111 protein-coding genes, 1 tRNA gene, 1 pseudogene and 3 riboswitches (2 of these 116 only partly in view) are annotated in these 114508 nt (G+C 64.0%); of the genes and pseudogenes, 77 read left to right on the top strand and 36 right to left on the bottom strand.

Annotated features, from left to right (window positions below; translation table 11 throughout):
• The 6 genes from QF015_RS06045 to QF015_RS06020 all read left to right on the top strand — a co-directional run.
• Positions 1-778: the 3' portion of an acyl-CoA synthetase gene (locus tag QF015_RS06045; protein WP_429387729.1), read on the top strand. It extends 773 nt beyond the left edge of the window; only the last 778 of its 1551 coding nucleotides appear in the window; the start codon falls outside the window, past its left edge; its stop codon occupies positions 776-778.
• A 175-nt stretch (positions 779-953) separates the two neighbouring features.
• Positions 954-1445: a DUF805 domain-containing protein gene (locus QF015_RS06040; RefSeq protein ID WP_310202338.1), complete on the top strand. Its 492-nt coding sequence runs from the start codon at positions 954-956 to the stop codon at positions 1443-1445.
• A 122-nt stretch (positions 1446-1567) separates the two neighbouring features.
• Entirely contained in the window at positions 1568-2788 is a 1221-nt protein-coding gene (gene lhgO, locus QF015_RS06035) for an L-2-hydroxyglutarate oxidase (protein WP_429387727.1), read from the top strand.
• A gap of 56 nt (positions 2789-2844) precedes the next feature.
• Positions 2845-3051, top strand: coding sequence for a hypothetical protein (locus QF015_RS06030; protein ID WP_310202335.1), 207 nt, complete (start codon positions 2845-2847; stop codon positions 3049-3051).
• Positions 3052-3174: 123 nt separating this feature from the next.
• Complete coding sequence (locus QF015_RS06025) at positions 3175-3477, top strand: DUF4193 domain-containing protein (RefSeq protein WP_310202333.1); 303 nt, start codon at positions 3175-3177, stop codon at positions 3475-3477.
• A 214-nt stretch (positions 3478-3691) separates the two neighbouring features.
• Entirely contained in the window at positions 3692-4237 is a 546-nt protein-coding gene (locus QF015_RS06020) for an AMIN-like domain-containing (lipo)protein (protein ID WP_429387724.1), read from the top strand.
• Positions 4238-4337: 100 nt separating this feature from the next.
• Here the strand turns inward: QF015_RS06020 and QF015_RS06015 are convergent, their stop codons facing one another.
• The 3 genes and pseudogenes from QF015_RS06015 to map form a co-directional block, all read right to left on the bottom strand.
• Positions 4338-5876 (bottom strand): APC family permease, encoded by a 1539-nt coding sequence (locus tag QF015_RS06015; RefSeq protein ID WP_310202329.1) that lies wholly within the window; start codon positions 5874-5876, stop codon positions 4338-4340.
• Positions 5877-5888: 12 nt separating this feature from the next.
• Positions 5889-6046, bottom strand: a pseudogene (locus QF015_RS06010) (agmatine deiminase family protein); the annotation flags it as partial.
• A gap of 269 nt (positions 6047-6315) precedes the next feature.
• Positions 6316-7095 carry a type I methionyl aminopeptidase gene (gene map, locus QF015_RS06005; protein ID WP_429387722.1) on the bottom strand — a complete coding sequence of 260 codons (780 nt, stop codon included), beginning with the start codon at positions 7093-7095 and terminating at the stop codon, positions 6316-6318.
• A gap of 68 nt (positions 7096-7163) precedes the next feature.
• On the opposite strand from map, the gene QF015_RS06000 reads away from it, so the two are divergent.
• Positions 7164-7466: a helix-turn-helix domain-containing protein gene (locus QF015_RS06000; RefSeq protein WP_429387720.1), complete on the top strand. Its 303-nt coding sequence runs from the start codon at positions 7164-7166 to the stop codon at positions 7464-7466.
• 19 nt (positions 7467-7485) lie between these two features.
• Here the strand turns inward: QF015_RS06000 and QF015_RS05995 are convergent, their stop codons facing one another.
• Positions 7486-8067, bottom strand: a complete 582-nt coding sequence (locus QF015_RS05995; protein ID WP_429387718.1) for a helix-turn-helix domain-containing protein — start codon at positions 8065-8067, stop codon at positions 7486-7488.
• Between the two features lie 102 nt (positions 8068-8169).
• Between QF015_RS05995 and QF015_RS05990 the strand changes: the two genes are divergently transcribed.
• Positions 8170-9177 carry an NAD(P)/FAD-dependent oxidoreductase gene (locus QF015_RS05990; RefSeq protein WP_310202322.1) on the top strand — a complete coding sequence of 336 codons (1008 nt, stop codon included), beginning with the start codon at positions 8170-8172 and terminating at the stop codon, positions 9175-9177.
• A 67-nt stretch (positions 9178-9244) separates the two neighbouring features.
• On the top strand, positions 9245-9460 hold the full coding sequence (locus QF015_RS05985) for a hypothetical protein (protein WP_310202320.1): 216 nt from the start codon (positions 9245-9247) through the stop codon (positions 9458-9460).
• Between the two features lie 64 nt (positions 9461-9524).
• Here QF015_RS05985 and QF015_RS05980 read toward each other — a convergent pair whose 3' ends face one another.
• The 4 genes from QF015_RS05980 to QF015_RS05965 are packed head-to-tail and all read right to left on the bottom strand — an operon-like array spanning position 9525 to position 12747.
• On the bottom strand, positions 9525-9911 hold the full coding sequence (locus QF015_RS05980; protein WP_310202319.1) for a flagellar assembly protein FliW: 387 nt from the start codon (positions 9909-9911) through the stop codon (positions 9525-9527).
• Positions 9908-10795, bottom strand: coding sequence for a flagellar hook-associated protein FlgL (gene flgL / locus QF015_RS05975; RefSeq protein WP_310202318.1), 888 nt, complete (start codon positions 10793-10795; stop codon positions 9908-9910). The genes QF015_RS05980 and flgL overlap by 4 nt, the downstream gene beginning before the upstream one ends.
• Before the next feature lie 3 nt (positions 10796-10798).
• Complete coding sequence (gene flgK, locus QF015_RS05970; RefSeq protein ID WP_429387714.1) at positions 10799-12232, bottom strand: flagellar hook-associated protein FlgK; 1434 nt, start codon at positions 12230-12232, stop codon at positions 10799-10801.
• 32 nt (positions 12233-12264) lie between these two features.
• Complete coding sequence (locus QF015_RS05965) at positions 12265-12747, bottom strand: flagellar protein FlgN (protein WP_310202314.1); 483 nt, start codon at positions 12745-12747, stop codon at positions 12265-12267.
• Between the two features lie 236 nt (positions 12748-12983).
• Here QF015_RS05965 and QF015_RS05960 point away from each other — a divergent pair, with 236 nt between their 5' ends.
• The 4 genes from QF015_RS05960 to QF015_RS05945 all read left to right on the top strand — a co-directional run bounded on the left by QF015_RS05960 (position 12984) and on the right by QF015_RS05945 (position 16018).
• Entirely contained in the window at positions 12984-13820 is an 837-nt protein-coding gene (locus QF015_RS05960; protein ID WP_310202311.1) for a flagellin, read from the top strand.
• A 103-nt stretch (positions 13821-13923) separates the two neighbouring features.
• Positions 13924-15309 carry a flagellar filament capping protein FliD gene (gene fliD / locus QF015_RS05955; RefSeq protein ID WP_429387710.1) on the top strand — a complete coding sequence of 462 codons (1386 nt, stop codon included), beginning with the start codon at positions 13924-13926 and terminating at the stop codon, positions 15307-15309.
• 3 nt (positions 15310-15312) lie between these two features.
• Complete coding sequence (fliS, locus tag QF015_RS05950; RefSeq protein ID WP_310202309.1) at positions 15313-15747, top strand: flagellar export chaperone FliS; 435 nt, start codon at positions 15313-15315, stop codon at positions 15745-15747.
• A complete protein-coding gene (locus tag QF015_RS05945; protein WP_429387707.1) occupies positions 15737-16018 on the top strand; it encodes a hypothetical protein in 282 nt (93 codons plus the stop codon). Before fliS ends, QF015_RS05945 begins: the two co-directional genes overlap by 11 nt.
• 103 nt (positions 16019-16121) lie before the next feature.
• Here the strand turns inward: QF015_RS05945 and QF015_RS05940 are convergent, their stop codons facing one another.
• Positions 16122-17345, bottom strand: coding sequence for an amidohydrolase (locus QF015_RS05940; protein WP_429387704.1), 1224 nt, complete (start codon positions 17343-17345; stop codon positions 16122-16124).
• 91 nt (positions 17346-17436) lie between these two features.
• Between QF015_RS05940 and QF015_RS05935 the strand changes: the two genes are divergently transcribed.
• From QF015_RS05935 to csrA, 26 genes are all read left to right on the top strand, one after another.
• Positions 17437-18087, top strand: coding sequence for a cyclodeaminase/cyclohydrolase family protein (locus tag QF015_RS05935; RefSeq protein WP_429387701.1), 651 nt, complete (start codon positions 17437-17439; stop codon positions 18085-18087).
• A gap of 148 nt (positions 18088-18235) precedes the next feature.
• A complete protein-coding gene (locus QF015_RS05930; protein ID WP_310202492.1) occupies positions 18236-18577 on the top strand; it encodes a flagellar basal body rod protein FlgB in 342 nt (113 codons plus the stop codon).
• Positions 18577-18969 carry a flagellar basal body rod protein FlgC gene (locus tag QF015_RS05925; protein ID WP_310202300.1) on the top strand — a complete coding sequence of 131 codons (393 nt, stop codon included), beginning with the start codon at positions 18577-18579 and terminating at the stop codon, positions 18967-18969. The genes QF015_RS05930 and QF015_RS05925 overlap by 1 nt, the downstream gene beginning before the upstream one ends.
• Positions 18969-19268, top strand: coding sequence for a flagellar hook-basal body complex protein FliE (locus tag QF015_RS05920; RefSeq protein ID WP_310202298.1), 300 nt, complete (start codon positions 18969-18971; stop codon positions 19266-19268). Before QF015_RS05925 ends, QF015_RS05920 begins: the two co-directional genes overlap by 1 nt.
• Positions 19268-20902, top strand: coding sequence for a flagellar basal-body MS-ring/collar protein FliF (gene fliF / locus QF015_RS05915; protein WP_429387696.1), 1635 nt, complete (start codon positions 19268-19270; stop codon positions 20900-20902). The genes QF015_RS05920 and fliF overlap by 1 nt, the downstream gene beginning before the upstream one ends.
• A complete protein-coding gene (fliG, locus tag QF015_RS05910; protein ID WP_310202294.1) occupies positions 20899-21927 on the top strand; it encodes a flagellar motor switch protein FliG in 1029 nt (342 codons plus the stop codon). Before fliF ends, fliG begins: the two co-directional genes overlap by 4 nt.
• Positions 21917-22528 (top strand): FliH/SctL family protein, encoded by a 612-nt coding sequence (locus QF015_RS05905; RefSeq protein WP_429387693.1) that lies wholly within the window; start codon positions 21917-21919, stop codon positions 22526-22528. Before fliG ends, QF015_RS05905 begins: the two co-directional genes overlap by 11 nt.
• Positions 22525-23862 (top strand): FliI/YscN family ATPase, encoded by a 1338-nt coding sequence (locus QF015_RS05900; protein WP_429387691.1) that lies wholly within the window; start codon positions 22525-22527, stop codon positions 23860-23862. Before QF015_RS05905 ends, QF015_RS05900 begins: the two co-directional genes overlap by 4 nt.
• Positions 23859-24284 (top strand): flagellar FliJ family protein, encoded by a 426-nt coding sequence (locus QF015_RS05895; protein ID WP_310202288.1) that lies wholly within the window; start codon positions 23859-23861, stop codon positions 24282-24284. The genes QF015_RS05900 and QF015_RS05895 overlap by 4 nt, the downstream gene beginning before the upstream one ends.
• A complete protein-coding gene (locus QF015_RS05890) occupies positions 24281-24955 on the top strand; it encodes a C40 family peptidase (protein ID WP_429387688.1) in 675 nt (224 codons plus the stop codon). The genes QF015_RS05895 and QF015_RS05890 overlap by 4 nt, the downstream gene beginning before the upstream one ends.
• 1502 nt (positions 24956-26457) lie before the next feature.
• On the top strand, positions 26458-27081 hold the full coding sequence (locus QF015_RS05885) for a flagellar hook-length control protein FliK (RefSeq protein WP_429387686.1): 624 nt from the start codon (positions 26458-26460) through the stop codon (positions 27079-27081).
• Positions 27082-27099: 18 nt separating this feature from the next.
• Positions 27100-27552 carry a flagellar hook assembly protein FlgD gene (locus QF015_RS05880; protein WP_310202282.1) on the top strand — a complete coding sequence of 151 codons (453 nt, stop codon included), beginning with the start codon at positions 27100-27102 and terminating at the stop codon, positions 27550-27552.
• Between the two features lie 43 nt (positions 27553-27595).
• On the top strand, positions 27596-28768 hold the full coding sequence (locus QF015_RS05875; protein ID WP_429387685.1) for a flagellar hook protein FlgE: 1173 nt from the start codon (positions 27596-27598) through the stop codon (positions 28766-28768).
• Positions 28769-28876: 108 nt separating this feature from the next.
• Positions 28877-29155: a flagellar FlbD family protein gene (locus QF015_RS05870; RefSeq protein ID WP_310202278.1), complete on the top strand. Its 279-nt coding sequence runs from the start codon at positions 28877-28879 to the stop codon at positions 29153-29155.
• A gap of 3 nt (positions 29156-29158) precedes the next feature.
• Positions 29159-29977: a motility protein A gene (locus QF015_RS05865; protein WP_429387684.1), complete on the top strand. Its 819-nt coding sequence runs from the start codon at positions 29159-29161 to the stop codon at positions 29975-29977.
• Entirely contained in the window at positions 29974-30795 is an 822-nt protein-coding gene (locus QF015_RS05860; RefSeq protein WP_310202274.1) for an OmpA/MotB family protein, read from the top strand. Before QF015_RS05865 ends, QF015_RS05860 begins: the two co-directional genes overlap by 4 nt.
• Positions 30796-30858: 63 nt before the next feature.
• Complete coding sequence (locus tag QF015_RS05855) at positions 30859-31755, top strand: flagellar motor switch protein FliM (RefSeq protein ID WP_310202272.1); 897 nt, start codon at positions 30859-30861, stop codon at positions 31753-31755.
• The gene (gene fliN / locus QF015_RS05850; RefSeq protein ID WP_310202270.1) at positions 31752-32477 is read left to right on the top strand and encodes a flagellar motor switch protein FliN; all 726 of its coding nucleotides are present in this window, start codon (positions 31752-31754) and stop codon (positions 32475-32477) included. Before QF015_RS05855 ends, fliN begins: the two co-directional genes overlap by 4 nt.
• Positions 32478-32990, top strand: coding sequence for a flagellar biosynthetic protein FliO (gene fliO, locus QF015_RS05845; RefSeq protein WP_429387683.1), 513 nt, complete (start codon positions 32478-32480; stop codon positions 32988-32990).
• Positions 32991-33076: 86 nt separating this feature from the next.
• The gene (fliP, locus tag QF015_RS05840) at positions 33077-33835 is read left to right on the top strand and encodes a flagellar type III secretion system pore protein FliP (protein ID WP_310202490.1); all 759 of its coding nucleotides are present in this window, start codon (positions 33077-33079) and stop codon (positions 33833-33835) included.
• Positions 33835-34110 (top strand): flagellar biosynthesis protein FliQ, encoded by a 276-nt coding sequence (gene fliQ, locus QF015_RS05835; protein ID WP_144652555.1) that lies wholly within the window; start codon positions 33835-33837, stop codon positions 34108-34110. The genes fliP and fliQ overlap by 1 nt, the downstream gene beginning before the upstream one ends.
• A 1-nt stretch (position 34111) precedes the next feature.
• The gene (locus QF015_RS05830; protein WP_429387681.1) at positions 34112-34870 is read left to right on the top strand and encodes a flagellar biosynthetic protein FliR; all 759 of its coding nucleotides are present in this window, start codon (positions 34112-34114) and stop codon (positions 34868-34870) included.
• Positions 34870-35955 (top strand): EscU/YscU/HrcU family type III secretion system export apparatus switch protein, encoded by a 1086-nt coding sequence (locus tag QF015_RS05825; RefSeq protein WP_310202264.1) that lies wholly within the window; start codon positions 34870-34872, stop codon positions 35953-35955. The genes QF015_RS05830 and QF015_RS05825 overlap by 1 nt, the downstream gene beginning before the upstream one ends.
• The gene (locus QF015_RS05820) at positions 35952-38003 is read left to right on the top strand and encodes a flagellar biosynthesis protein FlhA (protein ID WP_429387678.1); all 2052 of its coding nucleotides are present in this window, start codon (positions 35952-35954) and stop codon (positions 38001-38003) included. Before QF015_RS05825 ends, QF015_RS05820 begins: the two co-directional genes overlap by 4 nt.
• Positions 37981-38919, top strand: a complete 939-nt coding sequence (locus QF015_RS05815) for a hypothetical protein (RefSeq protein WP_429387675.1) — start codon at positions 37981-37983, stop codon at positions 38917-38919. The genes QF015_RS05820 and QF015_RS05815 overlap by 23 nt, the downstream gene beginning before the upstream one ends.
• A 4-nt stretch (positions 38920-38923) precedes the next feature.
• The gene (gene csrA, locus QF015_RS05810) at positions 38924-39166 is read left to right on the top strand and encodes a carbon storage regulator CsrA (protein WP_310202259.1); all 243 of its coding nucleotides are present in this window, start codon (positions 38924-38926) and stop codon (positions 39164-39166) included.
• 160 nt (positions 39167-39326) lie between these two features.
• Here the strand turns inward: csrA and QF015_RS05805 are convergent, their stop codons facing one another.
• Complete coding sequence (locus QF015_RS05805; RefSeq protein ID WP_310202257.1) at positions 39327-39878, bottom strand: hypothetical protein; 552 nt, start codon at positions 39876-39878, stop codon at positions 39327-39329.
• 211 nt (positions 39879-40089) lie between these two features.
• Here QF015_RS05805 and QF015_RS05800 point away from each other — a divergent pair, with 211 nt between their 5' ends.
• Entirely contained in the window at positions 40090-40905 is an 816-nt protein-coding gene (locus QF015_RS05800; RefSeq protein ID WP_310202255.1) for a sigma-70 family RNA polymerase sigma factor, read from the top strand.
• An 84-nt stretch (positions 40906-40989) separates the two neighbouring features.
• Here QF015_RS05800 and QF015_RS05795 read toward each other — a convergent pair whose 3' ends face one another.
• Positions 40990-42540, bottom strand: coding sequence for an MFS transporter (locus QF015_RS05795; protein ID WP_429387672.1), 1551 nt, complete (start codon positions 42538-42540; stop codon positions 40990-40992).
• A gap of 72 nt (positions 42541-42612) precedes the next feature.
• Between QF015_RS05795 and QF015_RS05790 the strand changes: the two genes are divergently transcribed.
• From QF015_RS05790 to QF015_RS05750, 9 genes are all read left to right on the top strand, one after another.
• Positions 42613-43152, top strand: coding sequence for a TetR/AcrR family transcriptional regulator (locus tag QF015_RS05790; RefSeq protein ID WP_310202250.1), 540 nt, complete (start codon positions 42613-42615; stop codon positions 43150-43152).
• Positions 43153-43244: 92 nt separating this feature from the next.
• Positions 43245-43342: riboswitch (glycine riboswitch) on the top strand.
• 181 nt (positions 43343-43523) lie between these two features.
• Positions 43524-46370, top strand: a complete 2847-nt coding sequence (gcvP, locus tag QF015_RS05785) for an aminomethyl-transferring glycine dehydrogenase (protein ID WP_429387670.1) — start codon at positions 43524-43526, stop codon at positions 46368-46370.
• 9 nt (positions 46371-46379) lie between these two features.
• Positions 46380-47528 carry a glycine cleavage system aminomethyltransferase GcvT gene (gene gcvT / locus QF015_RS05780; protein ID WP_429387669.1) on the top strand — a complete coding sequence of 383 codons (1149 nt, stop codon included), beginning with the start codon at positions 46380-46382 and terminating at the stop codon, positions 47526-47528.
• A 220-nt stretch (positions 47529-47748) separates the two neighbouring features.
• Complete coding sequence (gcvH, locus tag QF015_RS05775; protein WP_310202244.1) at positions 47749-48135, top strand: glycine cleavage system protein GcvH; 387 nt, start codon at positions 47749-47751, stop codon at positions 48133-48135.
• A 296-nt stretch (positions 48136-48431) separates the two neighbouring features.
• The gene (locus QF015_RS05770) at positions 48432-49844 is read left to right on the top strand and encodes an L-serine ammonia-lyase (protein WP_429387666.1); all 1413 of its coding nucleotides are present in this window, start codon (positions 48432-48434) and stop codon (positions 49842-49844) included.
• A 38-nt stretch (positions 49845-49882) separates the two neighbouring features.
• The gene (locus QF015_RS05765) at positions 49883-50704 is read left to right on the top strand and encodes a DNA/RNA non-specific endonuclease (RefSeq protein ID WP_429387664.1); all 822 of its coding nucleotides are present in this window, start codon (positions 49883-49885) and stop codon (positions 50702-50704) included.
• A gap of 683 nt (positions 50705-51387) precedes the next feature.
• Positions 51388-52476: a lipid II:glycine glycyltransferase FemX gene (locus QF015_RS05760; protein WP_310202488.1), complete on the top strand. Its 1089-nt coding sequence runs from the start codon at positions 51388-51390 to the stop codon at positions 52474-52476.
• 111 nt (positions 52477-52587) lie between these two features.
• The gene (locus QF015_RS05755) at positions 52588-53904 is read left to right on the top strand and encodes a peptidoglycan bridge formation glycyltransferase FemA/FemB family protein (RefSeq protein ID WP_429387815.1); all 1317 of its coding nucleotides are present in this window, start codon (positions 52588-52590) and stop codon (positions 53902-53904) included.
• Between the two features lie 27 nt (positions 53905-53931).
• Complete coding sequence (locus QF015_RS05750) at positions 53932-55419, top strand: threonine/serine ThrE exporter family protein (protein WP_429387662.1); 1488 nt, start codon at positions 53932-53934, stop codon at positions 55417-55419.
• A gap of 61 nt (positions 55420-55480) precedes the next feature.
• On the opposite strand, the gene QF015_RS05745 is transcribed toward QF015_RS05750, so the two are convergent.
• Complete coding sequence (locus QF015_RS05745; RefSeq protein ID WP_310202234.1) at positions 55481-56320, bottom strand: siderophore-interacting protein; 840 nt, start codon at positions 56318-56320, stop codon at positions 55481-55483.
• A 52-nt stretch (positions 56321-56372) separates the two neighbouring features.
• The gene (locus tag QF015_RS05740) at positions 56373-57143 is read right to left on the bottom strand and encodes a uracil-DNA glycosylase (protein ID WP_310202232.1); all 771 of its coding nucleotides are present in this window, start codon (positions 57141-57143) and stop codon (positions 56373-56375) included.
• A 106-nt stretch (positions 57144-57249) separates the two neighbouring features.
• On the opposite strand from QF015_RS05740, the gene QF015_RS05735 reads away from it, so the two are divergent.
• The 5 genes from QF015_RS05735 (at position 57250) to QF015_RS05715 (ending at position 61826) form a co-directional block, all read left to right on the top strand.
• Positions 57250-57585, top strand: a complete 336-nt coding sequence (locus QF015_RS05735) for a DUF3263 domain-containing protein (RefSeq protein ID WP_090820458.1) — start codon at positions 57250-57252, stop codon at positions 57583-57585.
• Between the two features lie 49 nt (positions 57586-57634).
• Positions 57635-58243 (top strand): LytR C-terminal domain-containing protein, encoded by a 609-nt coding sequence (locus tag QF015_RS05730; protein ID WP_310202230.1) that lies wholly within the window; start codon positions 57635-57637, stop codon positions 58241-58243.
• Between the two features lie 172 nt (positions 58244-58415).
• Positions 58416-58619 carry a cold-shock protein gene (locus QF015_RS05725; RefSeq protein ID WP_144662708.1) on the top strand — a complete coding sequence of 68 codons (204 nt, stop codon included), beginning with the start codon at positions 58416-58418 and terminating at the stop codon, positions 58617-58619.
• A 325-nt stretch (positions 58620-58944) separates the two neighbouring features.
• Positions 58945-60570 carry a chaperonin GroEL gene (gene groL, locus QF015_RS05720; RefSeq protein WP_011773738.1) on the top strand — a complete coding sequence of 542 codons (1626 nt, stop codon included), beginning with the start codon at positions 58945-58947 and terminating at the stop codon, positions 60568-60570.
• Positions 60571-60716: 146 nt separating this feature from the next.
• The gene (locus QF015_RS05715; RefSeq protein ID WP_310202228.1) at positions 60717-61826 is read left to right on the top strand and encodes a ribonuclease HI family protein; all 1110 of its coding nucleotides are present in this window, start codon (positions 60717-60719) and stop codon (positions 61824-61826) included.
• A gap of 149 nt (positions 61827-61975) precedes the next feature.
• On the opposite strand, the gene QF015_RS05710 is transcribed toward QF015_RS05715, so the two are convergent.
• The 4 genes from QF015_RS05710 to QF015_RS05695 form a co-directional block, all read right to left on the bottom strand.
• Positions 61976-62266 (bottom strand): WXG100 family type VII secretion target, encoded by a 291-nt coding sequence (locus QF015_RS05710; protein ID WP_310202226.1) that lies wholly within the window; start codon positions 62264-62266, stop codon positions 61976-61978.
• Positions 62267-62422: 156 nt separating this feature from the next.
• Positions 62423-63886: a sensor histidine kinase gene (locus tag QF015_RS05705; protein WP_429387658.1), complete on the bottom strand. Its 1464-nt coding sequence runs from the start codon at positions 63884-63886 to the stop codon at positions 62423-62425.
• A 2-nt stretch (positions 63887-63888) separates the two neighbouring features.
• Positions 63889-64599, bottom strand: coding sequence for a response regulator transcription factor (locus QF015_RS05700; protein ID WP_026543233.1), 711 nt, complete (start codon positions 64597-64599; stop codon positions 63889-63891).
• Between the two features lie 110 nt (positions 64600-64709).
• Positions 64710-65345, bottom strand: a complete 636-nt coding sequence (locus tag QF015_RS05695; protein WP_310202221.1) for a LysE/ArgO family amino acid transporter — start codon at positions 65343-65345, stop codon at positions 64710-64712.
• 68 nt (positions 65346-65413) lie between these two features.
• Here QF015_RS05695 and QF015_RS05690 point away from each other — a divergent pair, with 68 nt between their 5' ends.
• Positions 65414-66337, top strand: coding sequence for a LysR family transcriptional regulator ArgP (locus QF015_RS05690; protein ID WP_429387655.1), 924 nt, complete (start codon positions 65414-65416; stop codon positions 66335-66337).
• A 69-nt stretch (positions 66338-66406) separates the two neighbouring features.
• Positions 66407-66631, top strand: coding sequence for a hypothetical protein (locus QF015_RS05685; RefSeq protein ID WP_310202218.1), 225 nt, complete (start codon positions 66407-66409; stop codon positions 66629-66631).
• Positions 66632-66698: 67 nt separating this feature from the next.
• Here QF015_RS05685 and QF015_RS05680 read toward each other — a convergent pair whose 3' ends face one another.
• The 5 genes from QF015_RS05680 to QF015_RS05660 all read right to left on the bottom strand — a co-directional run bounded on the left by QF015_RS05680 (position 66699) and on the right by QF015_RS05660 (position 74019).
• On the bottom strand, positions 66699-68846 hold the full coding sequence (locus QF015_RS05680; RefSeq protein ID WP_429387653.1) for a multicopper oxidase family protein: 2148 nt from the start codon (positions 68844-68846) through the stop codon (positions 66699-66701).
• Between the two features lie 12 nt (positions 68847-68858).
• Positions 68859-69332, bottom strand: coding sequence for a hypothetical protein (locus tag QF015_RS05675; protein ID WP_310202214.1), 474 nt, complete (start codon positions 69330-69332; stop codon positions 68859-68861).
• 221 nt (positions 69333-69553) lie between these two features.
• Positions 69554-71212, bottom strand: coding sequence for a DNA repair helicase XPB (locus QF015_RS05670; protein WP_310202211.1), 1659 nt, complete (start codon positions 71210-71212; stop codon positions 69554-69556).
• 72 nt (positions 71213-71284) lie between these two features.
• Entirely contained in the window at positions 71285-73750 is a 2466-nt protein-coding gene (locus QF015_RS05665; protein WP_429387650.1) for a helicase-associated domain-containing protein, read from the bottom strand.
• Between the two features lie 53 nt (positions 73751-73803).
• Positions 73804-74019, bottom strand: coding sequence for a hypothetical protein (locus QF015_RS05660; RefSeq protein WP_310202207.1), 216 nt, complete (start codon positions 74017-74019; stop codon positions 73804-73806).
• A 237-nt stretch (positions 74020-74256) separates the two neighbouring features.
• Here QF015_RS05660 and QF015_RS05655 point away from each other — a divergent pair, with 237 nt between their 5' ends.
• Positions 74257-74640, top strand: coding sequence for a cold-shock protein (locus tag QF015_RS05655; RefSeq protein ID WP_090820714.1), 384 nt, complete (start codon positions 74257-74259; stop codon positions 74638-74640).
• An 8-nt stretch (positions 74641-74648) separates the two neighbouring features.
• On the top strand, positions 74649-75260 hold the full coding sequence (locus QF015_RS05650; protein ID WP_429387648.1) for a DUF3027 domain-containing protein: 612 nt from the start codon (positions 74649-74651) through the stop codon (positions 75258-75260).
• 161 nt (positions 75261-75421) lie between these two features.
• On the opposite strand, the gene serC is transcribed toward QF015_RS05650, so the two are convergent.
• Entirely contained in the window at positions 75422-76552 is a 1131-nt protein-coding gene (serC, locus tag QF015_RS05645) for a phosphoserine transaminase (RefSeq protein WP_310202203.1), read from the bottom strand.
• A 293-nt stretch (positions 76553-76845) separates the two neighbouring features.
• On the opposite strand from serC, the gene QF015_RS05640 reads away from it, so the two are divergent.
• The 10 genes from QF015_RS05640 to QF015_RS05595 all read left to right on the top strand — a co-directional run bounded on the left by QF015_RS05640 (position 76846) and on the right by QF015_RS05595 (position 90257).
• Entirely contained in the window at positions 76846-77541 is a 696-nt protein-coding gene (locus QF015_RS05640; protein WP_310202201.1) for a metal-dependent transcriptional regulator, read from the top strand.
• A gap of 193 nt (positions 77542-77734) precedes the next feature.
• Positions 77735-77966, top strand: a riboswitch (cyclic di-AMP (ydaO/yuaA leader).
• A gap of 4 nt (positions 77967-77970) precedes the next feature.
• A complete protein-coding gene (locus QF015_RS05635; RefSeq protein WP_429387645.1) occupies positions 77971-78801 on the top strand; it encodes a M23 family metallopeptidase in 831 nt (276 codons plus the stop codon).
• 147 nt (positions 78802-78948) lie between these two features.
• Positions 78949-79109, top strand: a riboswitch (cyclic di-AMP (ydaO/yuaA leader).
• A gap of 4 nt (positions 79110-79113) precedes the next feature.
• Positions 79114-79860 (top strand): C40 family peptidase, encoded by a 747-nt coding sequence (locus QF015_RS05630; protein ID WP_429387643.1) that lies wholly within the window; start codon positions 79114-79116, stop codon positions 79858-79860.
• Between the two features lie 99 nt (positions 79861-79959).
• Entirely contained in the window at positions 79960-80733 is a 774-nt protein-coding gene (locus tag QF015_RS05625; protein ID WP_429387641.1) for an NlpC/P60 family protein, read from the top strand.
• 240 nt (positions 80734-80973) lie between these two features.
• Positions 80974-81474, top strand: a complete 501-nt coding sequence (locus QF015_RS05620; protein ID WP_011773756.1) for an HNH endonuclease — start codon at positions 80974-80976, stop codon at positions 81472-81474.
• Between the two features lie 42 nt (positions 81475-81516).
• On the top strand, positions 81517-82476 hold the full coding sequence (locus QF015_RS05615; RefSeq protein ID WP_429387638.1) for an NTP transferase domain-containing protein: 960 nt from the start codon (positions 81517-81519) through the stop codon (positions 82474-82476).
• Positions 82473-83831, top strand: coding sequence for a molybdopterin molybdotransferase MoeA (locus QF015_RS05610; protein ID WP_429387636.1), 1359 nt, complete (start codon positions 82473-82475; stop codon positions 83829-83831). The genes QF015_RS05615 and QF015_RS05610 overlap by 4 nt, the downstream gene beginning before the upstream one ends.
• 51 nt (positions 83832-83882) lie before the next feature.
• On the top strand, positions 83883-86189 hold the full coding sequence (locus QF015_RS05605) for an FdhF/YdeP family oxidoreductase (protein ID WP_429387634.1): 2307 nt from the start codon (positions 83883-83885) through the stop codon (positions 86187-86189).
• Between the two features lies 1 nt (position 86190).
• Positions 86191-87102, top strand: a complete 912-nt coding sequence (gene fdhD, locus QF015_RS05600) for a formate dehydrogenase accessory sulfurtransferase FdhD (protein WP_310202187.1) — start codon at positions 86191-86193, stop codon at positions 87100-87102.
• Between the two features lie 125 nt (positions 87103-87227).
• Positions 87228-90257, top strand: a complete 3030-nt coding sequence (locus tag QF015_RS05595) for an alpha-mannosidase (RefSeq protein ID WP_429387633.1) — start codon at positions 87228-87230, stop codon at positions 90255-90257.
• A gap of 81 nt (positions 90258-90338) precedes the next feature.
• On the opposite strand, the gene QF015_RS05590 is transcribed toward QF015_RS05595, so the two are convergent.
• The 7 genes from QF015_RS05590 to QF015_RS05560 form a co-directional block, all read right to left on the bottom strand.
• Positions 90339-91391 carry a hypothetical protein gene (locus QF015_RS05590; RefSeq protein ID WP_310202183.1) on the bottom strand — a complete coding sequence of 351 codons (1053 nt, stop codon included), beginning with the start codon at positions 91389-91391 and terminating at the stop codon, positions 90339-90341.
• A 3-nt stretch (positions 91392-91394) separates the two neighbouring features.
• Complete coding sequence (locus QF015_RS05585; protein WP_310202181.1) at positions 91395-92303, bottom strand: hypothetical protein; 909 nt, start codon at positions 92301-92303, stop codon at positions 91395-91397.
• 10 nt (positions 92304-92313) lie between these two features.
• Entirely contained in the window at positions 92314-93108 is a 795-nt protein-coding gene (locus QF015_RS05580; protein WP_310202179.1) for an amino acid ABC transporter ATP-binding protein, read from the bottom strand.
• Positions 93095-93754 carry an amino acid ABC transporter permease gene (locus QF015_RS05575; RefSeq protein ID WP_310202177.1) on the bottom strand — a complete coding sequence of 220 codons (660 nt, stop codon included), beginning with the start codon at positions 93752-93754 and terminating at the stop codon, positions 93095-93097. Before QF015_RS05575 ends, QF015_RS05580 begins: the two co-directional genes overlap by 14 nt.
• Positions 93755-94573, bottom strand: a complete 819-nt coding sequence (locus QF015_RS05570; protein ID WP_310202175.1) for an amino acid ABC transporter substrate-binding protein — start codon at positions 94571-94573, stop codon at positions 93755-93757.
• A gap of 239 nt (positions 94574-94812) precedes the next feature.
• On the bottom strand, positions 94813-95520 hold the full coding sequence (locus QF015_RS05565) for a hypothetical protein (protein WP_429387630.1): 708 nt from the start codon (positions 95518-95520) through the stop codon (positions 94813-94815).
• Positions 95517-96239 carry a hypothetical protein gene (locus QF015_RS05560; RefSeq protein ID WP_310202171.1) on the bottom strand — a complete coding sequence of 241 codons (723 nt, stop codon included), beginning with the start codon at positions 96237-96239 and terminating at the stop codon, positions 95517-95519. The genes QF015_RS05565 and QF015_RS05560 overlap by 4 nt, the downstream gene beginning before the upstream one ends.
• Before the next feature lie 209 nt (positions 96240-96448).
• Here QF015_RS05560 and QF015_RS05555 point away from each other — a divergent pair, with 209 nt between their 5' ends.
• Entirely contained in the window at positions 96449-98116 is a 1668-nt protein-coding gene (locus QF015_RS05555) for an ABC-F family ATP-binding cassette domain-containing protein (protein WP_310202169.1), read from the top strand.
• A complete protein-coding gene (locus tag QF015_RS05550) occupies positions 98113-100026 on the top strand; it encodes an ABC transporter ATP-binding protein (protein ID WP_310202167.1) in 1914 nt (637 codons plus the stop codon). The genes QF015_RS05555 and QF015_RS05550 overlap by 4 nt, the downstream gene beginning before the upstream one ends.
• Positions 100027-100030: 4 nt before the next feature.
• Here the strand turns inward: QF015_RS05550 and QF015_RS05545 are convergent, their stop codons facing one another.
• The 3 genes from QF015_RS05545 to QF015_RS05535 form a co-directional block, all read right to left on the bottom strand.
• On the bottom strand, positions 100031-100435 hold the full coding sequence (locus tag QF015_RS05545) for an NUDIX hydrolase (RefSeq protein ID WP_310202165.1): 405 nt from the start codon (positions 100433-100435) through the stop codon (positions 100031-100033).
• The gene (locus tag QF015_RS05540; RefSeq protein WP_429387625.1) at positions 100432-100890 is read right to left on the bottom strand and encodes a DUF6314 family protein; all 459 of its coding nucleotides are present in this window, start codon (positions 100888-100890) and stop codon (positions 100432-100434) included. The genes QF015_RS05545 and QF015_RS05540 overlap by 4 nt, the downstream gene beginning before the upstream one ends.
• A 1-nt stretch (position 100891) precedes the next feature.
• Positions 100892-100964 (bottom strand) — tRNA-Arg (locus tag QF015_RS05535).
• A gap of 108 nt (positions 100965-101072) precedes the next feature.
• Between QF015_RS05535 and QF015_RS05530 the strand changes: the two genes are divergently transcribed.
• Complete coding sequence (locus tag QF015_RS05530; RefSeq protein WP_429387623.1) at positions 101073-101870, top strand: DUF998 domain-containing protein; 798 nt, start codon at positions 101073-101075, stop codon at positions 101868-101870.
• A gap of 13 nt (positions 101871-101883) precedes the next feature.
• On the opposite strand, the gene QF015_RS05525 is transcribed toward QF015_RS05530, so the two are convergent.
• Entirely contained in the window at positions 101884-102510 is a 627-nt protein-coding gene (locus tag QF015_RS05525; RefSeq protein ID WP_429387622.1) for a hypothetical protein, read from the bottom strand.
• Between the two features lie 33 nt (positions 102511-102543).
• Between QF015_RS05525 and QF015_RS05520 the strand changes: the two genes are divergently transcribed.
• From QF015_RS05520 to sucD, 6 genes are all read left to right on the top strand, one after another.
• On the top strand, positions 102544-103389 hold the full coding sequence (locus QF015_RS05520) for an inositol monophosphatase family protein (protein ID WP_310202157.1): 846 nt from the start codon (positions 102544-102546) through the stop codon (positions 103387-103389).
• Between the two features lie 78 nt (positions 103390-103467).
• Positions 103468-106011, top strand: a complete 2544-nt coding sequence (gene pcrA, locus QF015_RS05515; protein ID WP_429387620.1) for a DNA helicase PcrA — start codon at positions 103468-103470, stop codon at positions 106009-106011.
• Between the two features lie 144 nt (positions 106012-106155).
• Complete coding sequence (locus QF015_RS05510; RefSeq protein ID WP_429387618.1) at positions 106156-107589, top strand: putative Ig domain-containing protein; 1434 nt, start codon at positions 106156-106158, stop codon at positions 107587-107589.
• A gap of 22 nt (positions 107590-107611) precedes the next feature.
• A complete protein-coding gene (locus tag QF015_RS05505) occupies positions 107612-108301 on the top strand; it encodes a hypothetical protein (protein WP_310202153.1) in 690 nt (229 codons plus the stop codon).
• Between the two features lie 264 nt (positions 108302-108565).
• A complete protein-coding gene (sucC, locus tag QF015_RS05500; protein ID WP_310202151.1) occupies positions 108566-109735 on the top strand; it encodes an ADP-forming succinate--CoA ligase subunit beta in 1170 nt (389 codons plus the stop codon).
• 12 nt (positions 109736-109747) lie between these two features.
• Complete coding sequence (gene sucD / locus QF015_RS05495; protein WP_090820359.1) at positions 109748-110650, top strand: succinate--CoA ligase subunit alpha; 903 nt, start codon at positions 109748-109750, stop codon at positions 110648-110650.
• Between the two features lie 170 nt (positions 110651-110820).
• Here the strand turns inward: sucD and QF015_RS05490 are convergent, their stop codons facing one another.
• Complete coding sequence (locus QF015_RS05490; RefSeq protein WP_429387615.1) at positions 110821-113742, bottom strand: chitobiase/beta-hexosaminidase C-terminal domain-containing protein; 2922 nt, start codon at positions 113740-113742, stop codon at positions 110821-110823.
• Between the two features lie 121 nt (positions 113743-113863).
• On the bottom strand, positions 113864-114508 hold the 3' portion of the coding sequence (locus QF015_RS05485) for a gamma-glutamyl-gamma-aminobutyrate hydrolase family protein (RefSeq protein ID WP_429387613.1). Its footprint extends 147 nt past the window's final position; 645 of the gene's 792 nt are visible here — the last part of the coding sequence; its start codon lies off the right edge, out of view; its stop codon occupies positions 113864-113866.

Genomic DNA, 114508 nt, shown 5'->3' with positions numbered 1-114508 from the left:
GATCACCACGCTCAACGGCGTTCCCACCACCTTCCAGATGCTCTGCGACCACCCCGGATGGTCGACGGCGGATCTCAGCTCCCTGGACAAGCTCACCTGCGGCGGTTCTGCTGTTCCGCAGCGGGTGCTGGACGCTTATGAGGAGCGCGGAATCGGGTTCACCAGTTGCTACGGCATGACTGAGACCGCGCCCGGGGCCACGATGTTGCCGGTATCAAGGTCCAGGGACAAAGCCGGCTCTGCCGGTTTGCCGCACTTCTTCACGGACGTTCGGATTGCGGATCCCATGGGCGGTCTTGCTGCCCTCGGTACGGTAGGGGAGATCCAGATCTCCGGGCCCAATGTCATCAAGGAGTACTGGAACCGGCCGGAAGCCACCGCTGACAGTTACGCGGATTCCTCGTGGTTCCGTTCCGGCGACATGGGACATCAGGACGACGAAGGGTTCCTCTTCGTCTCCGACCGCATCAAGGACATGATCATTTCCGGTGGGGAGAACATCTACCCTGCCGAGGTGGAAGCCGCCATTGCGGAACTGGCGGCCGTGGGGAGCGTGGCCGTGATCGGAGTTTCCGATGACAAATGGGGTGAGGTGCCCCGGGCCATCGTCACCCTGCGCGAAGGCTGTTTCCTGACAGAACAGGAGCTGCGCTCGCATCTGGAGGGCCGGCTGGCGCGGTACAAAATCCCCAAGTCCGTGGTGTTTGTCGAAGAGATGCCGCGCACGGCCAGCGGGAAAATCCGCAAAATGGAGCTGCGGAAGCAATTCGCGCAGTAAAAAGCGCATTTTTCCGAGGGGGTTATCGGGCGACACAATCCGTTACCAGGCTAAATCCGGGTTAATTTTGTCCATCGACCTGCGTAATTGAGCCTTGGGGCATTACGATAAGCACGACTCAATCACTGAGTACGACTCATCACCATGACTCACACCTACCCCGGGGGATATACCAATGAGCTACCCGCAGCAACCGCAACAGACCCAGCCCTACGCAGCCCAGACCGGCGAGCCGCCGCTGTGGGCTCCCTACTACGGCGCTCCGATCGGCGCAGCAGTTCAGCGTTTCTTCAAGAAGTACACCGCCTTCTCGGGCCGCGCCAGCCGCAGTGAATACTGGTGGGTTGCCCTGGTACTGGGTGTGGTGGGCTTCGTCCTGCAGATCCTCACCTTGGTGCTGGGCAGCGCAGGTGCAACCGTCTCGGCCAACGGCACGGCCACCCCTGGCCCGGGAGCAGTTGTAGGCCTTATTCTGGCCATCGTCTTCTACCTTGCCGTCATCATCCCGTCCATCGCGCTGCTGGTTCGTCGTCTGCACGATGGCAACTTCAGCGGTTGGCTCGCACTTCTGGGACTTATCCCGGGTGTGGGTGGACTGGCCATCCTGGTCTTCGCGCTCCTGCCGTCCAACCCGGCCGGCCAGCGTTTCGACCAGCCGACAGCCTGATACCTGACGCACTGCATCAAAAGGGGCGGCACGTAAGGTGCCGCCCCTTTTGCGTGCCCGGTGGATCACTTCGTGAAATGCTGTGACCAGACGCGGTCTACCCCCGATGACGAGGAGTGCCCATGCCCCATCCTCCGCACATGAGGACCATCAAGCGCTGCGCGGTGGTGGGCGGCGGGATCATCGGCGTCGCGGTGGCCAGGGAGCTCGCCACTACGCTCGACGGGGTCCAGGTCACCATCTATGAGAAGGAAGACCGGCTCGCCGCGCACCAGACCGGCCACAACTCGGGAGTGGTGCACGCCGGCCTCTACTACGAACCCGGCGGATTAAAGGCCAGGCTGTGCCGCAGGGGAGTGGAGCTGCTGCAGGAATTCTGCGCCACGCAGAACCTTCCCTATGAAGCCTGCGGAAAACTGGTCATTGCCCAGACAGACAGGGAATCACAGCGGCTGGACGGCATCTTCGCCCGCGCCAAAGCCAACGGCGTGCCCGGTGCGCGAATGCTGAGCGGCGACCAAATACGCGAGGTGGAGCCGAACGCCGTCGGACTTTCTGCCTTGCATTCACCGGAAACGGCCATCGTCGATTACAGGGCCATCACCGAAGCACTCGCCGCGGACGTCCGGGCCATGGGCGGGACGATCCGGCTGGGGCAGGAGGTACTCGCGCTGGAGCAGCAAGCGAGCGGTGTAGTGGTGACGACCAAGCATGGCGGCGAACACTATGACCTGGTGGTTGCCTGCGCCGGGCTGCAGTCGGACCGGTTGGCCGAAGCGACAGGCGAGCCGGCAACCCCCAAAATCGTGCCGTTCTTCGGCCAGTACTTCCTGGTGGGGCCCGAAGCCCGCCACCAGGTGAAGGGCCTGATCTACCCTGTGCCGGACCCCAGGCACCCGTTCCTTGGCGTGCACCTCACCAAACGCATTGACGGCGAAATGATGCTCGGGCCGAACGCATTTATCTCCTTTGGCCGGGAGTCCTATGCCTGGAACGAGGTGAAAGTGCGCGACATTGCGAATTACCTGCTTTTTCCCGGATTCTGGAACTTCGCCCGGCAGAATGTGCCGTCTGCTGTCAGGGAATTCCAGACGGTCGTGAGCAGGAAAAAGTTCATCCGGGAAGCGATGCGCTTTGTTCCCTCGTTGGAAGGAGCCAGCATCCTTCCCGGGACGCGTGGCGTGCGGGCACAGGCTATGAACGGCGACGGTTCCTTGGTGGACGACTTTGTGATCGCACGACGCCGGGACACGGTTTTGGTGCGCAACGCACCGTCGCCCGGGGCTACTTCGTCGATGGCCATCGCCGAGTACATCGTGGAGAAGGCGCTGCAGGATAGTTAACAAGCCGGTGACCAACCGGAAACGGCAGCCAAACCTTGCCTGGATAGCGTTGCGCCATGATCGAATCATTGGCTTCGCTGGCAACCCGGATCGGCTCCGCTGTGGGGGCGTGGATTGAGTCAGCCTATGTTCTGGACTGCACCGACGCGGAGGGTGGGGCCGAGCACGATTTGGCCTGGCTGCCAGCGCTCAGCGGCGTCACCGTAGCCAGCGCACAGGCCATCCAATCCCATGCCCGGAGGGTGCACCCAGAGCCTTGGTAGACGCCTGAAAAGCTGCAGAATGTTGCGTTGGGCACACTTTTCGTTTATCGCGGGTGCTATGCCCTAAACTGCTTCACTGAGGTGCCGGAAGAGGCACCCTGCGGCAACGAAAGCGAACCCTCAATGGCTACTGATTACGACGCCCCGCGCAAGACAGAGGAAGAGTCTCCCGCTGAATCTCTTGAGGCTCTTCAGGCATCCCGCGGCAACGCTGCACAGACTGCAGTGATCGACGTCGAGGAAAACGACACCGCCGAAGGAATCGACCTCCCCGGCGCTGATCTTTCCGGTGAAGAACTGACCGTCATTGTTGTTCCCGAGCAGTCCGATGAGTTCACCTGCGGCTCCTGTTTCCTGGTCCGCCACCGGTCCCAGGTTGCGCTCGAAAAGAATGGCCTCAAGTTCTGCAAGGACTGCGAAGGCTGATAACGCCCGGGTCACGTTATCTTCGATCACGAACACATATGCGAAGACCCTGAAATCGTCCCCCGTAACCCGCAAAAGCGGCTTTCGATGACACTCCCGTGACCAGGGCTGTGCCCCTTTAACGGTTATGCGCCGAAGCGGCCACGAACGCTCCAAAGTCCCCTGCACGCTCCTACTGTTGAAGTATCAACTTCGCCTGAAGGGGGCACAAAAAATGAGGAAAATTGGAGCGGGCCTGGCGGCGGTCCTGGCTGCTGCCGGGCTCGGTCTGGCGGCGCCGGGGCCAGCCTCGGCAGCAACATACTGCGGTATTGCCTGGGGTTCGTTGGCCAAGGCCGACCCGGACATGAGTTCTGCCAATGTCACCAACGTCCGCACCGGCCAACAGCCATGCTACGACCGCTTGGTGATCGATATGACCGGCAAAGTGGCCGGCTATTCCGTGCGTTACGTTCCGGTGGTGATTCAGGATGCCACCGGTTACCCCATCCCCGTCCTCGGTGATGCGGACCTGCAAGTGGTGGTGACGGCGCCGTCGTACAACCAGGACGGCCAGCCGACGTACCTTCCTGCGGCCAAGGCGGAACTCTCCAACGTTTCGGGCTACCAGACCTTCCGGCAGGTAGTTTACGCGGGCAGCTTTGAGGGAACCACGAGCATCGGACTGGGCGTCCGTGCCCGGCTTCCGTTCAGGGTCTTCACCTTGGATGGGCCCGACGGCGGGTCCCGCCTGGTAGTGGACGTCGCGCACCGCTGGTAGTCGCCCCGCCCAGTTCGCCGGGGGCCAGAACGCGGGAGAGCGGCCAGTTCGCCGGAAGTTATCCGGTGAACTGGCCGCTCTTCGGCGAATTCGGGGCAGGCTACTCGGGGACCACCAAGGCCGGAGTGTCCTTCCGAAGGGTCTCGCCGCGGAAGAAGCCGGGCCTGACGCGGGACATGACCAGCATGACGACGGCGCCCATCGCCAGGATTCCGATGCCGAGCACGAACACGAGCCCCACCCCGAAGATCTCGGATCCACTACCGAACTCCGGAGCCCAGCTGTCCACGGCAGTCTGCAGGAACACCACGAACAGGCCTACGCCACCAAGCAGCGGGCAAATGAGCCGGAGGAAGAAGTTCCGGACGCCGGAGAACACGCTGTTGCGGAAATACCAAACACAGGCGATGGCCGTGAGCCCGTAGTAGAAGCAGATCATCAGGCCCAGGGCCAGGATGGTGTCGTTAAGGACGTTCTCGCTGATCACGTGCATCACGGCGTAGAAGCCCGCGGACAGGACGCCGGCCGCAATGGTGGCGAAGCCCGGCGTCGAGAACTTCTTGCTCATGTGGCTGAAGCGCTCGGGCAGGGCGCCGTAGTGCGCCATGGCCAGCAGGCTGCGCGACGGCGACGTGAAGGTGGACTGCAGCGAAGCTGCGGAGCTCGAAAGCACCGCGAGGGACATGAGGATGGCGAACGGACCCATGACCGGCGAGGCGAGTGCGGTGAAGACGTTGGAGTGGTTTTCCTCGTTGTTCAGGCCGATTCCGGTGTCGCCCACGCCGGCGAACATCATGGTGGCAATGGTCACCAGGAGGTAGATGCCCAGGACGATCACTGCTGTCAGCGTGCCTGCGAGCCCGGCGGTCTTCTTGCCGTTGGCCGTCTCTTCGTTGACCGTCAGGCAGACATCCCAACCCCAGTAGACGAAGATCGACAGTGAAATACCTGCCGCGATCTGGCCAAAGGTTTCGATCTTGGTGACGTCGAACCAGTCCCAGCTGAACGGTACGGCGGTCTCCGAGGTTGACCAGTTGGCGAAGGCCATGGCCACGAACAAGCCCAGGACCAGCAGCTGGAATCCGACCAAGCCGTACTGGACGATCTTGGTGGTGTGCAGGCCGCGGTAGCTGACCCAGACCGCCAGTGCGACGAAGACGAAACAGGTGACGACGTTGAGCAGTTTGTTGGAGGCCAGATCCGCCAGCTCAGGTGAGCCTGTGGCCTGCGCGAGGAACAAGTAGAAGAAGTCCACGGCGACGCCGGCCAGGTTGGACAGGACGATGATGTTGGCGGCGAGCAAACCCCAACCACCCATCCACCCAATCCACGGGCCGAACGCTTTGGTCACCCACGTGAAGGTGGTGCCGCTGTCGGGGGAGTCTGCATTGAGTTCCCGGTAAGCAAGCGAGACCAGGATCATCGGGATGAACCCGATCAGGAAAATGACGGGCAACTGAAGCCCGGCTTCGTTGACTGTTGGCCCGAGCGCGCTGGTGAGGGTATACGCCGGAGCGATGGTTGAAATCCCAAGAACGACGACGGCGAGGAGGCCCAACTGCCCCGTCTTCAGTCCCTTGCCGCTGATGTCGTGCGACTCTGCAGCGGCGTTGCCGCTGCGGCGGATTGTCTGGCTCATATGAGGCCCTTTCTAGATGGCCGAAGGCTGCTGCTGCGTGATGCAGTGGATACCGCCGCCCCGGGCAACGAGTTGGCGCGCGTCAACACTGATCACGCGGCGGCCGGGGTAGGCAATGGCGTCTTCAAACTGCAGGCGATGACCCTGCCGTTGACCACGGGGTGGATGATGGCGGCCAAGGAAGTTGGGGCTTCCAAGCGTCTGATTTCAATCATGGGGGGGCTTTACTCCGTGAGACGACTGTCACTAAATGAATAGCGTTCATTTAGTATGACGCGTGTCACCCCTCAATGCAAGACGCCGGCGGATGCCAGTCTTTTGCGACCGGTTGAGCCGGAAATTTTGTCAGCAGGTTCTCCCGCCCCGTCCTCCTCTGCGCCATCGGGGCTGCCGCACCGCGCTCCCGGCAAGGAAGCAACCATGGCGTGGCCCGTGCCTTCTAGCTGTCGAGCGTAGGGAGGGTGAGGATTTCGGCTCCGTCGGGGGTGATGGCGATGGTGTGTTCACTATGGGCTGTCCGGCATCCGGTAACGCTGCGGAGCGTCCAACCATCGGCGTCCGTCACCAGTTCGGCGGTGTCGGCCATGACCCAGGGTTCCAGTGCCAGGAGCAATCCGGGGCGCAGCTTGTAGCCGCGGCCGGGCCGCCCCATGTTGGGAACGTGCGGATCCTGATGCATGGTGGACCCGATGCCATGACCTCCGAACTCAGTGTTGACGGGGTAGCCGGCCTCACCGAGGACTGAGCCGATGGCATAGGAGAGATCGCCGATTCGCGCGCCGGGCCGGGCAGCTGCGATCCCGGCCCGCAGCGCGCGTTCGGTCACCTCGATCATGGCCACGCTCCCGGCCGGCCTTGCCTCGCCGACGATGAAGCTGATGGCTGAGTCGGCCGCAACTCCGCGGAGCGATACTGCGAGGTCGAGCGTCAGCAGGTCGCCGTCGGCAAGTGCGTAATCCCTGGGCAGCCCGTGCAGGACGGCATCGTTGACTCCGGTGCAGATGTAGTGCCCAAACGGCCCTCGTCCGAACGACGGTGCGTAGTCGACGTAGCAGGATACCGCCCCGGCCTCGAGGATCATCGACTTGGCCCACTGGTCGATGTCAAGGAGGTTGGTGCCCACGGTGGTGCGGCCCTTCAGCGTGTGCAAAATGTTGGCGACCAAGGCCCCCGTATCTTTGGCGCGCAGCAGTTCGGCGGGGCTCAGGATCTCAATCATGCGGCAGCTTTCTCTCAGGTGACCAATAACTATCCCGGCCATATTATCCCGGTATTACAATTGGAGCCATGGTCAGGCTGCCGCTTACTCCCGCAGAGGCCGAGCGTGGACAGCGTCTCGGTGCCCTTCTGCGCCGCGCGCGGGGCGAGCGCTCGATGCTGGAGACAGCCCTCGATGCCCGCGTATCCCCGGAAACCCTCCGGAAAATCGAGTCTGGCCGCGTGGCGACACCGGCTTTCCCGACAGTTGCCGCGATCGCCGACGTCCTGGGCCTTTCCCTGGATGAGGTGTGGGCTGAGATCAACCAGCCTGAGCATGCCGCTGAAGCGGGCGCTTCCCGTCGAAGCGCCCGGGAGTGGCTGGCCTCCTAGCCCCGAGGGGGCAGTCGTCTCATCGCTTGGGCCGCGCCCGCACGTGAAGGCGTTCTCCTTGCTGGCCGAACAGCGTCAGGAGCTCCACCGGCTCAGAGGTGGCACTGGCAAACCAGTGCGGCGTACGCGTATCGAATTCTGCTACCTCGCCCGGCTTGAGAATGAAGTCGTTCCCGCCCAGCACCAGCCGCAGCTTCCCGTTGAGGATATACATCCAGTCGTAGCCCTCGTGAGACTGCGGCTCAGGAATCTCCTTGCCCGTTCCACTCTTGAGGACCATCTTGAATGCCTGGATCCCGCCGGGTCGCCGGGTGAGTGGGACGGCGGTGCCCCAATCGTGCACGTGTGGCTTGAGATGGATCCGGGGATCACCAGTCTCCGGGGCGTCGATCAGTTCTTCAAGGGGTACTTGGTGGAGTCGCGCTATGGGAAGAAGCAGTTCCAAGGTTGGTTTCCGTTGGCCTGACTCCAGCCTCGAGAGTGTGCTGACCGAAATGCCGGTTGCCTCCGATGCTTCGGCAAGCGTCACGTTGCGTTGGGTCCGCATCGCCCGGAGGCGGGGTCCGACGGCATCGAGCATGGTGCTGAAATCGGTAGTCATGCCTTCAGTTTGCCATAGCAGCAAATTTTCTTGCCGGTTTCCATCACCTTGGCAAACGATGGAAGAAGCGGCAGGCAGTCGCCCCGGACCCGAGGAGGCACAATGAAGGACCATTCAAGCAAGGGCCACATGGCAAACGAATACGACGTAGTGGTGGTCGGTGGTGGCGCAGCTGGGTTAAGTGCAGCTGTCACGTTGGGCAGGGCCCTTCGGTCCGTCCTGGTCATCGACGCCGGCGAGCCGCGGAATGCCCCGGCGGCGGGGGTGCACGGATTCCTGTCCCGTGACGGAATCAACCCCAGGGAACTGCTGGAGCGGGGACGAGCCGAAGCCAGCCAGTACGGTGCGGACATGGTGGAGGGTGTCGCCGTTGCGGCCCGTTCGACGCCGGTCCAGCCCTCGGGTGCCGGTCCCGCCTTCGCGGTGGACCTGGCCGACGGGCGGACGGTGGGTGCGCGCCGCTTGCTGGTGACCACTGGCTTGACGGACGTCCTGCCGGACATCGGTGGCATCCAGGAACGGTGGGGCCGCGATGTCCTGCACTGCCCGTACTGCCATGGTTGGGAGGTCCGGAACCAGGCCATCGGCATCCTGGGGTCAGGGCCGATGGCATTGCACCAGACGCTGCTGTTCCGGCAATGGAGCCCCAACATCACCCTTTTCCTGAACGACACGGTGGAGCCGACGGAAGAACAGTGGGAACAACTGGCCGCGCGTTCCATCACTGTGGTGGACGGCAAGGTGCGGTCCTTGGACGTGACTGAGGACGTGCTGAGCGGAGTTGTCCTGGACTCAGGCAAAGTCATTCCCGTGGAGGCGGTGGTCACCGGACCTTGGATGGAGGCACGGTCGGCAGTGCTGGAATCCTTGGGAGTCCCATCAGTGGATCATCCTATGGGTGTCGGCAAGCACGTCGAAGTGACACCCCAAGGCGCTACGTCGACGCCCGGTGTCTGGGCAGCGGGCAACGTCACCGATCCCTCGGGCCAGGTCATGGCCGCTGCCGCCGCAGGTGTCATGGCAGGCGCGGCCATCAACGCCGACCTGATCGCTGAAGAGACCAGGTTGGCTGTCGAAGCTGCGCGGTTGGCGGCGTCGGTTCGAATCTGAGCAAAAGGGTCGACGTAGGGACCAAGAGCGAGGACGATTGAAGGACAGCCGTTGAAGGAGGTTGGGTATGTGCTACGCGTACTACGACGACTTCGAGCGGCGCACGAAGAAGGACTCCGCGCGCAAGCCCGAGATGCACACGTCTGAGCCAGCAAAAGAGCCTGAAGCCCCGACCGGGGGCCGTCCACGGACGGAAGGGACGCTCTGGACTTTCCTGGCCCGCCGTCGCAGGGAATCTGAGGTTTCCGAACCGAAGATCGACCGCATCCGCGAGAAAGTCTAGGTACCACTTGGACCGGACCCGCACACACGAAAGGCGCTGCACCCGCAGCGCCTTTCGTGTGCGCCTAGCGCGTCAGCTCGGCCCGGAGCGGGTAGGTGTTGCCGTCAAGGATCACTTGCAGGCAGGAACCGTCCGCCGGATTGAGCAGGATGGGTGCCATGAGATTCACCGTGGTTTTCTCCGGCGCGGGATTAACAACCACCAGGACCGTGGCCTCCAGCAGGCTGGAAAGTCCCAGTGCGTCCACCACAGCCCCGGGGATGCCCGGGGCATAGTCCGGGACGTACACCGCGGCGTCGGCCACGAACATCCGCGCTCGGGGCTCGGAAACTTCCAGCGCGTACAAGCCCTGGGCGCCCGGGACTTCGCGCAGGGAGAACCCTTCCGCGGACTCCAGTCCAGGCATGGGCGAAACAAAAGCCAACGTTTCGAATGCCAGCGTCGTGCTCATCGGAGGAAGTCCATCAGCGTGGGCTGAAGCACCTTGGCCGAGACGGCGAGGGCCACCTGGTAGTTGGTTTCCTGCAATTTCAAATCCATAACCGCCTTTCCCAAGTCCGTGTCTTCGACGCGGGCTCTTTGAGTTTCCAGCGTAGCTTTCATCCCTTCCAAGGAGTCCTGGGCCTGGCCGAGGCGGGTTTGCCGCATGCCCACATCTGCCCGGCCGTCGATCACGGTTTTGATCCGCTCGCCAATGGCCGCCAGCCGCGCGTTGGGGTCGGCGCCCGATCGGATGTCCGCGACGACGTCACCCACCAACGCGAAAACGGAGCCGGCGCCGTCGCCAAAGATGGCACCGCCGTCGGAATCCACCCTGACGGTTCGTGCCGCATCGACACGGCGTTCCACGGAACTGCCGCCCGCCCCCACATACGACGGGGGAGTGGTGGTGGTGAACGCGCCCGCAGTGTCCGAATTTCCGGCAAAGACGTTGCGGCCCAGGTACTGCGTGTTGGCCTGCGTCAGGAGGTCCTTGCCCAGGCCTTCGATCTCGACGGCGATGGCCTCCTTGGCGGTGCCGTTCAGGGTTCCGTTGGACGCCTGGATCACGAGGTCCCGCACACGGTTGAGGATGTTGGTTGACTGACCCAGCGCGGTGTCGGCGGCGGCGAGCCACCCGTTGCCGTCGCTGATGTTGGTACCGTATTGCGCGGCCGCACTCAGTTGGGCCCGCATGGCGATGGCCTGGGCTGCCCCTGCGGGATCGTCCGAGGGGCGGGTGATGTTCTTCAACGTCAAAGCACGGTCCTGCAGCTCGGCAAGCCTGGCCTGCGCTGACTGCAGGTTCCGTTGCACGGAGGCCGACATCATCTGGTTGGTGACGCGATTGAGCACGGCTTACCTTCCCACCAATCCGGTGCGGTTAATCAGGACATCAAGGGCCTCGTCAATGGCTGTCATCACGCGGGCTGCTGCCTGGTAGGCATGCTGGCTGGCGAGCAGCGCTACGTTTTCTTCGTCGAGGCTGACCGAGGCGCCGGAGGAGCGCTGGCTGATGGCGGACACACTCGCTGCGTCGGACAGTTGGGAATGCTGCTGGGCTGACCTTGAGGCCATGCCAATACCGGCAACCACCCCGCTCCAGAACGTGTCAGGGGCGCCCGGGCCGGAGCCGATCCCGGCCACGGCGTCGGCGATGCTGCCATCAAGTGAGCCGGATCCCGCTGCTCCCGTCGCGATTCCCGCTGCGCTGGCAGGAACTACGCGAAGGGACAGCGCCACGGGGCCACCCGGCGTGCTGGCGAAGAAGTCCAGATTGGCTGCGCCGCTGGAAGACTGGCCGGTGCGATGGATGGCATTGACATCGTTCATCAGTTGGGTGGCGAAGGCGTTGTAGGCGGCGGCTGCTTCAGCGATCGCACCGCCGGTACCCGCCCCCTTGCTGCCCGCGGCTGCAGGGGCCAGGAGCGAGACGGCACCGGCGAGTTGTCCGCCGTCGAGGTTGACAGCGACGCCGGCCCGGTCCGCCCACTCCAGCTGAACCGGCTGCCCCGTTGCGCTCATGGACGTTTGCCCCGCGAGCTTAAGCTCCCGGTGCGAAGTCCCTGACACCAATGCGTTGCCCCCGATGAACACGTCCGCGGTGCCGTCGGCGTTTTCGCGGACAGTGCCTCCGGCCAAGGCAGCGATGGACTCCGTCATCTGGTTCCTGGCGTCAATAAGTTCGTTGGCCGAGCCGCCTGAGGCCAGCACCGAACGGATGGTTGCATTGAGGTCGGCAACCCGGCCCGCCGCAGCGTTCAGTTCGTCTACAGTGGCGGACGCCTCGCCGCGAATGCGGGTCCATTGAGCATCAAGGGCCTTGTATCCGGCCGAAACCGTCTCGCTGAGCGTCGCCGCAGCTTCCAGCAGGACCGACGCCGGAGCGGACTCGCCCGGGTGGTTGGAGACGCCCTGCCACGCCGCCCAAAAGGTGTTCAACGCCGTCGAGATTCCGTGCGGCCCTGGTTCCTGCAGGGCATCCTCGAGGCGCTGGAGTTCCGTGGACCGTATCCCCGCGAAACCGGACTGGGCGGCGGTGTTTCGGACCCCTGCGTCCAGGAAGCTGCTGCCGAGCCGGGCGATCCCGTCCACGGAAACGCCCTGGCCGGCCTGGCCGGTGCCCGGGTTGAGGCCCACGGGCCGGGGTGCGCCGATGGCCGATTGCTCCAGCCGTTGCCGCGTGTAACCGGCCGTGGTGGCATTGGCGATGTTCTGGCCCGCCAGGTTAATGGCCTGCTGCGCTGCGGTGAGGCCGCGGTAGGCCGTATTGAGTCCGCCGAAAGTGCTCACGTAAATGTCCTTTGCTGGTCCAACCGCTGCGGTCAGAATTGCCGGTCGACGAGGTGGGCGGCCGGGGTTTCGCCGGTTCTGCCATGGGAATCGTAGGTGCCGGCGGCGGGTTTCAGGTCGGCCAATGTTTCCTGGGTTGAGCGGACGGCTGCCCGCAGGAACTGCTCGTTGGCGTCACGGAGTTCCTTGATGGCCAAGGTCTGCTGGCGCATGGCCGACAAGTGGGACGTCAGAACCTCGGCCCAGGCGGGGTCGGGTGCGGCCGCAGCCAGGTCAGCCAGCGAGCAGTCCGGAGAGACACCCCATTGTTCGGCCACTGCCGCGGTTTCCACGGTCCGTGCGAGTCCGGCCTTGGAAACCCGATCCAGGACCTGCTCCACTTCACGGGTCCCGTGCGGCAGCCAGCGGGATTTCCCGGCGGTCAACAACAGCTGCTCTTCCTCGAGCTTGAAGGTCAGGAGATCCAGGAGTTCGCGCTCGCGCCACAGAAGGGCTGACAGTTCATGGATGGCCACGTGGGTCAACTCCAGTTCGGGTCGGTAAGGGTGCGGGATGGATGGCGATTCTCCCGCCAACTCCCCACTAGCTATCGGCCGTTGGGGGTCCCTCGTTAGCGGCACCGTCCCTAAAAGCACTGAATCTTTTCCTTGCGGTTTTTACTAACCGGTCCAGTGGAGCCCGTCGATAGTGGGGTGTGGCGGCCCACGGATGGGCTGCCGCACAGTAAGTCCACATCACGGAGGAAAATTTCATGGGCATGCAGATCAACAACAACCTGATGGCGAACAACGCGTACCGCAACCTGAACGCCACGCAGGACACCCTGTCCAAGTCGATGGAGAAGCTCTCCAGCGGCCTGCGCATCAACCGTGCTGCAGATGACGCAGCCGGCCTTGCCATTTCGGAAGGCCTCAAGTCCCAGGTGAGCGGCTCCGCGGTTGCCGCGCGCAACGCCCAGGACGGCATCAGCCTCATCCAGACCACTGAAGGTGCCCTCAGCGAGGTTCACTCCGTACTGCAGCGCATGCGCGACCTCGCAGTCCAGGGTGCATCGGACACCAACAACACGGCTGCGCGCGATGCCATCAAGGACGAAGCCGATTCCCTGGGCAAGGAGCTGGACCGCATCACGCAGTCCACCAACTTCAACGGCATCGACCTCCTCAAGGGTGGTTCCAAGAACATCCAGGTTGGTACCGCCGGCACCGCCAACGACACCATCGCCGTGACCCTCGGCGACGTCGCAACGGCGGCGGGCACCCTGTCTTCGGCCACCGGCGCTACCGGCTTTGACGTGACCACCAACGCTGCGGCGCAGACCACGATCACCGCTATCGACGCTGCGATCAGCACGGTCTCGGCACAGCGTTCGGACCTGGGTGCCAACCAGAACCGTCTGGACCACGCGATCAAGACGCTGAACGTTTCCGGCGAAAACCTGCAGGCAGCGCAGTCCCGCATCGCTGACACGGACATGGCAGCCGAAATGGTCAAGTACACCAAGGCCAACATCCTGTCCCAGGCCGGCACTGCCATGCTGGCGCAGGCCAACCAGTCCGGCCAGGGCGTTCTGTCCCTCCTGCGCTAAGCCTTCACAGCATTGAGCCGCATGCGATGGCGGCCGGCCGGGCACCAAACCCGGCCGGCCGTCGTCGGACATTCTGTTTTACCCGTCATCCGGAAGGGACACTGTGGGAACTGCGATCGATGGAATCGTCAGCGGCCTGAAGACCACGGACATCATCAACTCAATGATGGCCGTCGAGGCACTGCCCCAGACCCAGCTCAAGACCAAGCTGGCATCCAACCAGACCATCATTTCGACGTTGCAGTCATTCAACACCAAGCTCACCGCGCTCAAGGACCTGGCCTCGGGCAACGCGAAAACCGGCGCCCTGAACCTGTTCACCGCCACCAGCAGTTCACCGTCCGTTACGGCTAAAACCACGACGACGGCCCTCGCCGGTTCCATCGACGTCACCATAACTCAGCTCGCCCAGACGCAGGTCAACGTCACGGCGGCAGTGACCTCCTGGCCTGCAGATGGCGTTGGCGCTCCGGCACGTTTCACTCTTGTTGACTCCACCGGCAAACAAACCGAAATCACTCCGGCAAGCACGTCCCTGGATGACGTGGTTACCGCCATCAACGCCGCGGCCGCAGGTGCACAAGCAGTCAAGGTTCCTGCAGGCAACGGCACGTATCGCTTGCAACTGACAGCAACCACCACCGGTACGGCAGGCGCTTTCACCGCTTACCAGGGAACCGCCGCCCAGGTCACCGCAGGCACGGCGGTGGACCTGATGGCCCACCCGAATGCCGCCGTCGTGAAGTCCGCCCAGGATGCCAAAGCGACACTGTACGCAGGCACGCCCGCGGCCCAGGTCCTCACCTCCGGTACCAATACTTTTGCCGACATTCTTCCCGGCGTCTCCGTCACTGCTTCGGCGGTGACCGCGGGACCGGTCACCATCACGGTCGCCAGCGACGTTCCGGGGATCACCAAGAAGGCCGAGGACCTGGTCAAGTCCGTCAACGACGTCCTGGGGTTCATCGCCATCTACACGGCAGTGTCACAGACCACCGATGCCAAGGGCGCCACCGTTCCCAAAGCCGGCATCTTCACGGGCAACAGCACTGTCCGCGCCGTCAACGACCAAGTCCTGGCGGCGCTGTCCCGTCCGATCAACGGCAAATCGCCGGCGGAGTACGGCATCAACATCACCAAGGACGGCGATTTCACCTTTGACGCCGGGAAGTTCTCTGCCGCACTCGCAGCGGACCCTGCTGCAGCCCAGGCCGCCGTGCAGGGTTTGGCCGCCCGTGTTGCGGATGCCGCCAAGGCGGCAGCCGACCCCTACAACGGGTCCATTTCCGGCCTGATCAAGGGCCGCGAATCGGAGGTGCGCGATTTGGGCAACAGGATCGCGGACTGGGACCAGCGGCTGATCACCCGCCGAGCCACCCTGCAGGCCGTGTACACCAACATGGAGGTGCTGCTGGGAGGACTCCAATCACAGTCAGCTTGGTTGTCGGGCCAAATTTCCGGCCTCTCGACACAGACCCCAGGAGCATAAGCCATGACCTACAGTGCCCTCCGCGCCCAGCAACTCTCCCGGTACAACGACGATGCCGTTCTTTCGGCTCCGCCTGCCCGGCTGCTGACCATGCTTTACGACCGGCTCCTGCTGGACCTCAAACGTGCCCAGTTGGCGCAGGAGAACTCCACCTGGGACGTGGCGCGGGAGAACCTGCTGCACGCCCAGGCCATCGTTGCAGAACTGCGTTCAACGCTGCAGATGGATGCGTGGGACGGGGCGGCGTCGCTGGCGAGTATCTACGACTACTCCATGGAAGCCCTGATCGGTGCCAACATCTACCGGGATGTGGAGCGGACCAAGGAGTGCATCGAACTCCTTGAACCACTGCGCCAGGGCTGGCATGAGGCCGCAGCGAAACTGTCCGCTGACGCTCCGGCGGCGGCATCAACCGGCAGGGCACTGGGTGTCGCCTGATCAGTGGTCTGCCATCCTGGACGGTTTTGAGCGCGACATAGCCCTTGCCGTTTCCGGCGGCGATGTTCCTACGTGGACGCCCCCTGTGGATGCAGGGCCTTTGCCTGCTTCCCTGGCTGAGCGCGCCCGACGTGTGCTGGATGCCCAGGCAGATGCGGCGGCGATACTCGCGCGGTTAAAGCACGACGCCGGAACGCAACTGGCTGCCATCGACGCAGTTCCCTCCGGGTCGCTTTCAGCACGGCCGCTGTTGCTGGACGTGCGCGGCTGACGCGGCTGGGAAACAGATAACGCTCCGACGAGGCTTCGACGAAGCGTTATCTGTCCCTGGCCTGGGTGCCAAGACGCCTGGGTGCTAGTGGGAAGCCCCCTGGCTATTGGGAAGCCCCAAGGAATTCGCGGGCCGCCGTCACCAGGGCCTCTGAGCCCTTGGCCAAGGTGGGGTGGATGATAGGTGCGAAGTAGGGCGAGTGATTGGACGGGATGTCTTCCGGAAGCCGCCCCGTGGTGGCGAACTCCGCGAACAACGCAGGCTCGGCGCCGCCGAGGAACCAGAACACCAGGGGAGCGTCCGCAGCTTTCGCCAACGCCCCAACATCCTCGCTTCCGGACACCGGGCCGGGGTCCATGATGTGCCCTTCACCGAATGTCGCAGCAAAGGCCGCTTTGACCCGTGCCGCAGCCGTCTCATCGTTGACGGTCAAGGGGAAATGCTCTTCGTAATGGAACTCGGGATCCTTGGGTGCGCCGGAAGCTGTTGCTTCGCTCCGGACGATCCGTTCGATGGAACCCAGCACCTTGTCCCGGGTCGCATTGCTGAACGACCGCACACTGAGTCCCAACGTGGCGGTCTCCGGGATGATGTTGTTCTTGGTTCCCGAATGGACCTGGCCCACGGTAACGACTGCCGAATCGCCGGGGGCGACCTCCCGGGACACGATGCCCTGCAACCTGACGGTGGTTGCGGCAGCCATGAGCACCGGGTCAACCGTGGTTTCGGGGCGGGAGCCGTGGCCGCCGCGGCCGTGGAGGGTGACGTTCAGGGAGTCAGCCGAGGCCATCGTGACGCCGGCGCGGACACCGAACCATCCGGCGGGGAAGGGTGCCACGTGCTGGCCCAGAACGACATCGGGTTTCGGCACGCGGTCGTACAGGCCGTCCTTGACCATGGTTTGCGCGCCGCCGCCCCATTCCTCCGCCGGCTGGAAGACCGCGATGAGCGTGCCCTGCCAGTCTGCCCGCTGCGCGGCGAGTGTTTCCACTGCTCCTACCAGGCAGGTCACGTGCACGTCATGCCCGCAGGCGTGCATCACGGGAACGTCTTTTCCTTCATGGTCGACGCCGACTGCCGTGCTCGCGTAGTCCAGTCCGGTTGCTTCCTTGACCGGCAGGGCATCCATGTCTGCGCGGAGCATGACGACCGGCCCGGCCCCGTTTTCAAGGACACCCACCACACCGGTCTTGCCGACATTGCGATGCACAGTGAAGCCGAGATTCTCCAAATGGCCGGCTGCGATTCCGGCGGTTCTGGTTTCCTGGAACGACAGTTCAGGGTTCGCGTGGAGGTCTTTGTAAAGCTCTTCGAGGTCAATGGTCATGAGTCTGCCCTTTTCGTTCGACGCCGTCGGTCTGGCCAGTGTATCCACACCAAAATCTGCGCGGGCTGGGAAATCCCGGCACACTGGTGGCATGAATGATTCAGAGTCAGTCACTACACGGTCATCCACGGTTGAGGACTGGACGAGTGCCCTTGGCGAGTCCACGGGTTCTCCCGGCGGTGGCGCCGGGACAGGTGTCATGCTGGCCATCGCCGCGTCCCTGACCTCCATGGTTGCCGGTTACACGGATGGGCATGGTGCTGAGCTGGCGGACCTGCACAAACGGGCACGGGCCCTGCGGGAGACGGCCCTGCAGTTGGCTGACGAGGACGCCGCAGCTTCCAAGGCCTTCGGTGCCGCTTTCCGCCTGGACCCCGGTCCGGAGCGGGACGACGCGATCCATAAGGCCTCGGTAGATGCTGCGAAGGCGTCTGCGGTGCTGGGGGAGCGGGCGATGGAGGCAATCGAGGACCTGGGTTGGCTCGCATCCAATGGAAACCCTGCGCTCATAGCTGACGTGGTAGTTGCTTTCGGTGCCTTGCGGGCTGCGATCGCCGGCGCCAGGACCAACGTGAGCTTCGACCTCGGCTCGCTCACCTCGGCCGGCACCGATTTGGAGGAAGTGCGGGAACAGCACCCCGGGTTGTGGGAAACGGTCACCCGGCTCAGTGACGCCTTGGACAGGATCGACGAGCTGACGGCCAGCGTGGACAAGAAGGCGGCGCCGACCGACAAGGTCTAGAGTCTGCAGAAAGAGCGCACCACGTCTGCAAAATAGGTCCCCTGATTTTTCTAACGTGCTTTCGTGCCCGGCCGATAGCTGTTGCTGAGCAGGGATCGCTCGATGCATGGCCACGGATTGGCCTGACGAAACCACCAGGCAGGACTTTGTGCTTGAATCCGTGACTTCCGCCGCCTTGGCCAGCGCCTTGGACGCGCTTTCCTTGCGCCAGCGGACCATCGCCAACAACATCGCGAATGTGAACACACCCAATTACCAAGCCAAGAGGGTCTCGTTCGAAGACCAACTGGCGGCTTCGGTGCGTTCCGGGGATGGCAGCGTGAACGCCACCATCTCTCCGTCGGATGAGCCAACCCGTACGGACGGCAACAACGTCAACCTCGATACCGAGACACTGTCCAATATCGACACGGTGCTGCGCTACCAGTTCGCTTCACGGGCCGTTGCGGGCGAATTCACCTCTCTCCGCACCGCGTTGAGGACCAACTGATGACCTTCGACGCAATCGGCATCGCCGGCTCCGCCCTCACCGTCCACCGCAAATGGCTGGATGCGGTCTCGGACAACCTCGCCAACATGAACAACGCCTCCAGCACCGACGGCGAGGCGTTCCGTGCCCGCTACATCGAGGCTGCGGAAGGCAACAACGGCGACGGTGTGTACGTCAAGAGCACTCCCCTGGGCGATGGCGAAGGCCGCATCGTGTACCAGCCCGACCACCCGTTGGCTGACGCTGACGGCAACGTGCGGTACCCGGACATCGACATGGCAGAACAAATGGGCACGTTGATCATTGCCCAACGCGGGTACCAAGCCAACGCCCAAGTGGTGGACCGGGCCCGCGAAACATACTTGGCAGCACTCGAGATAGGGAAGTCCTAATGGCGTTGGGACCCATCGGAAGCATTCAGGGCGTCACTGGAACGGGCTACATCACCGCCGCTCAGCCGTCCGCCGCCGGCGGCGACTTCGGCACCGCCCTGACGGGCGCCGTCGACAATTTGCAGTCCCTGCAATCAACGTCGAAGGAACTGGCGGTGTCGGCGGTCACGGGAAACCTGGACGACATCCACAAAGCGACCCTTGCCTCCACCCGCGCCCAAGTGACCTTTGAACTGGTGGCCGCCGTCCGGAACAAAGGCATTGACGCGTTCAACGAGATCATGAGGATGCAGGCCTGATGCCACCCGGGATTACCCAGTTCTTCCGCAAACTCGGCAGCGGAGTCCAAGCCTTTTCACCCGCCCAACGGACGCTCGCCATACTTGGCCTGGCCGTGCTGGTCCTTGGCGGCGTCGCACTGACCGCCTGGTTGGGCAAGCCCGCCTATTCGCCGCTGTTCTCGGGTCTGAAGGACACGGATGCCAACAGCATCGTGGAGCAGCTCCGCAAGGACAACATTCCCTACGAACTGAGTAACGGCGGCTCCACCATCCTGGTTCCGGAAGACAAGGTCTACGACGAACGGCTCAAGGCTGCCGCGGCGGGCCTGCCGTCCGCCGCAGCCACAGGGTATTCGTTGCTGGACAAACTGGGCGTGACTTCCTCCGAGTTCCAGCAGTCGGTCACCTACAAGCGGGCGCTTGAGGGCGAACTCAGCACCACTGTCCAAGCCATGGACGGGGTCAAGAGTGCCGCCGTTCGTCTTGCCATCCCGGAGAAGTCCGTGTTCGTGGATACCACCCCGGAGGCGACCGCATCCGTGTTCGTGGAGACCCAGCCCGGCACCACGCTGTCCTCGGACAAAGTACAGGCCATTGTCCACCTGACCTCAGCGGCCATCGAAAACCTCAAGCCCACCAACGTTTCGGTGGTTGATTCCCAAGGGAATGTCCTCTCAACGGTGGGCGGCGGAGCCACAGGGTCGTCCTCCAAGCAGGCCGCCGACTACCAGCAACGCACCTCGGATGCCGTCAGGGCTGTGCTGGACAGTGTTGTGGGACCCGGAAATGCCACCGTGGCTGTCGCCGCGGATGTCACCGCGGAATCGGCGCAGCAGCGGAGCGAAACCTTCACACCCGCAGCGGACACCCCGGCGCTCAGCGAATCCACCAAAACGGAGACGTACACCGGAACCGGCGGGGGAGCGGCAGGAGTGCTGGGCCCGGACAACATCGCAGTTCCCGGCGGCACCGACGCCAACGGAAGCTACGACTCCAGCGACACCACCAAGAACAACGCCGTCAATAAAGTCACCGAGGACCGCACCATTCCGCAAGGTGCCGTGAAGCGCCAAACCATCTCCGTGGCCATCAACCAGGCCGCTGCCGGCGGCGTCAACGTGGACTCAGTGCGTGCCCTGGTCACCTCAGCGGCCGGGATCGACGCAGCCCGAGGCGACGTCGTCACCGTGGAGGTACTCCCGTTCAGCACGGCAGCGGCGGATAAGGCAGCCGAAGCCCTGGGCGCCGCCCAAGCCGACGCGGAGGCAGCCAAGGAAGCCGCCCTCATGAACACGCTCATCCTCGCCGGCAGCATCCTGTTGGCTGCCATCGCGCTGATCGTCGCAGTACTTATCACTTTGAAGCGCCGCCAACGCCGCGAGCCAGTGGACCTCGGCGAACAATCCGACTTCGATGCGTTGCCTGAAGCCGCTCCGACGCCGGCCCTCACCGGACCGGCAACCACCGCCATCGAGGTGAGCGCAATTCAACCTGCCGCACCCCTCCAGCCCACTCCGGCGCTGCCGCTCCCCGGCTCCGAAGTGCTCGACGGCGAACTTAAGCGGGCACAGATCGAGGCCATGGTGGCGGACAACCCGGCACGGACGGCCGAATACCTGCGCGGCCTGATGGATGAAAGGCACTCCGTATGAGCCACACGGTTCCGGAAGCCTCGGCACTCAGTGGGGTGCAGAAGGTTGCCGTCGTGCTGATGCAGATGAGTCCTGCCAGTGCGGCTGCGGTCATGGCCCAATTCTCGGAATCCGAAGCCGAGGACATCGCCGCCGAAATCGTCCGGCTCCGGCGCGTGTCCTCCGTGGTGGCGGACCACGTCATCAGTGAGTTCCACGGACTGGCCGTCAGCGGCCGCCGCACTGCCCGCGGCGGCCAGGAATTCGCCGTCGGGCTTCTGGAAGCATCCTTCGGCGCCGACAAAGCTGCCGGTTTCATGGACCGGCTCGCGTCCACCATGGCAGGGAAGTCGTTCGAGTTCCTGGAAATGATGGACCCCGGCCAGATCCTGGCCCTGATCGACGGCGAGTTGCCTCAGACCATCGCCCTCATCCTGGCCCACCTGCGGCCCGGGAAAGCATCCGCCGTCATGTCCGGACTGGGAGACACGCAACGCATCGAAGTGGCCCGCTGCATCGCGACCATGGGCTCGGCCTCACCTGAAGCCGTGGGAATCGTGGCGGAAACCCTCAAAGTCCGGGCAGGCGCAGTCATGTCCCAACGGAAGTCCAACGAGAACGTGGGCGGCATCCAGCCGTTGGTGGACATCATCAACCGATCCGATGTCACCACGGAACGCTCAGTGCTCGACGGCCTGGGCACTCTTGATCCGGAGCTCGCCACCGAAGTCCGTGCCCGGATGCTCACGTTCGTGGACATTGTGAAACTTGAACCGCGGGACATCCAGAGGATCCTCCGCGGGGTCAGCGCCGACGTCCTGGCCGTGGCCATGAAGGGCGCCCCGCCCGTGGTGTTGGACACCGTCCGCGCCAACATGTCCGGCCGCAACCTCGAAATCCTCGAGTCCGAGATGGCAGCGTCGGGGCCTGTCCGTGCCTCACAGGTCGAAGAAGCACGTGCCGAGATCGTCCGGTCCATCCGCGAACTCGAAGCCGAAGGGGCCATAGTTGTCCGGCGCGGGGACGAGGACGACTTTGTCTACTGAGCACTTCACCCGCGTCACGTTCCCCACGGTCGGCGCCACCGAACGCTCCACCGGGGCCGACCGGGGATTCGTCCAAGGCCACGCCGCCGGTTACGCCGCAGGGATGCGGGCTGCCGCGGCGGAGCAGCGCCGGCTTCAGGAACAGCTGAAGGCCGATCATGAGGACATGCTCGACGCCGGCCGCTCGGCTGTGGCGCATGCCGTTCAGCTTTTGCAGGCGGCAGCCGCTGCGGCGCAGCACCGCCAGGAAGTCACCTTGGAACAGGTGCAGGATGTTCTGTCCGCGAGCGCGATCGAGCTGGCCGAAGCCATTCTGGGCTACGAACTCACCCGCGGGGAGAACACCGCCCGCGCCGCCCTGAACCGCGCCTTGGCCCCGTTGGGTGGCGTCAACACCGTCACCTCGGTGCGCCTGCACCCGGGTGACCTTGCAGCGCTGGCGGCGTCCGGCGTCGTCGACGTCCCCGGTGTCGAACTGAAACCGGACCCGACGCTCCGGCCCGGTGACGCCATCGGGGAGTATCCGCACGGGTGGATCGACGCCCGCATCGGAACTGCGCTGGAACGGGCCAAGCAAGCGCTGCTGGGAGCGGACGCGTGAACGCCTACCGGCCGCACCCGGACCGCTTTCATGCAGCGTTGGCCGGCGCCGCTCCGCAACGGGTCGGGACAGTAACTTCCGTGCTCGGCCTGGGATTGGAAATCGCCGGCCTCGAATGCGCGGTCGGCGAGCTCGTCACTGTGGGCGCGGGTCCTGAAGCGCTCGACGCCGAAGTGGTCGCCTCAGTCAGCGGGGCCGTGCGGTGCATGCCCCTGGGCAGGTTGACCGGTGTTGCTGCCGGAGCTCCGGCACAGGCCAAAGGCACACCCATGCTGGTGCCCACAGGTCCCGGCTTGTTCGGCCGCGTACTCGACGCGCTGGGCAGGCCGATCGACGGCAAAGGCCCCTTGCCGCCCTCCCGCAAGGTTCCGCTGGACCAGGAAGCACCGTCGGCCATGAGCAGGGCACGCATCGATACACCCCTGCAGACCGGGGTCCGCGTCCTCGACACCATGACCACCTTCGGCCGGGGCCAACGCATGGGGCTGTTTGCCGGCTCGGGCGTGGGTAAGTCCTCGCTGCTGTCCATGGTGGCCCGTGGAACCGACGCCGAAGTCTCCGTCATCGCCCTGGTAGGGGAGCGCGGCCGTGAAGTGCGTGAATTCCTCGAAGACGACCTCGGACCGGAGGGCCTGGCCCGTTCCGTGGTGGTGGTCGCTACCTCCGACGAGCCCGCGCTGATGCGGCTCCGGGCAGCCGTCACCGCCACCCGGATCGCCGAGTCCTTCCGTGAAGCCGGCAAGGACGTGGTGCTCATGATGGATTCCCTGACACGCGTGGCCATGGCCCAACGCGAGATCGGCCTCTCCGCAGGTGAGCCGCCCGCCACACGCGGCTACCCGCCGTCGACCTTTTCCGTCCTGGCGCGGCTCCTGGAACGTGCCGGTACCGCGGAAACCGGCTCCGTCACCGGGATCTACACCGTGCTGGTCGACGGTGACGACCACAACGAACCCATCGCCGACGCTGCCCGCTCCATCCTGGACGGCCACGTGGTCCTGGACCGCAAGCTCGCCGTCACGGGGCATTTCCCCTCCGTCGACGTGCTGGGCTCCGTGTCGCGCGTGGCGTCGAAAGTGAATGCCCGGGAGCACACGGCGCTCGCGGTGACACTTCGGCGCGTGCTGGCGGCCAGGCGCAGTGCCCAGGACCTGATCGACGTCGGCGCGTACCGGCACGGAAGCAACCCCTTGGTGGATGCCGCGCTGGATCACGAAGCCGCCATCGACCGGTTCCTGCGGCAGGGCATGGGCGAATCGACGCCGCACAGCCAGTCGTGGGCCGAACTCTCCCGACTTTCAGCGAACTTTGGACACTTTGAAGGAGCTGCGTGAACCGACAATTTTCCCTGGCAGGGCTGCTGAGGCTGCGGCAGGCCGAGCAGAAGTCCGCAGAAAGCGGGCTGGCTGCGGCGAACTCGCGTTCGGCGTCGTTGCGTGTTCGGCGGGCGGAAGCCCGTGAAGCGTTGGCGGATTCCGCCGGCCACGCGGGAGATTCAGCGTCCTTGCTGGCCATCGCGGCCGCGCGGGCCTCGTCGCAGAGCATGCTGGCCGAACTTGATGCCTTGGCCGCCATGGCAGAAAGCGAGGCCGCCTCAGCGCGGGCCGAGTACACCGAAGCTAAGCGCCGGTCCGTGGGCCTGGAAAAGCTCGAAGTCCGCCACGACGCCGAGTATGCCGCCTCCCTGCTCCGCGCCGAGCAAGGTGTCCTGGACGAAATTGCCTCCACGGCCTGGCACAGGAAGGCCGGCTCATGAGCATGACCGACGCCATCGGGCGGATCAACAGCATCGAGGCCCAGTTGCAGCAGTTGGCGCAGGGGGCACGTGGGTCCTCGTCCACGGCGACTGCTGCCGCTTCGGCTGCCTCGGCCACCTCGGCCACCGACGCCGCGTCGTTCGCCTCCGCGCTGAGCAGTGCGATGGGGACGTCTTCTTCTTCGTCTTCCATGGCTTCCGGGGTGGGTTCCGCCGGGTTGGCGTCATTGCTGTCTTCCGCAACAGCAAGTACGACGGCGGCTGCCGGGACCGCAGCTGTCGGCACGGCCGGTGGGGCTGTTTCGGGTGACGCCGTGGTGGCTGCAGCCAAGAAGTACATCGGTGTGCCCTACGTCTGGGGTGGGACCAACCCGGCTGTGGGGATGGACTGCTCCGGATTCGTCCAACGGGTCTTCAAGGACCTCGGAGTTGAACTGCCCCGGGTGGTCAGCGATCAAATGCGGAAGGGCACCCCTGTGGCTTCACTGGCAGAGGCCAGGCCCGGTGACCTTCTGGTCAGCTACGGTGGCGAACACATCTCCATTTACCTGGGCAACGGCAAAGCCATCGACGCTCCCGTGCCTGGCCAGACCATCCAGATCCGGGACGCCTGGGAGAAGTACTCCAACCTGACCTCCATCCGCCGGATCGTCCCGGCAGGTGGCTCATGATGCAGACCGTGGGTGGGTTTCCCGGGGGTGCTCCTGCCGGGGTGGGTCGTGGTGCTGGCGCTGCTGGGGCTGGTGCAGCTGGTCTTGGGGCTGGTGGAGTTGGCGCTCGTGGCGCTGGTGCTCTTGGGAGTGCAGGAGCTGTCTCAAGTGCGGGCGCCTTCGAGGCTGCGATGGCTTGCGAGATGGTGCCGGGTGAGGCCCATTTCGACGGCTCGCTGCCCACTCGACGCTTCCTGCCCACTAGTCCGCAGGGAACCGTCGAATCGGATAAGCCTGAGCCGGATGGTACTGCGGGTGCGGGTCTGGGCACGGGGGCCGTGGTGGCTCCGGATTCGGTGGTGGCCGTGGTTGCTTCGGCGCCGGTTGCCCCAGCTGCTGTTGTCCCGGCTGCGGTTGCCTCTGTCGTGAGTACCGGGGCCCAGACGTCCCTCCATTTCGATGGTTCGCTGCACACTCGACGCTTCCTGCCCTCTAATTCGCACGGAACCGTCGAAACGGATGCGATGCGCGCGGATTCAGCAGCAGCTCTGAACCCGGACACGGAAGCGCCGACTGACCATTTCGATGGCTCGCTGCCCATTCGATGGTTGGAACGGCACCCTGCGCAGGGAACCCCCGAAACGGGTGCGACCGGGAACGGTGGAACGGCCGGAGAGGCTGTCCAGGGTGCTGGTGTGACCGAAACCGCAAGTACTGGGGTGCCTGCAACTGGGGTCGGGAGTGTTGGGGTACCTGTCGGGGGCGATGTCCGCCTGCCCCCGGCCGGCGGCGTGTCCGGTAGCTCCGCGGTGTCTGGGACTCCGTCTGGGTCTGGGTCTGTGGCTGGGTTCGGGACTTCGTCTGCCCTAGTCCCCTCAACCTCGGAATCATCCGCGGATGCTGACGCCCCGTCGTCCGCCCATGTCGATGGCTCGCTGCACACTCGACGTTTCCTACCGTCTAAAGTGCAGGGAACCGTCGAATCGGGTGCGCCCGAGGCATGCGCGCCGTCACGGGTCACCCCTGCGGAAGCGCGCATGCTGCCGTCTGGTTCTGGTTCTGGTTCTGGTTCTGGGACTGGGTCTGCGAATGCGTCTGGGACTGGGTTCGGGACGCCGTCTGCCCTAGTCCCCTCAACCTCGGAATCACCCGCGGATGCCGATGCCCCGTCGTCCGCCCATTTCGATGGCTCGCTGCCCATTCGATGGTTGGAACGGCACCCTGCGCAGGGAACCCCCGAATCGGGTGCGCCCGAGGCCCCCACACCGTCAGAGGTCACCCTTGCGGAAGCGCGCATCCTGCCGGCTGGGACTGGTTCTGGTTCTGGGACTGGGACTGGGACTGGGACTGGGACTGCACCTGCCTTGGAGCCTGCGCGCATCCTGCCGTCTGGGTCTGGGTCTGGGTCTGGGTCTGCGTCTGCCCAAGTCCCACTGACCTCGGAATCACCCGCGGATGCCGAGGCCATGTCGTCCGCCCATGTCGATGGCTCGCTGCACACTCGACGTTTCCTACCGTCTAGCGTGCAGGGGACCGCCGAATACGGTGCGCCCGAGGTGCCCGCACCATCACAGGTCACCCCTGCGACCGCCACGCCGTCCGGGCCAACCCCCACCCCGCAGCTCGCCCCCACCCTGCAGCTCACCCCTGCCCCGCAGCCCACCCCCACCCCGCTGCCAACCCCCACACCGCCCCAAGCCGCCCTCAGTCCCCAGCTCGCCGCCCCGCTGTTTACCCTCGCGTCGGCTGCACCGGGGGAACACGTGATGACGCTGCGGGTGACACCGGAGGATCTGGGGCCACTCACGGTGAGGGCCCATATCGACGCCGCAGGGGTGCGCATTGAACTGTTCGCACCGGGAGACGCCGGGCGGGAAGCGGTCCGACACGTCCTCCCGGAACTCCGGCGTGGTTTGGAAGACACCGGTGCGAGCTTGAGCCTGTCCTCCCACAACAGCCCGCCGGATACAGGAAAAGACACCGGCCAGGGAAACAGTGATGCACCCCGTGACACACAACAGCCGGCCCGCCGCGACGGTAACCCTGGGACCAACAGCACCGAGGACCTACCGCAGCGACGACGCCAGCTGCCACCCGGCGTCGTACTCGACCCCAACAGTCCACACCGCCTGGACATCCTCGTCTGACGTGAAGGAGAGACAACCATGACCATCCCCGCAATCGCGGCCAACAACGGCGTAGCGTCGGGCAGCGCACCAAGGACTCCGGTCAAGACCATGGATTCGGAGGTCTTCATGTCCTTGCTGGTGACGCAGCTGAGGTATCAGGACCCCAGTGCGCCCATGGACACCAACCAGATGATGAGCCAGTCGGTGCAGCTTTCAATGATGGAAAAGATGACTGAGCTGACGGCCGGTGCCAAGGAAAGTTTCTCGCTGCAGATGCGTACCGCGGCGGCCCAAATCATCGGCACCGAGGTGAGCTACACGCTCGCCGACGGCACCAAAGGTGAGGGTACTGCCAGCGCGGTGTCCTTCGCCGACGGCGTCCCGACCGTGACCGTAGGTGGCGCGAAGGTGCCCCTGGATTTGATCACCGGTATGACCGCCGCCAAAGCCTCCGCGCCCGAAACCACCACCGCCCAGCCCACCACCTGACTCCCACCACCCACCCCGAACCACCCCGAAGAAAGGCAACACCATGCTCCGTTCGCTGTACTCCGGAATTTCCGGCCTCCGTGCCCACCAGGCCATGCTTGACGTCACCGGCAACAACATCGCCAACGTCAACACCACGGGCTACAAGACGTCGTCGGCCCAGTTCCAGGACACGCTTTCGCAGATGACCCAGGGCGCTGCCGGTCCGCAGCAGGACGTGGGCGGCTCCAACCCGGCACAGATCGGACTCGGTGTCCGGGTGGCCGGCGTCAGCACCAACTTCGGCCAGGGCTCCTCGCAGAGCACCGGCCGGGGTACGGACCTCATGATTTCCGGGGAGGGATTTTTCGTCACCGGTAAAGGCACACAGCAGTACTACACCCGCGCAGGCAACTTCCAGATGGACGCGGCCGGCCGTTTGGTCAGCCCCGACGGCGGCATCCTCCAGGGCTGGACGGCCACCAATGGTGTGGTGAACCCGGGCGGGGCTACGGGACCCATCACCTTGTCGCCGGACACCACCGCTCCGGCGGTTGCCACGACCAGCGCGACCCTGGGCGGCAACCTGCCCTCGGACGCCGCCGTGGGCACCTCGGTTGAGCGCCAGGTCAAGGTGTACGACGCCAACGGTGCGGAGCGCAGCCTCACCCTGACGTTCAGCCGGTCGGCAACCGGCTGGAACGTTGCCGGAGCGGACGCCAACGGCTCAACGGGAACCTCCACGCTCACGTTCGCCAGCGGCGCCCTCACGTCCGGGGGAACCATGACGGTGGGCGGCATTACCGTGAACATGGGTTCCGTGACGGGCTTCGCACAGATGAGCACACTGGCAGTGACCGGACAGAACGGCGCCGAGGCCGGCGAACTCGAGTCCTTCACCCTGGCCGGTGACGGATCCCTGATCGGATCCTTCAGCAACGGTGCCAAGGAAGTCCTGGCGCGTGTTGCCCTCGCCCGCTTCACCAACCCCGAAGGCCTCGAAAAGGCCGGCGGATCCACGTACGTGGCAACCGCCAACTCGGGCGCGGCCCAGCTTGGCGTCGCAGGCGAAGGGGGACTTGGGTCGCTGACTTCCGGGTCGCTGGAGATGTCCAATGTGGATCTTTCCCAGGAGTTCACCAACCTGATCGTCGCGCAGCGTGGTTTCCAGGCCAACGCCCGCATCATCACCACCTCCGATGAGGTCCTGCAGGAACTGAGCAACCTGAAGCGCTAAGCCTGGCCGGGGAAGGCGGTGATCCGGCCGCCTTCCTAACGCCCGGCCCGCTCCGGCCGACAGTAGGGGACAGCACCACGTCCAGCCACACCCCACAAGAAACGGCCCATGATCGTTGTCACCCGCCTCAACGGCACACGCTTCGCCGTGAATCCGGACATTCTCGAACGCATCCATGAGAGCCCGGACACTCATTTGGTGACGCTCGACGGCGCCGCTTACGTTGTGCGGGAATCGCTGGTTGAAGTGGTGGAACTGATCGCAAATTATCGCGCCAGTGTGCTGCGCCGCGCCCAGGATCTGCCGGCGGTGGCGGGCTATCCGCTAAGCCTTGTCAGGTCCCCTGAGGCGGACGACTCAGAGCCCAACCACCCGAACGGAAGGTAGTCCATGACAATCGTCGGTCTGCTGCTGGCCTTCGCATCCGTGGTGGCCATGGTCACCCTGGAGCACGCGAACCTCATGTCGCTGCTCCTGCCCGCCCCCATGATCCTGGTCTTCGGGGCCACCATCGCGGTGGGGTTGGCCGGGAACACCCTCCGCGACGTGGTCCAGGCCTTCAAGGACGTCCCCAAAGCCTTCCTCGGGAAGCCCGCCAAGCCGGCGGAGAGCATCGACGAGTTGATCCGCCTGGCCGAGAAAGCCCGCAGCGACGGTCTGCTGTCCCTTGAGGAAGAGGCCAACAACGCCAAGGACCCTTTCCTGCAGCGCTCGCTGCAGAACATCGCCGACGGTACGGACGCCGAGGATCTGCGCCTCCTGATGGAGGACGGGATCGACACCAAAATGCGGGCGGACCATGTGTCCTCCAAGTTCTTCGCGGCGCTGGGCGGCTATGCGCCCACCATCGGCATCATTGGAACCGTGGTCTCACTGACCCACGTCCTGGAAAACCTGTCCTCGCCTGACCACCTGGGCCCGATGATCGCGGCAGCCTTCGTGGCCACCCTCTGGGGCCTGTTGTCCGCGAACTTCATCTGGCTGCCGTTGAGCGCCAAGCTCAAGCGCTTGTCCGAGCTTGAGGTCGAACGTATGACGCTCCTCATGGAGGGCCTGTTGGCAGTGCAGAACGGCACCCAGCCCCTGCTGCTGGCCGAACGGCTGCGCGCCATGGCTCCGGGCGAAACCAACGGCAAGCCGAAGGACGGCAAGGGCAAAGCCGACGACGGCGGCAGGCCCGGCAAGTTTTCGGCGTCCAGGGCAGCATGAGGTCCCGCAGGAGACGGGGCGCCCAGCCCGAGGAGCACCACGTCGACGAACGCTGGATGGCCTCCTACATGGACATGGTCACCGTGCTCATGTGCATGTTCATCGTCCTGTTCGCCATGTCCTCGGTGGACCAGGACAAGTTCGAGAAGCTCCGTAATTCGTTGGCAACAGGCTTCGGTAGCCAGATCAGCCAGAAAGTGGACACGGCTACTGGAGTGGTGGTGCCCGCGGAGCTCGCAGCTTCCGACGGCGAGGGCTTCTCTGCACTCGATTTGGCCATCAAGGAAGCCGACAAGCTCACTGCCCTTGAACATGAGATGAAAGCCAAACTCGATGCGCAGGGCCTCGGGAAGAACGTGCAGTTCGACGTCGGAGAGCGTGGACTGTCCGTGAAGCTGGTGGGCTCCCAGACGTTCTTCCAGCCGGATATGCCGGATCTGACCAGCCGTGCCCTTGAGATCCTGAAGACCATCGCACCCACGGTGGTGGGGTCCGGGCTTGAAGTCATGGTGGAGGGCCACGCGGCCAAGGGAATCACCGCCTACGCTTCCACTTGGGAGCTGTCGGCCGCGCGTTCCGTCAACGTCCTCAGGTACTTCGTGGACGACGCAGGCATGCCGCCTGGTCGCATCGGTGCGGTGGCTTTTGGTGCCGCCCGCCAGGTGACGGACGATTCCACCGAAGAGCTGATGGAGTTGAACCGACGCGTGGATGTGGTGTTGCTGTCCTCCAGTCCGGAGGAGGTGCGCGCGCTGATTCCCGGCGCGATCGAAGCCCAAACCAAGGAATCCGCGGCTGCTGCGAAAGCCGCGAAATAGTGGCGGAATAGTCGTACCTGGAAAAGTCTTACGTGCCTCACTGACGTGCCGATAGTGCGGTCCGTGGGAGAACAGGAAGATCGCGCGGCGGCACGCCAGCGCAGCGTGGACGTCTATGACTTCCGCCGACCCACCACGTTGCCGCGCCAGCACAGCCGCGTGCTGGAAGTGGCCTTCGAAACGTTCGCCCGGCAATGGGGTACGCAACTCACTGCCAAGGTCCGGCTGAAGTCCACGGCCACGCTGGAACAGCTCAGTATGCAGAGCTATGACGAATACTCTGCCTCCCTCCCGTCGGTCACCTCCATGGTGCTCTGCAGGATCGACGGCAGCGAGTCCCGTCTGGTCATCCAGTTCCCTGCAACCGCTGCCTTGTCATGGCTGAGCCGGATGCTGGGCGGCTCAACGGAAACCGCCGTCCCTGAACGGAAGTTCACGCAGATAGAGCACGCGCTGGTCTCGCGGATGGTCGAGGAAGTACTGGAGGATCTCCGGTATTCGCTGGGCAATCTCCTCACCCAAGCCGTGGCGATGGACGGTATCCAGTACAACTCGCAGTTCGCGCAGGCAGCAGCGCCCTCCGAGCTCATGATCGTGGCGTCTTTCAGCGTCAACGTCGGCGAAACCCAGTGCGCCTCCACCTTGGCGATTCCTGCCGACGTGCTGTTGTCCCGCCTCGGCGACGTGAACCCTACCGTCCACAGCGTTGACAACGAAGCGCTGGTCCGCACCCAGCTCGCGCAGGTCCCCGTGGATGTTGCCGTCCAGTTGACCGCCGCACCGGTGACCCCCGCACAGATCCTGGGCCTCGCCGTCGGGGACGTCCTGCCGCTGCCGCACCTTGAGAACCGGCCGTTCGATGTCACCATCAACGGCACCCGCCTGGCCACCGCCGCGGCCGCCCGCAACGGCTCCCGGGCCGCTGCCGTCATCGTCACAACCGAGGAGCATCAGCGATGAGCAACATTTTGACCCTTCAGGCGGCTGCTGCCGAGCGGCTTGCCCGCCACCTGCCCAGCGCGTCCACCCTCCGCGTTGCCGGCATTGTTCCGGCGCAGGACGCGGCTGCCCATGCTTCTCCCTCCGTCACAGCGACGTTCGTGGGAGCCCTGACGGCCGACTTTGCGTTGTTGCTGGTTGATCGGTCGTTCCTGGCCGCCGCAGGCGGGGCCGGGTTGGGTGGCGCCGTCCAGCAGGCCGTACAGGCCGTCGATGTCCTGCGTCCCGCTTTGGAGCAGGCCGCCTCAGCGTTCGACGCCGGTGTGCTGGGGGAGTTGCGCGAGGAAGACGCCGCGGGGCTGCTGGCCGACCCGGACACCGCGGTCTTCGAACTGAACGACGGCGGCGCCCCCTTTGGCTGGTTCGCTGTCCGCGTGCGGGACAACGGTGCTGGCGCCGATTCCGGTGCCCGTGGACAGGGCAACGACCTGGCTGCCCGGCTGGGTTTGATCAGCAGCGTTGAAATGGCGTTGACCGTGGAGATCGGGCGGACCCGGATGTCAGTGCGCGATGCCTTGGCGCTGGAGCCCGGGAAGGTCATTGAACTGGACCGGTCAGCCGGTGCCCCGGCCGATGTGCTGCTGAACGGCCGGCTGATTGCCCACGGCGAGGTAGTGGTGGTGGACCAGGACTACGCCGTACGCATCACCCGCATCCTGGATGGGGCAGAAGGTACGTACTAGATGGATTCGTTCATCCTTGGGCTGCGGGTGCTGGTCGCCCTCGGCGCCGTTGTGGGGCTGATCTGGTACGTCCAGAAGCGCCTCGGCAAAGGCAAGGGCCGCCGTCGGGCAGAGGCTGCCCTCACTGTGGTGAGCCGGCAGGTCGTGGGGCAGAAGGCTTCAGTGGTGGTGGTCGATGCGGGGGATAAGCGCTTCCTGCTCGGCGTCACCGAACACGCCGTCACGGTGCTGCACAGCAGCGATGCGCCTGTGGTTGTTTCAGAAACGGTCGAGGCAGCCGAAGCCGTGGAGGAACAGTCACCGGCGAGCTTCGCGGAGCTTTTTCGCCAAGCCTCGGATGAACCGCTTCCCGAGTTGCGCCGCCGCAGCGAGCTGCATCGACGGAGCCACCCCCACCGCGTCGCTGACGGTACCCGCGATCCCGCGCGTACTGCGCCACCGATGCATGGTTCCATCCTGTCCGCTTCGACCTGGCGCCAGGCTTCGGAAGCCCTCAGGGGACGCCGCAATTGATCCTGTCCGTTGATCTTGGCCTGCACCGCGTGGCCGCCCGGAGAGGGTTGGCCGTGCTCGCCGTTGCCCTGCTCACGGGCGCGTTCATGTGGCTGGGCGTGGCCGCCGGGCATGCCACGCCCATAGACCCCACCCAACCGACGCCGCCCACCCCACCGGCGGCTCCGGGTTCCGGCGGGAACGTCAGCATCGATATCAACGGCCTGGATGGGACACCCTCCACGGCCATTGTCACCCTGATCGGGATCACCCTGCTCTCCGTGGCCCCGGCGCTGCTGCTCATGATGACGTCTTTCACCAAGATTTTCGTGGTCCTGGCAATGACCCGGAATGCCCTGTCCCTTCCGGCGATTCCGCCCAACCAGGTCCTTGCAGGCCTTGCCCTCTTTCTGTCCCTTTTCGTCATGTGGCCAGTGATCTCGGACATCAACACGGTGGCGGTGCAGCCGTACCTCAATGGCGGCCTGGACTTCAACGGCGCAATGGCCGCAGGGTGGTCCCCGCTGCAGCACTTCATGCTCGCGCACACGCGTGAAGAGGACATCGCCTTGATGACCAGGGCCGCGGACATGGCCAACCCGGCCAACCCCGAATCGGTCCCGTTCCAGACGCTGGTTCCGGCGTTCATGATCTCCGAACTCCGGGCTGCGTTCATCATCGGATTCGTCATCTTCATCCCCTTCCTGGTGATCGACCTCGTGGTCTCGGCAGCACTGATGTCCATGGGCATGATGATGCTTCCTCCCGTGATGATCTCGCTGCCGTTCAAGATCCTGTTGTTTGTCCTGGTGGACGGTTGGGGACTGGTGGTTACCTCCCTGATCCAGAGCTATTCGAGCGGCTGATGGATACCAATGCCGTCCTGGATATCTGCCTCCAGGCCATGATCGTGGCCGCCAAGCTGGCCGCGCCAACGCTCATCACCGCGCTGGTGGTGGGGCTGGCCATTTCCCTCCTGCAATCCATTACCCAATTGCAGGAAGCCACGCTGTCCTTCGTGCCCAAGGCTGTGGCGGTCGCCATCGCACTGGTGGTCTGTGGTCATTGGATGATCTCGGAAATGGTCGCGTTCACCAACGAGCTGTTCGCGCGCATCCCAGGACTGATCGGCGGAGCGTGAGGTGGACATTCCCATCGACCAGTCGTGGATCCAGGTCCTGCTGCTGGCCTCGGTCCGCATGACGGCCTTCCTGGTGGTCGCTCCACCGTTCGCCCACCACGCCATTCCGGCCCGCATCAAGGCGATGTTGGGTATCGGGCTGGGCCTGGCAGTCTCGCAGCGGCTCTCCGTGGACGCGGTGCCCAAAGACACGGCAGGCTTCGTGCTGGCTGTTGTCCTTGAGCTGGTCACAGGCCTGTTCCTTGGTTTCCTGGTGATGGTGATTTTCGCCGCGATCCAGTCCGCGGGCAGCCTGGTGGATCTCTTCAGCGGTTTCCAGATGGCACAGGCCTTCGACCCCCAGATGATGGTCAACGGCGCCCAGTTCACCAGGTTGATGCAGATGGCAGCGTTGGCCCTGCTCTTTGCCTCGGACGGGTACCAAATGGTCATCGGCGGCCTCACGGGAAGCTTCAAGGCACTACCGCTGGCCGGGGATATCGATCTCGGCCAGCCGGTCGCGGCGATGATCGGTGCCCTGACGGGGATGTTCCTGTCAGCTGTCCAGATCGCAGGTCCTTTGCTGGTGGTCCTGGTCCTGGCCGACGTCGGACTTGGCCTCCTGACGCGCGTCGCACCGGCCCTGAACGCTTTCGCGCTGGGCTTCCCGTTGAAGATTTTCATCACCTTGGCGCTGGCAGGTTTCCTGTTCCTCGCGTTGCCCAGGCTGGTCGCGACGCTCGCGGAACAAGCGGCCAAAACCCTGTTGGGAGTGGGCTAGTGGCGGATTCACAGGAGAAGACTGAACAAGCCACGGACAAGCGGATGCGCGAGGTTCGGGAGAAGGGCCAGCTCTCCCGGTCCCAGGACCTCATGGCCTGGCTGGCCGTGGGGGCGGCAGCTGCCATGCTCCCGGCCACCATCGGTCACGCATCCAACGCTGCTGTGGACCAACTGTTCACGGTGAAGAGCGTCATGGCCGAGCCCGACCCCGCCAAAGCAGTGGCCGCGCTCGAGGCAGGGCTGGGCTCCTTGGCCGGAATCCTGGGACCGCTGCTGCTGGTTGTCACGGTGGTGGTCCTGGCCGGATCTGCAGTGCAGGGCGGAATTCGCTTCAAGAAGTTCCGTGCCGAGTTCGAGCATTTCAACCTGCTGGCCGGGTTCAAGAGGATGTTCGGCGGCCAGGCACTGTGGGGAGGCGTCAAAGCGCTGCTGAAGACCGCCGTCGTCGGTCTTGTCCTGTACGCCGTAGTGCAGGGCCTCATGCCCGTGCTGCTGACGGCCGGTGGACTGCCGGTCGCCGGTGTGCTGGCAGCCGCTGCCGGGGGAATCGGCGCGCTCATCCAGTTCGCGGTGGCCGCCGGCCTGGTCCTGGCCGCAGCGGACATCTTCGTGGTGATGCGCCGCAACCGCAAGAAGACGCGGATGTCCAAGAAGGAAGTCCAGGACGAGAACAAGAACACCGACGGCGACCCCCTCATCAAGTCCCAACGGCGTTCGCGGCAGCTGAGCATGAGCCGCAACCGCATGATCGGCGCGATCGGGGACGCCGACGTCGTGCTGGTCAACCCGACGCACGTGGCAGTTGCGTTGAAGTACGACGCCGGCAAATCGGCGCCTCGCGTCGTGGCCAAGGGAGCGGGACTGATTGCTGCCCGCATCAGGGAAGAAGCCGAAGCGAAGGGCGTACCGATGGTCCAGGACATTCCCCTCGCCAGGGCACTGCACTCGGCGTGCGAGCTGGGACAGGAGATCCCGGTGGACCTTTACCGTTCAGTGGCCGCAGTACTGGCGTTCGTGATGTCGCTGAAGACGCGGGGAACCGCACGGGGAATCCACCGCATGAAAGAGAGTTTCCAGGCATGAAGAACACTAGGTTTGCCCGGCTGTCCGTGCCCGTTGGCATCGTAGGAATTGTGCTGCTGCTGGTTGTTCCGCTGCCGGCGCCGCTGCTCGATTTCCTCATTGTCTGCAATATCTTGTTGGCACTGCTGATCCTGCTGACCAGCATGTTCGTCAAGAAGCCCTTGGATTTCTCGGTGTTCCCGTCGTTGCTTCTGGTGGCCACCCTGTTCCGGCTGGGGCTCAATGTCGCATCCACCCGGTTGGTCCTGGGGCAGGGCTTCGCCGGGCAGGTCATCGAGGCCTTCGGCAAGGTCACCGTGGGCGGTTCGCTGATCATCGGCGCCGTGGTGTTCCTCATCCTGGTGGTCATCCAGTTCGTGGTGGTCACCAAGGGCGCGGAACGTGTTGCCGAAGTGGGGGCCCGATTCACCCTGGACGCCATGCCGGGCAAGCAGATGGCCATCGATGCCGACCTCAACGCCGGTCTCATTACGGACGCCGAGGCCCGTAAACGCCGTGCAGAGGTCTCCGCCGAGGCCGACTTCTACGGTGCCATGGACGGTGCCTCGAAGTTCGTGAAGGGCGATGCCATCGCGGGCATCATCATTATCATCATCAACTTTGTGGGCGGCATCGCCATCGGCGTGCTCCAGCGCGGCATGGACGCCGGCGATGCCCTGAACACCTACGGCCTCCTGACCATGGGCGATGGCCTGGTCACCCAGATTCCCGCCCTGCTCATGGCCGTCTCCACCGGCATGATCGTCACCCGGTCCAACGCCGAAGAAGACATGGGCCGCACAGCGTCTTCTCAGTTGATGCAGTCGCCCAACGCTCTCCTGATAGCCGGGCTGGCGGCCGGAGCCATGGCGCTCATTCCGGGCATGCCTATCCTTCCGTTCGTGCTGGTGGGAGCACTGCTGGTCCTCGCCTCGCGGCGGGTAGTTACGCAGCAGAAACTCCAGGCGGCGGCACAGGACGCCGAGGCCGTGGCGGCCGGTTCAGTGGAAGAAGATCCCAACGAACGGCTCATGGAAGACATGCGCGTCCATCCCGTCGAGATCCTGCTGGCTCCGGACCTGGTGGATATCGTCTCCGGAGCCTCCGATGACTTGCTGGCACGTGTCCGTTCCCTCAGGCACAAGATCGCCATGGAACTGGGACTGGTGGTCCCGCCCGTCCGCACCCGGGACGCTATGGACCTGCCGCCCTCCACCTATGCCATTCGCATCGCCGGCGTCGAGGCTGGCAGGGGAGTGGCGCCGTCGGGCAAGCTGCTCGCCTTGGGCGAATTCCTGGACGCCCTCCCTGGCACGGCGACCGTGGAACCTGTCTTTGGGTTGTCCGGTAAATGGGTTCCCACCGAGATGCGCCACAGCGCGGAAATGACGGGGGCAACGGTAATTGACCGCGTGTCCGTGCTGGTTACGCACCTGTCCTCGATCATCGCGGCCAACGCCGCCCGGCTCTTGACCCGTGAAGACGTCCGCGTGCTCACTGAGGGGGTCCGCAAACAGAGCCCGTCCGCGGTCGAAGAACTCACGCCCAGCCTGCTGTCCCTGGCCGAAATCCAACGCGTGCTGCAGGGCCTCCTGGAAGAACAAGTCCCCATCAACGATCTCCCGCGGATCTACGAGACACTCGCGCTGCGGGCCAAGGTCTCCACCGATCCCGAAACGCTGATCGAGTCCGCCCGGCACTCACTGGGACCGGTGTTGGCAACCAAGTACCTCGACGGCACAGTGCTCAACGTGATCATGATCGATCCGCTGCTGGAACAGTCGATGCTGGAGGATATGCGACCGGGCGAAGGCGGAACCCAGATTGTCATGGGCCAGGCGAAGCTCGACGGCGTCCTGACCTCGCTGAAGTCCGCCGTTGACGACGCGGCCGCTGCAGGACGGGAAGCCGTGCTGGTGTGCGCGCCGGCCTTGCGCCCTGCTATCCGCCGCCTCGTAGCAGCTCCCGACGGCGGTGTTCCCGTTCTTTCCTACCGCGAAGTGACGTCTGCCAACATCCGCATCGAAACCGTGGGGGTGGTCCGCTATGCAGAAGCGCTACAAGCTTAGCGGCGCCTCATTGGAGGCCATTCGGGCAAAGGCACTCCAGCACTACGGCCCCGGGGCCCGGATTGTTGCTGCCGAGAAAGTCACCAATCCGGGCATCGTGGGGTTGTTCGCCGCTGCCAGGTTTGAGGCCACAGTGGAAGTTGCGGCCGTCCCGGGTGTTCCGGAAGCTTCCGCTGCCGGCCCTGTATCCGGCCCCATCCATGAATTTCACGGTCCGGCCATTGCGGCCCTCCTGGAACGTGCCGACGCCGCCGAACGTGACCTCCACAGACCTGCGCCCGCTCCGGTGTCCACGGCCTCGCCGGACTTTGCGGGCTTGCTGGACCAGCTCGGCAAGGAACTGCAGGAGGCGGAGGCGCCCCTGCCCGCTCCGGTGCCGCTGCCGCCGTCGAACGCTGTCCGCGTTCCGCAACCCCTGACGGGTGACGGCAACCTCATCGTGCTCCTGGGCCTTGGCGATGACGCCCTCGGACCAGCCCTGGAAATGTCCATCGCGGCCGGCGGCTCGGACGTGCGCACTGGCGGCGGGCTCAGCGCCTTTGGGCACCTGCACGTGCAAGGGCGGAAAAGTGCGACGGCGGCCCGCGCCCAGGCGGTGCTGACCGGACAGACCGTGGTGGTCGCCTTCGGTCTTGGGCGTCCGCGTGACGTGCCGGACAAGGGCGCCCTCATTGCGGATCTGGCCGCCGACCAGCTGTGGATCGTTGCCGACGCCCGACGTAAGCCTGAGGACACCCGGATGTGGGTTCAGGCATTGCAGGATGTCCTGGCACGGGAGTCAACCGCAGTGACCGGCCTTGCCGTGATCGGTGCTTCGGAAACCGCGAGTCCGGAGACGGTGGACACCCTCGGTATTCCCGTCGGCTGGGTCGACGGACGTCCGGCCACCGCGCCGGCTCTTGGAAAGGTACATTGAAAGCATGTTGGTACTGACGCGTAAGCCGGGCGAAAAGATCATGATCGGTGATGACATTGTCATTACCGTCATGGAAGGGCGCGGCGACGGCGTGCGGATCGGGATCGAAGCACCCCGGGGTGTGTCCATCCAGCGGAGCGAAGTGGTGGCGGCCATCGCCGCGGCAAACCTGGCGGCAACGCAGGCCGGCCCAGAGGCCGAGGAACTGCTGGCGGCACTCCGACCACCCGCTCCGACCACCGACTGAGACGCTCTCTCACCTTTTGTCGGGTTTTTCGGGACGCTCTCTCACCGTTCGTCGGGTTTTTCGGGACGCTCTCTCACCGTTCGTCGGGTTTTTTGGGACGCTCGGTTGGGCCTGCCAGTGAGGCGCCGGGCGTGGGACGCGCGAGGGGGCGGCCGGGAAACTAGGCCAAGCCCAGGAAGTCCCTCAACGTCGGCAGCGAGGCGCCCCGTGTCGCTGCTGCGGCACGTTGAATATTGGCATCCCGGGTCAGATGCGCCAGATCGTCCGGGTCACCTGAAAGACCAGGACCATCCGACCGCGAGAGCGAGGGACCAGGTTCGGGGTCCGTGGAACCCGCCAACAGCGCCAGGTTGGCCGCAACGGCGTCGTCAATAGCAGTCAGCAGGGCAACCATGCCGCCGCGGTGATCCTCAAGGAGCTCAGGCCAGATTCCCGGCGGTGCTATCGAAATGAGGGCAGGAAGCGAGAAATGATCCGGCGCCTTCCATTCCGCGGCCAAAGCTGACGCTTCAACGCCGCGTGCCAGTGATTCGAACCGGAGATTTTCGAGGACTTTCTCAAGCTCGGAGGCAGTGAAGTTCAGCCGGTGCCAATTCCCTGCCTTGAGATGCAGGAGCTGCGTTTCGAGAAGGAACAGCAGGAAATCAATTTGCCTGCGCTCGCGCCACAGCGTTGCCGATAGCTCGTCCGCCCCCACGGTTCCCCACTTCATTTTATGGCCCGCCAAAATCACGATTTGGCAGGGTTTGTCATTACTTGTGTTGAGCGTACACGCAGAGTCGTTTTCAGGTGATATGTTCACTGAACACGTACCTGAATGAACTCCCTCAACGTCGCTGTGTCAGCTTTCTTTGCGGCCCCCGGGACCCAGCATGCCAGGTTCTTGCAACTCAATAAATCCGGTCTCATGGGGGGACTCACCTTTGAATCGCGAACAGCGCAACGAGCTGGTGTTGCAGCACCTTCCGCTCGTTGGTTATTTGGTCTCTGACCTGTGCGCGCGCGCCACTCATTTGTCGCGCGATGATTTTGCTTCTGTTGGATCCTTGGCGCTCATCACGTCAGCCGATTCGTTCGATCCGGACCTCGGCGTTCCTTTCGGAGCGTATGCGCGCCGCCGGATTGTGGGTGCGTTCGCGGACGAGATGCGCGCCGGCGACTGGGCCACCCGCTCAGCCCGCAAACGGATCAAGGAAACCACGGTCGTCCAGGAGACCCTGACGGGCGTGCTGGGTCGAACCCCCACTGTCGCCGAGATGGCGTCGGCGCTGGGCGTGGAACGCAGCCACGTTGAAGCCGCGTTGGTTGATGCTTCGCGAACCCTCACCTCCCTCGACGAAGTCGTCGCGGACACGGTGGCCTCACCCGCCGAATCTCCGGAGCACTCCGTCCTGGCCGATGAACGCATCAAGTACCTTCGGGCCGCCGTGGAGGCTTTGCCGGAGAAGATGCGCTTCGTGATCCAGGAGATCTACCTGGCGGGGCGTTCGGTCAAAGAGCTGGCCGAGGAACTGGGCTCAACGCACGCCGCTGTATCGCAGCAGCGGGCCGAGGGCATCCGGCTCATGCGCGACGGCCTGGCCGCCCATTACGCGGACAGCCCGGGGCAGGCCTTCGAACCGGAATCACGCATCACCGCCAGGCGCCGCAACGACTACTTGTCAGCCCTGGCCACCGCAACCACCGGCGGTATCACCCGCGGCCTGGGCCTGGGGTCCACTCTCAACAGCGCGGTTTAGCCCCCCATCCGGCAGTAAGAAGCCCGGGTCGCTGGAGCAACCCGGGCTTCTGTCGCCTTCACTGCGCCTTCGGCGCCGTGTCCTTTACTGCGCCTTCGGCACACGCCGGAGTACGACGGCGGCGAGCACTGCCGCGCCAGCCATCAGTACCAGCCCAATCGCCGCAGTGATGTGGACGCCGGACTCGAAAGCTGTCCTGGCGGCATGTGTCAGCGCCTCCGACAACGGGGCCGGGAGTGCGGACGCCGCGTCAACGGCACCAGCGAGAGTCTCGGCGGAATTCCCGGCGGCCTGCTCCGAGATGCCGTCCGGGATGACCAGGTTGTGCTGGTAGGAAGCCGTGAGGATCGAGCCAAGCACCGCCGTACCCAGGAGTGATCCCAGTTCGTAACCGGTCTCGGAGATGGCCGAGGCGGCACCGGACTTGTCGGCGGGAACCGAGGCCAGGATCAGGTCATTGGAAATGGTCTCCGCGGCACCCACGCCGACCGCCAGAACGGTCAGGGCCGACAACAGGAACACCGGTCCGCTGCCATGGTCACCAACCACCACGATCAAATAGCCCACACCGCTGAGCGTCAGGCCGGCGGCCACAACGAACCCGGGCCGGACACGCTTGACCAGCGGAACCACCAGCAGTCCTGCGATGATCGTTGCCAGGAGGGCCGGAATCATGGCGATGCCTGCCTCCATGGGGGACTGCCCTTCAACAAGCTGCAAGTGCTGGGCGAAGAAGTAGATGAAGCCCGTCATGGAGAACAGGGACAAGACGTTCGCCACGATTGCCGTGCTGAACACCTTGTTCTTGAACAGGGCAACGTCAAGCATGGGGTTGTCGATGCGCTGCTGACGACGCACGAACAGAATGCCCATCACCAAGCCGAAGCCCATGAACGCAGCCGCGGAAGCGCCGAAACCATGCACCGCGAATTCCTTGATGCCGTAAACGAACGGTGCCATGGTGACCACGGACAGGAGAATGCTGGGCACGTCCACCCGGCCAGGATTGGCATCCTTGGACTCCGGAATCAGCACCCGGCCGAACGCCAACAGCGGCAGGAGCAGGAAGGCTGCCACCAGGAACACGGCACCCCACCAGAAGTGCTCCACCAGCCAGCCGCCGAAAATCGGGCCGAGCGCTGCACCACCGGAGAAACCGGCAGCCCAGACGGCGATCGCCAGGCGGCGGCGGTTGGGATCCGTGAAGATGTTCCGGATCAGGGAGAGGGTGGAGGGCATCAGCATGGCGCCGAAGACGCCAAGGCCCGCGCGTCCGGCAATGAGCCATTCAGCGGAAGGCGCGAACGCCGTAGCAGCCGAAACCGCCGCGAAGCCGGTGCTGCCGATCAGCAATAGCCGCCGTCGTCCGATCCTGTCGCCCAAATTGCCCATGGAAACGAGCAGCGCCGCGAGGACCAGCGGGTAGGCATCAACAATCCAGAGCAATTGGACGCCGCCCACGTCAAGGGAGCGGGCGATCTCAGGCAGGGCGAAGGTGAGCGCGGTGTTGTCGACGGCCACCAGCAGCACCGGGAACATCAGGAGTGCCAGTGCCGTCCAATCGCGCCACGGTGCTGCCGGGCCCATCGTGGGACGAGCGGAACGGGGTGCTTGGGTTGAGGACGGCGAGAACATGACTCTTACTGTACCGTCCAGACGGTATAGTTTCAAATACAACCCAGCGAGCCTTTAGGGAATGATGGACACATGCCACGAAAACCAGTAGCCCGGGACGCTGTCCTGGATGCCTTCGAAGCCCTCCTGATTGAGGTGGGGGAGCGTGCTGCCACGCTCGACGCCGTTGCCAAGCGCGCCGGGGTATCCAAAGGTGGGCTGCTCTACCATTTCCCCAACAAAGAGGCCCTGATTACGGCCCTTCTGGAGCGGCTGGACCTGTTGGCCGACGAGGACACGGAATTGATGAAGGCTGCGCCCGATGGCTCCGCTGCCTATTTCATCCGCTCCTCGCTCTGGGCGGGCACACCCATGGACCGGGCTTTTGTAGCTGCCACCAGGCTGGCCGAAGTAGCCCACGAAGAAACGCGCCGCAGGTTTGCCGCCATTCAACAGCGGTGGCTGGATGTCCTGGCCGAAGACGTCGGTCCGGAGGTGGCCAAGGCAGTCAGCTACATGGGTGATGGCCTCTATTTCAACGCAATGTTCGAAGGTGGCCAGGACGACGGCAACGCAGGACGGGAAGCCGACGTCGAAATCCTGCTGGGAGTCCTCGAGCGGCTGCGGAAGTAGCAGGTCACCCATTTGCGGCGGTGCCCGACACGTAGGACAATTAACCTTTGTGGCCTGCCCTGAACGGGGTCATACATAACTGAAAATGCCTTTGATCTGCGGCGGGAGAGTCCTGCAAGCACGTGATGCAGGCGCCGTAGGAGCAAACCCTCCCCAGGAATCTCTCAGGCCCACGCACCGCCGCGGCGAGGCAACTCTGGAAAGCAGCAGGCGCTCAGCCCACCCCAAGGGTGAAAGAGTGCTGTGCTCACCGACGGTGCAAGCGATGATTGCTCACGCAACGCGCGGAAACTCTCAGGTCCAATACAGAGCGGGGAGGAACCCAGCCGCTGTGGCGTACCCAAACGCCGCCCAAGTAATGGAGTTCCTTCGTGACGGTTAGTTCTGCCTCCACCACCTTCGTCGATCGGCATATCGGCGCCCGCCGCCAGGCCGACATCGAGACCATGCTCAAGTCCGTCGGCTACGACACTGTCGATTCGTTGGTCGACACCGCCGTTCCGAACGACATCCGCCAGGACGTCGCCCTCACCCTGCAGAACGCATTGAGCGAAGTTGAGGTCCTTGCTGAGCTGCGCAAGCTCGCGTCCAAGAACAAGACCGCCGTCCAGATGATCGGCCAGGGCTACTTCGATACCGTGACGCCGCCGGTGATCCGCCGCAACATCCTTGAGTCCCCGGCGTGGTACACCGCCTACACCCCCTACCAGCCGGAAATTTCCCAGGGCCGCCTCGAAGCACTCCTGAACTTCCAGACCATGGTCCAGGACCTGGTCGGCCTGCCGATCGCCAACGCCTCACTGCTGGACGAAGCAACCGCAGTAGCAGAGGCCGTCCTGATGATGCGCCGCGCCAATAAGAACAAGGCCGTCCAGGATGGCAAAACCGTCCTCGACGCCGACTGCCTCCCGCAGACCATCGCCATCGTCAAGGGCCGCGCCGAGGCGCTCGGCTTCGAGGTTGAGGTCGCCGACCTCTCCACCGGCCTCCCGGAAGGTGCCATCAACGGCGTCGTCCTCCAGCAGCCCGGCGTTTCGGGTCGCGTGTTCGACCACTCCGCCGTGATCGCGGAGGCCAAGGAGCGCGGCGCGCTGGTCACGGTCGCCGCCGACCTTCTTTCCCTGACGCTCATCACCCCTCCGGGCGAGCAGGGTGCCGACATTGCCGTCGGTTCCGCGCAGCGCCTGGGCGTTCCGCTGTTCTTCGGCGGCCCGCACGCCGCCTACATGGCCGTCCAGAAGGGTCTGGAGCGTTCCATGCCCGGCCGTCTGGTGGGCGTTTCCAAGGACGACGCCGGTGTCCCCGCCTACCGCTTGGCGCTGCAGACCCGCGAGCAGCACATCCGCCGCGAGAAGGCCACGTCCAACATCTGCACCGCGCAGGCGCTCCTCGCGATCGTTGCCTCGATGTACGCCGTCTACCACGGCCCCGAGGGCCTGAAGGCGATCGCCGAAACCGCCCACGGCCACGCACGCGTCCTTGCAGCGTCACTGAAGGCTGCCGGCGTCGAGGTCCTTCACGGTTCCTTCTTCGACACCATCACCGTCCGCGTCCCCGGCAAGGCAGGCGGGATCGTCGCCGCAGCCGAGGCCAAGGGCATCAACCTGCGTGGCGTTGACGCTGACACGGTTGGAATTTCTGTTGATGAGACCACCACTTCCGAGATTGTCGGCAGCGTCCTCGATGTCTTTGGCGCTTCGGTCGCCGATGCCGCTGAAGGCTTCGCGCTCGATGGTTCCGTTGAGCGCACCAGCGACTTCATGCAGCACCCTGTGTTCAACACCCACCGCTCAGAAACCCAGCTCCTTCGCTACATCCGCAAGCTCTCTGACCGGGACCTCGCGCTGGACCGCACCATGATCCCGCTGGGCTCCTGCACCATGAAGCTCAACGCCACGGCTGAAATGGAAGCCATCTCCTGGCCGGAGTTCGCCTCCATCCACCCGTTCGCTCCGGATTCCCAGACCGAGGGCTGGCGCGAGCTGATCACCGATCTCGAGGCACAGCTGACCGAGATCACCGGCTACGACCAGGTCTCCATCCAGCCGAACGCCGGTTCCCAGGGTGAGCTCGCGGGCCTGCTGGCGATCCGCGGCTACCACCTGTCCCGCGGAGACGAGCAGCGCAACGTCTGCCTCATTCCGGCTTCCGCCCACGGCACCAACGCAGCTTCGGCAGTCTTGGCCGGCATGAAGGTAGTGGTCGTCGCCACTGCTCCCGATGGAACCATCGACCACGTGGACCTCAAGAACAAGATCGAAGCCCACCGGGACGCGCTCTCGGCCATCATGATCACCTACCCGTCCACCCACGGTGTTTACGACGCCGACGTGCGCGAAGTCTGCGATGCCATCCACGAGGCCGGCGGCCAGGTCTACATCGACGGCGCCAACCTCAACGCACTCGTCGGGCTCGCGCAGCCGGGCAAGTTCGGCGGCGACGTGTCCCACCTGAACCTGCACAAGACCTTCTGCATCCCGCACGGCGGCGGCGGACCCGGCGTTGGCCCGGTTGCTGCCAAGGCACACCTCGCACCGTTCATGCCCGGTGACGCGGCGTCCTGGACTGAGGGCAACGACGTCCCGATTTCGGCGTCCCGCTTCGGTTCCGCCGGTGTTCTCCCGATCTCGTGGGCGTACGTGAAGCTCATGGGCGGCCAGGGCCTGACCGAAGCCACCAAGTCCGCGCTGCTGGCTGCGAACTACATTGCCTCCCGCCTCAACGACCACTTCCCGGTGCTCTACACCGGCGAAGGCGGACTCGTGGCGCACGAGTGCATCCTGGACCTCCGCGAGCTCACCGCCAAGACGGGCGTCACTGCCGAGGACGTGGCCAAGCGCCTTATCGACTTCGGCTTCCACGCACCCACCCTGGCGTTCCCGGTAGCAGGTACGCTCATGGTGGAGCCCACCGAGTCCGAGGACCTGGCCGAGATCGACCGCTTCATCGAAGCCATGATCACCATCCGCAAGGAAATCGACCAGGTTGCTGCCGGTGACTTCTCCGTGCAGGATTCCCCGCTTCGCCGCGCGCCCCACACGGCGGCCGCCGTCGTGAATTCCGACTGGGACCGCGCGTACCCGCGCGAGCAGGCCGCGTTCCCGGTCCACCACCTCAAGCAGGACAAGTACTTCCCGCCCGTTGGCCGCATCGACGGCGCAGCCGGCGACCGCAACCTGGTCTGCTCCTGCCCGCCGATCGAAGACTTCGAGAACTAAGGACTGGTCATGTCTGAGAACTACACCGCGCTCTATGAAGAGCACAAGAAGCTCGGCGCGTCCTTCACGGACTTCGGCGGGTGGCAGATGCCCCTCAAGTACTCCTCCGAGCTGGCCGAGCACCACGCCGTCCGCAAGTCCGCCGGTCTGTTCGACCTCTCCCACATGGGCGAAGTCTGGGTCACCGGTCCCGAAGCCGCTGCGTTCCTGGACTACGCCCTGGTGGGTAAGATCTCCGCCATGGCCGAGGGCAAAGCCAAGTACTCGCTGATCTGCCAGGAAGACGGCGGCATCATCGATGACCTCATCACCTACCGCCGCCCCTCTCCCGTTGAAGGCCAGGACAAGTTCCTCGTAGTGCCGAACGCCGGCAACGCGAAGGTCGTGGCCGAGGCCTTGCTGGAGCGCGCTGCAGGGTTCGACGTGGTGGTTGAGGACGCCTCCGCCGAGACGTCGCTCATCGCCGTCCAGGGTCCTCTGGCGGAAGCAATCCTCCTGCGCCTGGTGCCTGCGGAGCAGCACTCTTTGGTGACGGAACTGAAGTACTACGCCGCCGTCGAGGTGACCTTCCTGGTCGCAGGGAGCGGCCAGGACCTGCTCCTGGCACGCACTGGCTACACCGGCGAGGACGGCTTCGAAATCTTCGTGCCCAACGAATCCGCGGCCGCCCTCTGGCAGGCCATTGCCGCCGTCGCGGATGAAGGTGAGCTTATCCCCGCCGGCTTGGCTTCCCGTGACTCGCTGCGCCTCGAAGCAGGCATGCCCCTCTACGGCAACGAGCTTTCCCGCGAAGGCAACCCCTTCGCCGCAGGGCTCGGGCCCGTCGTTGCGCTCTCCAAGGAAGGCGACTTCGTTGGCAAGGACGCCCTCGCTGCGTTGAAGGCCGACGGTGCCGGTTCCACCAGCGGGCGCAAGCTCGTAGGCCTCAAAGGCTTGGGGCGTCGAGCCGGACGGGGCCACTACCCGGTCCTCAAGGACGGCGCAGTGGTTGGCGAAGTCACTTCCGGCCAGCCGAGCCCGACGCTCGGTTACCCGGTAGCGTTGGCCTATGTCGACGTCGAGCACTCAGAGCTTGGTACCGCGCTGGACATTGACCTCCGCGGCAAGAGTGAGCCGTTCGAAGTCGTCGCACTGCCGTTCTACAAGCGCCAAAAGTAGGTTCTGGTTTCTTTGAAACCGACATCCTCTGCGGGCTCGGTCGCTTAGACGCCCGCTGAGCGGACGCGATGCTGCCTTGGACGCCCGCTTCCGGATCTCGGTTTCACAGCGGATTCCGGAAGCGTGCGTCAAAGCGACGAAGGAGCAGCACGCGGAGGAATTCGTTGCCGCACCACACGCCCCACCATTAGATGTAGCCACTACACGTAAAGGAAACAGAATGCCCAAAGTAGCGCCCGAACTTCAGTACTCCGACGAGCACGAGTGGGTTGCCCGCGGCGAAGGAAACCTCGTGTCCGTCGGCATCTCCGAGGTTGCCACCGACGCACTGGGTGACATCGTGTACGTCGACCTGCCCGAGGTCGGTTCTTCCGTGACTGCAGGCGAGACCTGTGGCGAAGTTGAGTCCACCAAGTCCGTCTCGGACCTGTACTCGCCCGTCACAGGTGAGGTCACGGAGATCAACGACGCCGTTGTTTCCGACCCCGCATTGATCAACAACGATCCTTACGGTGCCGGCTGGCTGTTCAAGGTCGCTGCTGAATCCGACGGCCCGCTGCTCTCGGCCGAGGAATACGCCTCCAAGAATGGCGGAGACCTCTCCTAGCTCCCTACGGCGCCCGCAGTCCATTTCGGGGGTTCGCTGCTGGATGTGCCGTTCACACGGCATGTTTGGCAGCTAAGCCCCGAATCGGGGTAAGGCGTCCGTTCCATGGGGCAACCCACGCACGCACCCAGTGGCGTAGCGTGGGAATGTAGTAACTGAATAATTTGCGACGCCGGGTTGCCGCCTTTGGGGGCCATCCGGCGTCGTGCTTCGGTCGCCTTCCGCCACAAGCGGGAACGGCCATCCGGCAGGACCATCTGCCGGGACATCTCAAGCTTTATGAAGGAATCACGGCTATGGCTGTTGGTGTTTTCGATCTGTTCACTGTGGGTATTGGCCCGTCGAGTTCCCATACCGTGGGGCCGATGCGGGCCGGGGCGGTGTTTGCCGGCGAGTTGCGGGACGCTGGTGTCCTCGATTCAGTGGCGTCGTTGCGGGTTGACCTGTATGGGTCGTTGGCTGCGACGGGTCGTGGGCATGGGACCATGACGGCGACGTTGTTGGGGTTGGAGGGCTATGATCCCGCGGAAATCCTTCCCGACCAGGTGGAGGAGCGTTTGGCGTCCATCGCGGAGACGGGTGTGCTGAACCTGGCGGGTGCCTCCGGTGAGGGTGTGGAGGTGACCTACGCGGTGGAAGACATGATCCTGCACCCCTTGACGGTGTTGCCGCGGCACACGAACGGGATGCGGTTTGCTGTGTCCGATGCCCAGGGGAATGTGCTGCGGGAGGCGACGTTCTTCTCGGTTGGTGGTGGGTTCATTGTCCGGGAGGGCGAGGAAGACGCGGCCCGGGAAGAGCTTGAGGAGTCCAAGAAGGAGTTGCCGTTGCCGTTCAGGACGGCGGCGGAGTTGTTGGGCCGGTGCCAGTCCAAGGGCTTGGGGATTTCCGACATCATGTTCATCAATGAGCGGGCGTCCCGGTCGGAGGAGGAGATCCGGGAGGGTCTGTTGCATATCTGGTCGGTGATGGAGGCTTGTGTTGAAACCAGCCTGAAGCGTGAAGGGGTGTTGCCGGGTGGTTTGAAGGTTCGCCGTCGTGCACCGGACTGGCTGGAGCGGCTCCTGAAGGAGGACAAGGACCGGAACGATCCGAAGTATTGGCAGGAGTGGGTGAACCTGATCGCGTTGGCGGTCAATGAGGAGAACGCCTCCGGTGGGCGTGTGGTGACGGCGCCGACCAACGGGGCTGCGGGGATCATTCCGGCGGTGCTGTATTACGCGTTGAATTACGCGCCGGGCATGGACAAGGCCACGCAGCAGGACCGGGATGATGTGGTGGTGAAGTTCTTGCTCGCTGCTGGTGCGGTGGGGGTGTTGTATAAGGAGCAGGCGTCCATTTCCGGTGCTGAGGTGGGGTGCCAGGGCGAGGTCGGGTCGGCGTCGTCGATGGCTGCTGCTGGCCTGGCTGAGGTGATGGGTGGTACCCCGGGTCAGGTGGAGAACGCGGCGGAGATCGCGATGGAGCATAACCTGGGGCTGACGTGTGATCCGATCGGCGGGTTGGTGCAGATTCCGTGTATTGAGCGGAACGCGATCGCTGCGGCGAAGGCGATCAACGCCGCGAAGATGGCGTTGTGGGGCGACGGAACACACCGGGTCTCGCTCGATGAGGTGATCGTGACCATGCGCGAAACGGGCAAGGACATGTCCCATAAATACAAAGAAACCGCGATGGGCGGCCTCGCCGTCAACGTCGTCGAATGCTGAGTCTGTTTACTGTCAGTAGCTAGTGCCATGCTGTATCCATGAGCGGGGGATACGACAGGGATTTTTTGCGGGCACGCCTCGAGCTGCCCAGTCCGTCGGCAACGACGATCCTTTTGGACTACATCCACTTCTCCGTGCGTTTCCGGGCTGCCCGGAAGCTCGCGGCGATCGTGGGGGTTAACATCAGCGGCGCGGAACTGAATCCTTTGGCCCGCGAGGGGACGTGGCATTTCGATGACCGCATTCCCAGGGAACAGCAGGCGGGTCCGGACGTTTACAAAAACAACGCCTTCGACCGCGGGCACCTGGTCAGACGCCTGGACCCGGTGTGGGGCGATGCGGCCACAGCCAAGAAGGCAAACCAAGACACGTTTGCCTTCACGAACGCTGCGCCACAGGTCGATGACTTCAACCAGGGCAAGGAGCTCTGGGTTGGACTTGAAGACCATGTGCTGGGGCACGCGGACGCCCACGACGCCAAGCTCAGTGTGTTCACGGGACCCGTCTTCCTTGACGACGACCAGCCCTATCGAGGTGTCCAGATTCCCCGGAAGTTCTGGAAGATCGCGGCCTGGACCAACGACGCCAAGCTGGCCGCCGTCGGTTTCGTCCTGGACCAGTCGCCGCTGCTTAGCAAGGTCGAGCTGAAGAGGGCCATCGACCAGCGGCTCCTGGAAGGCGAACCACCCCCGTTGGGACCTTTCCGGACTTTCCAGGTTCCCATTGGGCAGATCGCGGACCTGACAGGACTGAGCCTCAGCCGGCTCGCCAACGCGGACCGCTTCGTCAGCGGCCAGCGGGAACTCGGCAAGCAACCGAAGGCGATCCATTTGGAGAGCGCGGACCAGATCCGATTGTAGGCACCCGCCTACTGCCTACCCAGCAGGTGTGCAAGCCCTCGGGTTTAGCCGCGTTCAGTTTGGCCCGGGGCCGGACGGCGTCGCTGTCCTATATCGCGGGTGCGCTCACCGGCTTACTAATCCAGAGCGCGGGAGGTACTCGTGTCTTGCTGTGCTGTACGGTGCTTCCGGATCCGGCGGACCGGCTCCGAGGTCTCTTAAGGTGAGCGATGCTGCAGGCGGAAAAGGCCTTGGTCTGGAGCAGGAGCTGGAGCAGGAGCAGGAGCAGGTGCGGGCTGAGGGAGCAGATCCAATCGAGACCAAGGTTCCGTCACTGGGGCCACTGATGCCACAGCCGGTGCTTCGGGCGAATACGAAAAGGATATGGATTTGCCACGCATAGGATCCATGCATTCAGTAGGGCCATTGCCTTCCGCCGTCTGCTTTCCACCTTGACGATGCCATCGTCAGCTTCAGGTTTGGCTGCTCAAGGTTTCCTTCGCCGGAAGAGAGGAGGCGCTCCAGCCCTGCACCTCTTCTCCTCACGGTGCCCGGCTTTGGCGGTTCTTTGCCTGCGGGATCAGACGAGCCGCTTCTTAGCGCCCCGTCCCAGCCGGAGTCGCCGATTTCGCTTGGCCCGATAGACTTGGGGCTGCATGCCGCATGCGCACCACGCTTTTGAACACTGCACCAAAACCCTGAGATTGGACACGGCCACCTTGCGAGAATTTACCGCCCGCTTTGCCACCGCCGAGGAAATCGACAACTGGGACAAACACGTTACGGCCAATCCGAACGGCGGCAACATGCTGCAGTCGGACGCCTACGCCGCCGTCAAGGACGGCAACGGCTGGTTGGTCCGTCGCCTGGTGGTGGAGAGCTCCGATTACACCAGCTACAACCTGCTCCTGGAGAAGAAGTTTCCGGTGCTGGGTCGACTCTGGTATCTCATCAAAGGGCCTGATGTTGCGGCCGTGGACGACATCGGCCCTGCGCTGACGGCCATCTCCACCTTGGCCAAGGAACAGAAGATGAACGTCTTCGCCCTCAAGATCGAACCGGACGTCGTGGATTCACCCGAGGTTGCGGGGAAACTGAAGACCACCGGCCTGGTCAAGGCTCCCAATATCCAGTCCAACGACTCCACGGCGATACTGGACATCTCAGCACCGGCCAATGAAGTACTCAGGAGCATCTCCTCGCGTGCCCGCAACGCAGTCCGCAGGGCCGAGCGTGAAGGCTGCGAGGTTGTGCAGGCGGAGCCGGGCGAGGACAGCTACCGCAAGCTCTACGCCCTCATGCAGAACACCATGAACGCCAAGGGTGCCATGCCGCTGCGGAGCTACGAGTACTACTCCACGTTTTGGGAAGAGTTCAGCAGCCGGGGCCAGGGTCACTTCTTCTTCGTTTACGAGGACGGCGCACCGAGCGTTGGCGCTTTCGTCATCAACTACGGTTCCAAGGCAACGTACAAGGACGGCGGTTCCACCCAGAACCGCAAACAGTACGGTGACTCGCACTTGGTCCAGTGGGCGGCGATCCAGCGCATGCAGGAACTCGGTTGCGTTGAATACGATTTCTGCGGCACACCCCCTGCCGCCCGGATCAAGGACAAGACCCACCCGCTCTACGGACTGGGGTCGTTCAAGACAAGCTTCACCAAAACCGTCACGGATTTTGTGGGCTGCTACGACCTCGTGCTGGGACCAATCCGCTACAAGCTGTGGCTCAAGGGTGCTGAGAAGGTGTTCAGAAGGCTCGAAACCATGCGCACTGGCGGTCAGTTCTACTGATAGCCAGGCAACGCCCGCAAGTAAACTCCAGGCCCGCCCCGGCCACCAACGGGTGCAAATCTACTTATAGGTGAGGTATTTTCATTGACTTCGATCGAGGCTGGAACCGACATGGAATTCGTGATTCTCAGTGACGCTGATTTCGAGACGTTCGCCAAGGGACACCCGCAGGGGAGCTTCATCCAATCCATGGACCTGACCCGTTTCCAGCGCGCCCGGGGACAGGAAGTTGAGCTCTTCGGCGTCACCCGCGGCGGCAGCGTGATTGCTGCCGGGAAGCTCGTCTACACAAGCAACCGTTTCGGTTACAAGGTGTGCGACTGCGCCAAGGGACCACTGATGGACTACGCCGACGCCGCAGTGGTGCGCTTCGTCGTCGAGCAGTTAAAGAAGCACGCGGCCTCGAAGAAGGCCGCCGAGCTGCGCATCTCGCCCAACATCCGCTACATAGCACGGGACGAAGAAGGCGCCGAGCACCCTGAGGTGGAAGACAACCGTCCCCTGCTCAAGGAACTTGAGGGGCTGGGCTTCAAGCACCAGGGCTTCGAGATGAACTTCGCCAACATCAACTGGATGTTCATCAAGCAGCTCGAAGGGATCGCCGATTCCGAAGAGCTCATTATGGGCATGAATTACCGAACCCGCAAGGCCATCCGGAAAGCCGAGAAGAACGGCGTCTACCTGGAACAGGCCACGCTTGAAACGCTGGATGATTTCTATAATGCGCTGAGCACCGCCGGCGACGAGAAGGGCTTCACGTACCGCGAACGCGAGTACTACGAGCACCTGCTCCGGAACACCTCGGATGAGTTCACCAAGCTCATGATGGCCAAGATCAACATCCCCGAGTACCGCGCGTCCATTACCGAACGCCTGGATGCCGAGTCCAAGACCCTGGCTGATCTGAAGCGCGAGGTCGAGGAGACCGGCAGCAAGAAGAAAGCCAACCGCGTCAAGGTGGTCCAGGACCTCGTGGACAGCTATGAGCGCAGCCTCAAGGACATTGAGCGCTTCCCGGACTCCGTGGGCGTGGCGACCGTTGCTGCCATCCACTTTGCCTGCTCGGGCGATGAGTTGGTGTGTGTCATCGGTGGCACCGTGCAGGACTACATCTACTTCAACGGCGCCACGTCGCTGTACTGGGGCATGATGCTGCACGCGCTGAACAACGGATACTCGCGCTACAACTTCTACGGCACGTTCGGCATCCAAGGCCAGGACGAGACCGGCCACGGCGGCTACGAATTCAAGAAGGGCTTCGGCGGCGAAGTGGTCCAGTTGGTAGGGGACTTCGTGGCCCCCGTGAACCCGCTCATTTTCAACGCCTACCGCGCGGCCAGGAAGCTCGCAGGAGCCGCCCAGACAGTACTGGGACGATTACCACTTGAGAAATTGCCAGTCGTAGGAAAACTTCGGGGGAACCGCTAATCAAACAAACCAAGGGAGGATCACTGCGTGACTGAACGCCCCGAGGGGTCCACCAGCAGACCCCATACCGACGGTTTGCCCAAGACCCAACCGCTGCGGCCCTCACAGGTACGGCAGAACGTCAACGCCAAACGCATGCTCATGCGGCTGGTCCAGGGGGACAGCCCGCCCACGGCGCCCATGAACATCGTGGACCGCCTGGCGGGCAGCCCTTACGCCAACCCCACCATCCAGGTGGTGGGCGTGGATGCCTCCGCCCGCAAGACCATCGACTTCGCCCTGCATTTGGCTGAGGTCATGTTCCGCTACGGTGCTGGTGCCCTTGAGGTCGAGACGAGCATGATCGCCGTGACGGCCGCGCTCGGCTTGAAGAACGTTGAAGTGGACATCACCAACCAGTCGGTGGCCATCAACTACGCACCCAAGGACCAGACGCCCATCACGCTGCTCCGCGTCGTACGCTCCTGGACCAACAACTACGCCGGCCTGGCGCAAGTTCACCAACTGGTCACGGATATCGTGGCCGGGGGAGTCGGCCGCGACGAAGCTGTGCGCAGGTTGAATGAGATCATCCGAAGCGCCAAGCCTTTCCCACGCTGGATGGTCACCATAGCCTTCGGCATTTTCTCGGCGGTCTTTGTCGGCGTTCTGGGCGGTGGGCTCGGCGCGTCGGCCGTGGCCTTTGGTTCGAACATCCTGATCAGCCTGCTTTCCCGGCAACTTGCCCGGTGGAGGACTGCGGACTTCTTCAACACCATGGCGTGCGCGTTCCTTGTCACGTTTATCGCCTTGATGCTCCGCTGGGCAGGTGTGGACATCGCTCCCTCCATTGTGGTGGCGGGCGGAATCCTGCTGTTGCTTCCCACCGGTCGACTCGTTTCCTCGGTTCAAGACGCGATCAATGGCTTCCCGGTCACGGCGGCGGGCCGGTTCCTTTCCACTGCGCTGACGTTCGGGGCGATCGTGGCAGGAATTGGTGTCGCCGTCGTCGTCGGAACGCTGATGGGCAATGCCGTCCTGGACGTCACGGACACATTCCCCGACGCGTATCCACTGTGGGGACGCGCGATCCTCATCGCTATCGCGGTGGTGGCCATCGGCGTCACCGAACAAACGCAAATGCGTCTGTTATTCCCGACGGCGGCAGTCGGCATCGTGGGCTTCTTCGTTTTGTGGGGGGCCGGTGCAGCCGGACTCGGCGACCGTCTTTCGCCCGCCGTTGCGGCGGTGGTGATCGGTCTGCTGGGCCGGGTTGTGGCACTCAAACTCGGTGCCCCGCAGCTGGTTGTCGCCGTTCCGGCAGCGTTGATCCTGCTTCCCGGACTCACCATATTCCGATCAATGTATGTTTTGACCGTCGAAGAGGGAGACATCCTGGTCGGTGCCGGTGGGATGCTCAACGCCGCGGCCATCGTCATGGGCGTAGCCGCCGGCATTGTGCTCGGCGACAACCTTGCCAGGCCGCTGACCAAGGGACTTTCCAGCAACGAGCGGCGCAGGGTGCGGCGGCGTTAGGGACCTGACAACGAAGAACAAAGAGGGCGCCGCTGATGCGGCGCCCTCTTTGTATGAGGAGCTAAATCTGTCCGACGGGAAGCTTCTTCTCAGCCTGGAACACTTCTTCCACGCGGCCCAGAGCCCAGTAGCCGGAGAGTGAAACCTGCGACCGCTCCAAGCCGCGCTGGGCGAAGAAGATCTCGCGGAGGCCCTTCATGTAGCCCCGCTCGCCGTGGGCGAAGACGTCCACCCGGCCGGTCAGCCATTCGGTGGTGCGAAGGGCCTCGAGCAGCACATCACTGGATCCCGCGGGAACTCCGTTGCGGTACAGCCAGTGCAGCTCGACGTTGGCGGGGGCAGCGATCGGCAGAATATCGGCCTCGCTGTCTACCTCAAGGAACACCGTTCCGCGGGCATCCGGGGCGAGTGCCTCGACGCAGGCCGCGATGGCCGGAATGGCGGCGTCGTCGCCGGCGAACAAGTACCAGTCGGCATCGGGGGCTGGGTTGTAGCCACCGCCGGGGCCGGTGAAGACGAGCGCATCGCCGGGTCGTGCCGTCGCAGCCCACGGGCCGGCCAGTCCTTCATCGCCGTGCACGACGAAGTCGATGGCGAGCTCCTGGGCTTCAAGGTCTACCGAGCGGATGGTGTAGGTCCGGGTGTGCGGCCACTGTTCGCGGGGCATGGTTTCGCGGACGGCCCACAGGTCCAGGGGCAGCTCGTAGTCGACCCCGGGTTGGGGGAAGACAATCTTGACGTAGCGGTCCACGTATTCGTTGTTCGCGTAATCGCTGAATCCCGGGCCGCCGGCCACGATCCGCACCATGTGCGGTGAAAGCCGTTCGTTCCGCAGGACCGTCAGGTTGACCTGCGGGCGGGTTTTGCGGGAGGCGGACGAAGTCACGGGGAGAGCAGCCATGTAGGTAAGCCTAAGCTAATAGCCTGCACGTCTGCTGGGGATGAGTCGAAGGTTACAGTGCAGGCAGTTCCCAGTTGATGGGTTCGGAGCCTTGTTCGAGCAGCAGGTCGTTGCTGCGGCTGAAGGGCTTGGAGCCAAAAAAGCCGCGGGAGGCCGAAAGCGGACTTGGATGGGCGGACACGACGGAGGGCGCTCCCTCCAACAGCGGCACCACCCCCTCAGCGTCTTTGCCCCAGAGGATTGCCACCAACGGGCGGCGGCGACCCGCGCCGTCCTGGCGGTGCGCGACGGCGGTGACGGCCGCCGTCGTGATGGCCTCCCATCCCTTGCCGCGGTGCGAGCCGGCATTTCCGGCGGTAACACTCAGGACGCGGTTCAGCAGGAGGACGCCTTGCCCGGTCCAGGCGCTGAGGTCGCCGTGGACCCGGGGCGGCAGGCCGAGGTCGTCGTGGAGTTCGCGGTAGATGTTGGCGAGGCTTCGCGGGATGGGCCGGGTTTGCCGGGACACTGCAAAGGAGAGCCCGACGGCGTGTCCCGGCGTCGGATACGGGTCTTGGCCCAGAATCAGTACTTTGACGTCCGCGAGGGGTTGTTTGAAGGCGCGCAGAAGGTTGTCGGCTGCAGGAAGGACGTGATGCCCGGACGTGGCCTGGGCCGCTACGAACGCCAGCGCGCTCCGGAGTTGGCTTTCAACGGGGCGCAGTGCATCGGCCCAGTCGGGGGCCATCAGTTCTTCAAGCGGGCGGTCCGGGAGCCCGGCGAAACCCGCCTCGTCCAACTCCGTTGGTTCAAGATCAAAAAGTGCATCCTCGCCATTCACCATGCCATTGTCTCCCGCGCCGTACCGGCCGGGCGAATGACAGCGTTGTTATTCGCCCGTAACATGGGGGTAGGACATTTTCCCCCAACAAGCGTCGAAGGAGTGTGCCGTGGCAGAACCAGCACCGGAACCGATGGCGCCGCAGGCAACAGGTTTTGCGCTCGAAGACCTCGCGGCCGGGACACGCAGTGACTCTCCGCTCAGCGAGCGGGATCAGCAGATGCTTGCCTTGGAACGGCAGTGGTGGAAGTACGCAGGAGCCAAAGAGCAAGCCATCCGTGAGCTCTTCGATCTCTCGGCCACACATTATTACCAGATCCTGAACGCGTTGATCGATACTGAAGACGCGTTGGCCCACGATCCCATGCTCGTCAAGAGATTGCGTAGACTACGTACGTCCCGCCAGCGCGCGCGGACGGCACGTCGTTTGGGGTCCGACGCGTAAATCGCCAGGCTGATCTGTCAGCAGCAACCAGCAAGGACAACGCTTCACCATGACCAAATATGCCAAGGACGAATTCGACCAGGTTCCGCAGAACACCTCCCGGCAGGGGGTCCATCGCGACGCGCAGGAGACCGCCCGCCCCACCCTGTGGCCGGTCCTGACGGTTGGGGTTGTGGCCTTGGTCCTCGGATTGGTGGCCTTCCTGGTCCTTCCCAACCTCGGCGTAGTGGCGCCCGGTGCTGCGCCCAGCGTCTCGACGCCGGCACCCCAGCAGACTGACTCGTCACCCTCGGCGGCACCCAGCGAATCCAGCAGTGCTCCGTCAGCATCCAGTGAGCCGACCCCCTCCGAGAGCCCGTCTGCGACGTCCTCCGCAGCCCCGGTGGACAAGACCACGCCGGTAGCGGTCTACAACGGCGCCGGCACTGCTGGCCTGGCCGGCCGGGTGGCCGGTTTGGTGGAAGCCGACGGCTGGACCCTGAGCACCGTGGGCAACTGGGGTGGGCTGCCGCAGCAGACCTCAGTGATCTTCTACAACGCTCCCGGGCAGAAGGCCAACGCAGAGGCTTTGGGAACCCTGCTGGGGATCCAGTCGATCGTTGAATCCCCCGAGGTCCAACAGCCCCTGGTAGTTGTTGCAGGACCTGGCTACCAGTAGTCCGGGTACCTCCCAGCGGGTCCACATGCCCCAACTCGGTTAAGCCTCAATAACAAAAGTCATCCCCCTGCCCTCCATGGGAGCGCCGGGATAGTGACTGTGGTTACAGTGGATTAATTCCGGTACGGAGATCCCGGCAACCGGTCTTGGCTACTGCGAAAGTGTGGGCATCATGGCATTGGGAACCGTCAAATGGTTCAACGCCGAAAAAGGCTACGGATTCATCACTGTGGATGATTCCGGTGACGACGTCTTTGTGCACTGGTCCGCCATCCAAATGGATGGCTTCCGCGCCCTGGAAGAAGGCCAGCGGGTGGAGTTTGAACTGGGCGAGGGGCAGAAGGGTCCGCAGGCCGAAGGCGTCCGCGTCGCCTAGCCTGTCAACTGACTGGGACCCAGACTCGTCAGCCCTCGGCTGAAACCCCCTTTTACTGGAGAGCAAAGTGTCATCTCTGCTTGCACTCTCCCCGGTCGAGTGCTAATTATTGATTTAGCACTCTTATGGTTCGACTGCTAAGTCCAGGCCGGTTGACCCCGGCGGTGGACGGTGTCCGAACCAGCGGAGGATCAAGAAACACCTTGGTTGGGGTGAGGTCCGGAGCGCGGGGCATACAGAGGCCGCGGGTGAAGGACCGTCCGTCGCGGGCACCCCATCTGACAGGTACCTTCTTAACGACTGTCCCGAAAGGACTACCGCCGTTATGGCCAAGATCATTGCATTTGATGAAGAGGCACGCCGCGGCCTCGAGCGGGGCCTGAACATCCTCGCAGACGCCGTCAAGGTCACCCTCGGCCCGCGTGGACGCAACGTCGTCCTCGAAAAGAAGTGGGGCGCCCCCACGATCACCAACGATGGTGTTTCCATCGCCAAGGAGATCGAACTGGACGATCCCTACGAGAAGATCGGTGCAGAACTGGTCAAGGAAGTTGCCAAGAAGACGGACGACGTCGCTGGCGACGGTACTACCACTGCAACCGTCCTCGCCCAGGCACTGGTGAAGGAAGGCCTCCGCAACGTTGCTGCCGGCGCCGACCCGCTGTCCCTCAAGCGCGGCATCGAGAAGGCTGTCGAGGCAGTCATCAGCGAACTGCTGGCCTCCGCCAAGGAAATCGAAACCAAGGAAGAGATCGCAGCCACGGCTTCCATCTCCGCCGGTGACCCGGAAATCGGCAGCCTCATCGCCGAAGCCCTGGACAAGGTGGGCAAGGAAGGCGTCATCACTGTCGAGGAATCCAACACCTTCGGCCTGGAGCTTGAGCTCACCGAGGGCATGCGCTTCGACAAGGGCTACATCTCCGCTTACTTCGTCACCGACGCAGAGCGCCAGGAAACGGTTCTCGAAGACCCGTACATCCTGATCGTCAACTCCAAGATCTCCAACGTGAAGGAACTCGTCACGGTTCTGGAGAAGGTCATGCAGTCCAACAAGCCGCTGCTGATCATCGCTGAAGACATCGAGGGCGAGGCCCTGGCCACCCTGATCGTCAACAAGATCCGTGGCACCTTCAAGTCCGTTGCCGTCAAGGCTCCGGGCTTCGGTGACCGCCGCAAGGCACAGCTTGCCGACATCGCCATCCTCACCGGTGGCCAGGTCATCTCCGAAGAAGTTGGCCTCAAGCTCGAAAACGCTGGCCTGGAACTCCTTGGCACCGCCCGCAAGGTCGTTGTCACCAAGGACGAGACCACCATCGTTGAAGGAGCCGGCGACGCCGAGCAGATCGCAGGCCGTGTGGCCCAGATCCGCGCCGAGATCGAGAACTCCGACTCCGACTACGACCGCGAGAAGCTGCAGGAACGCCTGGCCAAGCTGGCCGGCGGCGTTGCAGTCATCAAGGCCGGTGCCGCAACCGAAGTTGAGCTCAAGGAACGCAAGCACCGCATTGAGGACGCAGTCCGCAACGCAAAGGCTGCCGTTGAAGAAGGCATCGTTGCCGGTGGTGGCGTTGCCCTCATCCAGGCCGGCGCCAAGGCATTCGCCAACCTCACCCTCCAGGGTGACGAGGCAACCGGTGCCAACATCGTCAAGGTTGCCATCGACGCACCGCTGAAGCAGATCGCCTTCAACGCTGGCCTTGAGCCGGGCGTTGTGGTGGACAAGGTTCGCGGCCTGCCTTCCGGCCACGGCCTGAACGCTGCCACGGGCGTCTACGAAGACCTTCTGGCTGCCGGCGTCAACGACCCCGTAAAGGTCACCCGCTCGGCTCTTCAGAACGCTGCTTCCATCGCTGGTCTGTTCCTGACCACCGAGGCCGTAGTTGCTGACAAGCCGGAGAAGAACGCTCCGGCTCCCGGCGGCGACGACATGGGTGGCATGGGCGGCTTCTAAGCGCCCAAGCTGTAGCAGTACAGCGCCACGCATCACGCTCTAGAGCAAACGACGGCGGTCCCCACCTTCTGGTGGGGGCCGCCGTTTTGCTTCCTTGGGCGCCTATCACGGATTCAGTGTCGGTGGGGTCTGGCAGGATTAACGTCATGACGATTATTGCTGCCGCCGATGGGTCCGCCCTCGGCAATCCTGGGCCGGCCGGTTGGGCCTGGTACGTTGATGATTCCTGCTGGCGCGCAGGCGGGTGGCCGCACGGTACCAACAACCAAGGTGAACTCATGGCCGTCCTGGACCTGTTCCGGTCCACGGCACACGTGCCGGAGGAAGAACTGCTGATCCTTTGCGACAGCCAATACGTCATCAACTGCATTACCAAGTGGATGCCGGGCTGGAAGCGAAAGGGCTGGCGCAAAGCCGACGGCAAGCCGGTGCTGAACGTGGACCTGCTCAAAGACATCGATCAGGCCATTGTTGGCCGCAAGTACACGTTCGAATGGGTCAAAGGCCACGCCGGCCACGATCTCAACGAGGCCGCCGATGAGCGTGCACGCGCTGTGGCCACGGCGTACCAGCAGGGTGTCGCGCACCGGGCCGGGCCGGGATTCCCGGGAGCGCTGGGGCAGGATGAAACGCCAAGGCAGGATGGAACGCTGGTGCAGGATAGGGCACAGCTGAAGACCCAGGGAAAGACCCCGGCGCAGGTACAGCCGCAGGCTGGGACTCAGCCCCACACGTCGGAGCCCGTCCCGGCGGGTGTCCCGGCAGGCTCTGCGGGACCGGGAGCAATTACCTCTACCACCGGCAGAACCGAGCGCAGCACCCGACCCCATTTCGAGCCGACGCTCTTTGGCGAGTCCGGCATCTTTGGCCAGCCCGATCTTTTCAGCGAACTTGAGGACGCCTCCACCCAGGAACTCTCCGCCGAGGACACAGTGCTGGCCTTGGAAAGGGAATTGCTCCGGCCGGACGTGCGGGCTGACATCGGCAGGATCGGTGTCTTGCTTCACCCTGACTTCGCTGAGATCGGCAGCTCTGGACGGTTCTGGACCCGCGACGCCATGATGATGGCGTTGGAGGAGGATCCCGGTGAACCCACTGATCTCGAGCTCCTCAGCGCGGACCGCCTCAGCGAGAACACCATCTTGCTGAACTACCGCAGCCTCGCTCACACCGGCTCGGCGCTCCGCAGTTCCGTCTGGATGCTGGACCGCGGCCAATGGCGGCTTCGATTCCATCAAGGGACGCTGGAGAGCTAGGGGAAAGCGGCTCTGGCGGGCCAGGAAAAAGGGACTGTGGCGAGCTGGGAAGCTGGAGTGCTGGGGGACCCTGACCCGCTGACTTAAGACCTGCAGGGCCGGCATGCACAGGGGGAAGACAGCCGGCCCCGCAGGAGTCCACGGGACGGTTAGTACGCGAAGCGCTGGGTGTTGCCTTGCTCCACCTCCGAGTAACTAGTGGCAGCTGAGGACAGGGCCATGGTGATGGAGGCTAGCGACGCCTCGACCTTGCTCTGGGTGAGCGACCATTCAAGGACCAAAGACTGGAAGTTGGTGGCGGCTGATCCCCGCCACGTTGCCTCAAGTTCCTCCAAGCCCCGCTTCATGGTCAGCACATCTGAACTGATGCGGTCCACAGTTCCTTTGACATTGGCCGATTTGAGCTGAAGCAACTCGGTATCGACGGAGATGACGCTCATGGGTGGTGCCTTTCGACGAAGATGTTCCGCAGGTTGCGGCGGGATGCGTGGGCCACAACATCGAGCCTAGGCAGCCGCTTGGAGCCGCGAAACACAGCTGTGCCGTTATGTGGACAACACCGCTATGTGGACAACAGCCACAGCTGACGACATCCTCTAGCTGGAGACCAACTCAGCCGGCTCTTCACGGAACGGAAGGCTGACCACCATCGTGGCACCGCCGCCGTCGGTCTCCGTGACCCGGACGGTACCGCCGTGGGAGCCTACAATGGCCGCGACAATCGCGAGGCCCAGTCCGCTGCCACCGGTCTCCCGGGTACGCGAGGTATCAGACCGGTAGAACCGTTCGAAGATCTTGTTGGTTTCCGCATCAGGAATACCTGGCCCGTGATCGCGGATCTCTATCACCGAGAACGATCCCTCAGGTGTAGTTCGAACGCCGACGGCAAGCTCGATGGGGCTTCCGTCCGGTGTGTACCTCAAAGCGTTGCCCACCAGGTTCCCGATGACTTGGCGCAGTTTGGCTTCGTCGCCTTGGACAGGAGCAGCAGTGGGGGAGGCTCCGTCGAGTCCCGTGAGCGTGATGCTCCGGTCTCCGGAGGAGGCCTTGGTGTCCACCATGGCGTCGTGGGCAAGGAGTTGCAGGTCCACGGGCTTGAGTTGAATCGGGCGCTGCTCGTCCAGGCGGGCCAGCATCAACAGGTCCTCCACCATGGAGCCCATGCGCTTGGCTTCGCTTTCGATCCTTCCCATGGCCATCGCGACGTCTTCCTGGGAGGTCAGGGCGCCGTGTCGGTAAAGCTCCGAGAAGCCACGGATGGTCACCAAGGGTGTGCGCAGCTCGTGCGAAGCATCGGCGGCGAAGCGGCGCATCCGCCCTTCGGACGCGGCGCGGGCAGCAAAGGACGCCTCGATGTGGGCCAGCATGGCGTTCAGGGAACCGCCGAGCCGGCCGACTTCAGTGTGGGGGTTGTCGATGTCCACGCGTCGGGACAGATCACCGGCAGCGATGGCAGCGGCGGTTTTTTCCACCTTGGCCAGGGGCCGGAAGGATCGGGCCACAGTCCATGTAGCGATGAAGAATGCCAGCACGAGCGTCAACAGGCCAACCCCTACCACCACCAGGACGGCATGTTCCATGACTTTGTCCACTGGCGTCAGTGGCAGTCCGATGATGACGACGCCGTTTTGTCCGTTGGCGACGACACCCACGGCCACAACCCGCCAGTTGGTGCCGGCGGTGCCTTTGACCTGGAACGGCGTATTGCCGCGCTGTTTCGCCTCGCCGGAGGTGATATTTGAGATCGCGGGACGGTCAGTCTGGCTGCCGCCGAACGGGTAGGGATCAAGCCCGGGGACATACAGTGTCAGCGAGTAGTCCGTCGGCACGGCGGAGTCGTTGGGCGCTGTGGGGTTGGGCTGCGACAGTTTGTCGAAAGACTGCTGATCTTGCGCCAAAGCGACGGCGGCCTTGAGTTTGTCGTCCACCTGACCCTGGAGGTAGCTCTTGACGAGCGTCAGCGTTCCCGCGCCCGTGGCCGCCAGGGCCAGCAGGAGCAGGCCCATGATGATGGCGACGAGCTGCGACCTCAGGGACGCCGATTTCCAGCGTTGCAGCAAGGTCAGCGCTTCTCTGCCGTCCGAAGCACATAGCCCACGCCGCGCTTGGTCTGGATGAGGGCCGCGGCATCGGGATCGATGTCCACTTTGCGGCGCAGGTAGGAAATGTAGGACTCAACGATCGAGGCGTCGCCGTTGAAGTCGTATTCCCAAACGTGGTCCAGGATCTGGGCCTTGGAAAGTACGCGGTTGGGGTTCAGCATGAGGTACCGCAGGAGCTTGAACTCCGTGGGGGACAACTCGATCACGGTGCCGCCGCGGCGGACCTCGTGGGCGTCGTCGTCGAGTTCAAGATCGTCGACACGGATGACGGCGTCGTCGTCTTCCAGCGGCTGCGTCCGGCGAAGGACGGCGCGGATACGGGCGACCACTTCGTCGAGACTGAAGGGCTTGGTGACGTAGTCGTCTCCGCCGACTGTCAGGCCGGTGACTTTATCCTCGGTGTCGTCCTTCGCGGTCAGGAACAGGACAGGGAAGTGTTTGCCGGCGGCGCGCAGGCGGCGCGTGACCGTGAACCCATCCATGTCCGGGAGCATGACGTCCAGGACCGCGAGGTCCGGCGCGTGGAGGTCGGCTGCGGCAAGGGCTTCGCGACCATTGGACGCGGCAACGACCTCGAAACCTGCAAAACGCAGGGACGTGGAGAGCAGCTCGCGGATGTTGGGTTCGTCATCGACGACAAGGAGCTTGGCTTCGGGGCCGTTCTTTTTCATGACATCCATGATGCTCCCAGAAACTGGGAGTTCTCTGGACGCCGCATGTGAGCGGACTGCGTGGCTGGGCCACTTGGCGGACGTTGCCTGTCGAAGCGGGGAACCGCCCTTCATGCACCCAACGCCAGGCCCGCCCCCAGCGCCACCATGGTGAGGGCGATGCCGCCGTCCAGGAACCGCCACGACAAAGGGCGCGCAAAGAAGCCACGGAGAAAGCGGGCGCCGAAGCCCAGAGAGCAGAACCACAGGATGCTCCCCAGCATGGCGCCTGCCCCAAACCACCACTGCAGGGGAGTGCCTTGGGCGCTGGCTATTGAACCGAGGAGGGCGATGTCCAGGTAGACGTGCGGGTTGAGCCAGGTCAGCGCCAGCACGGTGGTGACGGCCGCTGCGACGCCGCGTTTCGAGCCGCCGTCGTTGGTTGATCCGTTGCTGGCAGTCAGCGACTGCGGACGCAACGCCCGCTTGGCGGCCAACAGGCCGTACGTCACCAGGAATGCGGCACCCACGTAGCGGAGGACGACGACGGCGGCAGGGGCTGCGGTGATGAGGGCACCGGTCCCGAGGACGCCGGCTGCGATCAGTACGGCGTCGGACAATGCGCAGACAGCCACGATGGGGACGATGTGCTCGCCGCGGATTCCTTGCCGCAGCACAAAGGCGTTCTGGGCGCCGATGGCGACGATAAGGGCAAGGCCGGTCGCGAGGCCGAGGCCCGCGGATTGGAAAAAGTCAGTGTAAGTCACCCTCTGAAATTACGGACTGCGCCAGCCTTAGGCCAGCTAATGATTCTGATGCACCATAAGATTTCCTTATGCCGCAATTTCCTTCAGACCAGCTGCTGACCTTCGCCACCGTTCTCTCTGAGGGCACCCTTGATGCCGCAGCCCGCCTGCTGCACATCACTCCCTCAGCGGTGTCGCAGCGGTTGAAAGCCTTGGAGCAATCCGCGGGCCGGGTGCTGCTGCAACGGAGTAATCCTGCCCAAGCCACGGAAGCGGGGGAGGTGGTTCTCCGCTTGGCCCGTCAGGTGGCCCAGCTGGAGGCCGACGCAGGCAGGGAACTCGGCTTGGGCTCCGACGGTGCGCAACTTGCCGTCCCGATCGTGGTCAACGCGGACTCGCTGGCAGTATGGTTCCTGCCGGCGCTCGCCCGGATTCCCCGCGAACTCAACATCACCTTCGATCTTCACCGGGACGATGAACAACACTCCACCTCGCTCCTTCGCTCCGGCACCGTGATGGCGGCTGTGACGGCAACACCGGAGCCCGTGCAAGGGTGTCGTGTGGAAAGCTTGGGAGTCATGCGGTACCGCGCTGTGGCTGCACCAGACTTTGTGGAAAGGTGGTTCCCCGATTTTCCCGAAGGGCTGGACAGGGCCGCCCTCAACGCTGCGCCCACCGTGGATTTCGACCGCAAGGACACCTATCAGTGGGCTTTCGTGCAGTCCTGGCCTGGAGAAGCCGCTGAGCCGGGCGCAGAACGGCGCGGGCCGCGCCACTATGTTCCGGCATCCCACGATTTTGGCGACGCGATCCGGCTTGGCCTGGGCTGGGGACTGATCCCGGAAGTTCAGTGCGGACCGGACATTGCCGACGGCCGCCTGATCGAACTCGCCCCGGAGAGGCCGTTCGAGGTGCCTCTCTACTGGCAGCGATGGAAGACCGCATCCAGGGTTTTGGACATTCTGAGCGAGACGGTCCGCGAGGTGTCCGGTCAATACCTGGCCAGATCCTGAGGGCTGCTAAATCCGAACACGCCCAAGGATGCTTCCAAAAATGTCAGTGCCCCGTTCCACACTTAAAACATGGCAAACACAGCAGCTCCAGTCAGCATTCACCAGCAGCAGGACACGACGGACACCGAGTTCCACGTGACGTACCTGGACAGCGATACGGGTCGCGTCCGGCGGGAGGACTTCCACGAACTCGCGGCGGCGGAGCGCTTCGCCAGTGCCCAGCTCCGCGACGAGGACTGCTGGGCGGTGGTGGACCACGTCACCATCCAGCACACCACACGGATGGTCGCCTAGGCACTCGCACGCCGCAATCCTGCCGACGCCAACCTGCCGCTTTACCGGGCCCCGCTGCATGCTCCGATTACTCCGGCCGGTTGTGGGAATGGCCGCCCTGGATAAACGGAGATGACACACCCTGGTACTTCAGCAGCATCATCATTCCCTCGGCGGCATGATCCAGGTTGTGGCAATGATCCATCCAGATCCCGGGATTGTCTGCGTGGAGCAGCAGCTCCCACACTTCGCCCGGCAGAACGTCCACGGTGTCCAGCACGAGCGGCGACCCAGTGGGCGCAACCCCGTTCCTGCTGAGGACCCGGACGTGGTGTCCGTGGGGATGCATGGGGTGGGGATCCGCGGTACGGTTCACGACCGTCACTTTCACGGTGTCCCCGAGGGCTACGTCCATGGAGGGCACCAACGGGTACGCGGCACCATTCACCGTGAACGCGTAGCGCGGGATGCCATCGACAAAACGGAACTGCCGGTCCAGGACAACCACTTCTTCCCGGGTGATGGCAACCTCTGCATCAGCCTTTGTCCCGACCAAATCAGCCTTCGTCCCGACCACTGGTTTGCCATAGTCCAGGAGGTCGAGCACAGGCGTGGTGTTGAAGACACCCGGCGGCGCTTTCTCAGGGACCTCCATCTCAGCGGCACCCGACCACGAGGCGCCCGATGGAGCAACCACCACTACGGCGCTGGACGCGGCATCGGAGCGCAGGGTCACAGGGGTGTCCGGCATGGTGAAGGCGATGTCCACCCGCCCGCCGGCCCCAAGGCGAACCAGCTTGCCGGATACGTCTCCGGGCTGGTTCACCTCGGTTCCGTCCACGGCAGCAGCTTTGAAGGACGTGCCTTCCACAAGGTAGCGCTGCGGCAGGGAATCGGTGTTGATGAGCCGCATCCGGACGCTCGATCCGGGCAGTGCCGGGTGCGTACTGCTGCGGTCTGAGGAGCCCAGCAACCCCAGACCGCTGAGGTCGTGACCGGCCACCACGATGTCCGTTTGGGCACGGGGCAAGGTGGGGTCGTGCACGACGAATGTGCCGTAGAGGCCCTTGCGGACCCCCTCGGCGGAATCCTGGTGGGTGTGGTACCAGTAGGTGCCCGATTGCGCTGCGGTAAAACGATAGGTCATGGACTGCCCAGGCATCACAGCGTCCTGTGTTGCTCCCGCCACTCCGTCCATGGCGTTGGGTACGTCGTACCCGTGCCAGTGCAGGGTGACACCGGCCGCCACATCACGGTTCTTGAGCACCACCTCCATCACCTCACCGAGTTCAGCCTCCAGGGCAGGGCCCGGCAGGCTGCCGAACGTCCAAGCCTCGGTGCTCTGGCCGGACGGCAACGTCACCTGCTCTACCCGGGCCGTTAGTTCGTAGTGCCGGACCACGGCCTCGGCCGGGGATTGGCCCAGAAGGCTGGACACCGGCGTCGGGTCTGCAACGGCAGCGGGGCCACCGCCGCCGTCGTGATGTCCGACGGCGGCGGCGATCACCACGCCGTCGGATGACCGGCTCCCAAGCCAGGCAAAGACTCCGGAGCCCAAAGCGGTACACGCCATGAGGCCGGCTACCGCAGCCGCCGCCGTCGGACGCCTGCCCATACCGGACCGGCCGCGGGTGAGGCCGCTGTTTTCTGTCTCGACACCGCCCTCAATGTCGCTTGCCTTGCGTACCGGGCCTCGTTGCGTGAACAGCGCGAGCTTGACGAAGAGCACCGACAACGCTGCCACCAACAGCAGCACCGCGAGGCTCCACGGCGCCGGGAACGGCCCCAAAATGAACGTCAGGGCGAGCGACGCCACGGCCGATGCGGCTGCTGCAGCCATGGCGAGCACGGCCCACTCCCGGGACCGTGCAGAACGTTCGGGCCCCGGACCGCCAGGATTGAAGCCGGTGTTCCGTCTCCTCAGCAAGAACGGAACACCGGCCATCGCGGCCCAAGCCGCGGGGATGGCGGTCAGAGGCAGGTTGATGGTTGTGCGTTCGCTGGCAAACCACCAACTGCCCGCCACCAAGGCAGGAAGTATGGCATAGCGTGCCACCGTTGCTGCGACGGCGGCACCCACCACCAGCAAGGCCAGGCTGGCCGCCCGGGGCTTGCCTGGAGTTCGGTCGGTGCTGGTGGTGGTCGAAGCGACAGTCAACCATACGGCGCTGATCCACGCGCCGGCCGCAAGAACGGCCAGCACCAGATCAACCGCCAGCAGCTGCGAGGTGGTCACAGCTGCAGCTGGTCAGGCTGTGCTGGGCGAGGTGGAAGCATCCGGGGATGCAGCCTTGGGAGGAAGCGGCTGCGGGTTGAGCGCCGCCGCGCGGGCACGTTTGAACAGCCAGTACGACATGAAGATCATCAGCACACCGACGATGGGGTGGATCGAAACGACCCACGAACCCGCCGGGGTGATGAACTCCGGCGACGAACCGGTCAACATACCGCCAATGATGAAGATGAATAATTGAAGCCACGTCAGCAGGAAAATGCCTGCCGCCAACCAGATTGTCCGGGATCCTACCCGGGCAATCGCAGCGACAATTGCGGCCAGCAGCGCCGAGTAGCGGAGCACGTACTGTCCGTTCATGGCGTGGAAGACGCCTGCTTCACGCTGGGCTTCGATGGTGTTCTGGAAATGGAAATATCCGGCGAAAAACAACTGTGCGAGTGCTGACAGCAGGACGATCGCGGAAAGGACCAGGAGGGCTTTGCGCATTGGGGAATCCTCTGGTGGATAATTCGCAGATTCTTCTAGGCCTTCAAACCGTCGGCTCCCTGGCTGCGGGCTTCCCCCACCGCCGACGGCTGGCCGCCGGGATGCCTGGACCAAGGGCAACCCTTATGGGCGGAGAACTTCACTTGGAATCGTAAATTCGCTGGAGATCAATAGCAAGGGTTAATTGATTGCCTGCCGGGCCTTTATGACCGGCAGGGCCTTTATTGACCAGTCCCCACGTCCTTGCCTACATCCTTGGCATCCATGATCCGGTAGGCGTACCCCTGTTCCGCCAGGAACCGTTGGCGCTTGGCGGCGAAATCCTGGTCCAGGGTGTCACGGGCCACCAGGGAGTAGAAGCGGGCGGCGCGGCCGTCCTGCTTGGGACGGAGGAGCCGGCCCAACCGCTGTGCTTCTTCCTGGCGTGAACCGAAGGAACCGGACACCTGGATGGCCACGGATGCTTCCGGAAGGTCGATGGAGAAGTTGGCTACCTTGGACACCACCAAGGTATGGATCTCGCCCTTGCGGAAGGCATCGAAGAGTTTCTGCCGCGCCTTGACCGTGGTTTCGCCCTTGATCAGGGGTGCGTCCAGCCGCTCGGCGATCTCATCCAACTGGTCGATGTACTGGCCGATCACCAGCAACTGCTCGCCCTTGTGGACGGCTACGAGGTCTTCCACCAGTTTGGTCTTGGTTTCCGAGGTGGCGCACAGGCGGTACTTGTCCGCGTCGTCGGCCATGGCGTAGGCCACGCGTTCGTCGCGCGGGAGGTCCACGCGAACTTCCACGCAGTCAGCGGGTGCGATGTAGCCCTGCGCTTCGATGTCTTTCCAGGGCGCGTCGTAGCGTTTGGGTCCGATGAGGCTGAAGACCTCACCTTCCCGGCCGTCTTCCCGGACCAGGGTTGCCGTGAGGCCAAGACGACGCCTGGCTTGCAGGTCTGCGGTCATGCGGAAGATCGGGGCGGGCAGCAGGTGGACTTCGTCGTAGATGATCAGTCCCCAGTCGTGGCCGTCCACGAGTTCCAAGTGGGGATACAGCCCTCCGCGCTTGGTGGTGAGGACTTGATACGTCGCGATGGTCACGGGCCGGACTTCCTTGACGGCGCCGGAGTACTCGCCAATCTCGTCTTCGGTCAGGGAGGTGCGCTTGAGCAATTCATCTTTCCACTGCCGTGCCGAGACAGTGTTGGTGACCAGGATCAGCGTGGTGGTGGAGGACGTCGCCATCGCGGCGGCGCCCACCAGCGTCTTGCCGGCACCGCAGGGAAGCACGACGACGCCGCTGCCGCCGGCCCAGAAGTTTTCCGTGGCCACCTTTTGGTACGGGCGCAACTGCCAGCCGCTTTCGTCCAGCATGATGAGGTGCGGTTGTCCATCCACATAACCGGCAAGGTCTTCCGCGGGCCATCCCAGTTTGAGGAGCAGTTGCTTCAACTGGCCCCGTTGGGAGGAATGCACCACCACGGTTTCGCCATCGATCCGCGGCCCCAGCAACGGAGCGATTTTCTTGGCACGGATGACTTCCTCCAGCACGGGGTAGTCATCGGTGCGCATCACCAGGCCGTGCTGGGCATCCTTCTCGAGCCGCAGCCTGCCATAGCGGGACATGGTCTCTTCGATGTCGATCAGCAATGCATGCGGGACGGGAAAGCGGGAATACTTCAGCAACGTGTCCAGCACCTGTTCGGCGTCCAGTCCTGCAGCCCTGGCATTCCAGAGCCCCAACGGTGTCAGCCGGTAGCTGTGCATGTGTTCCGGGGCGCGTTCCAACTCCGCGAAAGCGGCAATGGCGTGACGTGCCTCGGTGGCGAGCTCATGGTCGACTTCCAACAGGATGGTCTTGTCACTTTGTACGATCAGCGGACCGTCGGTCACTGGTGAATCCTCACTTGCGCAGCTTCGCTGTGCTGTTTGTCTGGAACGGCGCGTTCATGGACTGCCCGGTTTTCAGGACCGCAGTTCTCCTGCAGGCTCCACATCGATGATGCGGTGAATGGACAAGACCCGTTCGGTGTCCTTGGCGGGGTCGAAGACCCTGACGCGTCCACCGGAGACGGATACAGGAACAACGGTTTCCGTGTTGGCATTCCCCAGGCTGTCCACCACGTTCATGGTGACGGCCTGTTTGAGCCGGATGGCTGTTTGCAGGGTCTCCAGGCCAAGCTGCGTCGATGCTTCCCCGGCCGCTTCGGCCGGGACACCGCGGTGTTGCCGCAGGACGGACAACTGCGCGTCGACGTCATCGTCCGGCGGAGCCGTGCGGGGTGCGGTGTAGACGGGGCGGGCACCGCCCGGCACTGCTGTTGTCCGCTTGAAACGCACGACGGCGGGTTCGGCCTCTTGCACGGCGGGCGAGAGTCCCAGCTCGCGCAGGACGCGGGCCGTTTCGCGGGGGCTCGCCGAGGACGTCAGGACCGTGGGTGCGATGCGCACCAGGCTCAAAGCGGAAGTGCGTGCCTCCCTCAGCAGCTCGGTGATGGCAGTTTCGTCGTCGCTTTGGATGAAGCTGGCACTCGTGCCGATCCGCAGGCGGCCGTGCCGGGATGCCGTGTCCTGGACGAGGTAGGCCAAGGGCTGGGGCACATCCGTGGCGGAATGTTCCCGGAGGAACGCCAACAGCGATTCCGCGTCCTGTCCGGCGTCGAGCGCCCTGCGGATGGTCGCGGCAGAGAACCGGTAGATGGACGCGGGACCCTGCCCCTCGGCGTCGGCCATCAACAACAGTGTCTCGCTGAGCTCCGGCGCGAGGTATCCGGGAGCCACCGCCGTGAGGTCTGCCTGCAGGAGGATGTGGTTCACCGCCGCGGGCAGATGCTCGCCAAGGATGGTCATGGCCTGCTCGGGTTGGGCGTTGGCAATGGCCGAACCCAATTGGGTCAAGGCCCCGGAACCCATCAAGCCAAGGAGCGTGGCTTCCTCGAGGATGCCGCGGACCAAGGAACTGAACCGCCGGGACATCCGCGGCTGGGACCACTCGGCCCGCTGCAGCACCGCCCGGGCGTCCAGGACCGGCGCCTTCCCGTCCGGTGCGGCTGCTTCCACGGTGAGTTCATTCAGGATCTCAAGCACCCGTCGTCGGACCACGGGGGCATCAGGCCGCTGCGCTTCTGCTGACAAAGCGTTGATGGTGGTTCCCGCGGCGCCTTGATGACCGGCCGCTGACGAAGGCCCCGTGAGTGGTTGGCCCACCAAGGAAGGCGCGCGCTCGCTGGCCAGCCAGGCATTGACCAACCAGAGCCACTGTTCCTGCCGGGGAAGATTGAGCCACTCGAGCGACGGCGGCTGCACCCAGGTGGAGCTGTCCACGTCCAGGCGCAGCAGCCCGGCCATCGCACTGAGTTCAAGGAGGACCGCTGTCTCATGGACGCCCAAACGGATGGACTCGGCAAGGCGCCGCAGCTCGCGCACGCCCACACCACCGCTCCTGAGGGTTGCCAGCGGCTGCTCGCGCACCGCGAACAGCAGCTCGGCAGTCAGCCGGAGAATTTCGGCGATGGCTCCCATCGCGGCATTGCGTCGCAGGGCAGCACTGGTATGGCCGAGTTCCGGAACAGGTGGGGCCAGCGTGAAGTCATCCACAATCGCCCCGCCGCGGAGGGCGAGCCCGACGCTGTGGGGGAGTTCCACGTGGCCGGCGTCCAGGGGGACCAGCAGGCCGCGGGCCAACAGCCAGTCGATAGGCCCGACGTCGTGGCTTTCGTGGGTAACGGACGCGCGCCGCTGTGCCTGGGGTACTGCGCCCATGGCCCAGCTGCCGAACTTCTCCAGCAGTCCAAGGGTCCGGTCCGGTGCCGTCGCCAGGATGGTGCGAAGGTTTTCCGGGGTGGAAGTCCAGCGCTGCAGGGCCAGGGCAGCATCCATGGGCGTGCTGGCAGGGTGGATGCCGGCGCCGCTCTGGTGGAGTTCGGCCACCAGTTGTACCACCCGCTGGGCGAAGGCCGGCTGCAGCCTGACCAGTTCGGTATAGCTCCTGCCCAAGCCCGCCGGGTAGATACCGATGACATCCTTCAGGCTGCCCACCGGCAGGTAGAAGCGCTGCCGCGACGAGGTGGCCGGGGAGCCGGCAGGCGCTTCCGCGCGGTGTATGAGGGCCAATTCCTGGAGCTTCGCAAGGATGGGGTCCAGCGCCGAAAGGGTGGAGCCGGCGATGACTTTCTTGAGCCCGGCCGCGGAAACGCTGTGCCCTGTATCGGCATTGGTACAGAGATGCAGTGTCTCCAGGACCTGCATCTCGGGCTTGTTCAGGCGTTCCAGGGCCCGCTGGACGCTGACGCGGGCGCTCGCTCTCGCAGCCAAAGCGGCGAAGTCCGGAGCCATGGGGGAGATCAGGTCCGGTCGCGCGGCAAACAAGGCCCGCAGCGAATTGTCGCTGCGCGCTTCCAGTTCCTTGCTGAGCGCGCGAATAAGGGACATCAATCCAACGTTACCGCTCCCGGGCCGCTCGTGGCCGTCAGCAGGGCTGCTGGTTACTGCCGGCGGCGCTGGCGAACGGCGTCCAGCACCAGGATCACGGCGAGCATGAAGGCAACCGGCAGACCGTACAGGGCTGCAGAGGTGACCCAAACCGGCGCCGTGCCGCCGTTATAAGCGATCGCCATGACAGCGCCGACGGCGGCCAGGGAGGCTGCCGCCACCACGGCGGCGATGATCATGAGGGGGCGTCGATAACCCTGGGAAGTCATGTTCCCAACGCTAGCAGCAGGGCTGCCACAGGATATATCGCGCCACCGCTGGTGCCGTTTGGGTACTGCTCCTGTCCTCTCTGGTCGCGGCAAAGCGGGAATAGCGGGCCGGGCAGGATAACCTTGAAGCAACAGACCAACACGGACCGGACTGTCACCCTCGATCCCGCAGAACCCTGCGGATGCGGTGCTGGCCCGACGTGTCTCCCAAAAGCAAGAACGAAGAAGGTTGATTACGTGCCTACCGGCAAGGTCAAGTGGTATGACAAGGAAAAAGGCTTCGGATTCCTCGCGGCAGAAGATGGCCAGGAAGTTTTCCTGCCCAAGACGTCCCTGCCCGCGGGCGTAACCGAGCTCAAGGCCGGGACCCGCGTGGAGTTCGGAGTGGCCGATGGCCGCCGCGGAGCGCAGGCACTGGGACTGCGTGTCTTGGAGAAGACGCCGTCCATCGCCAAGGCAAAGCGGATGAACGCCAAGGACCTCGCACCGATGGTGCAGGACCTCGTGACGGTTCTGGACAACCTCTCCGGTTCCTTGTCGTCGGGCAAGTACCCGGACGGTAACAAGGCCAAAGCCATCAGCATGGCGCTGCGCAAGGTTGCCGACGAGCTGGAAGCCTAGGACCGGCCATGACATCGGAATCCGCACAGGATACAAAGGCCGGAAGGGACGCCCAGGCAAGTCCTGCGGCTGGTCCTGACGCTGCCCAGGCTCCTGGCGTCGGGGGCGCCCCCGCGCGGAAGCCCGTTGCCGGCAAACCACGCACTGGCTTGCCGGTGTGGCGCACGGGCAAGCCGGACGCCTTCCTCGCCGCCGCCGTCGATACTGCACGCGAGGCAGTGGAGGGCATCGCCAACCCCGGCGAAGTAGGAGCGCACCTCGGTGCCAAGTCCGAGGGCGACCGTGTGGTGACCCACCTTTTTGAATCCAGGCTTGCCGGCTACGGCGGGTGGCAGTGGTACGCCGTGGTGACCCGCAACTCGCGGTCAAAGATCGTGACGGTCAGTGAACTTGGGCTGCTTCCTTCCGAGGATTCCATCCTGGCGCCGGAATGGGTGCCCTGGGCCAAGCGTGTCCGTCCCGAGGATGAAACGCCCTTGGTGGAGGAAACCGTGGCGGACGTGACGGAGGAGTCCGTGCAGGCAGACGAAGACGAGGCCACTGGGCCCGCTGAAGCTTCCGAAGACCCTGAAGCGGATGACCCCGACACTGCGGATGACGACGAAACCGGTGCCGAATAAGGGTTGCTGGGATCCCGGGATGAACAGAGCTAAAGGTGGACGCTGATGTCCACCTTTAGCTGTTTAAAGGGCTGGGCGGCGGCTTAAGCACCGGGCCGAGGCTTAAACGGCGGCGGCGCCGTCCGGGAACTACCGGACGGCGCCGACCACCGGCGGTGGAGTTACTTCTTCAGTTCGCCCACCACGTAGTCGATGCTGGCGAGCAGTGCGGATACGTCGTCAGGTTCAATGGCGACGAACGTGGCAATGCGCAGCTGGTTGCGGCCGAGCTTGCGGTACGGCTCAGTGTCCACCACGCCGTTGGCGCGCAGTACCTTGGCGATGGCTGCGGCATCAATGGAGTCGTCGAAGTCGATCGTGGCGATGACGTTGGAGCGGTCGTCGGCGTTGGTGACGAACGGCGTCGCATACTCCGAGGCCTCTGCCCAGGAGTAGATGCGGTTGGCCGAGTCCGCCGTGCGCTTGCTGGCGAAATCCAGGCCACCGTTGCTGTTGAGCCACTGCACCTGGGCGTCCAGGGTCACCAGGGTGGACAGCGAGGGCGTGTTGTACGTCTGATTCAGCTTGGAGTTGTCGATGGCCGTCTGCAGGTCCAGGAAGTCCGGGATCCAGCGGCCGCTCGCCTTGATCCGTGCCGCGCGCTCCAAAGCAGCAGGGGAGAAGAGGCCCAGCCAAAGGCCGCCATCGGAGGCAAAGTTTTTCTGCGGTGCGAAGTAGTAGACGTCGGACTCGGCGACATCAACGTCCAGTCCGCCGGCAGCAGAGGTGGCATCCACGAGGACCAAAGAGCCCTCGTCTGCGCCCTGGACGCGCTTCACGGGAGCGGCGACGCCCGTGGAGGTCTCGTTCTGGGGCCAGGCGTAGACGTCAACGCCGGGCTCGGCCTGTGCCACAGGGCGCGTGCCGGGCTCGGACGTGATGATGGACGAAGCATCAAGGAAAGGTGCCTTGTTGGTGGCGGCCGCGAACTTCGAGCCGAATTCACCGAAGGAGAGGTGCTGTGCTTTCTTCTCCACCAGGCCAAACGCAGCGACGTCCCAGAATGCCGTGGAACCGCCGACGCCGAGGACGACTTCATAGCCTTCGGGTGCGCGGAAGAATTGGCTGAGCCCTTCGCGGACCGAACCCACAAGGTTCTTGACCGGAGCTTGGCGGTGGGACGTGCCGAGGATGGTGGACGACGCGGCAGACAGGGCCTCGATCTGTTCCGGGCGGACCTTGGACGGTCCTGCGCCGAAGCGTCCGTCCTTGGGCAGCAGATCGGCGGGAATGGTGATGCTGTTGTCGCTCACGTGTGGCTCCAAAAGGGTATCGGCTAGAGATGGGTCGTGGCAGGTGGCATCAGCTGCCCCTTCGACATCCCAATTCTGCCTGACGCGGCCCGGGGGCAGGAACCTGTGGCCGTCATAGTCCGCCACGTGGAATGCGGGCGAACCATATGCGACCGGAATTATCCAGAGTAATTCCAAATAAGCTAGGCTGGTGGTTGGCGTTCATGGGGCGGCGGTGCAGACCGTCCGCCCTGGCAGGGACGCGGTACGGTGGAGATTACGCAAGGAACTGCGTTCGAGGAGAGCTGAGCTGGATGACGGATCTGATCGATACCACTGAGATGTATCTTCGGACCATTTTGGAGCTTGAAGAAGAGAACATTGTGGCTCTCCGGGCCCGCATCGCCGAGCGCTTGCGGCACTCCGGCCCCACGGTCTCCCAGACCATCGGACGCATGGAGCGTGACGGCCTGGTGATTGTCTCGAACGACCGCCACCTCGAGCTGACCGAGGTTGGGCGGAAGCGCGCCACCGAGGTGATGCGTAAGCACCGCCTCGCCGAGAGGCTCCTGGCAGATGTCATCGGCTTGGACTGGGCCTATGTCCACGATGAAGCGTGCCGCTGGGAGCATGTGATGAGCGAGCGCGTGGAGCGCAGGCTGTACGAGCTCCTTGAGCACCCCACCGAATCCCCGTATGGCAACCCGATTCCTGGCCTTGAAGCGCTGGGCGGTCTGGCCAGCCAGCCCTTCCCCCGCCTGGATGTCAACCTGCTTCACGCCATGGACGGCTACGCAACGGACTCCCGCGTGGTGGTGACGCGCTTGGCTGAACCCATCCAGGTGGAGCCTGAACTCCTCACGCAGCTGGACGAAGGTGGAATCCGCCCCGGCGCCGCCGTCTCCCTGGAACGCGTGGGCGAATACATCTCCGTGCGCGTACCCGGCATTGAGGGCGCACTGGAGCTTCCGCCGGAAGTGGCTGCCCACGTCTTTGTCGCAGTTGGCTGACGACCCCATTTCCAGCCCGGTGTCATATCTCACTTTTGAGCTCTCGGCGCGCGTGTGACCTGCGGTTTTTCGCGATCCGTGATAAGGCCCCATCCCGCCACGCACGTTTCTGTTGATAACGAATTTATTACTGCGGGGCTTAATCCCCTATAGTTATCTACTAGCGCTGATACCAAAGCGTTACCTGTTCCGGAGCCGAGCTCTGCCAGCGGAACAGGTGTGTCATCCACCACTGGCAGAGGCGGGGGAACCACAAGCGGCTGTCTAAAGAAGCAGCCTTGGGGTGAAGTCCGCAGCAGAAGTGCCCACTTACGCAAGTCCCTTCCGGGATACCTGTGTGCCGTGAGCGCCTCGTGCGGACCGGGTCTTTGAACTCTCTGACCCGAATCCGACAGCTAACTTCGCAGGCTTTTCAGAGAGGAATAGAGTTTGACAACGCAGAACGTCAGGGGCCGCCGCCGCGCGTCCGGCCCCGCTGCTGAGCTGCGGCCAGCCCGCGTCGTATCGGAGATCCGGCCACGCGACACCGAACGCCAGGTGCGTCGCCGTAAGAGCCCGTTGCGCCAGGTAGCTGACTTTGCCGCCGCCAGTGGTGTCGGGCAGAAGGCCGGAGTTGCGCTTGCCGCCACCGGGCTTGCCCTGACTGTCGGCCTGCCGGCCACGAGCCCTGTCATGGCCACCTCGGAATCGGGCCAGACTGAGTCCGCCCTGGCTGTCGCAGGTGGCAGCCAGCCCGAGGTTTCCGCTGCTGCATCGGCCAAGATTGACTTCAGCCGTGCCGCCGTCGCCACCGCGGCCGACCCCGATGGCAAGCTGAAGCAGCTGCTCAGCGCCCAGTCGGCCGGCAGCATCCAGCGCGCTTCGTCGGCAGGCACCATGGCCAGCCCCCTCGACACGCTGACCACGGCTTCCCCCTTTGGCTACCGCGTCAGCCCCCTCACGGGTGGCTCCGGTGACTTCCACCGCGGGCAGGACTTCGTAGCCCAGTGCGGTACCGCTGTGCACGCCGCAGCATCCGGCAAGGTGACCTTTGCCGGATGGCACGAGTATGGCGGAGGCAACCGCGTGGTCATTGACCATGGCAACGGCCTGGAGACCACGTACAACCACCTCTCGTCCTTCACCGTCAAGGTCGGCCAGACGGTCACCCGCGGCGATACCGTAGCGCTCAGCGGCACCACGGGCGCCTCCACGGGCTGCCACCTCCACTTCGAGGTGCAGGTTAACGGCGAAGTCGTAGACCCCATGGGCTGGCTCTAAACGCCAGCTGATGGCTGTCTCTCGTATTTGTGACACGCCCCGTGACCTGAATGTGACATTCACGTCCAACTGTTGTACCGTACAAAGCGCATCGGCTTTTTAGGGGGCCGATGCACTTGAGTGGATTGCCTAGCTCTGCCACCACTCGAGGTCCGTTCGCATAAATCGTCTGGCAGGGGCGGGGGAACCACTTCTGGTCTTCGTGAGAAGGCCTTGGGGTTAAGTCGCAAAGCTTCCTTGAAGCAGCGCGGCCGGATGACTCCCATCCGAATCCGACAGCTCACCTCGCAGGCATTGGGAGAGGCTACCTACGTGTCATCACGCACTACCCCTGCGCGCCACCGCGCCGAAACGGTTCGTACGAACCCTTTGAACACGCTTTCCAAGGCTGTTTCATCAAACGCCGGTACCGTTGGCCGTCAGGCCGCCGTCCTGGCAGCAGCCTCAGGCCTCGTCCTCAGCGTCGGCCTGCCGGCCCAGGCAGCTGACACCGACGTTTCCAAGTCGGAAGCCTCCAGCACCCAGCAAATGGTTGCCACCGCGGTTGTTACCGCAGAGCCCACTGCCACCGTTTCCTTCGAAAGCCCCGTAGTGGCCACGAAGGAGGCCCCCAAGGTTGTCCAGCGCGCATCGCAGACCACCCAGCGTGCGGCGGCAAACGGCACCCAGGACGCCGCAGGCGCAGTGACCGCGAAGTCTTCCGAAGCCAAGGACGCTGCCTCCAGCGCTGCCGCTTCGGGCCTCGCAGCGATTGCCTACACCGGCATCGGCCACCCGTACGTCTGGGGCGGCACCACGCCCAACGGCTGGGACTGCTCCGGCTTCACCCAGTGGGTCTACGCCCAGGCTGGCATCAGCATTCCCCGCGTCAACGCCTGGACGGCCATGAAGCCCACCAGCACTCCTGCCCCCGGTGACTTGGTCATGCAGAATGGCGGAGCGCACGTAGGCATCTACGTTGGCAACGGCATGATGATCAGCGCATTGAACCCGGGTCAGGGCACGCTCCTGCACTCGGCTGCCTCCACGGGCACCTCATCTTTCTTCACCCTCCGCTAGAAACCATCAGGTTCGAGGTTCGCCTGCACGCCCCCAAGTGCTGGCGCGCCGATGAGCCGCGTGTACCCCAACTGCACGCGGATACGAAAAGAGAAAACCATGAGCAGTGCACACAAGGTTGCACGGCATCGCGCTGAGGCCCCCAAGACCAGCTCGCTTGCCGTCATTGCCAAGGCAGTCAGTGAGAACGCCGGCGGCGTGGGCCGCCAGGCAGCAGTTATCGCCGCAGCTTCAGGCCTGGTCCTGACCGGCAGCGTTGCTGCCAACGCAGCAGACACCAAGGTGGACCGCGAGTCCACCTCGACGTCAGCCCTTGACGTCCAGTCGGTAGTGCAGGCCACCATCGCGGCGGACTCCACGGTTGCCATCTCCTACGAACGCCCCGTTGTCACCACGGTGGAGGCGCCGGCTCCTGTAGAGAAGAAGGCTCCCGCGAAGGTAGAAACCAAGAAGGCCGCGGAAAGCACTGCGACTGCTGGGAGCGCCACCCTCGCCGTCTCGGCAGCTACTCCGGCAGCCAAGGCTCCGGCAGCTGCCAGCGGACTCGGTGCAGCAATCGCCGCGGCAGCCTACGCGCAGCTCGGCGTCACCCAGGACTGCACCATGCTGGTGACCAACTCCCTGGCGGCCGTTGGCATCAACTTCCACGACTGGCCGGCCGGCTACCTCTCCCTTGGCCGCACCGTCAGTGCCGCGGAAGCCCAGCCCGGCGACCTCGCGTACTACGCCAACGGCGGACTGGCCGGACAGGCACACATCGCTGTATACGTCGGCAACGGCATGGCAGTCCACGGTGGATGGAACGGATCCACCACGGCACTGTTCAGCGTCAACGTAGGCTCCGGCCCGGTTTTCATCCGCGTCAACGGCTGAAAACACGCGCAGCACCACCACGCACACCAACACCCCGCAGGCTTCGGCCGGCGGGGTGTTTTGCTCCCGGAACGCTTAACCACGCATGAACTCTTGCCGACGTTGTGACTGAAACGACAGAATAATTCGTTGATACGGCATATAAGTGCTTACCCTTATGGTGTCGATCCACAGCCCGTACAAGCAGAGGGCAGCCGGCCCTCGTGCCCCTGACGGGTGCGGCCGTGAAGAGGTACGTGCATGCGCACACTTGTTCTGAATGCTGGATATGAACCGCTGGCGGTAATTACCTTCCGCCGGGCGCTGGTCCTTGTGCTGACTGGAAAAGCTAGCGTGGTGGCTGAGGGCGACGAGCCTGTCGTCGGGCCACAGGAAGTTCTCGGACGTCCATCCGTGATTCTTCTCAACCGCTACATCCGTCCCCGGTACAACAGGATTACCGCCGTGAGTCGCCGCGGGGTACTTCGCCGCGACGGTCACCGCTGCGCCTATTGCGGGAAAACAGCCCACACCATAGACCACGTCCACCCCAAGTCCAGGGGCGGCGCGGATTCCTGGGAAAATCTGGTTGCGGCGTGCTTGAAATGCAACAACGCCAAAAGCGACCATACGCTGGCTGAAATGGGTTGGAAGCTCCGTTTCAAACCTGGCGTGCCCCAGGGAACCATGTGGCAGATCAAGGAACTCGAGAAACCTGCGCCGGACTGGGACCCGTTCCTGTTGCCGGAATCCGCTGCCTGATCGATTTCTGCTGAGCTCCGGCCGCCCCGGTACTCTGGGCGGATGGAATTCAATGCCGTAATTCTGGCGGGTGGCAGGGCCACCCGCCTCGGTGGCGTGCCCAAGCCATCGCTGACATACGACGGCGCGTCGCTCCTTTCGCATGCCCTCCAGGCAGCCCGGGGTGCTGCAGCTGTGGTTGTCGTGGGACCCGATGCTGCGGGGACCGGCGGTGCGCCGTCTCGCAACACGGCGTTGCTGCCCGACACGGCGCTGATGTCCGACACGGCGCTGCTGCCCGACAGGGTGCTCCAGGCAAGGGAGAAACCGGCATTTGCGGGTCCCGCCGCAGCTATTGCTGCCGGGTTGGCGGCGTTGAAGGACAACGGTAACAACGCTCCCTGGACGCTCGTTCTGGCGTGCGATATGCCGCACGTGTCCCGTGGCGTTTCCTTCCTCTGGAAAGCCCTGGAAGCCCAACCGGGGGTGGAAGGTGCCATGGCTGTCTCTGCCGATGGCCGGAAGCAGCCCCTCCTTGGTGCCTACAGCACCAGTGCCCTCGAACGGGAAGTGGCTGAAGCTTCCGAAGGTTCCGGGTTAACGAACGCTTCAGTGTTCCGGCTGCTTGCTAGGCTGAATGTGCTGGACGTTGCCGTCCCCGCAGGGTCCACGGACGACGTGGATACGTGGGAAGACGCTGCGGCCCTGGGCATTGACTACAAGTTGGAGGCGGACGTGAAGAGCCAGGAAGAGACGCTCGAAGAATGGTGCCGCACGCTGCTGCAGGCATTCGAGCTTGAAGGCGTTGAAGTGGACATCAATGAGGTGCTCGCCGTTGCCGGAGTGGCAGCCCATTCCGTGGTGCGACCCGCAGCACCCTTGACCACCTTCATTGCCGGATATGCGGCGGGCATGGCCCGCGGCATTGGCCAGGCAAGCGACGACGCGTCCATGAACGCGGCCTTGGACCTGGCACGGAAGATCGCCAAGGAGTACTCGGAGTCCGAGGCTGACGCCGAATGACAGAGGCCCCCGGCGAGGGCCACCACGCGGCACACACATGGCAGGAGGCCCGGCAGCGCGCGTTCGATGCTGCCGCGCCCATCCCGCCGGGGCCGGTGCCTCTCGGGTCAGCCCTTGGCCGCACCCTGGCGGCAGATGCCGTGGCGGTGCAGGATATGCCGCACTATGCCTCCTCCGCCATGGATGGTTGGGCGGTCAACGGAAGCGGCCCCTGGATCTTGAGCGAGCCGGGCCTAAGGCTGGCGCCGCACCAGGCCAGTCCCATCGTCACGGGCGGGCTGATTCCTCCGGGCGCCAAGGCAGTGCTGCGCAGCGAGAGTGGTGTCATCACCACGGACGAGGACGGCCTCCCGCTCCTTGCCCTGGGTGGTGCCGCCAAACCGGGTGAACCGCGCAACGGCCAGCACATCCGCAAGGCCGCAGAAGAGGCAGCGGAGGGGGAGGTCCTGCTGACCGCCGGGACCGTGATCAATCCGGCGCATATTGCTTTGGCAGCGCTTGCGGGATTGGACCATGTGGACGTCCTGGGGAAACCGCTGGTCCGGTTCCTGTTGACGGGCTCCGAGGTGGTCGCGCAGGGAGTGCCCCTGCCCGGACAGGTCCGTGACACGTTCGGCCCGCAACTGGGCGCCGTGGTGGAACTCCTGGGTGGAATCGCAGGCGAGCAGCTGAGGGTGGGAGACAGCTATGAGGAGTGGATCTCCGCCCTGCAGGACACCGAGCCCACCGTGGACGGGCTGGCCCTTGATGACCCCTACCAAGAGATCGACCCCCCAGCCGACGTCGTCATCACCACCGGCGGGACAGGGCGCTCCGGGACTGACCACCTCAGGCGGGCGGTGGCAGAGCTCGGCGGCAGCCTGCTGATCGACGGTATCGCCATGCGCCCGGGCCATCCTGCCGTGTTGGCGGAGTTACCCGATGGCCGGTTCGTGCTGGGACTGCCGGGAAATCCGTTGGCAGCGATGATGGCCCTGTTTACCGTGGGAGCTCCTCTGCTGGCGGCCCTGGGGCACCGGAGCCTGGAGGAGGTAGGCCAGGTTCCGTCCGGCGCGATGATCGAGGCGGATCCCGGGCGGACCCGCCTGATGCCGTTTAAGCTGGTCTACGGCCTGGCATCACCGGCGCAGCATGCGGGCCCGGGGATGATGCGCGGCCTTGCCGGCGCGGACGGGGTCATGGTGGTGCCACCGCACGGAGTCCAACTGGGGGAGTTGGTCCCGGCTTTCGCCTTGCCGTGGGGCAAACCGTTGCCGGCGCCAAAGCCGGCGGAAGACAAGCCCCGCAAGGCTCCGGCGCGCCAGGCAAAGAAGGCTCCTTCAGGCCCGGTGGACTGGAGTGCGCTGGACGCCTGAGCTGCCGGGCGCACCACAGGGTCGGTACCAACAAAGTGCAATGATGGACTCATGAACAGGCATGCTCCCGAACAGGACATCAATGAAGATGACCTGCAAATTCACCCGCCCAAACAAGCCGCGGCAGGCCTCAAGGCTGTCACAGTGGCACTTGAACGAGGTTACGCCCAGGCCGGAGTAGCCCGCACAGTACGTTCCATGCTGAGGGTCAACCAGCACGACGGATTTGATTGCCCGGGTTGTGCGTGGCCCGAATCCATTACAGGCAGGCGCAGCCCCGCTGAGTTCTGCGAGAACGGTGCCAAGGCGATCGCCGAGGAAAGCACCACGCGAACCGTCGGCGCCGAATTCTGGGCGCGGCATTCCCTGGCGGACCTTGAGGGCAAGACCGAGTACTGGCTGGGGAGCCAGGGGCGGTTGTCGGAGCCCGTGGTCATCAGGCCTGGCGACACGCACTATTCGCCCATTAGCTGGACCGAGGCCTTCGCCCTGGTTGGCGAGCACATCAACGCCACCACACCGGATAAATGCGTGTTTTACACCTCGGGCCGGACGGCCAACGAGACAGCCTTCATGTACCAGTTGTTTGCGCGGAGCCTGGGCACCAACAACCTTCCCGACTGCTCCAACATGTGCCATGAGTCCTCGGGCAGCGCCCTCAACCCAACCATCGGAATCGGCAAGGGCACCGTCTCGCTGGAGGACATCCACCACGCAGAACTGGTGTTGGTGGTGGGCCAGAACCCGGGAACCAACCATCCCCGCATGCTCTCAGCCCTGCGCGACTGCAAGAACAACGGCGGCAGGATCGTTGCCGTCAACCCGCTTCCCGAGGCCGGTCTCCTGAACTTCAAGGACCCGCAGTCCCTCAACGGCGTCATTGGTGGCGGGACAACCATCGCGGACGAATTCCTGCAGATCAAGGTCGGCGGCGACCTCGCGTTGTTCCAGGCGCTGGGCCACCTCCTCCTGGAGGAAGAGAAGCGCAACCCGGGGACCGTCGTCGACCATTCCTTTATCGAGCAGCAGACCGACGGGTTCGCCGCGTACAAGAAGGCACGGTCGATCCTGGATTGGGACGAAACCGAACGGGCTACAGGGCTGACCCGGGCGGAGATCACCAAGGCGGCCGGTATGATGGCTGCGTCCAAGGCAACCATCATTTGCTGGGCGCTCGGACTGACCCAGCAACCCCACTCGGTGGATACCCTCCGGGAGATCATCAACCTCCTCCTGCTGCAGGGCAACTTCGGCAAACGTGGTGCCGGTGCCTGCCCTGTCCGTGGCCACTCCAATGTCCAGGGCGACCGCACCATGGGAATCTGGGAGAAACCCAAGGAATCGTTCCTGGCCGCATTGGATGAGGAATTCGGCTTCCACATGCCGCGCGACCATGGCTACGACTCAGTGGAGACCCAGCACGCCCTGGAGAAGGGTGAGGTGGACGTCTTTGTTTCCATGGGCGGGAACTTCGCAGCAGCGGGTTCGGATACAGCTGCCCTGGAACAAGGGCTCATGAACGCCGGACTGACGGTGCACATTTCCACCAAGCCCAACCGCGCCCACGTAGTCCACGGTAAGACGTCGCTGATCCTGCCCACCCTGGGCCGGACGGACACTGACGACAAGCACCCCAAAGGCAAGCAGTTCCTGTCCGTGGAAGACTCCATGTCCGTCATCCACAAAACGCAGGGACGTCTGGAACCGGTCTCGGAGCACCTGCTGAGTGAGCCTGTGATCGTAGCCCGCATGGCGCAGGCGACGTTGGGTGATGACCACAGCGTGGACTGGCGGGCCATGGCCGAGGACTACGACGTGATCCGGGACCACATCTCAAGGGTCATCCCGGGCTTTGAGGATTTCAACGCCAGAGTCCGCACCAAGAACGGCTTCGTACTGCCGAACCCGCCCCGGGACACCCGGACGTTCGCAACGGACATCGGCAAGGGACGGTTCTCGGTGCGGCCACTTGAGTACTTGGAAGCGCCGGCCGGGCACCTGATCCTGCAGACCGTGCGCAGCCACGATCAGTACAACACCACCTTTTACGGCCTCGATGACCGTTACCGGGGTGTCTCCGATGGCCGCCGGGTCATTTTGGTACATCCGGAGGACCTGGACGAACTGGGATTCCAGGACCGCGACCTCGTGGACGTCATCTCGACGTTCGCCGGGACGGAACGGCGTGCCACCCGGTTCCGGCTCGTCGGATACCCTACGGCCAAAGGGTGCGCTGCAGCATACTTCCCTGAGGCCAACGCCTTGGTGCACCGTGAGCTGGTGGCCAGGGAATCCAATACCCCCGGCTATAAGGCCATGACCGTACGCTTTGTAAAGACTGAGGAGATCGGATCCTGACATGGGACGCGTGACGCAGCGCCGCAAGGTGCACAAATTTGTCCTGGACGGTTCGCCACAGGCGCTGGAGCACCCCGTCCGCTTCAAGGAAGACGTGCTCGCTGTGGAGGAGCCGCTGGAGATCCGTTTGGGGGAGATGTCCTTCTCAGTCACCATGCGGACCCCCGGGGACGACTTCGACCTCGTCGCCGGATTCCTTGTCTCGGAAGGAATCATCTGGGAGCCGTCCCAGCTGATCTCCGAGCGGTTCTGTGCGGGAGAGAATGAGGATGGCGTACAGACGTTCAACGTGGTGGACGCACAGCTCCGGCCGGACGTGGAACGGCCGGACACCGGCCGCAACGTCTACACGTCCAGCTCCTGCGGGATCTGCGGCACGGACTCCATCGACGCCGTCCGGAAGTCCTCGCGGCACAGTCCCAAGGACGACGACGTGACTATCCCGGTCAGGGCGCTCGCCGCACTGCCGGACCGCCTGCGCGAGGCGCAGGCGGTGTTCGACAAAACAGGTGGCGTCCACGCTGCGGGCCTTTTCAAGATCCACGACGACGGAACCACTGAGCTCCTATGCCTCCGCGAAGACGTTGGCCGGCACAACGCGGTGGATAAGGTGGTGGGCTGGGCCTTGCGCGCCGGTATGTTGCCGCTCAAAGGTACGGTGCTCCAAGTCTCCGGCAGGGCGTCCTTTGAACTCGTCCAGAAGGCCGCCATGGCGGGCATCCCTGTGCTGGCCGCCGTCAGTGCACCGTCCAGCCTCGCTGCTGAACTGGCTGAGGAAACGGGAATTACGCTGGCAGGGTTCAGCCGCGGACTCAGCCTGAACGTGTATGCCGGACGGGACAGAATCATCGAAGAACAGGCAGAAGCAGACCTGCGACCCGTGGGGGATAGCCGTCAATCACTTGGCTATTGAGCTGGAACAACGTAGATTTTATCCATCGATTGGAAGCGCGGCGGGCACGAGACCGCCGTCAGCACCGGCACCTCGTGTGTGGGTCGCCAACCGTGATATTCAGCTAAAGCCCAAAGGGGAATTAATTGCACGACGACCGCCGGATCACTGAACAGCGCCTCGATCGATTCGTTCGGGAACGCATTCTTCCGGCCATTTACGGTAGGGCCATACCGCTGCAGCTCAGCAGCTGGGAGGCGCCCGGAGAGCCCGTGCCGGCCGCGGAGGCCATGCGCCAACTCTTCGCCCCGCAGGAGCATAGTGCCCCGTGGGGGAAGGCCTGGAGCACAAAATGGCTGCGGCTGCAGGGCGAAGTTCCGCAGGATTGGGGCATGGATGACTCCACCTCGGTGGAGATCATCGTGGACCTTGGTTTCAACAGCGACGTCCCTGGATTCCAGTGTGAAGGCACCGCCTGGCGTGCTGACGGCAGCATCATCAAGGCGATCTCCCCCCGGAACTACCACGTACCTGTCAAGCTTCTTGGTGGCGGTCACTCCGTGGATTTCTATATCGAAGCCGCAGCCAACCCGGATGTTGCGCAGGGATGGTCGTTTGCCCCGACGCCGCTTGGAGACAAGGCCACATCCGGTGACGAGCCCCGGTACCGCCTGGGCCGCATTGCCATCGCGGAGCTCAATGAAACGGTGTGGGAACTCAACCAGGACATCTGGACGCTCAGTGGCCTCATGCACGAACTTCCCATGGAGCTGCCCCGCCGCCACGAGATCCTGCGGGCGCTGGAACGGATGCTGGACATCATGGACCCAGACGATGTTCCCGGTACCGCAGCGGCCGGCCGGGAGGCCTTGAAGGAAGTCCTGGCCCGCCCTGCCTACGCTTCCGCCCACCGGCTCCTTGCCACCGGCCACGCGCACATCGACTCTGCCTGGCTCTGGCCAGTCCGTGAAACCATCCGCAAATGTGCCCGGACGTTCTCCAACGTGGTGGCACTCATGGATGAAGATCCGGACTTTGTGTTTTCCTGCTCGTCGGCCCAGCAGATGGCGTGGATCAAGGAGTACTTCCCCGAGCTCTTTGTGAGGATCCGCGAAAAGGTCAAAGCCGGCCAGTTCATTCCCGTCGGCGGCATGTGGGTGGAATCCGACACCAACATGCCCGGCGGAGAGGCCATGGCCCGGCAGTTCGTGGAAGGAAAGAGCTTCTTCCTCAAGGAGTTCGACGTCGAATGCCAGGAGGCCTGGCTGCCCGACTCCTTCGGCTACTCCGGAGCCATCCCGCAGATCGTGAAGGAAGCCGGTTCCCGGTGGTTCCTCACGCAGAAGATTTCCTGGAACAAAGTCAACCGGATGCCCCACCACACCTTCTCCTGGGAAGGCATTGACGGGACCCGGCTGTTTACGCACTTCCCACCGGTGGATTCCTACAACGCGGAACTGCATGCCCGCGAACTGGCCCACGCTGAACGCAACTACCGCGACCATGGCCGTGGAACCATGTCCTTGGTGCCTTTCGGATATGGCGACGGCGGAGGCGGACCTACGCGCGAGATGGTCGCTGCCGCGCACCGCACGGCGGACCTGGAGGGTTCCCCGAAGGTCCGGATGGGCACGGCCAAGGACTTCTTCACCGAAGCCGAGGCAGAGTACGCCAACCTGCCGGTCTGGGTGGGCGAGATGTACCTGGAGATGCACCGGGGAACGTACACCAGCCAAGCCAAGACCAAGCGCGGCAACCGCCGCAGCGAGCATCTCCTGCGTGAGGCGGAGCTGTGGTGCTCCACTGCGGCCGTCCGGCTGGGGGCGGATTACACGTATCCGAAGGATGAACTGCAGCGGCTCTGGCGGCTCGTCCTCCTGCAGCAGTTCCACGACATCCTGCCGGGCAGCTCCATCGCGTGGGTCCACCAGGACGCAGAACGCAACTACGAGGCCATCTCCCGTGACCTTGAGGAGATCATCAGCCACGCTGCGCAGGCACTGGTAGGGACGGGCAGGACAAGCTACCTCCTCAATGCCGCACCCCATCAGCGCGATGGCGTCGCCGCCTTGGCGATTGGTGAGGCGGACGGCCCCGGTGGACTTGTCCGGGTGGAGGAGCCAGGAGACGGCTTCGTGCTGGACAACGGCGTCATCCGTGCAGTCCTGGATGGCAATGGACTGCTCACTTCCTTAGTGGATCACGCCAGTGGCCGCGATGCCATAGCCCCTGGACAGGCCGGGAACCTGCTGGAGTTGTTCCGCGACACCCCGAACGAATGGGATGCCTGGGACATCGAAGAGTTCTATCGCCGGAACGTCACCCAGCTGACCCAAGCGGACACCATCGATCTCGAGCGAACGCCGGCCGGCGCCGTCGTCGTGGTCCAACGCAAGGTAGGTTCCTCCACCATCACGCAGCGCATCACGCTCGACGACGGCGCCAAGTCGCTGGGTATCTCCACCACGGTGGACTGGCAGGAACGCGAAAAGATGCTGAAGATCGCCTTTCCGCTGGATGTCAGGGCTGATCGCTCGGCGTCAGAGACACAGTTTGGCCACGTCTTCAGGCCGACTCACACCAACACGTCCTGGGAAGCAGCCAAGTTCGAAATCTGCGCCCACCGCTGGATCCACGTAGCCGAACCGGGGTACGGCGTGGCAGTCAGCAACGCCTCCAGCTACGGACACGACGTCACCAGGGCGGTCCGTGCCGATGGCGGAACAACGACGACGGTCCGCACCTCGCTGCTGCGATCGGCACGTTTCCCGGATCCTGAAGCAGACAGGGGAGAGCATACGCTGGAGCTTTCCATCCGGCCCGGCGCTGGGATCGCCGACGCTGTGGAAGAGGGCTACCGCACCAACTTGAAGCCGCGGTTCGTGACAGGCGGACACGCCGTGGAGCCACTGGTCTCGGTATCCAACCCGGCCATTGTGGTGGAAGCGGTCAAGCTGGCCGAGGACGGGTCCGGCGATGTGGTCGTGAGGCTCTACGAATCGCTGGGTGAGCGCTCAGCTGCCACGCTAAGGCCTGGTTTCGAGGCTTCCGGAGTGGTGGCCACTGACCTGCTGGAACGCGCCGCAGAGGCCCCTGGAGTGACTGTGGGGGAGGACCAGGAGGTTCAGCTGGTGCTCCGGCCATTCCAGCTGGTCACCCTGCGCTTCGCCCGCTGATCCAAAGGCACAGCAGAACGCCGACGGTGTTGAACGGGAGACCGTGCAACACCGTCGGCGTTTGCGGTGATACCGGCGTGGTTATTCGACCAGCTCGACGTCCACGGCGTCCTTGAGGATTTGCACCCGAAGGGGGATCACGGAATCGTAGCTCTTGATTTCGGCCGGGATCTTCTTTGAGAAAACTTCCTCGACCAGGGTCGGCATGTCCTTCACCCCGGACAGGTATCGCTTGGCAGCAAAGTCGAACTCGGACCTGTTGTTCTTGATGCGGGTATTGAGGGCTTTGATCTCGTCGGCAAGCTTGAGGAATTCCTCGTCAGAGGCATTGCGTGCCGTGGCTTCATCGTTCTTCTGGACCATCTGGTCCTTGAGCTTCACGAATTCGTTGTAGTTCTCTTCGGACGTGGCGGTAATCCCGGCGTTCGATTCAAGCTGGGCGACCCGGTTGTCGAACGTGCGGGCAAATTCGACGTAGGCGATGTTCTTGGATTCCTTGAGCTCGGCTGCCGCCTCCCGGCAGGGGGCCGCAGCCTGCCCCAGCAGGGTCTGGCGCTCCCTGAGGGTAGCTGCTTTGGACCCGACAAACAGGCCATCGCAGCCAGCGCCGTCGGCCCGGAAAAGGCCTTCAAACCTGGGGTAGGACTCCACCAAGCCTTCCATGTGGTCAAGATAGCCTTGGTAGGACTCTTCCAGTTGCGCGACGGCGACGCCGATCCCGTCATCGCCGGAATCATGGGCAGCCTTCACTGTGGCCAGCGCTGCCCTGGCGTCATTGGCTGCCTGCTGGAACCCGTCCCGCTCCGCCCGGGACGTGTTTTCTGCTTCCTCCTGCGAGGCGGGGGCGTTCCGGGCCTTCTTGTAAGCGGCGAGATACGCATTGGCTGCAGGTTGAAGCTTTCCCCTGGCATCCACCAGCGCAGTGAGGTGGTCTCCCTTCAGGAGTTGCAGGTTCTCCTTGCGTTGCTGTCCGGAGAGTTGCGTTACGGCTACGACAGCCACCGCGGCAATCACCAGGAGGACAACGGCGCTGGCAACGAGGACAAGCACCAGCCGGCGCTTCCTGGGCGCCGGCTGCTGCGTGGGCACGGACTGTGGGGCAGGTTGCTGCGTGGAATCAGGGTCAAACGTCATGGCTTATTCCCCGTCCTTTGCCGCGGCATCAAACTGATCCGCGCGTTCTTTGAGAGCACTTTCCAACGTTTTGTTGGAGTCGTTGGCATTGCCCACCAACTGGTTGTACTTCTCCTTCATGGCACTCTCATACTTCGTTTCTGCCGTCTTGAGGGCATCGTTGATGTCCAACATCGCCAGGCCTGCCAAGGTGCGTTTGGCCAACCGCTCGAAGTCGTCCTTGCCGTCCAGGACTTCCTGTTGCTTGTCCCGTTGTCCGCGGATGATCCCTTCCACGGAGGTCAGCAATTCGGTTGTCTCGGCATCGGTCTTGTCCTTGGCACCTGCGATTGCGGCCAGGCAGGCATCGGCACCTTTGACGTAATCCTGGGAATACGATTCGGCGCCGACGTTCAAGGTCGAATGGAGTGGCGCGCAGGGACCACCAATGGATTGGTTGATGCTGGTCGTGTCGATCACCAGCTGGTCGTTGTAGGAGATCACTGCACTGTAGCGGTCCTTGAAGCTGGTGAAGGCGTCGCGGATGCCCTGTTCCTGGACTGCAGGTGATGCTGCCATCCGATCCAGCCGGTCCAGGTTGGTCCGTGACTCGCGTTTCAAGCGTTCACCATCCTTGGTGATGACCTGGTCCTTTTCCTGCTGCTCCGCGTTTTCCGACATCACGCTGGAATAGCGGACCGAGAACTGGTTGAACAGTGGATCGTAGAGATTCATCGAGTTGTCCAGTATCGCCCGTTCCTTGTCCAGGCGGACAACATCGGCGCGCTGGACCCCGGCCGGGCGGGAGAGGGCAAACCAGGTGCCCAGCCCTCCAGCCAGGACGGCGATGGCTGCCGCGACGGCGATGACGACGGTACGCCGGGACTTCCTGCGCCCGGTCCCTGCTGCTGCATCCAAGGTCTCTTCCCCCATTTTGAGTCTCCTAGACGTCGTGCTGTAGCCGTTTCACAAATAGTTTGGTCCGCTCCTGCGTGGGTGCACGCAGGACCTCGGCAGCAGGTCCCCGTTCCACCACCACACCGCCGTCCATGAAAATCACTTCGTCCGCTACATGCTGGGCGAAGGCGAGTTCGTGGGTCACGATCACCATGGTCCAGCCTTCCTCGGCGAGTTCCTTGATGACTCCAAGAACTTCGCCCACCAGCTCAGGGTCCAGGGCGGAGGTGGGTTCGTCGAAGAGCAGGAGTTGGGGCTTGAGCGCCAGTGCACGGACGATGCCCACGCGTTGTTGCTGCCCGCCGGAGAGCTCAAACGGGTAGGCATCGCGTTTATCAGCCAGGCCCACGCGCTCAAGGAGCCTTTCGGCTTCTGCGATGGCCTCGGCCTTTGGCCTCTTCTGGACCTGGATGGGGCCCTCGGTGATGTTCTTCAGGACCGTCATGTGCGGGAAGAGGTTGTAGTGCTGGAAGACCATGGCGCTGCGGTCCCGCAACTCTGCGACCTCCTTCTTGCCCACCTTTCCGTTGAAGTCGATGGCAAGGCCTCCACCGCCGTCGCTGTCCCCGAAGGTGACCGTGCCGGCGTCGGGAATTTCAAGGCCGTTCAAGGAACGCAGGACGGTGGTCTTTCCCGAGCCTGAAGGTCCGATCAGGGCAACCACCTGCCCGCGGCGGATATTGATGTCGATGTCCCGCAACACCACATTGTCGCCAAATGCCTTGGCGAGGTTCCGGGCTTTCAGCACCGTGGTCGAGGGGGATTCGTCAGTGGGCGACATAGCGGTCCAATCTCCTCTCCACGGCGGACTGCGCGGTGGAAAGGACCAGGCAGATGACCCAGTACACCAAGGCCGCCTGCAGGTACAGGGCCATGAATTCCTGGCTGAAAGCAGCGATCTGCTGGGCATTGCGGAAAAGTTCGGTCACCAGGATCAGGGACGCCAGAGAGGTGTCCTTCACCAGCGATATGAAGGTATTGGACAACGGGGGAACAGAGACCCGGGCGGCCTGGGGAAGGATGATCCGCACCAGGGTCCGGGGCCCGGACATTCCGATGGTGTGGCCGGCTTCCCACTGGCCCTTGGGTACGGACAGAATGGCTGCCCGGATGATTTCGGCTGCGTAGCCGCCCACATTCAAGGAGAACGCGATGATGGCGCTCGGCCACGGATCAAGCCTGACGCCGATGCTGGGGAGACCGAAGAAAATGACGAACAGCTGAACCAGCAGGGGAGTGCCGCGGATGACGGAGACGTAGAAGCGGCCGATTCCCGAGAGCAGCCAGTTGGGGCTCAGCCGCAACAAGGCAACCACCAACGCAAGAACCAGCCCGATGGCGAAGGAGGCGAGTGTCAGCGGGATGGTCCCCGTGACGGCTCCGGTGATGAGCGGACCGAAGGAACTCCAGATGAGGTCCCAGTTCATCTATTTGGTGACGTCCGCGCCGAAGTACTTTTCGGAGATCTTCGACAGGGTGCCGTCCGCCGTGAGGTCGGCCAGGGCCTTGTCCACTGCCGCAGTAAGTTCAGTGGAACCCTTGCGGAAGACGAAGGCACTCTCCGTCTTGTCGGGCGCCTCCGCGGCGACCTTCAAGCCCGAATCCGGGGTGTTCTTGGCGTAGTCCAGGTAGGTGAGTTTGTCATTCACCGTGGCATCAACACGGCCCTGCTGCACCAGTGTGGCGGACTGTGCCCAACCCTCAACGGCCTGGACGTTGGCCCCGGCTTCCACCGCCATCTTGTAGAAGTTGCTGGTCAGCGACTGCGCGGTGGTCTTGCCCTTGAGGTCCGCGAAGCTGTTGATGCTGCTGTTGTCCGACTTGGTAACCACTACACCGGTAGAGATGGTGTACGGCGTGGAGAATTCGTATTTGGCCTTGCGTTCGTCGTTGATGGAAATCTGGTTGGCAATGGTGTCGAAGCGTTTGGAGTCCAACCCTGCGAAGATGCCATCGAACTGGGTTTCCTGGAACGTGGCTTTCACGCCAAGTTTGCCGGCCACTGCCTGGGCGATCTCTACGTCGAATCCGGTCAGTTCCCCGGCGCCTTCGGCGTGAAAGCTGAAGGGGCGGTAGGTGCCTTCGGTGGCGATGATCAGTTCACCCTTGGACTTGACGTCCGAAAGGGACGTGTCTCCACCTGACTGGGCGGGCGTCGAACCTCCACCACCGCAGGCGGAAAGCACAAGGGCGGCCGAGGCCAAGGTGGCTGCAAGGACGGAGCGGCGGGTGCGAAGGCTGTTCATGGAGCCATCTTAGCCACGGTAAGGCACCTTGCCGGGTGAGCGGCTGCAGGCGGGTGGCAAATGGCCGTTAAAAAGGCTGAGTGGGGGCGGTCCCCAACAGCCCGCCACCACTCATCCCCCCAATTGTGATCCCATGGGCGCCACATCCACCGGAAACCCGTTCTCTGATTCCGGTACCAGGCTGCCGCCGTGTTCACACATTCATGATTGTGCCACGATCTAATGCTTTTGTGAAAGTCTTACGCTGCGAGACGTTGTTTTCTCCGGGAATAAGCCTTCGAGAACCAGATTCCAGCCAGTCCAACGGCAGTGGCCAAGACCGCGGAGTAATTGATCAACGAACGCAGCCAGAGGTGGACGGCCGGGATCAGCGGGAAGAGCTGGGACGCCAGCAACAACGTCAGCCCCGCGAACAACAGGGCTGATGCAGCCCTCAGGAGAGCCGGGTAGCGGCCGACGACGGTCCTCCAGATGGCAGGCAACAGGCACGCAGACACGTAGCCGGGATAGAAGCGGCCCAAGGCGGCGTAGGCCTCCATGGACGGCCCCCACGTCAACCCTGTCATGCCGACGGTGGAGCCGCGCGTGTCCGTTATAACGAAGAAGAACGTGGTCAGCACCACGGTGATGCCCAGGACGACCAGCCCCCACGGGCCGCGGATCGCCCGGACCGCTGACGGGGAGTCGAAGCCCATGGCGATCTTGATGCCCATGAGCAGGAACGTGCCGTACAGCAGGAACCGCAGGAGCAGGTTGGTGACATTGATGCCTCCCAGCACTGCGTCGATGACCAGGTACGGTCCCTCGATGCTCAGGAGGATGTCGAGCGAGATCAACGCGAAAATGTAGAAGACCACCCGGTTCTCGCCGCGCAGGGCGCTCGGGATCCGGGCAGCCGTGATGGCAAGGCAGACAACCAGCGTTACCCAAGGCAGGACGGCCATCATCCGAGGTTCTCCCAAATTCGTTCAGTACGTTCGTGGTCTTGTTCCTGGCGTTTCAACGTCTTGCCCAAGGCCAGGAGCCTTTCGCCGGCAAGGGTTGCCAGCGCGCTTTGGGCCAATTTGTCCAATGCTTCCTTGCGGGCATTCGGCGGCCATCCGGCCTCGGCCTCGGTGATCAGCCCTCCTGCCACCAGCCCTCCAGCAGGTCCGACGCCGGCCGCCCGCGAGGTGGCGATGGCCAGTTCCGGCGGAAGCCGGTTGGCGGTCAGGTGGGCCGAGAAATTCTGTGGTGCAATCCCGGTGGCCTCGCTGACCCGGTGCCGCAACTCGCCGTCGTCGATCGCGTCCACCCAGTTGCGCACCGACGTAGGGTGCGGCGGGTCGGAAAGCTGCGTCGCAGGAGCCGGGCCGGGCTCGCTGCGTTCCACCACTGCCCGCAGCAAATCGATCGTGGCAATCTGGCTGACGAGTTCGCAGGGGGTGGGCGGGACGGGACCTCCCCTGAGGTCGGAGTAGAGATCGAAAGTTGAAAGGGCCTGCACAGGATCCACGTGGAATCCCCGGCTGATGCTCACCAGCGTGGATTCGGCAACCTTGCCACGGACCAGTTGCTGGGCCAGTGTTGTCCGTTTGATGCCGGCGATCCTGCAGACATCAGCTGTGCTGGCATCGGGCGCGACGCCATGAAGCCAGCGCTGGAACGCCTTGGACGGTAAGGGCATGGGGAACTTTCGGGGACGGGGCGTGGGGCAGGACGAGGGGAGACCGTAAGTGGGAGTACGAATCGATTTTACGCTGACGCCACATTGAATTATGCTTGATGCTTGAACCCGTTGGTCCGTACACCCCCCAAGTCCGGACCAACGGGTTTTTCCATGCCTGCGGGAATCGCGGCCTGAATTCCTGCGTTTCCCTGCTGGAGGATAGACACATGACAGCAACCTTGGTGGCCAAGGATCTTGCCGGTGGCCACGGCCATCGCACCCTTTTTTCAGACCTTTCCCTGACGGTCGCGCCCGGCGATGTTGTCGGTGTCGTCGGCGCTAACGGAGCCGGGAAGTCCACCCTGCTCCGCATCCTGGCCGGGGTGGACCAGGCCCAGGCAGGCAGTGTCAGCCTGGCGCCCTCGGACGCCTTCGTGGGCTGGTTGCCGCAGGAACACGAACGCACTGCCGGGGAAACCATCGCGGCCTACATTGCGCGTCGAACGGGTTGTGCCCACGCCACTGTGGAGATGGAAACCACCGCCGAAGCCCTGGGGTCCGGCGCTCCCGGCGCGGACGACGCCTACTCCCTGGCCTTTGACCGCTGGATGGCTTCGGGCGCCGCCGACCTCGAAGACCGCATTCCGGCTGTCCTGTCCGACCTTGGCCTGGACCTTGGCAGCGATGCCCTGATGACGGGGCTCTCGGGCGGACAGGCCGCCCGGGTGGCTTTGGCCGCGCTGCTGCTCAGCCGCTTCGACGTCGTCCTCCTCGACGAGCCCACCAACGATCTTGACCTTGACGGCCTTGCCCGTCTTGAAGCTTTCGTCCAGGGTCTGCGGGGCGGCGTGGTCCTGGTATCCCACGACCGCGAATTCCTGGCCCGCTGCGTCACCACTGTGGTGGAGCTGGACCTGGCGCAGAACTCCGTGGCCGTGTACGACGGCGGCTACGAGGCGTTCCTCGAAGAGCGCGCCGTGGCCAAGCGCCATGCCCGTGAACGCTACGACGAGTTCGCCAACACCAAGGCAGACCTTGTTTCACGTGCACGCACCCAGCGCGAATGGAGCTCCCAGGGTGTTCGGAACGCCATGAAGAAAAACCCGGACAACGACAAGATCCGTCGCGCCGCAAGCAGCGAATCGTCTGAGAAGCAGGCCCAGAAGGTCCGCCAGATGGAGTCGCGCATTGCCCGCCTCACCGAGGTGGAGGAACCGCGCAAGGAGTGGCAGCTGCAGTTCAGCATCGGCCAGGCACCCCGCTCAAGTGCCGTCGTCGCGACCTTGCGGGACGTCGTCGCGCGCCAAGGTGACTTCACGCTGGGACCGGTGAACCTCCAACTCAACGGCGGCGAACGCATCGGCATCACAGGACCCAACGGCGCCGGTAAATCGACGCTGCTCCGCCTGTTGCTCGGAACGCAGGAACCGGACGACGGCGAGGCCTCCATGGGTGCGTCCGTCGCCATTGGCGAAATTGACCAGGCACGCGGACTGCTCGACGGCGGGCAGCCGCTGGGCGACGCCGTCGAGGCCGTGCTGGTGGACTGGAACAGCGCCGACGTCCGGACGCTCCTGGCCAAGTTCGGGCTGAAGGCGGACCACACCTCCCGTACGGTGGATTCCTTGTCCCCGGGCGAGCGGACCCGCGCGGCGCTGGCGTTGCTGCAAGCCCGCGGAGTGAACCTGCTGGTGTTGGACGAACCCACCAACCATTTGGACCTCCCGGCCATCGAGCAGCTCGAAGAGGCCTTGGAAAGCTATGAGGGCGCACTCCTCCTGGTGACCCACGACCGCCGGTTGCTCGAAAACGTGCGGCTCGATTCACGCTGGCACCTCGACAACGGACAGGTCCAGGAACTGCACCACACCCCAAGCCAGGAGAAGCAACCATGAGCATGGACCGCGTGGCCTGGAGCTCGCTGTACAACATCACCACGGCCAAGAGCGGGTCGAAGCCCTTCTCCAAGGAAACCCTGAAACGGGTCATGGCCTTTGCCGCACCGCACAAGGGCAAGCTCATTGCCTTCGTCATCGCCTCGATCGCGGGGGCGTTCCTGGCCGTCGCCACCCCGGTGCTGGCGGGCCAGGTGGTTGATGCCATCATCGCCAACGCCGGAGTTGGAACGGTGATCTGGCTCGCGGTCCTGATCGCCCTCGTGGCCGTGGGCGAAGCCGGTGTGGGACTGCTGACCCGCTGGCTGTCCTCCATCATTGGCGAGGGCGTTATTGTGGACCTCCGCACGAGGGTTTTCGATCATGTGCAGCGCATGCCCATCGCCTTCTTCACCAGGACACGGACGGGCGCCCTGGTGAGCCGCCTGAACAACGACGTCATCGGGGCGCAGTCCGCTTTCGCCGGCACCCTGTCCGGAGTGGTCAGCAACGTGGTGGCTTTGGCCCTGACCCTTGCCGTTATGTTGAACACGTCATGGCTGGTCACGGTGCTGGCCATGGTGCTGCTGCCGATCTTCCTGATCCCGGCCCGGCGGATGGGCTCCAAACTGGCGGACCTCCGCCGTGAAGCTGCCGCGCACAACGCCGCCATGGGCACGCAGATGACCGAGCGGTTCTCCGCCCCCGGCGCCACGCTGGTGAAACTCTTTGGCCGACCTGATGAGGAATCCCGTGAGTTCGCTGCCCGTGCGGGCCGCGTCCGGGATATCGGAATCAGGACCGCCATGCTGCAGTTCACCTTCGTCACAGCCCTGACGCTGGTCTCTGCCCTGGCGCTCGCCTTGGTTTACGGCCTGGGTGGCTGGCTGGCCATCGGTGGTCAACTGGCCCCGGGCGACGTGGTGGTGCTGGCACTCCTCCTCACCCGGCTCTACGCCCCACTGACAGCGCTCTCCAACGCGCGGGTGGAAATCATGAGTGCGCTGGTCAGCTTCGAGCGCGTCTTCGAGATCCTGGACCTGAAGCCGCTCATTACCGAGAAGCCGGACGCCGTCGCAGTTCCGGCCGGCCCGGTGGCCGTGGAGTTCGACGACGTACGTTTCTCCTACCCTTCCGCGGACAAGGTCTCCCTCGCCTCGCTGGAAGAGGTCTCCACCCTTGATACCCGCGGCGGCGAGGAAGTCCTGCATGGGGTCAGCTTCAGGGTGGAGCCAGGACAGACTGTTGCCCTGGTGGGTTCCTCCGGTGCGGGCAAGTCCACCGTGGCACAGTTGCTCTCCCGCTTGTACGACGTCGACTCCGGGGCCGTGCGCCTAGGCGGCCACGAGCCCGGAACCGGCGTGGACGTCCGCGATCTCGGTTTCGAATCGTTGCGGGACACCATGGGCATGGTGACCCAGGACGGCCACCTGTTCCACGAAACCATTGCCTCGAACCTGCGGCTCGCCCGACCGGACGCCACCGAAGAGGACATGTGGGACGTGCTCCGGCGGGCACGCCTGGAACCGATGATCCGGTCCTTGCCTGATGGTTTGGAAACCGTCGTGGGGGAGCGCGGCTACCGGCTTTCCGGCGGTGAACGCCAACGGCTCACCATCGCCCGCCTGTTGATCAAGCAGCCGCGCGTGGTGATCCTGGACGAGGCCACCGCGGCCTTGGACTCCACCAACGAAGCCGCTGTCCAAGCGGCCTTGGGCGAGGCGCTCGAGGGGCGTACCGCCGTCGTGATTGCCCACCGCCTGTCCACTATCCGTGCCGCTGACGCCATTTTGGTGGTGGAGGACGGCAGGATCGTGGAGCGCGGCACCCACACGGAACTGCTGGCAGCGGACGGACGCTATGCCGAGCTGTACCAAACCCAGTTCGCCGAGGCCACGGCGGTGGCGCAGGAAGCGGTCCCGGAGCTCTAGCGGGCTACTTCAGCAGTGGGATCACATGGTCCGTCAGCAGGGGCGCCAGATCCTTCGGCAAGGGCGCGTCCAGGTCCAGCCAACGGATTTCCGCTATTTCGGCCGATGGGTGCGCTTCCCAGGTTCCGGGGGCCGTGAAAACGGTGGCCTCGATGTTCGTCTCCGCTTCGTTGGCAGCGACGGCAAGCCAGACGCCCAGCGGTGCGAGCAGGTCCGGGGCTACCTCGATGCCCACTTCCTCGGACAACTCCCGGGATGCCGCCTGGGCAGCAGTTTCGCCGGGTTCCGGTTTGCCGCCGGGGTGCATGAACTTGTCCGTCCCGCGCTTCCGCACGGTCAGCAGGTGGCCTTCCTGGTTGTAGACACAGACGGCGCTGACAATGATCAGGTCTGTGCCCGCTGCAGTCATGGTTGCCTCCCGGCGTCGATTCGAGTCATGCGGGACTCCAGCAGGAGATCCTTCGCCGGTCCGTGCACGTCCCACCTGAAGCTGAAGGCATCGGGTCCCGCGTAGACATACTTGACGCGGTAATCGTCGGGATCGCACCAGTGCGTATCCTGGTTCCCCTGTTCGGTGAAGCTCATGGCGTGGAAGGGCCTGCCGTCCGGAAAGAAGACGTCCATCGACTCGGGGGTGGCGCCAGGCAAGAGGACATATTCGCGGAAAGCCGGACCGGAGTGGGTTGGCCAGTGCATGGTTCCGTCTTCGCGGTAGTCCAGGCCGCCGCCGGGTTTCAGGGAATAACGCACGACGCCGGTAAAAGTACCCTGGGTGCCGGAGGCCCGGTCAAGGAGTGTCCGCTCCACACTCCAGCTGCCGGCCAGGTAGGCCTGCAAGTCCTGGGTGGGTTGCTGGTGGTTCAAGTGCCCTCGATTGGAATCGAACCAACGACACCGGCTTTAGGAGAGCCGTGCTCTATCCACTGAGCTACGAGGGCCTGTGTGTCCATGGCTCTGAATCCCACTGCTGGAGCTCTAGGGCCCGGACACGACTACAAGCATACAAGCTGCCGGGGCACTGCCTGAACACCGCTAGGCTGGCGGGCATGACAGGGCACCCGACTGCACCGGCGCAGGCCGGATCCTTCCTTCCCGATGTCCGCGCCATCCGGGCCACCATAGGCGGCTGGGCGCAACTGAGCGTCGTCCAGTATTTCGTCGCCGAGGCCGCAGTGATCCAGGCGTGGGCCGGGCCGGAGCCCTACAGCCGGGCCACCGGCTATATCAGCGACCTCGGGGCAGTGTCGTGCGGCGTGTACGAGGACAGGGCAGTGTGCTCGCCGTTGCACGTGCTGATGAACGCCTCCTTCGTGGTGCAGGGATTGGCGCTGGTCCTCGGCGCCTTGTTCCTGTCCGCGGGACTGCTCTGTGTAGCGGCTCGGCCTGGTGTCGCAGCACGTCGCTTCCGGTCGGTCACGGCCGACTCGGCTCCCGCCCGGGTGCTGACCGTGCCCTGGATGCTGGCTGTGGCCATCCGGATCCTCACCGGAGTGGCCGGCGTGGGAACGGTCCTTGTTGGCTTGGTGCCCGAGGACCTGGACTCGCCGTGGCATTTTGCCGGTGCCCTGATGTTCTTTATCGGGGGAGGGTTCGCCCTGATCCTGCTGGGCATCCTGTGGTTCCGGCAGACCCCGGTGAGCTGGTTCCTTGCCCTGTGCGGACTGGTCTGCCTGGGGGCGCTCATTATCGGCGGGCTGACCGGGATGGACGTGCCCCTGCCCGGCCTCCTGGAAAGGCTCATGGGGTATCCGGTGACCATCGGGCTCGCAGCGGCCGGCCTGGTCATCGCCCAGCGTGTGCACATGGAACGAAAGGCCGCCCGGCTGCGCCCGGTCACGGGCTGAGGGCACGAATCACTCAGGAGGGCTTGGCGTTCTTCCGTCCCAGGAAAACAGCCAGCACGCCGCACGCAAGGCTGAGCAGGAAAAGTACCCACGACGCAATGGTGAGGGCCGAAGCCAAAGCCACCGAACCGGCGTCGGGGGCTTCCATGGCGAGCGCCGAGTCGATGGCGACGTTGGACCACAGGTGCGCCACCGCAAACAGCAGCGGCGCTGCCCACATGGCCCACCGCCAGGACTTCCGCGCAACGTTGGTGCCGATCAGCAGCAGCCAGCTGAATCCGAAGATCAGCGGAAACAGCGTGCCCGCGGTCTTGTGCACATAGTTCAACTGGCCACGCGCGGAGTCGTCCATGGCGTCGCGGAGTTGGGCCACGTAATCCTGGGAGAAACCGCCGATCAGCGAATCCGGCATGGCCAATCCGCCGGACAGCTGCGTCATCTGGTTCAACGTCAGCAGGTGAAGGTACCAAAACAGGAACAGGCTGGCCACGACACCCGCGATCACAATGAGTTTGGAGTTGCTCTGCGCCTTTTGCGGGGTGCGCTGGGTGGTGGTGTTGATCACGGGAGGCAGGGTGTGGTCGGGAACCACGGCCTTTGCTCCGTGCTTCTTGATGCGCTGGGCTGGTGTCTTGGCCATGTCATTCATTATCCCGCCACATAAGCTGGAAGCATGACCACCGGCAGGCACACAGCAACTGAACTCGATCCTTCACTCGATGACTACCAACTGGCCAGCGCGCTGGTCCGTGAAGCAGGCCAGTTGGCGCTGCTCATGCGGATGGGCGGCCTGCAGGGCGAACGCAAGACCTCGGTGTCCGACGTCGTCACGGCGGCCGATCATGCAGCCGAGGCTTACGTCCTGGAACAGTTGAGGCGCTGTCGCCCCGAGGATGGCATCCTCGGAGAAGAAGGCGCGTCGGTGGCCGGAACGAGTGGCCGGACCTGGGTGATCGACCCCGTGGACGGTACCTACAACTTCCTGCACGGCTCCACCTACTGGTGCTCGGCGATCGCCCTCAAGAGGGACAGTTCAGATCACGGGACCACCCCGGTCGCGGATCCGGAGGTCCTGCTCGGGGCCATCTACCAGCCCGAGTTGGACAAGCTGTGGCTCGGCGGCGAAGAGCAGCCCGCCACGCTGAACGGGGAACCCATCTCCGGCTCCGGGGATCGTGCCGTGGGTGAGATCAGCGCAGCCACGTACATCCATCCCACCTGGCTGGCGGATCCCCGCACGGCCATGCCGTGGCACGCGGCCGCGATCACTGCGGCGTCATTGCGCATGTTCGGTTCGGGATCGTGCGACCTCGGGCGCGTGGCAGATGGCGAACTCGGGTGCTGGTTCCAGCACAGCTGCCCGGAATGGGACTGGCTGCCTGGGAAGGCGATTGTCCGCGCAGCAGGCGGGGACACCGCCGTCGTGAAGGTCAACGGTCTCAACTGGTTCGTTGCGGGAGGCCCGACGGCGGTCCGCGAGTTGAGCGCTGCGCTCACCTCTGTTCCCCAGTTTGCCTAGGCGCTGACGCGGCAATATCCGGTGGTGAATACCCGGCGCCATATAGTGTCGGGGCCACCGCCTAGACTGGTAGGCACCATGGATATGTTGTTTGACCCCTACGCAGACGGACCCTTCAAAGCAGGCACCAAAGCCGCAGTCAAGGCTGCCCCGGAGCTTTCCCAGCCGGGGGGAGGTGCGGCCGGAACGCGCTTCCAAGGAGGCAGCGGCGGGTCATCGGGCGCTCCTGAAGGGCAATCGGCCGGCGGCTGGGGCAACCAGGGCGGCGGCGGTTTGCCGTCGGCCGACGCACTCCTCCAGGGCTTGAACCCGCAGCAGGAAGAGGCCGTCAAGCACGCCGGAAGCCCCTTGCTGATCGTGGCCGGTGCGGGGTCGGGAAAGACCCGTGTCCTCAGTAACAGGATCGCCTACCTCATCGCCACCAAGCGGGCCCACCATGGGGAAATCCTGGCCATTACCTTCACCAACAAGGCGGCCGCCGAGATGCGGGAACGCATCGAAGCCTTGGTGGGCGGCCGCGCCAAGGCCATGTGGATCTCCACGTTCCACTCGTCCTGTGTCCGCATCCTGCGCAGGGAAGCCACCACCGTTGGCCTGAACTCAAACTTCTCCATCTACGACTCCGCGGACTCCCTGCGGCTGATCACCCTCGTAGCCAAGAACCTGGACCTCGATCCGAAGAAGTTTGCGCCAAAGGCCATCCAGCACAAGATTTCCGCCCTCAAGAACGAGCTCATTGACGCCGATTCCTACGCGTCATCGGCGAACTACAACGACCCCTTCGACACCGCCGTGGCCGAAGTCTTCAAGGGGTACACGCAGCGCCTCCGCCAAGCCAACGCCATGGACTTCGACGACCTCATCGCCGAGACCGTCTACATGTTCCGGGCTTTCCCGGCGCTCGCGGAGTCCTACCGCCGCCGCTTCCGGCATGTCCTGGTGGATGAATACCAGGACACCAACCATGCCCAGTACGCCTTGGTCAGGGAAATCGTGGGCGTGGGCACGGATACCAGCGTCCAGCCCAGCGAGTTGACTGTAGTGGGCGACTCCGACCAGTCCATCTACGCTTTCCGTGGTGCGGACATCCGCAACATCGTGGAGTTCGAGGCCGATTACCCCAATGCCCGGACCATCAAGCTTGAGCAGAATTACCGCTCCACGCAGAACATCCTCAGTGCAGCCAACTCGGTGATCTCCCGCAACCCCAACCGCCAGGAAAAGCGTTTGTGGACCGCGGAGGGAGACGGCGAGAAGATCGTCGGCTACGTCGGTGAGAACGAGCACGACGAAGCCCAGTTCATCGCCAAGGAAATCGACCGCCTGCAGGACGAGGAAAACCTGCGGCCCGGCGACGTCGCCATCTTCTACCGGACCAATGCCCAGTCACGCTCCATAGAAGACGTCCTGGTCCGGGTTGGTTTGCCGTACAAAGTTGTGGGCGGCACCCGATTCTATGAACGCAAGGAAATCAAGGACGCCCTGGCCTACTTGCGCGTCCTGGTGAACCCGGACGACGACGTCAACCTGCGCCGTATCCTCAACGAACCCAAGCGCGGGATCGGTGACCGGGCCGAAGGCGCCGTCGCTGCCCTGGCCGAACGCGAGCGGTCCTCCTTCATGGCGGCAGCCCGCCGCGCAGACCAAGCGCCCGGCATGGCCAGCCGTTCGGTCAACCTGGTCCTCGGTTTCGTGAAGCTGATGGATGACCTCGCCGAGGTCGCTTCGGGTTCCGGTGCCGCTGCTGCGCTGGAAGCCGTCCTGGAGCAAACCGGCTATCTTGCGGGGCTGCGCGCCAGTACTGACCCGCAGGATGAATCCCGGGTGGAAAACCTCGCCGAACTGGTGGCCGTGGTCCGCGAATACGAACGCGACAACCCGGAAGGTTCCCTGGGGGAGTTCCTCGAGCAGGTGTCCCTGGTAGCGGATGCCGACCAGATTCCCGACGCGCCCGGCGCTGACATCGACGCCGCCGTGGCGGAGGCCAAGCGCATGGGCGTGGTCACTTTGATGACCCTGCACACGGCCAAGGGCCTGGAGTTCCCGGTGGTCTTCCTGACCGGCATGGAGCACGGGATCTTCCCGCACCAGCGTTCGGCCACCGATCCCAAGGAACTCGCGGAAGAACGCCGATTGGCATACGTGGGCCTCACCCGGGCCCGAAAGCGTCTCTATGTGACGCGGTCGGAAGTCCGCAGCATGTGGGGCCAAAGCCAATACAACCCCGCCAGCCAGTTCCTCGAAGAAATCCCCTCGGAACTGGTGGAGTGGAAGCGCGAAGGCACCAGCCGCCAGGCCGGCGGGTGGGGCAGTGCCCCCATCGGTTCCAACCGCTACGGTGGTTCATTCTGGGGAGCGGGTACCTCCCGCGGTGCTGCTGCCAGCCCCACCGCAGGGTTCGACGCCGACGTTCCTGCCGCCGTCGCACGCAACAGGGTGCAGCCGCAGAAGGAAGTCATTTCCGTGGTGGTGGGGGACAAGGTCAACCACACGAGCTTTGGCAACGGGGTGGTGCTGGGCGTCGAAGGTGCCGGGGACAAGACGGTGGCCAAGGTTAAGTTCGACGTCGGCGAGAAGCGCCTGCTGCTGCGGTACGCGCCGCTGACCAAACTGGATGCCTGATCTTCGTCGGCCTCCAGCCTCCGTACCTATTGTCCTGAACCCCGTCCGCGCCTAGACTGACCGGGCGTTGCACTGGGGCCGACGTCGGTTTGCTGCCCCACCGTGCAATGCAAGAAGGTTGCATTCCTATGGGGGAGGACGCGCGTGGGCGCTTTTGTTGGGGAACGTCGATTATCCGGCAAGGCCGCCAGGCTGTTGCTGGTTGGTGCCCTGGCGAGCGCACTGGCGCTCCAGTTCGCGCCGCCTGGGATAGCCGACACGGAGCCGTCAGCGTCGTCCAGCGAGCCGGCAGCGACCGCCACCCAGACGCCGACCGTCAGCGCCACTCCCAGCTCCACAGCGAGCCCGACGGCCAGCCCGACGCCGACAGCAAGCGCGAGCCCCTCAGCCACCGACGCTTCGCTGGCGACCCCGTCACCAACCGTCAGCCCTGCAGAGGCCCAGGCAGCCGCCGTCGAAAAAGTCGTCATCGAGGCGACAACCCCGTTGTCGGTCAAAATCAGCGAGGACCTCGCTTTCGTGGGCAAACCGTTTCAGGCCCAGCTCCAGGTTGTCGGAGGCACAGCCCCGTACACCGTTGTGGCGAGCGATGTCCCGGCAGGGTTGCTTTTCGACCCCGCGACCCTGAGCTTCACAGGAACACCTACCGGGCTGTACAGCCCATCGCCGTCCGTCACTGTTTCGGATTCCTCGGATCCCCAGCTAACACTGACTGAACAGATAAACATCAACATCAAAAGCTACTACCCACCCACCGTTCACGTATCCGATGATGAGTCGTACCCGGGGATGGCCTCGTTTGACGACGGCGTGGTGGGGAGGAACTACGACGAGGTCCTTGGTTTTTATCGTTCAGACCCTGAACACACCCGGATTTCAGTCGTTTCCGGGCACCTGCCGCCCGGTCTTGAGCTTCGCGAGTCATCAGTTTCCGGGGTGCCGACCACTCCGGGTACCTATGGATTTACCTTTCGTGTCCAGGACCGTTTCGGTTACACGGACAAGACGTACAGCATCATCGTCCATGCCTTGGGAATGCAGACCACTGGTTTTCAGGTTCCGGCAGCTGTCCTGGGCGAGCCCTACTCGGCCAGGATCGCAGAGGCCACCGGGGGAGTAGCCCCCTACGTCTTTGGCTATTCCACGCGGAGGCACTTTGCCGGTGGCCTGTCGTCGAGCGATCCCTGGCCCGAGGGTTTGGAGGTGGATACGAACGGATTCCTCACGGGGATACCCACCCGAGTTGGCAGTTTTAGTATCGCGGTGTGGGTCCGCGACTCTGATCAGCTGAAGCAGCGCATTTTCTGGACAACTGTGACGGTGCTGGCAACCAGGCCGCCTGTCGTTGAACAGCCGCCCGCAGCAAACCCGCCGGCGGCTGTGGAGGCCCCAGCACCCCCAGCGGCGGTGACTCCAGCCGGTGCGCTGGCGTCGACGTCGGGCGCTCAACTCGCGGCAACCGGCCTGGAATCCGGAAGCCTGAACACCACGCTGCGGGCTGCCGCGGGTCTGCTGGCCGCGGGCGCCGCACTAGTGGTCTTCAACAGCCTCCGGCGCCGCCGAGGCAGTCCGGCGTGAGGTTACCGGCATAATTGGTGGCATGCGACGGACTGTTCTGGGGATTCTTGCTGCCGTGCTTTTGATGTTGGCCACGGGGTGTTCCTTCGCCACCGAGGATCCGGACTACGTTCCGCCAGCGCCCTTGGCTCCCCTTGAGCAGTTGCAACAGGTTCCCTTGACCGAGCAGACCACTTTGACGGCGGGTGAAGACGTCACCGCATTCGTCACCGGGGACCGGAACATCGTGTGTGCCATGACGTCCTCCAAGGGCGGTCACCTCAACCTGCCCTATGAAGCCAACTCCTACTCGGACGCCGCCAACAACAAGTTCGCGGTAGTCCCGGTGGTGCACTGCGAGTTGGCGAAGTACGCCAAGCCGGAACTGGCTGACATTGCCGACGATTGTGCCGGTACGGGCCTGGGCTACCTCGGCGGAACGGTCCTGCTTTCACCGGACAAGGCTGTCTACGGCTCATGTCGTTCCGGCGTAACACAAATGGAGTCCGAGTTCGGGCCCAAGGGCAGCCGCAACGGACCCATCTCCAAGCTGAGGGAGTTGGCCGATGGGCAGAACATTGAACGCAACGGTCTGCGCTGCTCTGCCTATAACGGCGGTGTTGCCTGCGGAAACGTCTCTGCCGGCGTTGCTTTCTTCGTGACACCGCAGGGGTACCAGCTGATTTCCGACGGCGGCAAAACGGTCAGCGGGACACTGAAACAGGCGTCGTGAACACCGCCGGACAGCCGGGGAACAGCCCAAAAACCGCGTCATTCTGCGGTTTTTCTACAGCCGATAGAAGTGTAAGGTTACTCACTTAACAGGTAGTGTGTAGCTGGCGGGACTCCTCAAAGGGCTAAAGTTCCGAGAGGACCTTACGCAATGTGACCGGCTTCAATCCTGGTTGTTACCGCGTACTCTCCGCAGCTGGCTATCGCGGTCATCGCGGTTCCCGGCTGAACAGAAAACTACTTCGACGTAGAAGGACACTAAACCGTGGACCTGTTTGAATATCAGGCGCGCGATATGTTCGAAGCGCACGGTGTACCCGTGCTCGCCGGCATCGTGGCGCACACTCCTGAAGAAGCAAAGGCAGCTGCCGAGAAGATCGGCGGCGTAACTGTCGTCAAGGCACAGGTTAAGGTTGGTGGCCGCGGCAAGGCTGGCGGCGTCAAGGTTGCCAAGACTGCCGAAGAGGCGCTTGAGCACTCCACCAACATCCTGGGCATGGACATCAAGGGCCACACCGTCAACAAGGTGATGATCGCCCAGGGCGCCGACATCGCCGAAGAGTTCTACTTCTCGGTCCTCCTGGACCGCGCCAACCGCAACTACCTGGCCATGTGCTCCGTAGAGGGCGGCATGGAGATCGAGCAGCTTGCTGTCGAGCGTCCCGAGGCCCTGGCCAAGATCGCCATCGACCCCGCTGTGGGCATCGACCAGGCAAAGGCCGACGAGATCGTCGCTGCTGCAGGTTTCGCTGAAGAACTGCGCGGCAAAGTCGCCGACGTCATTCTGAAGCTGTGGGACGTCTTCAAGAAGGAAGACGCAACCCTGGTTGAGGTCAACCCGCTGGTCCGCACCGGTGCAGGCGACATCGTTGCCCTGGACGGCAAGGTTTCCCTGGACGAGAACGCCGACTTCCGCCACGTGCACCACTCCACGCTGGAGGACAAGGACGCAGCTGACCCGCTCGAGGCCAAGGCCAAGGCGCAGGACCTCAACTACGTCAAGCTGGACGGCGAAGTAGGCATCATCGGCAACGGCGCCGGTCTTGTGATGTCCACCCTCGACGTCGTTGCTTACGCCGGCGAAAACCACGGCAACGTGAAGCCCGCCAACTTCCTGGACATCGGCGGTGGAGCTTCCGCAGAGGTCATGGCCAATGGTTTGGACGTTATCCTTGGCGATTCCCAGGTCAAGAGCGTGTTCGTGAACGTCTTCGGTGGCATCACTGCATGTGACGCTGTCGCAAAGGGCATCGTGGGTGCACTTGCTGAGCTTGGTACCTCCGCGAACAAGCCGCTGGTAGTTCGCCTCGACGGCAACAACGTTGAGGAAGGCCGCCGCATCCTGACCGAGGCCAACCACCCGCTGGTAACCCTGGCCGCCACCATGGACGAGGGCGCCGACAAGGCCGCCGAGCTCGCCAACGCAGCTAAGTAAAGGGACGCGACAATGTCTATCTACCTCAACAAAGACTCCAAGGTCATCGTTCAGGGCATCACCGGCGGCGAGGGCACCAAGCACACCGCCCTGATGCTCAAGGCCGGCACCAACATTGTTGGTGGCGTCAACGCCCGCAAGGCCGGCACCACGGTCCTGCACGGCGACAAGGAAATCAACGTCTTCGGCACCGTCAAGGAAGCCATCGCTGAGACCGGCGCAGACGTCTCCATCGTCTTCGTTCCGCCGGCATTCACCAAGGACGCCGTTGTTGAAGCCATCGAAGCCGGCATCGGCCTCGTCGTGGTCATCACCGAAGGTGTTCCGGTTCAGGACTCCGCCGAGTTCTGGGCACTGGCCCAGTCCAAGGTGGACGCTGACGGCAAGCAGATCACCCGCATCATCGGGCCGAACTGCCCCGGCATCATCACCCCGGGTGAAGCCCTGGTAGGCATCACCCCGGCAAACATCACGGGCAAGGGCCCCATCGGCCTCGTGTCCAAGTCCGGTACCTTGACCTACCAGATGATGTACGAACTCCGCGACCTCGGCTTCTCCACCGCGATCGGCATCGGTGGCGACCCCATCATCGGCACCACCCACATCGACGCCCTGGCTGCGTTCGAAGCTGACCCCGAGACCAAGGCAATCGTCATGATCGGCGAAATCGGTGGCGACGCCGAAGAGCGTGCTGCCGACTTCATCAAGGCCAACGTCACCAAGCCGGTAGTTGGCTACGTTGCCGGCTTCACGGCTCCCGAGGGCAAGACCATGGGCCACGCAGGCGCCATCGTCTCCGGCTCCGCGGGCACCGCGCAGGCCAAGAAGGAAGCTCTCGAAGCTGCCGGCGTGAAGGTTGGCAAGACGCCGTCCGAGACCGCCAAGCTGCTGCGCGAAGTTTTCGCAACGCTCTAGGTTCATAGCCGTAAGGCAAGCTGTACGACGACGGCCCGGTACCTTCCCCACGGAAGGTACCGGGCCGTCGTCGTACTTTTTTAAGCGTCAGTCATGTGGCTTGGACATGGCTGACGCGGGCCGAAGAGTCTGGGGGAAAACTCCGACCCGCGCCAGGTTCATGGGGCCGGCTAGGCGATGATCTTCATGGCCTGCCAGCCGGTGCCGAGGCTGATCGGCGGTACGTTGCTGAGCGTTCCGCCTCCCGACCCGGGGTACAGCCACAAGGTGTCTCCGATGCGGCCTGCTACGTCGTTCCTGCCGTCGCCGTCAAGGTCCCGCGGCCCGGCCAGCGCAGTGCGGTTTCCCCAGCCCGTCCCGATCTGCGTCCATTGCAGCCAGCCCCCGGAACCATTGCCCGGATACAGCCATAATGCGCCTGTGTCGGTTCGCCGCGCCAGTACGTCTCCCTTGCCGTCTCCGTTGAAATCGCCGGTGCTGAAGATGGCGTTCATGACGTCCCAGCCCCAGCCGACGGTGTAGGGAGTCCGCTGTCCTCCAGTCCCGTTTCCTTCGTACAACCGGAGCTCGCCGTTGCTTCGCCTGCCGATGAAATCGGGGATGCCATCGCCGCTGAAGTCGCCGGGGGAGAAGAGCTGCGTCATCGTGCTCCACCCCGTGCTGACCTGGGTGCGGGCTCCGAAGCTGCCTGCACCGTCGCCGGGGTAGAACCAGAGGATGTCGCCGGCCCGTGCCAACAAGTCCGGTTTGCCATCCTTGTTGAAGTCGCCCGGCGTGACGGTGTCCGTGATGGTGGACCACGCTGGTGCAGCAAGGGCTGTCTGCCGTGGGTCCAGTCCTCCCGAGCCGTTGCCGGGGTAGAGATAGAGGGTGCCGGCGGTATCCGCGGCGAGCACGTCGGCGCGGCCGTCACCGTTGAAATCATGGGCCGACGGCGGTCCGGCGGCGGGCACGGTATAGGTCTGCGTACCCACAGCGGAGGTGTTGCCGGCGGTGTCCACGCCGATGTATTTGAGCACCAGGGTTGAGTTGCCCATGACGATCGGGGAAGCGGCGTTGTACTTGATGGTGGTGGCCGATTCCGTGGCCGTTGGTGTGCTGCCGTTGGTGGTGTAGTAGATGGTGGCAGGCTCATTGGCGGTCAGGGCAATGGTGGCTCCGCTGGCCAGGGCACGGCCGGTGGGGTTTGCCGTGACCGTGGGAGCGGCTGTGTCCGGTGGAACAGTGTAGGTCTGCGTGGCTACCTCGGACACGTTTCCAGCAGTGTCCTTGGCGAAGTACTTCAAGGCCATGGGATCAGGGCCGTTGAAGGGGATGGGCGCGCTGTAGAGGAGCCCGGCCGTCAGGGGATCGGTGCCGTCCGTGGTGTACCGGATCTCTGCGGTCTCATTCGCGGACAGCGTCACGGTGGTGCCCGGTGCGTATTGACCGCCCACGGGATTGGCCGTCACAACCGGCTTGGTGGTGTCCGGGCCGGTGGAGTAGGTCTGGGTGACCACGGCCGAGGAATTGTTTGCGCTGTCCACGGCGAAGTACTTCAAGGTCAGTGGACCGTTCAGGATCAGCGGAGCGGTGTACTTGCTGCTGGTCGTCGTCGGGGTGCTGCCGTTGGTGGTGTAGTAGATGGTGGATGTTTCATTGGGTGTCAGGGTGATGGCCTGGCCCGCGGCATAGGTTCCGCCCTCGGGTGACGCCGTGACTGACGGGGCCACAGTGTCGGTGCCAAGGTAGGCCTCGAACTCGGCCAAGCCGGCGTTGGTGGTGCCGGCACTGACTGAGGTGATGTTGAGCCGCACCGAGCTCACTGTCTTGGGCGGGAAGGTGATGGTGAGGCCCGATCCATTGTTGGGCAACGACGGGACTGGCACGGTGCTTCCATCGGAGAACTGCAGATTGCCGCCGGTGACCTGGTCGGTGAGCAGTGGCCGGTCGGACAGTGTGACCGCGTTGATGGTCCGGGTGGGAGAGAAGTTGTATTGGATCCAGCTGCCGGCCTTTTCACCGGCTGAGACCCACTCGCGGGTGGCATCCATCGGAGCACCCCAGTGGTACCCGTCCCGGGCCTTTTCCGGACTCTGGGCAGCGGCCTTCTGCGACGAGGCCGTCACGGTGGTGCCCGCCGATTTGGCGGCACTGCCCACCCATTCGATGGCCGTGATGTACTGCCGTTTCAGCCATTCGTCATAGGGCGAGTCCGGGCACCCCTCACCCGGGCTGCTGCAGATGTACATGTCGAAATCAGCGAACCGTACGAAAGTATCCACCTTGGCCGTGAGCTCAGCTCCGGTCACGTTCTGGGCGTATTCATCGATGACGTAGGCGTCATAGGCCATGGACGTGTGCGGCCCGGTGTAGCTGCGGGTAGCGAGTTGGGCGAACTTGGCGGTGGCCCAGTGGTCGCTGTGGTCGTAGGGGGAGTTGAAGTTTCCGGTCCAGTCCTGCGTGCGGAACGTGGTCGGCTGGAAGTTGGCGACCAAGCGGTTCAAGGCCGATTGGAACTGGGCCTTGGTGAAGGTGGCGGCATTATCCACGGGCCGGATGGAGGAAAGCCTGCCGTCCCAGAGCTTGAGGATGCTTTGGCTGTTGTAGGCTGCGCTGCCCAATCCGTTGGGGAAACCATCCGGCAGCCGCATGTACACCACTGAGATGTTGGGGGCACCGTTAAGGGTCCGCATCGTCAGCGGTCGGCCCGGCACTCCGGCATCGGAGGTCGTCCAGCTGTTGGAGACGCCGGCCATCTTGGCGTAGCTTGCCTGGATCCCTGATTCGAGGCTCCGCCAATACGTCGCTCCTTCGCCGGCCTCGCCCGCCGTGGTGAACACCGTTTGGACGCATCGCTTGGCTTGGATGTCACGCATGAAATCCGGGCTGAGGAAGAGCAGGTCATCGTCAGTGTGGCCAACGATCTGCATGGCGCCACCCGTCCCTGCACAGGGTGGGTCGGCAGCAGTTGCCGGAGCAGCAGGGGTGAGGGTGAACCCGCCCATGACAACGGCCAGCGCGACAAGCAGGCCTGGAAGACGTTGGGCGAAGGAAAGGCGGTCATTCGGACGAAAGGGTCGACTGACGTATTTTGGACGGTCCACAACCATGCTCCTTTGAGCAGATGTTGGGCCCCCCAGCCGGCAAACTTACGACGCCCCCTGGACGCCATTCGAATGGAATTACGCACTGGCCACACCTTCAGTGGAGCTGAAAGCGAAGCAGTGAGCGCTACTGTACTCCTCCAGGACGAGCCTGGGTAGGGTTCCGGCACACTTCCACGAAGGACGCGAAAGGCACCAGGCGTTCGTGGTCAGCGAGCTGGGATGCTTCGGGATGCCACTGCACGGAGGCAACCCAACGGGACGGGTCTTCCAAGGCTTCCACCGTCCCGTCGTCGGCGACGGCCGTAACAACCAACCCTTCACCCACCCGGGCCACCGCCTGGTGATGCCCGGAAGCGATCTTGATGCTGGTCCCCTCGGGCGAGCCATAGAGAGCCGCGGTCTTGGACCCGGCAGCAAGCCGAACGTCATGCCAGGCCCATTCGCCGGCGGCGGGATCGTGGGGATCCAATCCGTTATGGGTCACCGAGGTAGGGGCCATGTCCTGGATCAGTGTCCCGCCGTACAGCACATTCAGCAGCTGATGGCCCCGGCAGATACCCAGCAGCGGCAGGCCGGCGTCGATGGTTGCGCGGGCGACGTCGATATCCAGGTGGTCCTGCTCCTGGTTCACGTCATACAGCGAGTCCTCAGGGTCCTGCCCGTAGAGGCGGGGATTGATATCGCCGCCGCCTGGCAACAGCACGCCGTCGAGCGCTTGCATTTCGACCGCCAGCTGGCCGGCGCTGTCCGCTGAAACGGGGGTCAGCAG

Origin of the sequence: Paenarthrobacter sp. TE4293 (assembly GCF_050435325.1) — a bacterium.
Classification (GTDB): domain Bacteria; phylum Actinomycetota; class Actinomycetes; order Actinomycetales; family Micrococcaceae; genus Arthrobacter; species Arthrobacter nitroguajacolicus_C.
This window is presented reverse-complemented; position numbering and strand designations above follow the sequence as displayed.

Coding starts and splice junctions, on each gene's coding strand:
- QF015_RS05795 (WP_429387672.1), bottom strand. CDS start 42,540: ATGTTCTCGCCGTCCTCAACCCAAGCACCCCGTTCCGCTCGTCCCACG.
- QF015_RS05660 (WP_310202207.1), bottom strand. CDS start 74,019: ATGACTTCCCAGGGTTATCGACGCCCCCTCATGATCATCGCCGCCGTG.
- QF015_RS05565 (WP_429387630.1), bottom strand. CDS start 95,520: ATGATGGCCGTCCTGCCTTGGGTAACGCTGGTTGTCTGCCTTGCCATC.
- QF015_RS05925 (WP_310202300.1), top strand. CDS start 18,577: ATGACCTTCGACGCAATCGGCATCGCCGGCTCCGCCCTCACCGTCCAC.
- QF015_RS05520 (WP_310202157.1), top strand. CDS start 102,544: ATGACCACCGGCAGGCACACAGCAACTGAACTCGATCCTTCACTCGAT.
- QF015_RS05745 (WP_310202234.1), bottom strand. CDS start 56,320: ATGGCTGCTCTCCCCGTGACTTCGTCCGCCTCCCGCAAAACCCGCCCG.
- QF015_RS05880 (WP_310202282.1), top strand. CDS start 27,100: ATGACCATCCCCGCAATCGCGGCCAACAACGGCGTAGCGTCGGGCAGC.
- lhgO (WP_429387727.1), top strand. CDS start 1,568: ATGCCCCATCCTCCGCACATGAGGACCATCAAGCGCTGCGCGGTGGTG.
- QF015_RS05805 (WP_310202257.1), bottom strand. CDS start 39,878: ATGAAGTGGGGAACCGTGGGGGCGGACGAGCTATCGGCAACGCTGTGG.
- QF015_RS05820 (WP_429387678.1), top strand. CDS start 35,952: ATGAAGAACACTAGGTTTGCCCGGCTGTCCGTGCCCGTTGGCATCGTA.
- QF015_RS05640 (WP_310202201.1), top strand. CDS start 76,846: ATGACGGATCTGATCGATACCACTGAGATGTATCTTCGGACCATTTTG.
- QF015_RS05730 (WP_310202230.1), top strand. CDS start 57,635: ATGACCAAATATGCCAAGGACGAATTCGACCAGGTTCCGCAGAACACC.
- QF015_RS05740 (WP_310202232.1), bottom strand. CDS start 57,143: ATGGTGAATGGCGAGGATGCACTTTTTGATCTTGAACCAACGGAGTTG.
- QF015_RS06030 (WP_310202335.1), top strand. CDS start 2,845: ATGATCGAATCATTGGCTTCGCTGGCAACCCGGATCGGCTCCGCTGTG.
- QF015_RS05555 (WP_310202169.1), top strand. CDS start 96,449: ATGACAGCAACCTTGGTGGCCAAGGATCTTGCCGGTGGCCACGGCCAT.
- QF015_RS05980 (WP_310202319.1), bottom strand. CDS start 9,911: ATGAGCACGACGCTGGCATTCGAAACGTTGGCTTTTGTTTCGCCCATG.
- gcvH (WP_310202244.1), top strand. CDS start 47,749: ATGCCCAAAGTAGCGCCCGAACTTCAGTACTCCGACGAGCACGAGTGG.
- QF015_RS05870 (WP_310202278.1), top strand. CDS start 28,877: ATGATCGTTGTCACCCGCCTCAACGGCACACGCTTCGCCGTGAATCCG.
- QF015_RS05615 (WP_429387638.1), top strand. CDS start 81,517: ATGGAATTCAATGCCGTAATTCTGGCGGGTGGCAGGGCCACCCGCCTC.
- gcvT (WP_429387669.1), top strand. CDS start 46,380: ATGTCTGAGAACTACACCGCGCTCTATGAAGAGCACAAGAAGCTCGGC.
- QF015_RS05860 (WP_310202274.1), top strand. CDS start 29,974: ATGAGGTCCCGCAGGAGACGGGGCGCCCAGCCCGAGGAGCACCACGTC.
- fliP (WP_310202490.1), top strand. CDS start 33,077: ATGTGGCTGGGCGTGGCCGCCGGGCATGCCACGCCCATAGACCCCACC.
- fliN (WP_310202270.1), top strand. CDS start 31,752: ATGAGCAACATTTTGACCCTTCAGGCGGCTGCTGCCGAGCGGCTTGCC.
- QF015_RS05490 (WP_429387615.1), bottom strand. CDS start 113,742: ATGGTTGTGGACCGTCCAAAATACGTCAGTCGACCCTTTCGTCCGAAT.
- fliF (WP_429387696.1), top strand. CDS start 19,268: ATGCCACCCGGGATTACCCAGTTCTTCCGCAAACTCGGCAGCGGAGTC.
- QF015_RS05570 (WP_310202175.1), bottom strand. CDS start 94,573: ATGAACAGCCTTCGCACCCGCCGCTCCGTCCTTGCAGCCACCTTGGCC.
- QF015_RS05545 (WP_310202165.1), bottom strand. CDS start 100,435: ATGACTGCAGCGGGCACAGACCTGATCATTGTCAGCGCCGTCTGTGTC.
- QF015_RS05580 (WP_310202179.1), bottom strand. CDS start 93,108: ATGTCGCCCACTGACGAATCCCCCTCGACCACGGTGCTGAAAGCCCGG.
- QF015_RS06000 (WP_429387720.1), top strand. CDS start 7,164: ATGGTCAGGCTGCCGCTTACTCCCGCAGAGGCCGAGCGTGGACAGCGT.
- QF015_RS05585 (WP_310202181.1), bottom strand. CDS start 92,303: ATGGGGGAAGAGACCTTGGATGCAGCAGCAGGGACCGGGCGCAGGAAG.
- QF015_RS05525 (WP_429387622.1), bottom strand. CDS start 102,510: ATGGCCAAGACACCAGCCCAGCGCATCAAGAAGCACGGAGCAAAGGCC.
- QF015_RS05890 (WP_429387688.1), top strand. CDS start 24,281: ATGAGCATGACCGACGCCATCGGGCGGATCAACAGCATCGAGGCCCAG.
- QF015_RS06040 (WP_310202338.1), top strand. CDS start 954: ATGAGCTACCCGCAGCAACCGCAACAGACCCAGCCCTACGCAGCCCAG.
- QF015_RS05700 (WP_026543233.1), bottom strand. CDS start 64,599: ATGAAAAAGAACGGCCCCGAAGCCAAGCTCCTTGTCGTCGATGACGAA.
- csrA (WP_310202259.1), top strand. CDS start 38,924: ATGTTGGTACTGACGCGTAAGCCGGGCGAAAAGATCATGATCGGTGAT.
- QF015_RS05935 (WP_429387701.1), top strand. CDS start 17,437: ATGAATGATTCAGAGTCAGTCACTACACGGTCATCCACGGTTGAGGAC.
- QF015_RS05995 (WP_429387718.1), bottom strand. CDS start 8,067: ATGACTACCGATTTCAGCACCATGCTCGATGCCGTCGGACCCCGCCTC.
- QF015_RS05725 (WP_144662708.1), top strand. CDS start 58,416: ATGGCATTGGGAACCGTCAAATGGTTCAACGCCGAAAAAGGCTACGGA.
- QF015_RS05650 (WP_429387648.1), top strand. CDS start 74,649: ATGACATCGGAATCCGCACAGGATACAAAGGCCGGAAGGGACGCCCAG.
- QF015_RS05605 (WP_429387634.1), top strand. CDS start 83,883: ATGAACAGGCATGCTCCCGAACAGGACATCAATGAAGATGACCTGCAA.
- QF015_RS06025 (WP_310202333.1), top strand. CDS start 3,175: ATGGCTACTGATTACGACGCCCCGCGCAAGACAGAGGAAGAGTCTCCC.
- pcrA (WP_429387620.1), top strand. CDS start 103,468: ATGGATATGTTGTTTGACCCCTACGCAGACGGACCCTTCAAAGCAGGC.
- QF015_RS05550 (WP_310202167.1), top strand. CDS start 98,113: ATGAGCATGGACCGCGTGGCCTGGAGCTCGCTGTACAACATCACCACG.
- QF015_RS05685 (WP_310202218.1), top strand. CDS start 66,407: ATGGCAAACACAGCAGCTCCAGTCAGCATTCACCAGCAGCAGGACACG.
- QF015_RS05815 (WP_429387675.1), top strand. CDS start 37,981: ATGCAGAAGCGCTACAAGCTTAGCGGCGCCTCATTGGAGGCCATTCGG.
- QF015_RS05875 (WP_429387685.1), top strand. CDS start 27,596: ATGCTCCGTTCGCTGTACTCCGGAATTTCCGGCCTCCGTGCCCACCAG.
- fliO (WP_429387683.1), top strand. CDS start 32,478: ATGGATTCGTTCATCCTTGGGCTGCGGGTGCTGGTCGCCCTCGGCGCC.
- QF015_RS05985 (WP_310202320.1), top strand. CDS start 9,245: ATGTGCTACGCGTACTACGACGACTTCGAGCGGCGCACGAAGAAGGAC.
- QF015_RS05755 (WP_429387815.1), top strand. CDS start 52,588: ATGGAATTCGTGATTCTCAGTGACGCTGATTTCGAGACGTTCGCCAAG.
- QF015_RS05960 (WP_310202311.1), top strand. CDS start 12,984: ATGGGCATGCAGATCAACAACAACCTGATGGCGAACAACGCGTACCGC.
- QF015_RS05625 (WP_429387641.1), top strand. CDS start 79,960: ATGAGCAGTGCACACAAGGTTGCACGGCATCGCGCTGAGGCCCCCAAG.
- fliS (WP_310202309.1), top strand. CDS start 15,313: ATGACCTACAGTGCCCTCCGCGCCCAGCAACTCTCCCGGTACAACGAC.
- QF015_RS05865 (WP_429387684.1), top strand. CDS start 29,159: ATGACAATCGTCGGTCTGCTGCTGGCCTTCGCATCCGTGGTGGCCATG.
- map (WP_429387722.1), bottom strand. CDS start 7,095: ATGATTGAGATCCTGAGCCCCGCCGAACTGCTGCGCGCCAAAGATACG.
- QF015_RS05575 (WP_310202177.1), bottom strand. CDS start 93,754: ATGAACTGGGACCTCATCTGGAGTTCCTTCGGTCCGCTCATCACCGGA.
- fdhD (WP_310202187.1), top strand. CDS start 86,191: ATGGGACGCGTGACGCAGCGCCGCAAGGTGCACAAATTTGTCCTGGAC.
- QF015_RS05610 (WP_429387636.1), top strand. CDS start 82,473: ATGACAGAGGCCCCCGGCGAGGGCCACCACGCGGCACACACATGGCAG.
- QF015_RS05675 (WP_310202214.1), bottom strand. CDS start 69,332: ATGCGCAAAGCCCTCCTGGTCCTTTCCGCGATCGTCCTGCTGTCAGCA.
- fliG (WP_310202294.1), top strand. CDS start 20,899: ATGAGCCACACGGTTCCGGAAGCCTCGGCACTCAGTGGGGTGCAGAAG.
- QF015_RS05710 (WP_310202226.1), bottom strand. CDS start 62,266: ATGAGCGTCATCTCCGTCGATACCGAGTTGCTTCAGCTCAAATCGGCC.
- QF015_RS05590 (WP_310202183.1), bottom strand. CDS start 91,391: ATGACGTTTGACCCTGATTCCACGCAGCAACCTGCCCCACAGTCCGTG.
- QF015_RS05620 (WP_011773756.1), top strand. CDS start 80,974: ATGCGCACACTTGTTCTGAATGCTGGATATGAACCGCTGGCGGTAATT.
- QF015_RS05530 (WP_429387623.1), top strand. CDS start 101,073: ATGACAGGGCACCCGACTGCACCGGCGCAGGCCGGATCCTTCCTTCCC.
- QF015_RS05940 (WP_429387704.1), bottom strand. CDS start 17,345: ATGACCATTGACCTCGAAGAGCTTTACAAAGACCTCCACGCGAACCCT.
- QF015_RS05765 (WP_429387664.1), top strand. CDS start 49,883: ATGAGCGGGGGATACGACAGGGATTTTTTGCGGGCACGCCTCGAGCTG.
- QF015_RS06020 (WP_429387724.1), top strand. CDS start 3,692: ATGAGGAAAATTGGAGCGGGCCTGGCGGCGGTCCTGGCTGCTGCCGGG.
- fliQ (WP_144652555.1), top strand. CDS start 33,835: ATGGATACCAATGCCGTCCTGGATATCTGCCTCCAGGCCATGATCGTG.
- QF015_RS05920 (WP_310202298.1), top strand. CDS start 18,969: ATGGCGTTGGGACCCATCGGAAGCATTCAGGGCGTCACTGGAACGGGC.
- QF015_RS05770 (WP_429387666.1), top strand. CDS start 48,432: ATGGCTGTTGGTGTTTTCGATCTGTTCACTGTGGGTATTGGCCCGTCG.
- QF015_RS05505 (WP_310202153.1), top strand. CDS start 107,612: ATGCGACGGACTGTTCTGGGGATTCTTGCTGCCGTGCTTTTGATGTTG.
- groL (WP_011773738.1), top strand. CDS start 58,945: ATGGCCAAGATCATTGCATTTGATGAAGAGGCACGCCGCGGCCTCGAG.
- QF015_RS06015 (WP_310202329.1), bottom strand. CDS start 5,876: ATGAGCCAGACAATCCGCCGCAGCGGCAACGCCGCTGCAGAGTCGCAC.
- QF015_RS05790 (WP_310202250.1), top strand. CDS start 42,613: ATGCCACGAAAACCAGTAGCCCGGGACGCTGTCCTGGATGCCTTCGAA.
- QF015_RS05665 (WP_429387650.1), bottom strand. CDS start 73,750: ATGTCCCTTATTCGCGCGCTCAGCAAGGAACTGGAAGCGCGCAGCGAC.
- QF015_RS05690 (WP_429387655.1), top strand. CDS start 65,414: ATGCCGCAATTTCCTTCAGACCAGCTGCTGACCTTCGCCACCGTTCTC.
- QF015_RS05560 (WP_310202171.1), bottom strand. CDS start 96,239: ATGCCCTTACCGTCCAAGGCGTTCCAGCGCTGGCTTCATGGCGTCGCG.
- sucD (WP_090820359.1), top strand. CDS start 109,748: ATGTCTATCTACCTCAACAAAGACTCCAAGGTCATCGTTCAGGGCATC.
- QF015_RS05715 (WP_310202228.1), top strand. CDS start 60,717: ATGACGATTATTGCTGCCGCCGATGGGTCCGCCCTCGGCAATCCTGGG.
- QF015_RS05990 (WP_310202322.1), top strand. CDS start 8,170: ATGAAGGACCATTCAAGCAAGGGCCACATGGCAAACGAATACGACGTA.